This window comes from Spirillospora sp. NPDC048911 (genome assembly GCF_043198015.1).
GTDB lineage: Bacteria > Actinomycetota > Actinomycetes > Streptosporangiales > Streptosporangiaceae > Spirillospora.
The window spans coordinates 30,757-144,242 of sequence record NZ_JBICUD010000017.1; the positions used below are offsets into that span (position 1 = coordinate 30,757).

Genomic DNA, 113,486 nt, shown 5'->3' on the forward strand with positions numbered 1-113,486 from the left:
ACTTCCAGGCGCCGTCTTCCCTCGTCGCAGGCTCCTCAGTCCAGACGACGCCGCACCCAAAGCGGGCCTCATTGCTTCGCTCCGCTCAGCGGCTTCGGGCGCCTTCCAGGCGCCGTCTTCCCTCGTCGCAGGCTCCTCAGTCCAGACGACGCCGCACCCAAAGCGGGCCTCATTGCTTCGCTCCGCTCAGCGGCTTCGAGCACCCCATCTGCCCAGAATCGTTCACGCGGCCGCCACGGCTCGTTCCACGGCGGCCAGCGCGTCCGGTACGGCCGCCGGGTTCGCGCCTCCGCCCTGTGCGAGATCGTCCTTGCCGCCGCCCCCGCCGCCGAGGGTCTTGGCGGCGACGCCGACGAGCGCGCCGGCCTTGAGGCCGCGCTCCTTGGCGCCCTCGCTGACCGCGACCACCACGACCGGGCGGTCCTTGGGGACGCCGACGACCATGACGACCGCGGGACGGCCCGCCAGCCTGCCGCGGACGTCCACGGCGAGCTTGCGCAGGTCGTCGGCGCCGGTGCCGTCCGGCGCGCGGTGGCCGACGAAGGCCACCCCGTTCACGTCCGCGGCGCCCTCGGCCAGCGACCCGGCGATCGCCAGCACCTGCTGCGAGCGGAGCCTCTCCAGGTCCTTCTCGGCCTCGCGGAGCCGGGTCACCAGGCCGGAGACGCGTTCGGGCAGCTCCTCCTTGCGGGTCTTGAGCTGCTCGGCGAGCTGCGCGACGAGCACGTTCTCCTTGGCGAGGAACCGGAAGGCGTCGATGCCGACGAGGGCCTCGACGCGGCGGATGCCGGCGCCGATGGACGACTCGCCGAGGACCTTGACCAGGCCGAGCTGCCCGGAGCGGGCGACGTGGGTGCCGCCGCACAGCTCGCGGGAGTAGTCGCCGACCTCGACGACCCGGACCTCGTCGCCGTACTTCTCGCCGAAGAGCGCCATGGCGCCCATCGCGCGGGCCTCGTCGAGCGAGGTGTGGAACGCGCGGACGTCGAGGTCGTTGACCAGCACCTCGTTGACCTCGTCCTCGACGTCGCGCAGCACGCTGACCGGGACGGCGCCGGAGGCGGTGAAGTCGAAGCGGAACCGGCCGGGCGAGTTCTCCGAGCCGGCCTGCGCGGCGGACTCGCCGAGCGCGCGGCGGAAACCGGCGTGCACCATGTGCGTCGCGGTGTGCGAACGCGAGATGGCGCGGCGCCGGTCGACGTCGATCTCGGCGTACGCGGTGTCACCGGCCTGCGCCTCACCCGAACGGACCGTGCCGCGGTGCACGATCAGGCCCGCCAGCGGGGACTGCACGTCGTTGATCTCGATGACCGCGCCGTTGCCGAGCCTGATCACGCCGTGGTCGGCGAGCTGGCCGCCGCCCTCGGCGTAGAACGGGGTGCGGTCGAGCACGACCTCGACGTCGGTGCCCTCGCCCGCGGCCGGCACGCCCGCGCCGCCGACGAGCAGGCCGACCACGCGCGCCTCGCCGAGGACGTTGTTGTAGCCGATGAACTCGACCTGGCCGCCGGACCGGGTCAGCAGGTCGTCGAGGGCCGACACGTCGAGGTTGCCGGTCTTCTTGTCCTGCGCGTCCTTCTTGGCGCGGTCGCGCTGCTCCTTCATGAGCCGGCGGAAGCCGTCCTCGTCGACCTGCAGGCCCTGCTCGGAGGCCATCTCCAGGGTGAGGTCGATCGGGAAGCCGTAGGTGTCGTGCAGCTTGAACGCCTGGTCGCCGGCCAGCGACGGGCGGCCCGAGCGCCGGGTCTCGTCCACCGCCGCGTCGAAGATCGCGGTGCCGGTGCGCAGCGTCTGGAGGAAGGACTCCTCCTCGGCGTCGATCACCGTGTGGATGTTGGCGGCGGTACGGATCAGGTCGGGGTACTGCTCGCCCATCGTCTTGATCGCGACGGCGGTGAGCTCGTGCATGAGCCCGGCCTCCTCGCCGCCCAGCAGCCGCAGGTTGCGGATGGAGCGACGCAGGATGCGGCGCAGCACGTAGCCGCGGCCCTCGTTGCCGGGGCGGATGCCGTCGGAGACCATCATCGTGCCGCTGCGCACGTGGTCGGCGATCACGCGCAGCGACACGTCGCCGCGCTGGTCGCGGCCGTACTTGCTGCCGGTGAGGTCGGCCGCCCGGTCGAGGATCTTCCAGAGCGTGTCGGTCTCGTAGATGTTGTCGACGCCCTGCAGGACGGCGGCCATCCGCTCCAGGCCCATGCCGGTGTCGATGTTCTTGCTGGGCAGCTCGCCGAGGATCGGGAAGTCGTCCTTGCCCTGGCCGGCGCCGCGCTCGTACTGCATGAAGACGAGGTTCCACACCTCGAGGTAGCGGTCCTCGTCGGCGATCGGGCCGCCCTCGCGGCCGTACTCGGGGCCCCGGTCGTAGTAGATCTCCGAGCAGGGGCCGCAGGGGCCCGGCACGCCCATCGACCAGTAGTTGTCGGCCATGCCGCGGCGCTGGATGCGGTCGAGCGGCACGCCCACCTTGTTGTGCCAGATGTCCTGGGCCTCGTCGTCGTCATGGAAGACGGTGACCCAGAGCTTCTCCTCGGGGAAGCCGAAACCGCCGTCGGCCTCGGAGCGGGTGAGCAGCTCCCAGGCGTACGGGATCGCCTGCTCCTTGAAGTAGTCCCCGATCGAGAAGTTGCCCAGCATCTGGAAGAACGTGGCGTGCCTGGCGGTCTTGCCGACCTCGTCGATGTCGGGGGTCCGCACGCACTTCTGGGCACTGGTCATCCGCGGCGACGGCGGGGTGCGCTGGCCGAGCATGTAGGGCTTGAACGGGACCATGCCGGCGTTGACCAGCAACAGCGTCGGGTCCTCGGCGATCAGGCTGGCCGAGGGCATCACCAGGTGCCCGTGCTCCTCGAAGAACGTGAGGAAGCGGCGTGCGACCTCTGCCGACTCCATGATCAGTGGCCATCCTTGTCGTCGTCGATGATCGTGTAACGGGCCCGGAGCACCCGGCGGGGGGCGCCCTCGGGCGGCTCGGGTGGAGCCTGGTCCATCCGGACGGCCTCGCGGAGCTCGGCTTCGCGCGCCTCCATCTCTGTACGGACGTCGGAGGCGAAATGCCTCAACCGATCTCCGGCGCCCTGCCCGGCCGTCACCGCCCGGGCCGCGACGCCCTCGGGAGACCAGGTGCGGGCGAAGCGCTCGACCCGCCGCTTGACCCGGTGGGTCGCGTAGACCCCGGCCCCGGCGCCGAGCGACAGCCAGAAGAGTCTTCTCATGGCCTCATCGCCGCCCCTTGCCCGAGGAACGGGTGCCTGAGGCGCGGCCGCCCGAGGCGCGGGCCGGCAGCTGCGGCCGGTCGGCGGGCGCCTGCTCGGGCCGGTTGTTGCCGAGGGCCCTGCGGACGCCGTAGGAGAAGGCCGCGGCCTTCACCAGCGGGCCGCCCACCACCGACGTCATGACGGTGGTCACCGCCGAGACGTTCTGGGTGACCCCGGCGACCTGCTTGGTGATCACGTCGGTGCGGCCGAGCTGCTCGTTGGCGCGCCGCACGGTGCGCGTCATGTCGTCGAGCAGCGGCCCGGCCTGGTCGCCGATGTCGGAGACGACCTTGCTGGCCTCGCCGAGCAGCCGGGCGAGCTTGAGCAGGGTGAAGGCGATGAAGGCCACGAGAATCGCCCAGAACACGGCCACGATGAGACCTGCTAGCTGTCCACCAGTAAGCATCAGGGCTTCCGTTCGCTGTCTAGGGTCGTCTCGGGCCGGATCGGTCTGACAGACCTTACCGTGGGCACCGGCCCTGGCCGCGCAGGGTTTGCGACGCGCGGGCGGCCGAGGCCGGGAGCGTCCCCCGCGAGCGGGAGCCCGGCGCCCGAGGCGTTCCCGGGCAGATTACCGGGCCCGGGCGGCCGATCGCTGGATCATGCCCTCCCCGGCCCGCCGTATGCCCGGACGGAGCCTCTTCGCGCACTTCGCGGCGGGCGCTATTCGCCCGGTTTGCCGGTGCTCTTACCGGTGCCCTTGCCGCGCAGCACGGTGCGGATGCGATCGAGGACCTCGGAGAAGCGCGCCTCGGCTCCGTGCCTGGTCGGACGGTAGTACTCGCGGCCCTCGACGGTGTCAGGCGCGTACTGCTGGCGCACGACCCCGCCCGGGTAGTCGTGCGCGTACTTGTACCCCTTGCCGTGCCCGAGCTTGGCGGCGCCCTTGTAATGCGCCTCACGCAGGTGCGGGGGCACCGGGCCGACGCGCCCCTTCTTCACGTCGGTGATGGCCTCGCCGATGGCGGTGATCACGGCGTTGGACTTGGGGGCCAGCGACAGGTGGATCACCGCCTGGGCGAGGTTGATGCGAGCCTCGGGCAGGCCGACGAACTCCACCGCGTGCGCGGCGGCCGTGGCGGTCTGCAGGGCGGTCGGGTCGGCCATGCCGATGTCCTCGCTGGCGTGGACGATGAGCCGCCGCGCGATGAACCGGGGGTCCTCGCCCGCCTCCAGCATCCGAGCCAGGTAGTGCAGGGCGGCGTCGACGTCGCTGCCGCGGATGCTCTTGATGAACGCGCTGATGACGTCGTAGTGCTGGTCGCCCTCCCGGTCGTAGCGGACCGCCGCCCGGTCGACCGCCTTCTCCAAGACCTCGGGCGTGATCACCTCACCGTCGGTGACGACCAGCCCGGCCGCCTCCAGGTAGGTGAGGGTGCGGCGGGCGTCGCCGCCGGCCAGCCTGACCAGGTGATCCTCGGCGGCGGCGTCGAGCTCGACCGCGCCGTTCAGCCCGCGCTCGTCGGCCAGGGCCCGCCTGATCACCTCGCGCAGGTCGTCCTCGCCGAGCGGCTCCAGCGTGAGCAGCAGCGACCGCGACAGCAGCGGGCTGATCACCGAGAAGAAGGGGTTCTCGGTGGTGGCGCCGATGAACGATACCCAGCGGTTCTCGACGGCGGGGAGCAGCGCGTCCTGCTGGGCCTTGTTGAAGCGGTGCACCTCGTCGACGAAGAGCACGGTCTGGCGGCCGGTCATGCCCAGCTCGCGGCGGGCCAGGTCGATCTCGGCGCGGACGCGCTTGACGCCGTCGGTGACCGCGGAGATCTCCACGAACCGGCGCTTGGTCACCGTGCTGACGACCGTGGCGAGGGTGGTCTTGCCCGTGCCGGGCGGCCCCCACAGCACCAGCGACATCGGGACGTCACGCTCGACGAGCTGGCGGATCGGGGTTCCCGGCCCGAGCAGGTGCGCCTGCCCGACGACCTCGTCCAGGCCACGCGGCCGCATGCGCACGGCGAGCGGCTGGACGGCGAGCGGCTGCCCCGACGACGGCTGCCCTGCCCTCGGAGACGCACCCCCGGTCACGTCCCGCGCCGAGGCCGTGGCGGCCTCTCCCGCCGGATCGTCGAAGAGGCCCTCCGGCTGGCCCGGTTCCGCGCTGGTCACGCTCCGACACTATCGCCCCGTACGGACATTCCCGCCCGTGCCGGACCCCGCCCCGGCTCCAGCCGGGCCGTCACCGCCAGGGCCATGATCACGATGGCCGATCCGACCATCCCGTCGAGCCAGTAGTGGTTGGCGGTCAGGACCACCACGAGCAGGGTGACGACCGGATGGGCCACCGCCGGCCAGCGCAGGCGGCCCCGCCCGTACCGGACCACCCCCCACGCCACCAGGACGGCCCAGCCGACATGGAGCGAGGGCATGGCCGCGAACTGGTTGGCCACGCCCTCGCCCGGTTCGGCGGCGTACGAGCTCGGGCCGTACACGTTCATCAGATCCACGAAGTCCCCGCCCGGCAGCAGGCGCGGCGGGGCGAGCGGGTAGAGGGTGTGGATCGCCAGCGCGACCGCCAGCGAGAGCGCGACGACGGCGAGCAGCCGGGGCCAGGCCGCGCGCCGCCAGAACCAGACCCAGCCCAGGAAGAGGAACGTCGCGGGAAAGTGCACGCGCACGTAGTACTCGTTGGCGATCCGGGCCCAGCCGTCCCAGCGCAGCGCGGCGTGCTGCATCGCCGCCTCGTCGGGCAGCCACAGCTTCCGCTGGAGGTCCCGGACCCGTTCGGCGTTCGTGAACGCCACGTCCGGCCGCCCGTCCGCCAGATGCCGCCCGTAGGCGTACGCGGCGAACAGGAGGGCCACCAGCGCCGCCTGGACGGCGAAGGCCAGGAGAACCGCGAGACGGGGGTGCATGGATCGCCTCATATTGTAAGGATCAACTACCTTGTCTCGTAATCTCTGGTCCGCGAGGAGGGTTCGCGATCCACCGGAAGGGTGAACGGCGAGGGTGACGGTGACCGGCATGGCACGCCGACGGCACGGGCTGGCAGGACTGCTCGTGGCGCTCTTCGTCGTGACCGGGCTCGTCTTCACCTACGGGCTCGGGCATGCCGCCCCCATGCGCGTCTGCACCGCGCACTCCACCAGCGTTCCGGCCGACATAGCCGACGCCCTGGCGCACGAGGCGGGCCACATCGCGGCCGCCAAGGGCGCACCGGGGAAAATGCCGGGGAAGGCCATTGCGCTGACCTCCGCTCCGCCGGTCTCGGCTCCGCTCGCGGCGAAGGCACCGCTGGAGCTGCCACCGCTCGATCCTGCAGGCGGGTGCCTCTCGCTGGCGATTCTGGTCAGCCTCATGCTCCTGGCCCTGGCGACAAGGCCGAACCGCACGGGTGGCGTACTGCCCGCCCGCCTCGGCTGGATACTCCGGGCACCCTCACAACGGACCCCATTCTCTCCCTCTCTGCCCTCTCTGCAGGTGCTTCGGCTGTGACGGCCAAGCCGTCCTCAGCCATTTCAGAAGCCACAGAGATAAGAGGGGTATCCCCATGTCCAAGAGCGCGCGTAACCGTGTGCAACGCCAGAACGCCCTGACCGAACGCACCGTCCCCTGGGGCGGCATCGCCTTCTTCGCCATCATCGGCGTCGTGGCCGTCGTGGCAGTCTCCTTCGCCTTCGTGGAGATGCGATCGTCCGCCTCCTCGGCGACCGCGGCCATCAACGGCATCACGCAGAAGGACAATCTGAGCCGCGACCACGTCACCACCCCCGTCAAGTACGACACCACTCCCCCGATGGGCGGGGCCCACGACCCGGTCTGGCAGAACTGTGACGGCCGCGTCTACGACAAGGCGCTGCGCAACGAGAACGCCGTCCACTCGCTGGAGCACGGCGCCGTCTGGATCACCTACAAGCCCGACCTGGCCGCGGACCAGATCAGCAAGCTGAAGGACAAGGTGGACGGCACCGACTACACGTTCATGAGCCCCTACCCGGGCCTGGACGCGCCGATCGCGCTCTCCGCCTGGGGCAAGCAGATCAAGGTCCAGGACGCCTCCGACAGCCGCGTGACCGCGTTCCTGAAGCAGTACGTGAAGGGTCCGCAGACCCCCGAGCCCGGTGCCGCCTGCAGCGGGGCCAAGGACACGCCGTGACCGTGGCCCCGTCACAGGCGGCCGGGGCATCGCGGGGACGCCGGGCGACCGTCGTCCTCGCGGTGCTCGTCCTCGCCGTGGCGGCGGTGTTCGCGGCGTTCCAGATTCTGCGGCCGGACCGGCCGGTCTCGGACGGACCGGAGGCCGGGTTCGCCCGGGACATGAGCACCCACCACGCGCAGGCCGTGCAGATGTCGTTCACCGTCCGGGACCGCACGGACGACAAGGCCACGCGGCTGCTCGCGTTCGACATCATCAACACCCAGTCGGCCCAGATCGGCATGATGACCGCCTGGCTGGACGAGTGGGAGCTGCCCAAGGCCGATCCGGCCGGGCGGATGCGCTGGATGAGCGGGCACGGCGGCCACGGCGCGGCGACGGCCCCCGCCGCCGCGCCCACGGCGGGCGCGGACGGCGCGGTAATGCCGGGGATGGCCACGCGGACGCAGCTGCGCGAGCTGGAACGGGCCTCGGGCCGCGACGCCGAGATCCAGTACCTGCGGCTGATGATCGCCCATCACCGGGCCGGGGTGACGATGGCCGAGGCCGTGCTGGCCCGCACCGAGCGGCCGCGGGTGCGGCGGCTCGCGCGGAGCATGGTCGACGGCCAGCGGTCCGAGATCGATCTCATGAACCGCATGCTGGGCGAACGCGGCGCCGGAGCCCGGTAGCCACGCGGTAGCCACGCCGAGGTTGCCGATATCGCTTGACACGTCCGGCGCGGCGCGGGTCACTGACCACCATGGCTCAGAAACTCAGCGGCTACCACCGGGCACTGGACCTGTTCGAGGGCGTGGTGGGCGGCGTCACGCGGGACGGCTGGGACCGGCCGTCCCCGTGCGCCGGCTGGACGGCGCGCGACGTCGCCGGTCACGTCATCGGAGGCCAGTACCTGATCCGGGCCATGGCGACCGGCGGGCCGAGACCGGACGTCGGCAGCGAGCCCGCCCGGTACTGCGCCGGGGACGCGCTGCTGGAATGGCGGACGGCGCGCAAGGAGTGCGCCGCCGCGCTCACCCCGGAGGCGCTGCGGCGGCACGTCCCGTTCGGCGAGCTCGGCGACCTGCCGCTGGGCGACTTCCTCGTCGGCTATCTCCTGGAGCCGCTGATCCACACCTGGGACCTGGCGCGGGCGACCGGCCAGCCGGCCCGGCTCGATCCGGACCTCGTCCACCACGCGTTCGCGACGGCGCGGATCATCGCGGGACAGTTCCGGGCGAGCGGGCACCTGGCGCCGCCGCTCCAGGCGCCGCCCGGCGCCGACGAGCAGACCCGCCTGCTGGCCTTCCTGGGCCGGCAGGCGAGCGGCTGAACCGGGCCGGAGGCCAGGAGGCGTAAAGCCAGCCGGCCTAGGAGAACTCGGCGAGCGTGCGCTCGGCCTCTTCCAGCCACGCGCGGCGGGCGGTCAGGGCCTCCTCGGCATCCCTGATGTCCTTCTCACGCCCGGCGCCCTGAGCCTTGGTGAGGCGCTTCTCAAGCTGCTCGATCGAGTTGCGCAGCTGCGCCACCGTCGCCTCGGCACGCGCGCGGGCCTCGGGGTTGGTGCGCCGCCACTCCTGCTCCTCGGCGCCGCGGATCGTCTCCTCGATCTTGCGGAGCCGGCCCTCCAGGCGGTCGCGCTGGTCGCGCGGCACCATGCCCGCGGCCTCCCAGCGCTCCTGGATGGCGCGCAGCGCCTGCCGGGCCTGGCGGACGTCCCGCACCGGCAGCAGCCGCTCGGCGTCGGCGAGGATCTTCTCCTTCTCCTCGGCGTGCACGCGCAGCTCGGCGTCCCGTTCGGCGAACGCCTCGCCGCGGGCCGAGAAGAAGGTGTCCTGGGCGCCCTTGAAGCGGGCCCACAGCTCCTCTTCGGCGTCCCGGGCGGCGCGGCCCGCCAGCTTCCAGCGGCGCATCAGATCGCGGTAGGCCGCGGCGGTCTCGCTCCAGTCGGTCGAGCCGGACATCGCCTCGGCCTCGGCGACCAGGCGCTCCTTCTCGCGGCGGGCGTCCTCGCGCTGCTCGTCGAGGGTCGCGAAGTAGACCTTGCGGCGCTTGGTGAAGGCGTTGCGGGCGGCCGACAGCCGCTTCCACAGCGCGGTCTCGGTCGGCCGGTCGATGCGCTCGGCGGCCTTCCACTCCTCGACCAGCTGGCGCAGCCGCTCGCCGCCGTTCTTCCAGTGCGTCTCCTCGGTGGCGATCCGCTCGGCCTCGCCGACGATGCGCTCCTTGATCTCGCGCGCCTCGTGCCGGGCGTGCTCGCGCTGCGCCTTGACCTCCTCGCGGCGCTTGCCCACCGTCTCGGTGAGGCCGTCGAGGCGGCGCGCCAGGGCGTCGAGGTCGCCGACCGCGTGCGCGTCCGTCACGGCCTCGCGCAGCCGCTGGATGCTCTGCTGCGCCTGCGAGGGCTGCAGGTCGGTCGTGCGGACCCGCTGTTCGAGGAGGCCGATCTCGGTGGCCAGCGCGTCGTACTTGCGCTTGAAATAGGCCAGGGCCTCTTCGGGGGCACCGGCCTGCCAGGACCCGACGGCCCGTTCACCGTCCGACGTCTTGACGTAGACGGTGCCTTCCTCGTCCACCCGGCCCCAGGGATCGGTCGCGCTGGACACGCTTGCCTCCCGCATCACGGGTCCGGTCGTTTCCTATGCAGACCGGACCCTCCACACCTTAATGTCCCGACGCCCTATTTCTTGGCGATCGCGACGTCCTGGATCGTGACCTTCTTCTTCGGCTCGCCGGTACCGTCCTGCCCGGCCTTGGCGACGCCGCCCTTGGCGACGTCCTCCAATATGTCGATACCCGAAGTGATCTTGCCGAACACCGTGTAGTCGGGCGTGAGCTGGGAGTCGCCGTACACCAGGAAGAACTGGCTGCCATTGGTGCCGGGACCGGCATTGGCCATGGCCAGCGTGCCCTTGGTGTATTTGGCGCCGTCGGTGTTCTCGTTGCCGAACTGATATCCCGGGCCGCCGCTTCCGGTGCCGGTGGGGTCGCCGCACTGGAGCATCTTCAGGCCCTCACTGGTGGAGAGCCGGTGGCAGAAGGTCTTGTTCCAGAAGTCCTTCTTGGCCAGGAAGGCGAAGGAATTCGTGGCGCACGGGGCCTTCTTGCCGTCCAGTTCGAGGCCGATGTCGCCCTGGCTGGTCTTGATCGTCGCCTTGACCGTGCCGGCGTAGGCGGGCTTGACCGGCGGCGTGCCGAGGTCCTTGGGCGCGCCGGCCTCCTGGGCCTTGGCGTAGGCGCACTCACCGGGCTTGGCCGCGGCCTGCGACGGCGTGGCACTGGCGGCCGTGTCGGCCTTGGGACTTTCCTTCTTGTCGTCCTTGTCACCGACGATCGCGGCCACGGCACCGCCGCCGCCCGCGATGACCGCGACGGCCGCCACGGAACCGATGATCTTGACGCGCCGGGCGCGCGCCTCCCGGGCCAGCCGGGCCTGTTCCTGGCGCTCGTAACGCTGCCGCGCGAGCTGCTTCTTGCGGTCCTTCCCCGCCACGTGCCTGCCCCTCCGCTGTGATCAGGTGAACGTGCAGCGCATAGTAGCGGTACCGGGGACGCGCATGGGCCATCCCTCACGTCCCGCGGCGCGCGCCGGGCGCATGCCCCGGGGACGCGTCTGGTACGGCCCGGTGCGCGCGCCCGCCGACACGGCGATCCGCGCATCTCGTTCGCCCCGGCCATGGCCGCGCCGGTACCCTCGAAGCGCCGCACGTCTCACGTTCGCTGCCGTTTCAAGCTCTGGAGAAAGGACGACCGTGCTCGTCGCCGGGTTCCCCGCTGGCTCGTTCGCCGCGAACTGTTATCTCGTGGCGCCCGCCGCGGGCGAGGAATGCGTGATCATCGACCCCGGCCAGGACGCCGAGGCCGGGATCGACGAGCTCCTGCGCGAGCACCGCCTCAAGCCCGTCGCGGTCCTGCTGACGCACGGCCATCTTGACCACGTCTGGTCGGTCGCGCCCGTCTGCGGCGCCAAGGACGTGCCCGCCTACATCCACCCCGACGACCGCGATCTGCTCAGCGATCCGGCCAAGGGCTTCGGGGTGGCGGCGAGCCAGTTGTTCGGGGGGCTGGAGCTCAGCGAGCCCGACGACGTCAAGGAGCTGTCGGACGGCGCGGTGGTCGAGCTGGCGGGGCTGCGGTTCACCGTCGACCACGCCCCCGGCCATACACCCGGGTCGGTGACCTTCCGGACCCCCGCGACGCAGGAGCTGCCCGACGTGGTCTTCACGGGCGATCTGCTCTTCGCCGGGTCGATCGGGCGCACCGACCTGCCGGGCGGCTCGTACGAGGAGATCCTCAAGAGCCTGTCGCGGGTGTGCCTGTCCCTGCCGGACGAGGCCGCCGTCCTGCCCGGCCACGGAGAGCAGACCACCATCGGCCGTGAGCGCGCCAGCAATCCGTTCCTCGCGGATCTGACGCCTACAGACGGACCCAACAAGGGATTCTGACCTAAACGATCATGAGTTCGAGCTTTCAGGCCCCCAAGGGGGTCAGTGAATACGTTCCGCCGCGCGCGGACCTCTTCGCCGCCATCCGGCAGGCGTTCGCCGAGCAGGCCCGGCTGGCCGGTTACGGCTATCTGGAGCTGGCGGTCTTCGAGGACACCAACCTCTTCAGGCGGGGCGTCGGCGAGTCGACCGACGTGGTCAGCAAGGAGATGTACACCTTCGAGGACCGCGGCGGCCGGTCGCTGACCCTGCGTCCCGAGTTCACCGCGGGCGTGCTGCGCTCGGTGCTGGAGAACGGCCTGCACAAGCAGGGCGGGCTGCCGGTCAAGGTGTGGACGACGGGCCCGGCGTTCCGGGCCGAACGCCCGCAGCAGGGCCGCTACCGGCAGTTCTACCAGCTCGACCTGGAGGCGATCGGCAGCGACGACCCGCAGGTCGACGCCGAGACCATCGCCATCGCCTGGCAGTGGTACCGGAGCCTCGGGCTGCGCCAGGTCCGGCTGCTGCTCAACTCCCTCGGCTGCAAGGAGTGCCGCCCGGCCTACCGTGCCCTCCTCCAGGAATTCCTGCGCGGGCTCGACCTGGACGAGCCCACCCGCGAGCGCATCGAGATCAACCCGCTGCGCGTCCTGGACGACAAGCGCCCGGCGGTGCGGGCCCAGCTGACCGGCGCGCCGCTGATGGCCGACCACCTGTGCGGCGCCTGCAAGGCCCACCACGACAAGGTCCGCGAGCTCCTGGGCGACCTGGGGATCGAGTGGGAGGACACCCCGACCCTGGTGCGCGGGCTCGACTACTACACCCGCACCACCTACGAGTTCGACCACCCGCTGCTCGGCGCCCAGTCGGGCATCGGCGGGGGCGGGCGCTACGACGGCCTCTCGGAGGACATCGGCGGGCCGCCGCTCCCGGGCATCGGCTTCGGCCTCGGCCTGGACCGCACGGTCCTGGCGCTGGAGGCCGAGTCGGCCGGCGAGGGTCCCGAGTTCGCCGCCCCGCCGCGCTGCGAGGTCTTCGGCGTCGCGCTCGGCGAGGAGGCCGAACGCAGGCTGTTCGCCCTGACCGCCGAGTTCCGCCGGGCCGGGATCGCCGCGGACATGGCCTACGGCGGCAAGAAGCTGAAGGGCGCCATGAAGGACGCCGGCCGCTCGGGGGCCGCGTACGCCGTGATCCTCGGCGAGCGAGATATCGCCGCCGGGTCCGTCCAGCTCAAGGACCTGGCGGCGGGCGACCAGACCGCCGTACCGCTCACCGAGATCACTTCGACGTTGAAGGAAAGGCTTTCACGATGATCCGCTCGCACGAGGCGGGGACGCTCCGCAAGGAGCACGCCGGGCAGCAGGTGACCCTCGCGGGCTGGGTGGCCCGGCGCCGGGACCACGGCGGCGTCGCGTTCATCGACCTGCGCGACGCCTCGGGCACCGCGCAGGTCGTCTTCCGGGAGGAGGACACCGCGCACGACCTCCGCTCGGAGTTCTGCGTCCGGATCACCGGCGAGGTGCGGGTCCGCCCGGCGGGCAACGAGAACCCCGAGCTGCCGACCGGCGCCATCGAGGTCGCGGCGGCCGAGATCGAGGTGCTCTCCGAGGCCGCGCCGCTGCCGTTCCCGATCGAGGGCGACGTCAACGTCAACGAGGAGGTGCGGCTCAAGCACCGCTACCTCGACATCCGCCGCGACGCGGTCGCCAAGGCGCTGCGGACCCGGTCCGAGGGTTCGTTCCTGGTGCACGAGGTCATGCGCGAGCACGGCTTCGTCAACGTCGAGACCCCCACGCTGACGCGCTCCACCCCCGAGGGCGCCCGCGACTTCCTGGTGCCGGTGCGGCTCAAGCCCGGGCACTGGTACGCGCTGCCGCAGTCCCCGCAGCTCTTCAAGCAGCTGCTCATGGTCGGCGGCCTGGAGCGCTACTACCAGATCGCCCGCTGCTACCGGGACGAGGACTTCCGCGCCGACCGGCAGCCGGAGTTCACCCAGATCGACATCGAGATGTCCTTCGCCGAGCAGGACGACGTCCTGAAGGTCGGCGAGGACCTCGTGGCGCGGCTGTGGAAGGAGATCGCCGGGCACGAGATCCCCCGGCCGATCCCCCACATGACCTACGCCGACGCGATGTCGCGGTTCGGCTCGGACAAGCCCGACCTGCGGTTCGGCAACGAGCTGACCGACATGACCGAATACTTCGCCGACACCTCGTTCCGGGTCTTCCAGGCCCCGTACGTGGGCGCGGTCGTCATGCCGGGCGGCGCGTCCCAGACCCGCAAGGAGCTGGACGCCTGGCAGGACTGGGCCAAGGCGCGCGGCGCCCGCGGCCTGGCGTACGTGCTGCTCCAGGAGGATGGCACCCTCGGCGGCCCGGTCGCCAAGAACCTCTCCGACACCGAGAAGGCGGGCCTCGCGGAGAAGACCGGCGCCAAGCGCGGCGACGCGATCTTCTTCGGCGCGGGCGTGCCGCACTCCACCCGCGAGCTGCTCGGCGCCGCCCGGCTGGAGATCGGCCGCCGCTGCGAGCTGATCGACGAGTCGGCCTGGGCGTTCGTGTGGGTCGTCGACGCGCCGATCTTCGAGGCCGTGTACGACGAGAAGGGCGAGCGCATCGGCTGGACGTCGGTGCACCACCCGTTCACCTCGCCCAAGCCCGAGTACGCCGACGACTTCCAGGACCGGCCGGGCGAGGCCCTCGCCAACGCCTACGACATCGTCTGCAACGGCAACGAGATCGGCGGCGGCTCGATCCGTATCCACCGGGCCGAGATGCAGCAGCGCGTCTTCGACGTGCTGGGCCTGTCCAAGGAGGAGGCCGAGTCCAAGTTCGGCTTCCTGCTGGAGGCGTTCAAGTTCGGCCCGCCGCCGCACGGCGGCATCGCCTTCGGCTGGGACCGCATGGTCATGTTGCTGGCCGGCCAGGACTCGATCCGCGACGTGATCGCCTTCCCGAAGGCCGCGTCCGGCTACGACCCGCTGACCGCCGCGCCCACGCCGATCACCGAGCAGCAGCGCAAGGAGGCCGGGGTCGACGTGATCCCGGGCGAGGACGAGGAGCCCGCGAAGGCCTGATTCCTCTACGCGGCTGAGAACGATCGGGACGGGCCCCGCATCCGGAAAGGTGCGGGGCTCGCTCGTTCACGGGAAAGTCGCCGTACGGACGTTTCAGAGCCGTACAGAAGGGGTACTGCGGTGCGGCTCAGCGGTTGGTGCCGCTGGTGACGCGGTAGACGTCGTAGACGCCGTCGATCGAGCGGACGGCCTTGAGGACGTGGCCCAGATGCTTGGGGTCGCCCATCTCGAAGGTGAAGCGGCTGACCGCGACCCGGTCGCGGGTGGTGGTGACCGACGCCGACAGGATGTTGACGTGCTGGTCGGAGAGCACCCGGGTGACGTCCGACAGCAGGCGCGGGCGGTCGAGGGCCTCCACCTGGATGGCCACCAGGAAGACCGAGTCCTCCCCCGGTGACCACTTGACGTCGATCAGCCGGTCGGGCTGCTCCTTGAGCTGGGCCACGTTGACGCAGTCGGCGCGGTGCACCGAGACGCCGTGGCCGCGGGTCACGAAGCCGACGATGTCGTCGCCCGGCACCGGGGTGCAGCAACGCGACAGCCGGACCCAGACGTCCGGGTCGCCCGCCACGACGACGCCGGGGTCGCCGGTGGTCCGCGTCCGCTTGCGCCTGGTCGGCAGCGCGATCTCGGCGAGGTCCTCCTCGGCGCTCTCGACCCCGCCGAGCGCCTCGACCAGGCGCTGGACGACGGTCTGCGCGGAGACGTGGCTCTCGCCCACCGCCGCGTACAGCGACGACACGTCGGGATAGCGCATGTCGCGGGCGAGCGCGAGCAGCGCCTCGCCGGACATCATGCGCTGGAGCGGCATGTTCTGCTTGCGCATCGCGCGGGCGATCGAGTCCTTGCCGGACTCGATCGCGGTGTCGCGGCGCTCCTTGGAGAACCAGTGCTTGATCTTGTTGCGGGCGCGGGCGCTCTTGACGAAGTTGAGCCAGTCGCGGCTGGGCCCGGCGTCGGGCGACTTGGAGGTGAAGACCTCGACGGTGTCGCCGTTGTCGAGGGTGGATTCGAGCGGGACGAGGCGCCCGTTGACGCGGGCGCCGATACATCGGTACCCGACCTCGGTGTGGATCGCGAACGCGAAGTCGACCGGCGTGGCGCCCTGCGGCAGCGCCATGACGTCGCCCTTGGGCGTGAAGACGAAGACCTCGGAGACCGACAGGTCGAAGCGCAGCGACTCCAGGAACTCGGCCGGGTCGGCCGTCTCCTTCTGCCAGTCGAGGAGCTGGCGCAGCCACTGCATGTCGGCGGCCTTGCGGCCGGCGACCGTCTCCTCCTTGTACTTCCAGTGCGCGGCGACGCCGTACTCGGCGCGGCGGTGCATGCCCCAGGTGCGGATCTGCAGCTCGACCGGCTTGCCCTCTGGCCCTATCACCGTCGTGTGCAGCGACTGGTACATGTTGAACTTCGGCATCGCGATGTAGTCCTTGAACCGGCCGGGGACCGGGTTCCATCGCGCGTGGATCGAGCCGAGGGCGGCGTAGCAGTCGCGGACGCTGTCGACCAGGACCCGGATGCCGACCAGGTCGTAGATGTCGTCGAAGCTGACATCCCGGGCGATCATCTTCTGGTAGATCGAGTAGTAGTGCTTGGGCCGGCCGGTCACGGTCGCCTTGATCCGGGCGTCGCGCAGGTCGGTCGACACGTTCTCTATGACGTCCTGCAGGAAGACGTCGCGGCGCGGCGCCCGCTCGGACACCAGCCGGGCGATCTCGTCGAACCGCTTGGGATAGAGCGTGGCGAACGAGAGGTCCTCCAGCTCCCACTTGAGCGTGTTCATGCCGAGCCGGTGGGCCAGCGGCGCGAAGACCTCGAGGGTCTCGCGGGCCTTCTTCTCCTGCTTGTGCCGCGGCATGTAGCGCAGCGTGCGCATGTTGTGCAGCCGGTCGGCGAGCTTGATCACCAGAACCCGGATGTCGCGGGCCATCGCGACGACCATCTTGCGCACGGTCTCGGCCTCGGCGGCCTCGCCGTACTTGACCTTGTCGAGCTTGGTGACGCCGTCGACCAGCGCCGCGATCTCGTCGCCGAAGTCCGAGCGCAGCTCGTCGAGGGTGTAGGGGGTGTCCTCGACGGTGTCGTGCAGCAGCGCCCCGCACAGGGTCTCGGTGTTCATGCCGAGCTCGGCGAGGATCGTCGCGACCGCGAGCGGATGGGTGATGTAGGGATCGCCGCTCTTGCGCTTCTGGTCGCGGTGGTAGTGCGCCGCGACGTCGTAGGCGCGCTCGATGAGCCGCAGGTCCGCCTTGGGATGGGTGTTGCGGACCGTCTTGATGAGTGGTTCGAGTACCGGATTCATAGCGGGGCCGCGCTGGGCGCCCAACCTGGCGAGCCTACGGCGCACCCGGGCGGCAGACGGTGGGATCGTGGCCGGCGTCGGCCTGGACGTGTTGGCGGGTTGAGAGGGAGCGGGCGGAGTCGTGGCGGAAGCCCCCTGGCTCCGGCCGGCCGTCCTCTCTCTGGCCCCTCCGGCCGCGCCCCCGCCGCCCTGCGCCTTGCCGCCGGACGCCTGTTTCTCAGCGGCGCGCGGCTCGGCGGTCTTGGCCTTGGCGGTCTTCGGGCGGGCTGTTCGTGGCTGTGCGTTCTGCGCGTCGGAAGCCTGCGTGTCGGAGGCCTGGGTTTCGGAAGCCTGCGTGTCGGAGGCCTGGGTTTCGGAAGCCTGCGTGTCGGAGGCCTGAGTCTCGGTAACCGGGGACTCGGCAGCCTGGGCGCCCTGGGTCTGCGATCCGGAAGCCTTGGCCTGCCCTGCCTGACTTTCGGGAGCCTGGGTGCCGGGGGCCTTGGCCGCAGAGGTTCGTGCGTCCGGGGCCTGAGTTTCGGGAGTCTCCGCGTCCGGGCTCGATGTGGCGGAAGTCACAGCGCCGGGCGCCGTGCGTTCCCGTGCGGGCGTGGGCCTGCGCGCGGGCGGCGGGCTCGCGGGCGTGCCGCCGCGCCCGGCCGGTCCGGCCGCAGCGTCCGGCCGCGCGTGCCCCGGTTCCGCGGCGTGGTCCACCGCGGCGTCGGTCACCGCGTCGGTCGATACCTCACCGGGCACTCAGCCTCCCCTGAACTGTGGGCGCCGTATTCCGTCAGTGTATCCGGCACCCTTTTAGTGCTAGACCGTAACCAGCGAATGGACGTCCAGATTCCCCAGTTTGTCCCGTCCGTGCAGGAACGAGAGCTCGATCAGGACCGACAGCCCGACGACGTCCCCGCCGCCGCGCCGGACCAGCTCCGCGGCCGCCCGGGCCGTTCCCCCGGTGGCCAGCACGTCATCGACGATCAGTACTCGCTCACCGGGCGCGAACGCGTCGGTGTGCACCTCGATCGTTTCGGTCCCGTACTCGAGATCATAGGTCTCTTCGTACGTCCGCGCGGGCAGCTTTCCCTTCTTGCGCACGGGGACGAAGCCCGCGCCGAAGTGATAGGCCACCGGAGCGGCCAGGATGAAGCCGCGCGCCTCGATGCCGACGATCTTGTCGATGGTGCCGCGGCCGTGGTGGTTGACGATCGCGTCCACCAGGCCGGCGAAGGCGACGTGGTCGGCCAGCAGCGGGGTGATGTCCTTGAAGAGCACGCCCGGCTTCGGATAGTCGGGCACGTCGCGGATCCGGTCCTGGATCAGCTTGTCGAGGTCCACTGCTTCCGCTCCCCTGATCATGGAACCGCGCCCCCGCCGACGGTGCCGTCGGAGGGGGCGCGGTGAGGTAGATCTGTCACTTGCTCCGGCGCTGCTGCCGGGTGCCCCGCTTGGGCTGCTGCCGCGGGCCCTGCTGGACGACCTTGCGGACGGTCACGCCCGCCGGCGTCGCGATGGTGCCGGCCTTGCCGTCGTCGTCCGGGACGTCGTCGACGTCGTCGACCGCGGTCGCCTGGGTGACCTTGGCCGCCTTGGCCTGCCGCTTGCCGCTGCTCTCGCGCCGGGCGATGTTCTCGCGCAGCTGCTTGAACTTCGGCTCGCGCTCCTTGAGCTGGACCAGCAGCGGCGTGGCCACGCAGATCGAGGAGTACGTACCGACGATCATGCCGACGAACAGCGACAGCGACAGGTCCTTCAGCGTGCCCGCGCCGAACAGCGTGGTGCCGATGAACAGGATCGCCGCCACCGGCAGGATCGCGACGAGCGAGGTGTTGAGGGACCGGACCAGCGTGCTGCTCAGCGCCTGGTTCGCCGCCTCGCTGTAGGTGATCTTGGAGGTGGGGCCGAGCGGCCTGGTCACTTCCTTGATCATGTCGAACACCACGACGGCGTCGTACAGCGAGTACCCGAGGATCGTCAGGAAGCCCAGCAGCGTGGCGGGGGTGACCTCGAAGCCGGACCAGGCGTAGATGCCGGCGGTGATGACGAGGTCGTGGACCAGCGCCACGACCGCCGCCGCCGCCATCCGCCATTCGAACGCCACCGACAGATAGGCGATGATCAAGATCATGAACACCGCGAGGGCCTGCCAGGCCTTCTTGGAGATCTCACCGCCCCAGGTCGGCCCGACCACCTGGGTGGTGATCGAGTTGGCCTCGACGTCGAGCTTCTGCGAGACGTTCTGCTTGACCTTGGTGACCTCGGTCGACGTCAGGCTCTCGGTGGTCACCCGCCAGTCGCCGCCGGCCTTCTGCACCTTGGTCTCGCCGTGCACGCCGCCGCCGGCGACGGCCGAGCGGACCTCCTCGATGGAGGCCTTGGACGCCGGGATGGTGAAGACCGAGCCGCCCTTGAACTCGACGCCGAAGTTGAGGCCCTGGATCAGCAGCCCCGCGATGGAGAAGACCAGCAGGAGGCCGGAGATGGAGTACCAGAGCTTCGGCCGGCCGACGATGTCGGCGCTGATCTCGCCACCGTAGAACCTGGAGAAGACGGAGCGCGTGGACATCAGGCCTCCTGGCTCTTCGGAAGGGGAGCGGTGGTGCCGCCGCGGCGCAGCCGGCTCGGGCTGAGGCCCGACAGCCGGTGGCCCCTGCCGAAGAACCGGGTCTTCGACAGCTGCGCGACCAGCGGCTTGGTGAAGAAGAACACCACCACGATGTCGATCAGCGTGGTGAGGCCCATGGCGAACGCGAAGCCCCGGACGCCGCCGACCGCCAGGAAGTAGAGCACCACGGCCGCCAGGAACGTGACCGCGTCGGCGACCAGGATGGTGCGCCGGGCCCGCTTCCAGGCGCTCTCGATCGAGGGCCGCAGCGTCCGCCCGGCTCTCAGCTCGTCGCGCAGTCGTTCGAAGTAGACGATGAACGAGTCGGCGGTGATGCCGATCGAGACGATGAGGCCGATGATGTGCGGCAGCGAGAGCCGGAAGCCCATGCCCTCGCCGAGGATGACCACCGAGACGTAGGTGATGCCCGCGGCGACCACGAGGCTGGACACCGCCACGAGCCCGAGGCCCTGGTAGTAGACCATGCAGTAGAGCACGACCAGCACGAGCCCGATGGCGCCGGCGATCAGGCCGCCGCGCAGCTGGTCCGAGCCCAGCGTCGAGGAGACCTCGTCGATGGAGCTCTGCGTGAACTCCAGCGGCAGCGCGCCGTACTTCAGGACGTTCGCCAGATCGTCGGCGTAGGACTGCGTGAAGCTGTCGGGCGGGCCGAAGATGCTGGCGGTGCCGCCCGAGATGGGACCGTTGTCGATGCTCGGCGCCGAGACGACCTGGCCGTCCAGCACGATCGCGACCTGGCGCTGCGGGGTGCCCTGCGGCGCCTTGTAGGCGTCGGTGGTCACGTCGTTGAACTGCTTGGCGCCCTGCGACTTGAAGTTGATCGCGACGGTCCAGCTGCTCTGGCCCTGCTGCGGGTCCGGCGGCATCGCGTTCGCGTCGGACACCTGGGTGCCCTCGACGCGGACCGGGCCGAGGATGTACTTGCCCTTGCCGTCCTGGTCACAGGCGGCGACCCACTTCTTGCCCGGGTCGTTGGAGCCGGGCGCGGTGGTCCCGTTGGGCGAGCAGACCAGCTTCTGGTACTGGGCGATGACGGCCTTGTCATCGATGCCGGTGAAGTCCTCCTGGCCGCCGAGATCCGCCGGCAGGCTCGGCGTGACCGACGGCTCGGCCGAGGGCTTGGCGGACGGGCTGCCCGACGGGCTCGCCTTGCCCGAGCCGGACGGCGTGGGCGTCGGGGCCGCCAGGGCCTCCGACAGCGCACGGCTGCGCGGCGTCGCCGACTCGGACGGCTTGACCCCCGCCTTGGGCGACGCGCTGGACGACGCCTTGGGGGACGCGCTGGACGAGGCCTTGGGCGACGGGCTCTTGCTCGTCTTGCCGGACGGGCTGGCCGACGGGCTGCCCGACGGGAGCGGCTGGTTCGCGGGGACGCCCGCGCCGACCACGTACACCTGGCGGAACTGCAGTTTGGCGGTCTTGCCGATGGTGTCGACGACCTGCTGCTGGCCTTCGCCGGGCACGGCCACCACGATGTTGTTGCTGCCCTGCTTGTTCACCTCGGCGTCGGACACGCCCAGGCCGTTGACCCGCTGGGTGATGATCTTCACGGCCTGGTCCATCTGACCGGCCGGCGGATTCTTGCCCGCCTCGGTCTTGGCGGTGAGCGTCACCGTCGTGCCGCCGGCGAGGTCGAGCCCCAGTTTGGGGGTGCTCCTCCCCTGGAGGAACATGACCCCGGTCAGGGCCACCATGACCGCGAGCAACCCGAGGAGCGTGCGCGCGGGATTGGGAGTGCTGCTACGAGGCGGAGCCACTGGTCGTCTTTCTTCCCGTCTTCAAATCGTTGCCGGAGCGCCGTCAGGCCGAGGGCTTCTCCGTCGAGGAGGAGGCCTTGGCCTTGGCGGCGGGCTTCGACTCGGCATCCGCCTGCGTCTCGCCGGCGACGTCCTTGCCGTCCTTGGACAGATCGACGTCGTCCTTGGACAGGTCGATCGAGTCGTCGGCGGGGGTGCCGTCCTCGTCGCCGTCCTCGTCGTCCTCGAGGTCGTCGGCCTCGTCGTCCTTGACGACGTTCATGATCGCCTGCTTGACGAACCGCGCCTCGACGCCGGGGGCGATCTCGAGGACCAGCCCGTCGTCGTCGGAGGACACCACGGTCGCGTACATGCCGCTGGTGGTCATGACGCGGACGCCGGGCTCGATGGAGCTCTGCATCTGCAGCTGCTCCTTGCGGCGCTTGCTCTGCGGCCTGATCAGCAAGAAGTAGAAGACCAGGGGAACGGCCAGGAGGAGAAGCAGATTAAAGGCTCCGCCACCGCCGCCGCTCGCCGCGATAATGTTGTTGCCGCCCATTGCTGGGGCATCCTTCCGATGTGGTTTGCCCAGCCTGTCGCCGATGAGGCCTCACGCGAGGGAACCGCCGGCTGGAAGACGGTGACCAAGTCCCGGAGTCTAGAGAGTACGCGAGAGCCCGGCAACGACGTGACGAGCGGCGGCTGCGGGAAGTTCCCAAGCCGTTACTCCATACCCGCCTGACCGTGACCGCGGGGCCCGGTCCACCGGCTGACGACGGCGGGCCGGCCCCTCGGGGGACGGCCCGTCCCGGACCATCAGCACTGTAGACCATAGTTGTGGATCATGCGCGGTTGATCATGAACCCGCCGCCGCGGGGCAGGGAATCGCCGTCGTCACAGGGAATCGTCGTCGAACAGCGTCTGCGCCATCGGGGACGTGGGCGGCGGGGTCAGGCCCAGATGGGCCCAGGCCGCCGGGGTGGCGATGCGGCCGCGAGGTGTGCGGGCCAGCAATCCCTGGCGGACGAGGAAGGGCTCCGCCACGACCTCGACGGTCTCGGGCTCCTCCCCCACCGAGACCGCCAGCGTCGACAGCCCGACCGGCCCCCCGCCGAACTTGCGCATCAGGGAGCCCAGCACCGCCCGGTCGAGCCGGTCCAGGCCGCGCTCGTCGACCTCGTAGAGCGTCAGCGCGGCACGGGCCAGCTCGCGGGTGATCGCGCCGTCGGCGCGGACCTCGGCGAAGTCGCGGACGCGGCGCAGCAGGCGGTTGGCGATGCGGGGGGTGCCGCGGGACCGGCCGGCGACCTCGCTGGCGGCGTCGTCGGAGATCTCCACGCCCAGCAGCCGGGCGGACCGCTTGACGATCACCTCCAGCTCGGCGGGCTCGTAGAAGTCCATGTGCGCGACGAAGCCGAACCGGTCGCGAAGCGGGCCGGGCAGCATGCCGGCCCGGGTGGTGGCGCCGACGAGGGTGAACGGGGCGATGTCGAGCGGGATCGCGGTCGCGCCGGGCCCCTTTCCGACCACGACGTCGACGCGGAAGTCCTCCATCGCCATGTAGAGCATCTCTTCGGCGGGACGGGCCATCCGGTGGATCTCGTCCAGGAACAGCACCTCTCCCTCGGCGAGCGTCGACAGGACCGCCGCCAGGTCGCCCGCCCGCTCGATCGCCGGGCCGGAGGAGATGCGCAGCGGCGCGTTCAGCTCCGCGGCGATGATCATGGCCAGGGTGGTCTTGCCGAGCCCCGGGCCGCCGGAGAGCAGCACGTGATCGGGCGTCCGCCCGCGCCGCAGGGCGCTCTGCAGGACCAGGGAGAGCTGCTCGCGGACACGCTCCTGCCCGATGAAGTCGTCGAGCTTCTTGGGCCGCAGGGCGGCCTCGATGACCTGCTCCTCGGGCCCGTCCGCGTCGGCCGACACGAGCCGCTCGTCCCCGCTCATGGCCTCGCTCCGCTCAGCGGCGCGCAGCCGCCTTCGCGCGGCGGCCTCCCTCGTCGCTCCGGTCGCGGGCTCCCGGCGCTCCTCGGTCCAGCCGCCGCGCGGCCGCTCGCGTCGTCCACTACTTGCTCAGCTTCTTGAGCGCGGCCTTGAGCAGGGCCGGGACGGGCGGGGTCTCGCCGCCGTCGAGATCGGCGGCGACGGCGTCGACGGCCGCGTCGGCGTCCCTGGCCGACCAGCCGAGGTTGATCAGGCCGGCCTGGACCTGGTCGCGCCAGAGCTCGGTGCGGACGGGCGCGCGGACGTCGTCGGCGTCGCCGATCGGGCCGCCGAGACGGTCCTTGAGTTCGAGGACGATGCGCTGGGCGCCCTTCTTGCCGATGCCGGGGACCTTGGTCAGCGCGGTCAGGTCCTCGGTGGACACGGCGCGCCGCAGGGCGTCGGGCGTGTGCACGGCGAGCATGGCGAGGGCCAGGCGCGGGCCCACACCGCTCGCGGTCTGCAGGAGCTCGAACACCGATCGTTCGTCGTCGTCCGCGAAGCCGAAGAGGGTGAGGGAGTCCTCGCGGACGACCAGCGAGGTGGGCACCTGCGCCTGCTCGCCGACCCGCAGCCCGGCGAGCGTGGCGGGCGTGCACTGCACGGCGAACCCCACGCCGCCCACGTCCACCACCGCGCCGTCGGGTCCGGCGGCGGCCACCCGGCCGCTGACGAAGGCGATCACGCTCCGGTCCTCCCTTTCGTCCGCGCGGCCGCGAGGGCCGCCTCGATCTTGGCCGCGTTGATCCGGGCCTGGGTGCCCGTGGCCGCGGCGATGCGGGCCTGGGCGTCACCGCGCCACACATGGCAGATGGCCAGCGCCAGCGCGTCCGCCGCGTCGGCGGGCCTGGGCGCGACCTCCAGGTTGAGCAGCCGCGTCACCATCTTGGTGACCTGGGCCTTGCCGGCGCGCCCGTTGCCGGTGATGGCGGCCTTGGCCTCGCTCGGCGTGTGCATCGCGACGGGGATGCCCCGGCGCGCGGCGCACACCATCGCGATGCCCGCGGCCTGCGCGGTGCCCATGACGGTGCTGACGTTGTGCTGGGCGAAGACCCGTTCGACGGCGACCGCGTCCGGCGTCATCGCGTCGAGGATCGCCTCGATGCCCCGCTCGATGCCGAGGAGCCGCGTCGCGATGTCGTCGTCGGCGGCGGTCCGGATCACGTCGACCGTGATCAGCGTGAGCCGCTTGCCCGGCACGCCCTCGACCACGCCGACGCCGCAGCGGGTGAGCCCCGGGTCCACTCCCAGCACCCGCACGGCCCACCCCTTCGATCATTTGTTCGGCACCCGCCACGCTATCGAAACAGCATGACATCGTCGCGCACCCCGGCGCGCCGTGTCCCGACCGGTCAGAAGTAGTCGAGCGAGAACGGCCGCGCGGCGAACGCCGCCGAGAGCGCCGCCGCCTCGTCCTCGCCGGCCGCGATGAGGCCCGTGCGGCGCAACGTGGCGACGGGGACCCCGGCGTAGAGGGCCGACAGCCCCCGGGCTCCCATCCGTACGGCCCCATGGTCGTCCGCGGAGCGTTCCAGCGCGCCTTCACCGTCCTTGATCACAAGCCGCCACGATCCGGCGTTGGAGGGCAACTGAGCGTCCTCGACGAGCAGCGGGATCTCGGCGGTGACGCCCGCCGGGTAGCCGCGCGCCCCGATCGCGGCCGGGGCGTCCACGACGCGCGACATCCAGCGTTCCTGGTGAACATCCTCGTGCGCGCGATCGCCCAGCAGCCACAGGACGGGGTCGTGCGGCGCCAGGCAGGCCCGGACCGTCGCCGCGATCGACGAGTTGGAGCCGACGATCGCGCACAGCGACCGGAGCGTCCGCTCCGAACCGGCGACCAGCCTCTCGACGCGCAGGGCGGTGTTCCCCGCGTCCCACTCGTAGGCCAGGAAACCGTCCTCGGCCAGGTAGCAGTAACGGTCGTCGACGGCGAGCATCGCCCGCCACCGCTCGTCCGGCCAGTCCACGGGCCCGTCGTCGCGCGCGCTCTCGTGGATCTCGCGCACGGTGGCGGCCACCACGGCGGCGTCACCGGGGCCCGCCCGGCGCACCGGCACCCGTTCGGCCGCCACCGACCGCAGCGCGTCGGCGGGCAGCGTGACGATGCTCCGCGCACCCGCGTGCTCCCAGCCCATCGACCGGTACAGGTGGGTGGTGGCCGGATACAGCATCGACACCGCGTGCCCGAGCTCGGCGGAACGTTCCAGGACGACGGTCATCAGCCGCCGGCCGAGCCCGCGGCCGCGCTCCTCCGGCGCCACCATCACGCCGCCGATCCCGGCCGCCGGCACCGGCCCGCCGTGCCACCACTGCCGCATGTCGTTGATGCGCGCGGCGGCCACGAGCCGGTCGCCGTCGAAGGCGCCGAGCACCCGTCCGGCGGCCACCGCGGCCGCCGCGAACCGCCGGGACGACTCCCACTCCGCGTCGTTCAGCGGCCCGAAGGCCCGCGCCCGCAGGTCCCTGACAAGGTCAAAGTCGTCGACCGCCCGGATTTCCATGATCCACACCGTATCCGCCCCGCGAAACGCCGGAGGCCCGGCCCCGTGAAAGATCACAAAGCCGGGCCCCGCACGCGAACGCGCTAACGGGTCGTGAAGCAAGCGAAGCGATGCTTCACGAGAGATCGCGAAGCGATGTCGCGTTCGCCGCTTTGGCGGTTGGCCCGCGAGCCGCCAGGCGAGCGGGTCAGGCCGCCAGAGCGATAGATCACGCGTCGATCTTCTCCATGACCTCGTCGGAGACGTCGAAGTTGGCGTAGACCTCCTGGACGTCGTCGCTGTCCTCCAGCGCGTCCAGCAGGCGGAACACCTTGCGGGCGTTGTCCTCGTCGAGCGGCACCGACATGGTCGGCAGGAACTTGCTCTCGGCCGAGTCGTAGTCGATGCCCGCGTCCTTGAGGGCGGTGCGGACGGCGACCAGGTCACCGGCCTCGCAGACGACCTCGAAGCCGTCGCCGAGGTCGTTGACCTCCTCCGCGCCGGCGTCGAGGACGGCCATCATGACCTCGTCCTCGTCCGTCCCCTCCTTGGGGACGAGCACGACGCCCTTGCGGTTGAACATGTACGACACCGAGCCGGGGTCGGCCAGCGAGCCGCCGTTGCGGGTGAGCCCGACGCGGACCTCGGAGGCGGCGCGGTTGCGGTTGTCGGTGAGGCACTCGATGAGCACCGCGACCCCGCCGGGCGCGTAGCCCTCGTACATGATGGTCTGCCAGTCGGCGCCGCCGGCCTCCTCACCGGCGCCGCGCTTGCGCGCGCGCTCGATGTTGTCGTTGGGGACCGAGCTCTTCTTCGCCTTGTAGATGGCGTCGTACAGGGTGGGGTTGGAGTCGGGGTCACCGCCACCGGTGCGGGCCGCCACCTCGATGTTCTTGATCAGCTTGGCGAAGAGCTTGCCCCGCTTGGCGTCGAGGGCCGCCTTCTTGTGCTTGGTCGTCGCCCATTTGGAATGGCCGGACATCTGTCAATCCTCCTGCTCCGTCGCCCGGCGCACCAGATCGGCGAAGTAGTGGTGCACGCGGTAGTCGCCCGTCAGCTCCGGGTGGAACGCGGTCGCCATGAGACGGCCCTGACGGACGGCGACGATCCTACCGGCGTTGGAACCGCTCTCGGCGCGGCCCAGCACCCGCACGCCGGAACCGACCGTCTCGACCCAGGGGGCCCGGATGAAAACCGCGTGGTACGGCGCGTCGCCCATGCCGTCGAGCCGCACGTCGGACTCGAACGAGTCGACCTGCCGGCCGAAGGCGTTGCGGCGCACCGTCATGTCGATCCCGCCGAGGGTCTCCTGACCCTCGATGCCGTCCCGGATCCGGTCGGCCAGCATGATCATGCCGGCGCACGAGCCGTACGCGGGCATGCCGGCCTCGATCCGCTTGCGCAGCGGGTCGAGCAGGTCGAAGGCGCGGGCCAGCTTCCACATCGTGGTGGACTCGCCGCCGGGCAGGACGAGCGCGTCGACGCGCTCCAGCTCCTCGGGCCGGCGGACCGGGAGGGTGCGCGCTCCCGCCGCCTCCAGGGCCCGCGCGTGCTCACGCACGTCGCCCTGCAGCGCGAGGACACCGATCTCGGGCACAGCAGTCACCAGTGAAACCTTCCGGAAAGTCGGCTGGGAGATACCACTTACAACGCTCCAAGCCCTGCCGGATCTTCCCCGGCCCTCGCGCTAGCAGAGCTTGAAGCGGCGCAGGGGGAGCTCCATCGGCAGGAAGCCGTCGGCGCCCCGCTCGGCCAGCGGGCGGCCGAACATGTACCGCCCGGCGAGGGCCAGGCCGAACTCCTCCGGGTCGAACGGCAGCGGCACGTCGTCGGCGCCCTCGTCGATCGACTTCCAGAAGGGGCGCTCGGCGGGCAGCCGGTCGCCCTGGTCGACCACCACGCCGTCCTCGGCCGTCACGAACACGTCCCGGCGCAGCTCGCCCCCCTCGTACCAGCGGAACCAGCAGCCGGAGATCACGCTGTGCAGCACGAGCACGCCGCAGTTGGCGCCCGGCAGGGCCGCCGCGGAGGTGTCGGCGATGCGGCGGGCGTCGTCGTCCAGGCCGAACAGGCGCCGGTCGCAGAGCAGCAGGGCCCGGTCGAACACGCCCACGAACAGCTCGTCCTCGTACGGCCACAGCGCGAAGTCCAGCACCGTGTCGCCGGTCTCCACGAGCGTCGCCGCGGGATAGAGCCCGCGTGCCATGTTCGCCGCCGCCTCCGGGTCGGGGACCAGCCCCGGCCCGAACACCTTGCCCGGCTCGCCGTCGCTCGCGCAGGCGAGCGCCACGGACCAACCCATGCCTTCCCCTCCCGCGGCCGCCCCGGAGCCCGCCCGCTCCAGAATCCGGCCGCGGCCAGCGTAATCCCTCAGATGGCGGCTGTGGAGGGGCGGCGACAAGTAACCACCCGGTCACCGGACCGGATGGTCACCCCTCCGTGTCGGCCGGGCCTACCAGCCGCGGTGGGCGAACTTCTGGTCCTCGCCCAGCGAGGCGACGTTGATGCCGACCATCGCGTCGCCCAGGCCGCGCGACACCTTGGCGATCACGTCCGGGTCGTCGTGGAACGTGGTGGCCTTGACGATGGCCTCGGCGCGCTGCGCGGGGTTGCCGGACTTGAAGATCCCGGAGCCGACGAACACGCCCTCGGCGCCCAGCTGCATCATCATCGCGGCGTCGGCCGGGGTGGCGATGCCGCCGGCGGTGAACATCACGACCGGCAGCTTGCCGGCCTGCGCCACCTCCTTGACCAGCTCGTACGGGGCCTGGAGCTCCTTGGCGGCCACGAACAGCTCGTCCTCGGGCAGCGACTGCAGCCGCCGGATCTCGCCGCGGATCTGCCGCATGTGGGTGGTGGCATTGGAGACGTCGCCGGTGCCGGCCTCGCCCTTGGAGCGGATCATCGCGGCGCCCTCGGTGATGCGGCGCAGGGCCTCGCCCAGGTTGGTGGCGCCACAGACGAACGGCACGGTGTAGGCCCACTTGTCGATGTGGTTGGCGTAGTCGGCCGGGGTCAGCACCTCGGACTCGTCGATGTAGTCGACGCCGAGCGCCTGCAGCACCTGGGCCTCGACGAAGTGGCCGATGCGGGCCTTGGCCATGACCGGGATCGAGACGGCGCCGATGATGCCCTCGACCATGTCGGGGTCGCTCATCCGCGAGATGCCGCCCTCGGCGCGGATGTCGGCGGGCACCCGCTCCAGCGCCATGACGGCGACCGCGCCGGCGTCCTCAGCGATCTTGGCCTGCTCGGGCGTGACGACGTCCATGATCACGCCGCCCTTGAGCATCTCCGCCATGCCGCGCTTGACCCAGGCGGTCCCGGTCGCGGGCGCGGTGTCGTCGGCGGCGGGAGTGAAAGTGGACACGGGCATTCCTCACATGAGCGGACGAAGAGACAGCTTCCATGATATTGCCTGCTCGCACCCCGTCTTGACCCACCGGAGCGTCGGCGACCTGGCCCAACGCCCGACGGATCGCCCGCACACCGCCCAGACCGCCCGCACGCCGTCCGCACGCCGCCCAGATGGCCCGCCGGCCGCTCCGTGCGGGATTCCTACGGCATGTAGGGCTTGCCGTCGTTGACCAGGGCGACCCAGACCTGGCCCGGGGCGAAGGTCATCGGCTTGCCGTCGGCGGTCGTGTAGGTCGTGCCGCCCTCCTCGGACGGCCTCGACCACTTGGCGTCATAGGCCTTGCCGTCGCGCAGGACCAGGGCCCGGCCGGTGCCGGTGGTCTTGATCAACGGCGTGTACGCGCCGAGCACGTCGCGGAACTGCGAGCGCCCGGTCTTGGCGTACTGGATCACGATCGTCCGGCCGCCCAGCCGGCCGCCCTCGCGGGCCACGTCGGGGGTGCCGTTGAACGAGGCCAGCCAGCGCTTCTCCTTCGCCGACCACGTGAAGCCCATCCGCGTCGCGGGCCACCTGGCGGTGAAGGACTTCATGGGCCTGCCGCCCTCGGGCGCCGGGCCGAACGTGAAGCCGATGTCGCGGGGCCCGGTGGCCTTCGGCGCCTGCTTCAGCAGGTCCTTGGGGTCGGCGTAGAGGTTGTACGGGATCGGCTTCGGCCCCCACCGGACGTAGGAGCTGCCGCCGTTGTCCTGCGAGATGTCGTAGACCGGCGACTTGCGGATGTACTTCTTCATCTTCGACTGGACGCCGGAGAAGGCGAAGGCCGGCTTGCCGAACTGCGGCAGGATGTGCAGGTCGGAGATGCGCGCGCTGCGGACCGGGCCCACCCTGGCCGGCAGCTTGGACGAGAAGACCGCCATGAGACGCGTCTCACCGCCCTCGACCTGCTCGACGTAGACGATGTCGGCGGCCGAGACGCCGCTCTGGGGCATGGCGGGCCGGGTGTTCTCGATCTTCACCGCCAGCACCGGGTTCTTCAGCCCGGACTTTCCGCCGGTGAAGGGGTGCGTGGTGGGCGCGGGGCTCGCACTGGGCGTGGTGCCGGTGTTGCCGGGCGGGACGGCCTTGGCGGGCTTGTCCGAGCCCGAGCAGCCCGCGAGCGAGCCGCCGAGCGCGATCACTCCGAGCACCGCCGCCATCCTGCCGCGGACGATCCCATTCCATGCGATGTGCACCATTCGCCCTTTCTGCCGGTGACCCGCCGAAGGGTAGCGAATCCCGATTAACGTCAGGACATACTCGGCGCGGGCGGTGTTCGGTTCACGGGCGGTCGGTTCACAGGCGCTCGGTTCACGGCCGTCCGGTTCACAGCCTGGGCGGATCGTCGTCGATCTCGAAGAAACCCGGCAGCGGCGCCCGGCCCGCCAGCGGCAGCACCCTGATCAGGAGCTTGCGCCGGGCGATCCGGGCCGCGGAGACCGCGTCGTTGTAGAAGCGGCGCGCGTAGGCCACCTTGGCGGCGGCGGCGCCCAGCTCGTCCAGGACGGCCTGACCGTCGCCCTTGGCCTCCAGGGTGGCCGCGAAGTCGGGCTGGTCGACCACGGCCCGCAGCGCCCGCGACAGATCGCTCTCGGCGAACTCCCGGTTGTCGGCGTCGGCGGTACGGGCCTCGTGCGCGGCGGTGGCCAGGACGAGGCTGGTCGCCGGGTCCAGCAGGTGCGAGGCCGCCAGTTCGAGCGCGACGGCCGCGCGGCGTACGAGGGCCGCGTCCAGGGCGGCGCGGGCGGTCTCGACCCGGACGTGCAGCCGGTCCAGCCGGGTCGCGCGCCAGGAGACGTACACGCCGACCAGGAAGAGGACCGCGACCCAGAACAGGACGTCGATGATCCAGTCGGGAAACATTCAGGCCGCCCCCTCAGGCCCCGAGGCCGGACTCGACGACGCGGCCGCCGCCGTGGGCGACCGTCTCGTACACCCGCAGCACATCGCGCGCCACCGCCGACCAGTCGTAGGCGCGGACCGCTGTGCGTGCCTCGGCCGACAGATGCTTGCGCCGCGCCGGGTCGTCCAGCAGCTCCCCCGCGGCCGCGGCGAGCGCCGCGTGATCGCCGACCGGGAACAGCGCCCCGGCCCGGCCGCCCAGCAGCACCCGGTCGAACGCCTCGATGTCGCTGGCGAGGATCGGCGCGCCCGCCGACATGGCCTCGGCCAGCACGATGCCGAAGCTCTCGCCGCCGAGGTTGGGCGCCACGAAGACGTCCACGGAGTGATAGGCGCGGATCTTGTCCTCCTCGCTCACCATGCCCAGCATCACCACCCGGTCGCGCAGCTCCGGCGACACCTTGGCCACCGCGTCGTCGGCGTCGCCCGGCCCGGCGATCAGCAGCCGCAGGCCGGGACGTTCGCGGGCGAGGATCTCGAACGCGCGCAGCAGCACCTGCAGGCCCTTGCGCGGCTCGTCCATCCGCCCGAGAAAGCCCAGCGTGCCGCCCCCCACCCGCCCCTGGTCGCCGTCGTCGCCTGTCACCGTGGGGGGCCGCCCCCCCACGCCCCCCGTGGCGGGCAGGCGGCTTCGCCGATGGTCGCCTTCGACCCTGCCCGGCCATCCTTCCAACGGCTCGGCCATGGCGTAGCGTTCGGTGGCCACGCCGTTGGGGATCAGGACCGCGTCGCCGCCGAGATGCTCGACGAGCGTCGTGCGCGCCGCCTCGGACACCGCGATCCGGCCGGTGATCTTCTCCAGCGCGCTCTGCAGGATCGGCGCGGTGACCGAGACGACCCGCGACTTCTCGTACGAGGCGTGGAAGGTGCCCACGATGGGGCCGTCGGCCGCCCAGCAGGCCAGGATGCCCAGCGACGGCGCCGCGGGCTCGTGCACGTGCAGCACGTCGAAGTCGCCCTCGTTGATCCAGCGGCGCACCCGCCCCGCCGACAGGAAGCCGAAGGCGAGCCGCGCCACCGAGCCGTTGTAGGGCACCGGGACCGCGCGGCCCGCCGACACCACGTACGGCGGCAGCCGCGCGTCGTCGTCGGCCGGCGTGATCACCGACACCTCGTGGCCGAAGCCGGTGAGCGCCTCGGCCAGGTCGCGGATGTGCTGCTGGACGCCGCCGGGGACGTTCCACGTGTAGGGGCACACGATCCCGACCTTCACCGGCCGTCCACCGCCGCGGCCGCGGGCAGGTCGGCCACCCAGACCTTCTGCAGCATGTGCCAGTCTTCGGGATGCGCGGCGATCCCCTCCTGGAAGACGCTCGCGAGCTCCTGGGTCATGACCTGGATCTTCTCCTGTCTGGCCCCGTCGGCGGGGACGGGGATCTCGTCGTGGACCCGCGCCCCCCAGTCCGCACCCTCGTACCACAGGGTCACCGGGAACAGCGCGGCTCCCGTCTGGATCGCCAGCGCCGCCGACACGGCGGGCATCCGGGCCGTCGAGCCGAAGAACTCGACGTCGATCCCGTTCTCGGTCAGGTCCCGGTCGACGACCAGGCAGACCGGGCGGCCCGCGCGGAGCCGCTGGGCCATCCGCCCGAACGCGGAGGCGCCCTTGTGCGGCAGCACCTCCATGCCCAGGCTCTCGCGGAACTCCACGAACCGGTCGAAGAGCGACTCGGGCTTCAGCCGTTCGGCGACCGTGGTGAACGGGTAGCCGCTGTGGACCAGCCACGCCCCGGCCTGCTCGTAGTTGCCCATGTGCGGCAAGGCCAGGACGGCCCCGCGGCCGGAGTCGAGCGTGGCGAAGAGCTTCTCGTGGCCGGTCACCCGCATCCGGCCGAGGATGCGCTCCTTGTCGTACTCCGGCAGCCGGAAGACCTCCAGCCAGTAGCGGAAGTACGAGCGCAGGACCCGCTTGCTCAGGATCCGCACCTCGTCGTCGACGGTGTTCTTGCCGAGGACGCGGCAGAGGTTCTTCTCCAGCTGCTTCACGCCCGCGCCGTGCTGCTGCCAGGTGCGGTCGGCGAGCGCGGCGAACGCCACCCGGGCCGCACGCTCGGGCATCTTGCGGACGATCGTCCAACCCATGGCGTAGGCGGCGTCCATCACCTCATCGCGCATGGGAACGTTCATGCGTGCGACCCGGCCGAGGACGACTCCTCGGCCTGCTGCGCCTGCCGCGCCTGCTGGTAGACGGTGGCGAACCGCTGGCCGACAGTGACCGTGCTGAGGACGGCCAGCACCCAGAGCGCCAGCGTCAGGATGAAGGGCACGCCCAGGCCGTCGAACCCGGCGGCCACCAGAGCCACGATGAGCCGTTCGGCACGTTCGGCGATGCCGACGTTGCAGGTGTAGCCGAGGCCCTCGGCGCGAGCCTTGGCGTACGAGACGACGACGCCGGCCACCAGGCAGTAGAGCGCGACCGCGGCCAGGGTCTCCCGGTCGTCGCGGTAGAGCCCGATCATCAGCCCGGAGAAGATCGCCGCGTCGGCGACCCGGTCCATCGTGGAGTCCAGGAAGGCGCCGAACTTGGACGTCTTGCCGGTGACCCGGGCGACCGCCCCGTCCAGCATGTCGAACAGCACGAACGCGGTGATCACCATCGTGCCCCAGAAGAACTGGCCCCGGGGGAAGAAGCCGAGCGCGCCGGCGGCCACCCCGATGGTCCCGATGACGGTGATGGCGTTGGGCGAGACCCCGGTCCGCGCGACCGCCTGTCCGATGGGGGTCAGGACGCGTCCCAGGGCGGGCCGCAGTTTGTTGAGCATCGCCGTCCGTTCTCGTGGTGTGGTGGTGTGCCCCTGCGTCGCGGGGTGCTCGCGGGCCGCCGCGGCGAGGCGGGGCCCCGGGCCGCACAGCGCGCCCATCGTAGTGCGAGCGGTCCGCACAGGTGGTCAAGGCGGGGCACTGATCCCGGTTCGCCCGTAAAGAGATGGCCCCCGGTTGAAGCGCACCCCTTGTGATCCTGGCCGTACCGGGAAATGGTGTTGAACACGGGTGTGACGCCGGTCACGCACGTCGGGCGTGCTCCGCCCGTCGGACGATGCCGTTCGGAAAGGAGGCCGCCAGGGCGCCGCACTCGGCCGGGGCCCCGCACGCCGCCGCCAAGCAAGGCGTGATGGGGAAGTCCCGGGGGTCTGGGGGTCGCCCCCCGGAGAAGAGGGCCAGGCCTGGACGGGCCGGCCCCAACTGCGCTCGGGCCCGCACCCGACGGGCCTGTCCGAGGAGGTAGTCATGGCTGACAGAGGAGGCCACCCGGGAGCCGCCGGCAGGGCACCGGAGGCCGGCCGGCCCGACAGGGTTCGCAACGTCGCGCTGGTCGGCCATTCGGGCGCGGGGAAGACCACGCTCGTCGAGGCCCTGCTCAGTGCGACCGGTACGATCCAGCGGCCCGGGCGCGTCGAGGACGGCTCGACGGTCAGCGACTTCGACGAGGTCGAGGTGCGCCAGCAACGCTCGGTCAACCTGGCCCTCGCCCCGTTCACGCACGGGGACGTCAAGGTCAATCTCATCGACACCCCCGGCTACGCCGACTTCGTGGGCGACCTGCGGGCCGGGCTGCGCGCCGCCGACGCGGCGCTGTTCGTGATCTCCGCGGTGGACGGCATCGACGGTCTCACCCGGCTGCTCTGGGAGGAGTGCGCCGCGGTCGGCATGCCGCGCGCGGTCGTCATCACCAAGATCGACCAGCAGCGGGGCGACTTCGACGACGTCGTGCTCACCTGCCAGGACGTCTTCGGCGAGGGCGTCATGCCCTGCTACTTCCCGGTCGGGGCGGGCGACGAGCTCAAGGGCCTGATCGGCCTGCTCACCCAGCGCTGCTTCGACTACTCCTCCGGCGAGCGCGTCGAGTGCGCCCCGGACCCGTCCTTCCTGGAGCAGATCGAGGAGCAGCGCGGCGCGCTCATCGAGGGCGTCATCCAGGAGAGCGAGGACGAGGGCCTCATGGACCGGTACCTGGCCGGTGAGGACATCGACGTCAAGGCGCTCATCGAGGATCTGGAGACCGCCGTCGCGCGGGGCTCGTTCTACCCGGTGCTGGCCACGTCCATACCGCACGGCGACCACCCCGGGCCGGTCATCGGCATCCGGGAGCTGCTGGAGGTCATCACCCAGGCCTTCCCCTCCCCCCTCGAACACGGCATCCCTCCCGTCACCGCCGTGACCGGGGGCCCGCCCAAGAACATCGAGTGCGATCCCGACGGGCCGCTCGTCGCCGAGGTGATCAAGACCACGTCCGACCCGTACGTGGGCCGGATCTCGCTGGTCCGCGTGTTCTCCGGCACGCTGCGGCCCGACAGCGTGGTGCACGTCTCGGGGCACGGCCTGGAGGACCGCGGGCACGAGGACCACGACGTGGACGAGCGCGTGGGCGCGCTGACCTCACCGCTCGGGAAGGCGCAGCGGACGATCTCCGAGTGCCGGGCCGGTGACATCTGCGCGGTCGCCAAGCTGAGCCGGGCCGAGTCCGGCGACACCCTCTCCGATCCCGGCACGCCGCTGCTGATGGCTCCCTGGTCCATGCCCGACCCGCTGCTGCCGGTGGCGATCCGGGCGCACTCCAAGGCCGACGAGGACAAGCTCAGCCAGGCGCTGGGCCGCCTGGTCGCCGAGGACCCGACGCTGCGGCTGGAGAACAACTCCGAGACCCGCCAGCTGGTGCTGTGGTGCATGGGCGAGGCCCACGCCGACGTCCTGATCGACCGGCTCCGCACGCGCTACGGCGTCGAGGTCGAGCGGGTCGAGCTGCGCGTCCCGCTGCGGGAGACCTTCGGCGGCTCCGCCAAGGGCCTCGGCCGGCACGTGAAGCAGAGCGGCGGGCACGGCCAGTACGGCATCTGCCACGTCGAGATCGAGCCGCTGGCGTCCGGCGACGGCTTCGAGTTCGTCGACAAGATCGTCGGCGGGGTGATCCCGCGGCAGTTCATCCCGTCCGTCGAGAAGGGCCTCAAACAGCAGATGAACCGCGGTGTCGCCACCGGCTACCCGCTGGTCGACATCAAGGTCACGCTGCGCGACGGCAAGGCCCACTCGGTCGACTCCTCCGACATGGCCTTCCAGGCCGCCGGCGCCCTGGCGCTCAAGGACGCCGCCACCAAGGTGCCCGTCCTGCTCCTGGAGCCCGTGGACGAGGTCGCCGTGCTGGTGTCGGACGACTACGTCGGCCCGGTCATGTCCGACCTCACCTCGCGCCGCGGCCGGGTCCTCGGCTCGGAGAGCGTCCCCGGCGGCCGCACGATGATCAAGGCGGAGGTGCCGCAGCTGGAGATCATCAGATACGCGATCGACCTGCGCTCGATGTCGCAGGGCACCGGCAGCTTCAGCCGCACGTTCCTGCGGTACGAGCCGCTCCCCTCGCACCTGGCCGGCAAGGTCGCCGCGGAGGCCAAGGACGACTGAGAAGGACGACGGAGCGGGATGGCCGGGACGAACGGCCGATCCCGACGGGCCCGCCGGCGCCGGAACGATTCCGGTGCCGGCGGGTCATCCCTGAGAGTGATCACGGCTCACCCGCCGGTCGGACGGAACCGCTCCGGGCGTGTGCCATCCTTACGTTCGCTATGACGAACACGGGGGAAGAACAGGCGCCCGCGCAGCCGGGGCGCCGCGGGGTGATCAAGGGCTTCGGCATCGCCGCGGGCGGCCTGGCGGCCGGTGCCGCGGGCGGCGCCGCCGCCGTCGCGGGCCTGCCGGCGGAGACCCCGGCGTCGGCGATGGCGATCCCGAGCGCCGGCTACTGGCGCCCGGCACGCGGCCACGTCGACGTGACCTGGTCGGTCGACACCGCCCAGAAGCTGGTGGCCCTCACGTTCGACGACGGCCCGATGCCCAATTGGACGCCCATGGTCCACGACGTCCTCGACGCCGAGAAGGTCAAGGCCACGTTCTTCATGGTGGGCGAGCGCCTGCTGCAGAACGCCCGGCTCGTGCACGGCCGGATGGAGCGGCACGAGGCGGGCAACCACACCTGGCAGCACAAGGATCTCTCCCTGCTGACCCACGACCAGGCCTACCGGCAGGTCCACCGGGCGCACGCCGCGATCAAGCAGATCACCGGCAAGGAGGCCCGGCACCTGCGGCCCCCGTTCGGCCAGCTCGGCGGCACCACGCTGAGCGCCGCCGGCCAGCTCGGCTACGACCTCACGATCTGGTCGATCAAGATGCTGGAGAAGACCTACGAGAAGAACCCGCCGCGGCTGGTCGACTACATCGTCGGCAACACGCGGCCGGGCACGATCGTGCTCGCCCACGACACGGGCAACCCCGACCGCCTCGTCGCGCTGAAGAACCTCGTGCCCATGATCCGCGGCCTGCGCGCCAAGGGCTTCGAGTTCGTCACCGTCTCCGAGCTCATCGAGGCCGGAGCGCGCCCGGAGACGCCCAAGCGCCCATAGGGGGCCTCAGATCGGAGTGCCGCTCCGGTCCTCGTCCTGCGAGGTGTAGATCTCGCGGCCCGCGGAGTCGTAGCCGTGGAGAACGCCCTTGGACGTGTCCGGCACGGCGAGGCCGAACTCGCGGATCCCGGCCATGCCGGTGCCGAGGAGCGGAACGTCGAGGCCGCGTCCGCCGCCCTGCTCGGCCTTGAGGACGAGCCGGACGACCCGGCCCGAAGCGTAGCCCTGGTAGAAGTACCGGTTCTGGACGTCGTTCCAGGTGGCCATGTAGTTCACGGGCATGGCGTGATCGAGGACGGGCTGCCTGCACGACACGACGGCGGCGCCGTTCGCCTCCCTGCTCTCCCACTGCGGGCAGGGCTGTGTCCTCGAGGCGGCGCTCCGGGCCAGCGCCGGCGGCAATGGCAGCAGCCTGTCGGCGTCGTCCCGGGGAGGCCCCGTCCTCAGGTCCATCTCGCCTTCGGCCCGCAACACCGTCCAGATCGCGTCGGCGCCCGACCGCGCCCGCATCGGCTCCACGCCGGTCAGGTGGGGAGCGACCACGGCCAGCGCGGCGGCGGCCGCGACCAGGCCGGCGGCGGCGATCGCCTGGAACGGGCGGGGGTGGCGCGGGTCGAGGAGCTCGTGCAGGCGTTTGCGGGTGCGGTGCAGGCGCACCGTGGCGGCGGAGGCCGAGACCCCCAGCGCGGTGGCCACCTGGCCGCGGTCCAGCCCCTCCCAGCCGACGAGCCGGATCATCGTCCGGTCGGCCTCGCTCAGGCGGCGCAGGGCGGTCAGGGCGGCCTCCCGGCGGTCCACGGCGTCCGAATGTTCGGGTTCGACCGGGTGGGCGAGCGGCGAGTCGAACGACTCGGCGGTCTCGCCGCGGCGGGCGGCCCGCCTGCCGAGATTGGCCGTCAGGTTGCGCGCCACCACGTAGAGCCAGGGCAGCTCGGCGCCCTCGGGCATGTCGTCGAGCCGGCGCCAGGCGATGGTGAACGTCTCGGCGGCCACGTCCGCGGCGTGCTCGGGGCCCGCCCGGCGCGCCGCGTAGCGGAGCACCTCGTCATGGTGCGCCTGGTAGAGCTGCTCGAACCGCTCCCGGCGTGCTTCGATCACGGCCATCCCCTTCGCGACGGAACCAACACCATGTTCGTGTCGCGGGCGGGGTGGATGTTACCGGCTCCTCGTGATCACGGATCTCCGCTCAGAGGCCCTCGTGGGGCCAGGCGTCGGCCAGTATCTGGCGGGTGTCGCGGAGCAGTTGCGGCAGCACCTTGGTGTGCCCCACCACGGGCATGAAGTTGGTGTCGCCGCCCCAGCGAGGCACGACGTGCTGGTGCAGGTGGGCGGCGATCCCGGCGCCGGCCACCTGGCCGAGGTTCATGCCGACGTTGAACCCCTGGGCGCCGCTGGCCTTGCGCAGCGCGGTCAGCGACTGCTGGGTGAACGTGGCGAGCTCGGCGCACTCGGCGCCGTCGAGCTCGGTGTAGTCGGCCACGTGCCGGAACGGCACGACCATGAGATGGCCCGAGTTGTAGGGGTAGAGGTTGAGCACCGCGAAGACCGAGTGCCCCCGGGCCACGATGAGGCCCTCCTCGTCGGTCATCTTGGGGATCTCGCAGAACGGGCAGCCGTCCCCGGAGCCCTCCCCCGTCGGCTTGCCCTCGCCCTTGATGTAGGCCATCCGGTGCGGAGTCCAGAGCCGCTGGAAATTGTCGGGTACGCCCGCGCCGCCCCGTTCCTCCTCGATATCGGGCTGGTGTGCGTTCTCGGCACCCGACTCGGGCGCGTCGTCGCGCGCCTCCGGCACCACGGGCTCCTCCGGCTCTACGCTCAAGGCGGCGCTCTCCTTTTGTTCACGGCCTGACCAGCAGCATAGAGAGAGAAGCCGGACGGCCTGAAGCCGGGATCCCCGGCGGCCTCCGGCGTGGCGCCCTCGACGTACCGGACCCGCTGGCACTCCGGGCTCCATCTCGAGATCATGGACACAATCGACCCGTGGGGGGCAACCGATGACCGACCTCGACAAGGGCTACCCGGGCGGCGGCGGGGACGTCCCGCGTCCCGAGGCGCGGTCCATGCCGTTCTATCCGGGCCCGTCCGGGCAGGCCGTGCCGCAGGCGGCCGGGGTGCCGGTCCCCGCGCCACCGCTCCCGGCACCCCAACTGCCCGCGCCCCCGCTCTCCGCGCCGCCGCTGGTGCCGGAGCAGGTGGCGGGCGGCCGCCATTCGCCGCCGCGCGAGGCCGAGGGCCGCATCACCATCGAGGACGAGGTCATCGAGAAGATCGCCACCCTGGCGGCCCTGGAGGTGAGCGGGGTGGCCACGCTGGTGGGACGGCTCGCGCCCGAGGCCGAGGCGGGCGGCCGGGGCGTGCGCGTCCACCTGCACGAGAACGAGGTGTCGCTGGACGTCCGCGTGGTCGTGGAGTACGGCAGCGTGATCATGGACGTCGCCAAGGTCGTCCGGTCCAACGTGGCCCGCGTGGTCGGGTTGATGCTCGGGATGCGGGTCACCGCCGTCAACATCTCGGTCGAGGACGTCCAGCCGCCCGCCGAATCGCGCGCCTGAGGGTGCGGCGGGGAAAGGGATCGGGGTCGTTCCCCTCCCGCCCACAGGAACGACCCCGACGACTGGACACGCACTCTAGACAGACCACACGCCGATACCAAGTGGTTTCCGAGCGTCACCCGCCGGGACTGGCGTAACAGCTCTGCGACTGCAGCCCGGTCAACGTGGTGATCTTGACGCGCTGCACGGCCGCGACCGCGACGCCGCTGAACTTGAACGTGTGCAGCCGGCCGCCCTTGACGGTGGCCTGCTGGGACGAGGACCGGCCGCCGCGCGCGGTCACCTCGGCGCGGACGAAGCCGCTGCCGGCGACCTTCACGTCGACCTCGAGCGCGCCGCCGACCTGCCGGTACAGCGCGGTGCCGACGGGGCACCAGGTGATCGTGCCGCCGCCGGTGTCGGGCATCGGCGGGCCGCCGCCCTGCTGCCCGGAGTTCTGCTGCCCCTGGTTCTGCCCGGGGTACGGCGCTCCGCTGGACTGGTTCTGCTGGGGCTGGCCCGCGCCGGCGCCCTGGCCCGGGGTCGCCTGCGAGCCCGCGGGAAAAGTCTGGCCGGATGAGGGCACCGATGCCGCCGCGGCCGGTCCGCCGGTGGCGGCGGAGCCCGCGCGGTCCTTGTCCAGCAGCGGCATGAGCAGCACCACGACGGCGGCCACGACGAGGGCGGCCGCGCCGCCGTAGCCGAAGATCCGGCTCCAGGCCGAACGCGGCCTTCTGGGCCGCCGCCTCGTGGACTTCACCTTGCCTCAGCCCCGCCTCTCTCCCCGTCGTGACAGGTGACCGTTGAGGCTACCAACTCCCCGGCGGCCCCGGTCGCGCCCTGCCGCGACGGGCGAGGGCCCGGCCCATGACCGGACCGGGCCCCGCCGGGAGCACGTCGTGTCGGACCGTGCGTGGCGTCGGACAGTGCGTGGCGTCGGACAGTGCGTCGCGTCAGATCTGGACGCGGGCCTCGACCGCCTTGACGATCTCGGCGACCGCCTCGTCGATCGGGACGCCGTTCTTCTGGTCGCCGTTGCGGTAGCGGAACGAGACCGCGTCCTTGGCGACGTCGTCGTCCCCGGCGAGCAGCATGAACGGGATCTTCTGCTTCTGCGCGTTGCGGATCTTCTTCTGCATGCGGTCGGACGAGGAGTCGACCTCGACCCGGACGCCCCGCTCGCGGAGCCTCGCCGCGATCTTGTCCAGATGCGGGACGTGGGCGTCGCCGATCGGGATGCCGACCGCCTGCACCGGCGACAGCCACGGCGGCATGGCGCCCGCGTAATGCTCCAGCAGCACGCCGAAGAACCGCTCGATCGACCCGAACAGCGCCCGGTGGATCATGACGGGCTGCTGCCGGGTGCCGTCGGCGGCCTGGTACTCCAGCCCGAACCGCTTGGGCTGGTTGAAGTCGACCTGGATGGTGGACAGCTGCCAGGTCCGGCCGATCGCGTCCTTGGCCTGCACCGAGATCTTGGGGCCGTAGAACGCGGCGCCGCCCGGGTCGGCGACCAGCTCCAGGCCGGATTCGTCGGCCGCCTGCCGCAGCGCCTCGGTCGCCTCCTCCCAGTCGGCGTCCTCCCCGATGAACTTCTCCGAGTCGTCGCGGGTGGACAGCTCCAGGTAGAACTCGTTCAGCCCGTAGTCGCGCAGCAGCCCCAGCACGAAGGACAGCAGCGACTTGATCTCGCCGCCCATCTGCTCCTTGGTGCAGTAGATGTGCGCGTCGTCCTGGGTCATGCCGCGCACGCGGGTGAGGCCGTGCACGACGCCCGACTTCTCGAAGCGGTAGACGCTGCCGAACTCGAACATGCGCAGCGGCAGCTCGCGGTAGGACCGGCCGCGCGCGTCGAAGATCAGGTTGTGCATCGGGCAGTTCATCGGCTTGAGGTAGTAGTCGCCGCCGTCGACCTCCATCGGCGGGAACATGTCGTCCTTGTACCAGCCGAGGTGCCCGGAGGTCTCGAAGAGGTCGCCCTTGGTGATGTGGGGGGTGTTGACGAACTCGTACCCCTCCTCCTCGTGCCGCCGGCGGGAGTAGTCCTCCATCACCCGGCGGACGACGCCGCCCTTGGGGTGGAAGACGGCCAGGCCGCTGCCGATCTGGTTGGGGAAGGAGAACAGGTCGAGCTCGGCGCCGAGCTTGCGGTGGTCGCGCTTCTCGGCCTCCTCGAGGAACTTGAGGTACTCGTCCTGCTTCTCCCGCGACTCCCAGGCGGTGCCGTAGATCCGCTGGAGCTGCGGGTTCTTCTCGCTGCCCCGCCAGTAGGCGCCGCCGGTGCGCATCAGCTTGAACGCGGGGATGACGCGGGTGGTGGGCACGTGCGGGCCGCGGCACAGATCCTTCCACCGCAGGTCGCCGGTCTTGGCGTCGAGGTTGTCGTAGATGGTCAGCTCGCCGGCGCCGACCTCGACGTCGGCGCCGTCGTCGGAGCTCGCGTTGCCCTTGAGCCCGATGAGCTCCAGCTTGTAAGGCTCGCCCGCCAGCTCCGCGCGGGCCGCCTCGTCGGAGACCGGACGCCGGGAGAACCGCTGCGACTGCTTGACGATCTCGCGCATGCGCTTCTCGATGCGCTTGAGGTCGTCGGGGGTGAACGGCTCGGCGACGTCGAAGTCGTAGTAGAAGCCGTTCTCGACGGGCGGGCCGATGCCCAGCTTGGCGTCCGGGAACAGCTCCTGGACGGCCTGGGCCATCACGTGCGCGGCGGAGTGGCGCATGATCGCGCGGCCGTCGGCGGAGCCGATCTCGACCGGCTCGACCTCCTCGCCGTCGCGCACCTCGTAGGCCAGATCGCGCAGCTCGCCGCCGACCCTGGCGGCGATGACGGTTTTGCCGTCCGCCTCGAGGGCCTCCCCGGCGGTCGTGCCTGCGGGCACCACTCGCTCGCTTCCGTCGAGGGTGATGCGCAGCTCAGACACGGTGGACACGGGTTCTCCTCGCGATGGTGACGGATGTGGGATCAACGGGTCTTGATGCTATCGAGTCGAGGCCCCGGGCAAACGGAGAAGGCCCCGGGATGAACTCCCGGGGCCTCACCGCGTGCGTAAGTCAGGACAAGCGGCCGCGGCGCCGGGAGCTACCCGGCGTCGTCGTCTCGAAATAGGCCGCCATGTCTTCATGATAGCCGTAGGGCAGGGCGACGGCACGGCGATTCGGCGCGGCGCCGGGTGTCACGTCCGATCGGCGACCTTGGCCGCACGACCGCCGTGCAGGGTCAAGCCGTCCATGTCCTCCAGCTCGCGGCCCTTGGTCTCCGGCACGTTCCGCAGCACGAAGAAGAACGCCAGCAGCGCGAACGCGGTGTAGACGCCGTACGCCAGGCCGAGCGAGACGCCGGACAGGCCCGGGAAGGTCGTGGTGATGATCCAGTTGGCGATCCACTGGGCGGCGGCGGCCACGGCCAGCGCGGAGGCGCGGATGAAGTTGTTGAACATCTCGCCGAGCATCACCCACACCACCGGGCCCCAGGTGGCGGCGAACGCGACCACATAGAGGTTGGCGGCGATGAGCGCGGTGGTCCCGGCGGCGCCGCTGAGATGGGGCTCGTCGTCGACGACCGGGGCGGTGGCGAAGCAGATCGTCATGAGCCCGAGCGTGATCGCCATGCCCGCCGCGCCGGCCAGCAGCAGCGGCTTGCGGCCGATCTTGTCGACCAGCGCGATCGCCACCAGCGTGGACACCACGTTGACGATCGAGTTGATCACCGAGGTGAGCATGGCGTCGTTCTCGCTGAAGCCCACCGCCTGCCACAGCGACGACGAGTAGTAGAAGATCACGTTGATGCCGACGAACTGCTGGAACACCGACAGCAGGATGCCCACCCAGACGATCGGCATCAGGCCGAGGCGCGCGCCGCGCAGGTCGCGCAGGTGCACCGGCCGGTCGCTGGCGATGGACCGGACGATCTCGCTCAGCTTGACGTCCACGTCGCCGCGGTTCATGACCTTGGCCAGCACCTGGCGGGCCCGGGCGAGCTGCTTCTTCTTGACCAGGTAGCGCGGCGACTCGGGGATCGTCGTCGCGATGACGCCGTACATGACGGCCGGGATGATCGCGCTGGCGAACATCCACCGCCAGGCCGTGCCGCCCCACGGGAAGTCGCCGCCGGCGCCGCCGTCGGACACGTGCGCGATGATGTAGTCGACGACCAGCGCGGCGAAGATGCCGAGCACGATCGCCATCTGCTGCAGGGAGCCGAGCCGGCCGCGCAGGTCGGCCGGGGAGATCTCGGCGATGTAGGCCGGGGCGATCACCGAGGCCGCGCCGATGGCCAGCCCGCCGATCACCCGCCAGAACGTCAGGTCCCACGCGTTGAACGCCAGCGCGGAGCCGAGCGAGCTGATCACGAACAGGATCGCGGCCATCTGCATGACCCGGACGCGGCCCATCCGGTCGGAGATCGGCCCGGCGCACCAGGCGCCGGCCGCGCAGCCCAGCAGCGCCGCCGACACGACGAAGCCCACGACGACCGAGTTCAGGTGGAACCGATCCTTGAGCGCGTCGACCGTGCCGTTGATCACCGACGAGTCGTAGCCGAACAGGAACCCGCCGAGCGCCGCCGCCCCCGCCAGCAACATGGCGGTCGCGGCCGAGTGCGACGGCCGTGCTTGCTGCGGCGGCGCGTCCTGCCTGCCGCCGCTCCCCCCGAGAGCCATGTTCCTGATCTTCCCCGGCTCCGGTCACCCTAAGCGGATGTTCAGTCACGCACCGCGATTCCGATGACGTGGGGCTGTGACGGGTTGGGGACGGTGGTCTCCGGAAAGGCGAACCGCCGCGCCTTGGTGACGGTGAATCCGGAGCGGGCGATCCACTCGTCGGTCGGGCGGGAGACATGGCAGCCCGCCGCCAGGAACGGCCAGACCACGTCGCTGTACCGCTGGTAGCGGGCGAATCCGTCCGAGCCGGCCCGCACGTGCTCGTAGAAACGGAGCTCGCCGCCCGGCCGCAGCACCCGGCGCAGCTCGGCCAGGGCCCGCACCGGATCGCGCACCGAGCACAGCACCAGCGAGGCCACGGCCACGTCGAAGGAGGCGTCGTCGAGGTCGAGGTCCTCGGCGACGCCCGCCCGGACGGCCACTGGGACGGGGGCCTCGACGGCCGCGCCGACCGCCCGGGCGCGCAGCCGCGGCTCGGGTTCGAGCGCGATCACCTCGGTGACGCCGGCCGGATAGTGCCGGAAGTTGGCGCCGTTGCCGGCGCCCAGTTCGAGGGCGCGGCCGCGGGCGCCGCGCAGGAGCTCGGCGCGGTGCCCGTCGGCGCCGGCCCGGCCCATCATGGCCTCCATGCGCGGATAGAGCCGGGCGAAGATCGGGTGCCGAAGATCTGCGCTCATGCTCGCAGTCTCCGCTCCGGCGGCCCGAACCGCAAAGTCAGCCCAGGGGCACGCCCCGGCGGCGCAGCTCGGGCAGCACGCCCTCACCGAACCAGTAGGCCTCCTCCAGGTGCGGATATCCCGAGAGGATGAACTCCTCGATGCCGAGCGCCGCGTACTCCTCGATCCGGTCGGCGACCTCGGCGTGGCTGCCGACCAGCGCGGTGCCCGCGCCGGCCCGGACCAGGCCCACCCCGGCCCACAGGTTCGGGTAGATCTCCAGATCGCGGACGGCGCCGCCGGCGCGGAAGCTCTCGTGCAGCGCGCGCATCCGACGTTGGCCCTCCGACTCGCTGGCGCCGAGCGCCTGCTGTGCCTGTTCGACGTGGGCGGGGTCCACGCCGTCCAGGAGGCGGCGTGCCTCGGCCCACGCTGCCTCGGAGGTGTCGCGGCTGATGGTGTGCAGCCGGATGCCGAACCGCAGCGTGCGGCCCTCCTCGGCGGCCAGGCCGCGCATCCAGTCGAGCTTCTCGGCCACCTGCGCGGGCGGCTCGCCCCACGTGAGATAGGTGTCGACGTGCTTGGCCGCCACGGGCCCCGCCGCCTTGGACGAGCCGCCGAAGTAGATGTCGGGGATCGGGTCCGGCGCGCGCGCCGTCGTGGCGCCGTCCACGTGGTAGTGCTCGCCCTTGAAGTCGAACGGCTCGTCGCCCCACGCCCCGCGCAGGATCGACAGGAACTCGCCGGTCCGGGCGTACCGCTCGGAGTGGTCGAGGTGGTCGCCGAACCGGCGCTGCTCGGCCGACTCGCCGCCGGTGACCACGTTCAGCAGCAGCCGCCCGCCGGAGATGCGCTGATAGGTGGCGGCCATCTGGGCGGCCAGGGTCGGCGAGATGAAACCGGGCCGGAACGCGACCAGGTACTTCAGCCGGGACGTCTCGCGCAGCAGGGCGGCGGTGACCAGCCACGCGTCCTCGCACCAGGTGCCGGTCGGGGTGAGCACCCCCTCGAAGCCGAGCTGCTCGGCGGACCGGGCCACCTGCGCGAGGTAGTCGATGTCCGGCGGGCGGATCGCGCCGGCGGTGCCGGGCGCGGGCGCGGGCCGGCCGACGCCGATGGGGATGCTGTGCCCGCCGCCGATCAGGGCCCGGCTGTCGCCCGTGGTGGGGAGGAACCAGTGGAACGTCAGGCTCATCACTTCACCTCGATGTCGTTGAAACGGCGGTCCACGAACTCCGACATGTCGACCTTGCCGGGGATGAGCTTCTGGTCGGCGAACGCGTCGGCGACCTGCTGCTCGTGCGTGACCAGGGCGTCGTCGACCTTGAGGAGTTTGGCCACCCGTCGCTTGGCCGCGACCTCGGCGACCGCGAGCGGCAGCCCGGTGTCCTTGGACCAGACCGCTCCCCATTCCTTCGGATGCTCGGCGGCCCAGACGAGCGCGCGCCGCTGGCGGGCGATGTAGTCGCGCAGCGCCGTCTCCTTGGCCTTGTTGCCGAGTGTCTTTTCCGAGGCCACGAGAAGGTTGTAGCCGGTGGTGTAGCCGTTGCCGTCGAGGAGGATCCGGGCGTTCGCCTGTGACTCCCCCTGCGCGGTGTAGGGGTCCCAGACCGCCCAGGCGTCGAGCTTGCCCTGGCTGAAGGCGGCGAGGGCGTCCGGAGGCGCGAGGTACTGCGGTTGGACGTCCTTGAAGCCGAGACCGGCCTTCTTCAGGACGGCGAGCAGGTGGTAGTGGGCGGAGCTGCCCTTGGCGACGGCGATGCGCCTGCCCTTGAGCTCGGCGGGCGTCCGGATCGCGGAGTTCTTCGGCACCAGGACGGCCTGGCCGGTCAGGCCCAGCTCCGCGGCGGCGATGATCTTGATGTCGGAGCCCGCCGCGGCGGCGAAGACGGGCGGCGAGTTCCCGACCGCGCCGAAGTCCACCGCGTTCGCGTTCACCGCCTCCAGCAGCGGCGGTCCCGACGTGAACTGCTTGAACTCGACCTTGTACTTGACGCCCTTGAGCTCTCCTGCGGCGGTGAGCAGCGCGTTCTGGCCGCCCTTCTGGTCGCCGACCCGCAGGGTGACCTTGGCCAGGTCGACCGTGCCGTCCTTGGCGATCGCCGCGTCCTGCGCGGCGCCGTCCCCGCCGCCGCAACCGGCGGCGGCGGTCACCACGGCGGTGAGGCCGAGGACGGCGAGAACGGTGCGGAGTCGTGTGACGGTCATGCGGTTCCTTCGAGGGTGACGCCGAGAGCGGTGAGCAGGGTGGAGCGCAGTGAGATCAGGTCGGGATGGTCGCGATGCCGGGGCCGGGGCAGGTCCACGCGGGACTCGTGCGCGATCCGGCCGTCGTCCAGGACGAGGACGCGGCCGGCCAGCAGCAGCGCCTCGTCCACGTCGTGGGTGACGAGGAGGATGCCCGGCCGGTGCTTCTCCCACAGGTCCAGGACGAGCCGGTGCATGGTGATGCGGGTCAGCGCGTCCAGGGCGCTGAACGGCTCGTCGAGCAGCATCAGATCGGGCTCGCGGACCAGGGCGCGGGCGAGGGAGGCGCGCTGGGCCTCGCCGCCGGAGAGGGTGAGCGGCCAGGCGCCGCCGCGTTCGGTCAGCCCGACCTCGGCGAGCGCCTTCTCGGCGGCGGCTCGCGGATCGCCGGAGCGGAGCCCGAGGGCGACGTTGGCCCACACCCGTTTCCAGGGCACGAGCCGTGGTTCCTGGAAGGCGACGGAAACGGTGCCGTCGACGGTCAGGTCGCCCTCGGTGGCACTGTCCAGACCGGCGAGGGCGCGAAGCAACGTCGACTTGCCCGAGCCACTGCGGCCCAGCAGCGCGACGAACTCGCCCCGCGCGATGGAGAGGTCGATGCCGTCCAGGACGGTGCGTTCGCCGAACCGCCTGGTCAGCCCCCGCACCCGCGCCACGTCCGTCAGGACAGGAAGCCCTTCCGCCATGTGAGCGCCCTCCTTTCGAACAGCCGGACGAGGGAGTCGGTCAGCAGGCCGAGCGCCGCGTACACCAGCAGGCCCAGCACGACGATGTCCGTGCGCAGGAACTCCCGGGCGTTGTTGATCATGAAGCCGAGGCCGGAGCTCGCGTTGATCTGCTCGGCGACGATGAGCGCCAGCCACGCGGCGCCGAGGCTCTGCCGGAGCCCCACCAGCGCCTGCGGCAGCGCGCCGGGCAGCACGATGTGGAAGACCAGGCCCGCCCGGCTCAGCCGCAGCACCCGCGCGACCTCGGCGAGCTTGCCGTCCACGCCCCGGATGCCGGCGAACGTGTTGAGGTAGAGCGGGAACGCCACGCCGAGCGCGACCAGCGCGACCTTCGGGGCCTCGCCGATGCCGAACCAGAGGATGAACAGCGGGATCAGCCCGAAGTGCGGCAGCGCGCGCAGCATCTGCATCAGCGGGTCCACGGCGTGCTCGCCGAGCCGGCTGAGCCCGGCGAGCACCGCCAGGCCGACGCCGGCGACCGCTCCGGCCAGGAAGCCCGCCGCCGCGCGCTGCACGGACGTGCCGATCGCGTCGAGGAGCGTGCCGTCCCGGAGGAGTTCCAGGCCGGTGCTCGCGATCGCGCTGGGCGCGGGGACGGTGCGTTCGGAGACCAGTCCGGCGGCCGAGACGAGCTGCCAGAGGACGAGCACGGCCAGCGGGCTGACCAGGCGCGCGAGCGAGGCCGTGGGCAGCCGCGCCGAGCGGTCCCGCGAACCTGCCCGGGCCGGGCGGCGGGCGACGTCATGGGCGACATCAATGGACGAAGTGGACACGCGCCTCAGCGTCGCGCAAATTCCCTATTAAGTCAATCTGAAATACCTGCAATATGGGTCACTGACACCGCAGCCGCCGGTCAGCGGTGATACTCAGGGATCGGATGGCATCTCCCTCTCCGGGGGCAGGTCAGAACGGCCGCGGCGGCCTAGGCTCGGGCTCAAATGAACGTGCACAGTCACTCCACAGCGCACCCGCGTGTGATCCTCGTCAAGGGCATGCGCGACGCCGTGCTCGCCCCGCCGCGCGGCCCGCACGGGCTGCTCCTGCCCACGCCGCTCTGGCTGCGCGTGCCGATCGGGCTCCTGCTCCTCGGCATGGCGATCGGGTTCACCGCGGGCACGATCGCGATCCCGCTCAACATCTTCCGCGGGCACGTGCCGGTCTCCGCCGCCTGGTTCCTGGGGCTGGCGCAGGCCCTGCCGCTCCTGTTCGCGCCGCGATGGCCCCTGATCGCCTGGCGGGTCAGCGCGCTGGGATTCCTGGCCGGCATCCCGGTCATGGCGGGCAAGTACTTCTGGCCCTGGCCGGTGACGGCGTGGCTGGCGTTCATGCTCATCCTGTTCATGGTCGGCGTGGGCTGCGACCGCCAGACCACGGTCGGCGTGGGCGCGGTCACCATCGCCGGGGTGCTCGTCCCGGGGGCGCTGCTGGCCATGCCCGGCTGGTTCGGCCTGATCCTCGCCGGCCTGATGATCATGGCCCTCACCTTCGGCGACGCGATCGGCGGGCGCACCGCCGCCGAGCAGAGCCTGCGCGAGCAGGAGGCGCTGCGCCGCCAGGACCTCGCCCGGGCGGCGGTCCTGGAGGAGCGCGCCCGCATCGCGCGCGAGCTGCACGACGTCGTGGCGCACCACATGTCGGTGATCGCCATGCAGGCGGAGGCCGCGCCGTACAAGATCCCCGACCTGCCGGACGCCGCCCGGCAGACCTTCGGCGTGGTCCGCGACGCGGCCCGCGACGCCCTCACCGAGACCCGCCGCGTCGTCGGGCTGCTGCGGTCCGACGACGAGGGCGCCGAGCGCGCGCCGCAGCCGGGCCTGGACCTCGTGGAGGATCTGCTCGCCGGGGCGCGCCGGGCCGGCCTGTCGGCCGAGCTCGCCATCGTCGGCGTGCCGCGGCCGGTCTCGGCGGGGGTCGACCTCTCGGCGTACCGGATCGTCCAGGAGTCGCTCAGCAACGCGTCCCGGTACGCGCCGGGCTCGCGGGTGCGGGTGGAGATCGGCTACGGGCGGGACGCACTGCGGGTGACCGTGATCGACGACGGCGCGCGCACCACGCCGGAGGACTCGCAGGGTGGCGGCCACGGCCTGGTCGGCATGCACGAGCGGGTCTCGATGCTGGGCGGCACCCTCACCGCCGCCTCGCGCGAGGCCGGCGGCTGGCAGGTCGCGGCCGAGCTGCCGTACGGCGAGGACTAGACGGCGATCACGCCATAGGGTGCTCTTGTGAGCATTCGGGTGCTGATCGCCGACGATCAGGTGATGATCCGTGACGGCCTGGCCGCGCTGCTGTCCTCCGATCCGGAGATCGAGGTGATCGGGCAGGCGGGCAACGGCCGGGAGGCCGTGGAGCTGGCGCGCAAGCTCGATCCCGACGTCATCGTGATGGACATCCGCATGCCGGAGATGGACGGCCTGGCCGCCACGGCGGAGCTGGTCGGCGAGCCGCCCGCCGACGGGGTCGACCCGGCCGGGATCCGGCCCAAGGTGCTGGTGCTCACCACGTTCGACCTCGACGAGTACGTGTACGAGGCGCTCGGCGCCGGGGCCAGCGGGTTCCTGCTCAAGGACGCCTCCGCCGCCGACCTGGTCAACGGCGTGCGGGTGGTCGCCGGCGGCGACGCGCTGCTCGCCCCGTCCATCACCCGGCGGCTCATCGGCGACTTCGCCCGGCGCCGCCGCCACCAGCGACCCAGCCCCGGCGCGACCGCCGGGCTCACCCCGCGCGAGCTCGACGTGCTGCGGCTCATCGCGCGCGGGCTGTCGAACGCGGAGATCGCCGGTGAGCTCGTGCTCGCCGAGCAGACCATCAAGACGCACGTGGGGCACGTGCTGACCAAGCTCGCGCTGCGCGACCGCACCCAGGCCGTGGTGTACGCCTACGAGAACGGCCTCGTCGGCTAGGGCCCGGCGCGTACGGGGAGGTGTCCCCGTACGCGCCGTGTCTTCAGCCGGGGGTCAGCGCGACGGGTCGAGCAGGAGCTTGCCGCTCGTACGCCGGGCCCGCAGGTCCTCGTGCGCCCGGCGCACCTCCGACAGGCCGTACTCGCCGCCCGCGATGACGCGCATGCGGCCGTCGGAGGCCAGCGCGAACAGGTCGTCCAGCGCCTTGCGCATCAGGTCGCCGGGCAACTGGAAGATGTGCGCCAGCCACATCCCGGCGATCGTCGTGGAGTGGGCCATGAGGTTCGAGGGCTTCACCGGCTGGGGCTGCTGCCGCGAGGCCATCCCGTAGAAGGCGAGGCGGCCGTAGGGGGCGAGGGCCTTGAGGCTGTCGTCGGTGACGGTGCCGCCGGTCATCTCCAGCACGATGTCCACGCGCTTGCCGCCGTTGGCCTCGATGAGCGCGGCCTTCATGTCGGGCTCGGACGCGTCCACGGCGACGTCCGCGCCGAGCTCCAGCGCGAGGTCGCGCTTCTCCTTGGTCGAGGCGGTGGCGATGACGCGGCCGGCGCCCCAGGCCTTGGCGAGCTGCACGGCGAGCGTGCCGACGCCACCGGCGGCGGCGTGCACGACCACGGACTCGCCCGGCTCCATGTGCACGCTGCGGCGGAGCAGGATCCAGGCCGTGGCGCCCTGGACGATCATGCCGAGCGCGGTCAGGTCGTCGATGGCGTCCGGCACGTCCCAGGCCAGGGTGGCGGGCGCGACCGCCTTCTCCGCGTACCCGCCGCTGCCGACCAGGGCCACGACCCGGCGGCCGCCGGCGGCGCGGCCGACGACCTCGCCGCCCGGCACCATCGGCAGCGTGGACGGGGACAGGTAGCTGTTCTCCGCCTGGTGGGTGTCGGCGTAGTTGATGCCGGCCCTGGAGACCTCGACCAGCAGCTGCCCGTCGCCCGCGACCGGGTCGGGCAGCTCGGTGACGTTCAGGACCTCGGGGCCGCCGAACTCGGTGATCTGGATGGCGCGCATGCTCTGTCTGGTCCTCTCTCAGCGTGGAGTTCTCAGCGCGGGCCGGGGACGCCGCGGAACTTGAACGGGCCGGACTCGCGGCCCGGCACCACGAACCAGGCGTCGCCGGCGGTGTCGGCCGCCAGGATCGCCATGAAGGCCTCCACCACGTCGGAGACCTGGAGGATCGGGAAACCGGTCTCCTGCAGCTGCGCCCTCATCGGGTCCAGGATGTCGGTGTCGGCGAACGACGGGCAGAGCGCGTTGACGCGGATCCCCTCGTCGAGGTGGGCGGGCCCGAGCGCGCGCACGAGGCCCACCACGGCCGCCTTGTTGGCGCCGTAGACCGCGTCGAACGGCGTCGCGGTGAGACCGGCCATGCTGGCGGTGGCGATGATCTGGCCGCCGCCCCGGGCCCGGAGCGCGGGCAGCGCGGCGTGCACGCCGAAGACGACGCCGTCGAGGTTGATGGCCATCGCGCGCCGGTAGGCCGCCAGGTCGAAGTCGTCGTCCACGCCGCAGCCGCTGGCGATGCCCGCGTTCAGGAACGCGATGTCGAGGCCGCCGAAGCGCTCGGCCGCCACCGCGACCGCCGCCTCGCTGTCTGCGGGCTCGCGGACGTCGCACCGGACGAACGCGCCGTCCAGCTCCTTGGCGAGCTCGGCGCCGCGGTCCTCGTCGATGTCCGCGAGGACGACGCGGGCGCCCTCGCCCGCCAGCCGCCGGGCGACCGCCGCCCCGATGCCCTTCGATCCGCCCGTGATGAGCGCGACCCTGCCGTCCAGCAGCCCTGCCGTCAGCCCCTCCATCGGCGCCTCCCCTTCCTAAGTAACTGACCCGTCAGTTACTATAACCGAATGGACTTCGGTTTGAGTGCGCGGGCCCAGGAGTACATGGGCCTGCTCCAGGACTTCATGGACTCCCACGTCTACCCCGCCGAGCCGGTCTACGAGGCCCAGCGGCACGAGCTGCGCGCGGCGGGCCACGAGCACACCGTCCCGCCGATCGTGGAGGAACTCAAGGTCGAGGCCCGCAAGCGCGGCCTCTGGAACCTCTTCCTCCCCGACAGCGAGGACCCCGCCCACGGCCTGTCGGTCACCGACTACGCCTCCCTGGCCGAGATCACGGGCCGCTCTCCGCACCTGGCCCCCGAGGCCACCAACTGCGCGGCGCCCGACACCGGCAACATGGAGGTGCTGCACCTGTTCGGCACGTCCGAGCAGAAGGAGCGCTGGCTCAAGCCGCTGCTGAACGGCGAGATCCGCAGCGCGTTCGCCATGACCGAGCCGGACGTGGCCAGCTCCGACGCCACCAACATCTCCACCCGGATCGAGCGCGACGGCGACCACTACGTCGTCAACGGGCGCAAGTGGTGGATCAGCGGCTCGGCCGACCCGCGCTGCCAGATCATGATCGTGATGGGCAAGACCGATCCCGAGGGCCACGTCTACCGGCAGCAGTCGATGGTGCTCGTGCCGCTCGACACCCCCGGCGTCGAGGTCGTCCGGCCGCTGCCCGTCTTCGGCTACTCCGACCAGCACGGCCACTGCGAGATCCGCTTCACCGACGTGCGCGTCCCGGTCGAGAACCTCGTCGGCGAGGAGGGCGGCGGCTTCGCCATCGCCCAGGCACGGCTCGGCCCCGGCCGCATCCACCACTGCATGCGCGCCATCGGCATGGCCGAGCGCGCGCTGGAGCTGATGTGCGAGCGCGCGGTGTCGCGCGTCGCCTTCGGCGGGCCGCTGGCCAAGCAGGGCGTGGTCCGCGAGCAGATCGCCGAGTCGCGGATGGCCATCGAGCAGGCCCGGCTGCTCACCCTCAAGACCGCCTGGATGATCGACAAGCACGGCGTGCAGGCCGCCCGCTCCGAGGTCGCCGCCATCAAGGTGATCGCCCCGCGCGTCGCGCTGGAGGTCGTCGACCGGGCCATCCAGGTGCACGGCGGCGCCGGCGTCAGCGACGACACCCCGCTGGCGCGCATGTGGGCCGGGCTGCGCACGCTGCGGCTCGCCGACGGGCCCGACGAGGTGCACGTGCGTTCGGTGGCCCGCAGCGAGCTGGGTAAGTATCTCGGGAAATGACGGACACCACGGGGGAGGCCGTCGGCACGGAGAAGACAGCCGACACCGGAGAGACGGGGCCCGCGCCGGGCGCACGGCGCCGCATGCCGTACGCCCGGCGGCGCGAACAGCTCTTGCGGGTCGCGCTGGAGGAGTTCGGGCGCCGGGGCTACCACCTGACACAGATGGAGCACGTCGCCGCCGCCGCGCAGGTCTCCAAGGCCCTGCTCTACCAGCACTTCACCTCCAAGGAGGATCTCTTCGCCGAGGTGACGGAGGCGATCGTCGCCGACATCACGCGGCGGCTGAACGACTCGCTGCCGGGCGAGCACGACTCGGTGGGGGGCATCCGGGCGATGGTCCGGGTGCTGTTCGACTACGCCACCGAGAAGCCCGACGCCTGGGCGCTGGTCGTGCGGCATCTGGACAAGCCCGAGGTCGGCCTGGAACTGCGCGAGCTGCGGGACCGGCTCGGCGAGGCGTTCGCCGACATCCTGCTGCGGCGCCGCCGGGCCGACCCGGCGCTGTCCCCCGGCGCGCTCGAGGCCAACGAGCGGCGGGCGCGCCTGCTCGTGCCGCTGATGTACGGGTCGATGTTCTCGATGGTGTCGTGGTGGCTCGACCATCCCGACGTCCCGCGGGAACGCGCCGAGGGGATGGCCGTGGAGTTCATCTGGCTCGGCCTGGACCGGCTCCGTCACGGCGAGCGCCTGCGCCCCTGGCTTCTGCGCCCCTAGCGGCCGCGTCCCTGGCTGCCGCCTCTCTGAGCAGGCGGGATCTCGCCGGAGCCGCGGACGATGAGACGGGTCGGGAGCAGGATCCGCGCGGGCCGGCTCGTGTCGCCCCGGATACGGGCCTCGAGCAGTTCGGCCGCCCGCCTGCCCATGTCCGCGGGCTCGTGGGCGATGACGGTGACGGGGGTCGCCAGCAGGTCGGCGAGCTCGAAGTCGTCGAAGCCGACCAGCGCGACGCGCGCGGCCGCGGCGCCGATCGCGCGCAGCGCCCCGATCGTCAGCAGGTTGTTGCCGGTGAAGACGGCGGTCGGGGGGTCGGGCAGGGCGAGCAGCTCGGTCATGGCGTATCCGGCGCTCCGCACGTCATGGCGTCCGGTCCGGACGAGGGCGGGATCGGCGGGAACGCCGTGCGCGGCGAGCGCCTCACGGTAGCCATGGTGGCGCTGCCGGGCCGTGAAGATCTCCGGCAGGTCGGCCAGGCAGGCGATCCGGCGGTGGCCGTGGGCGAGCAGGTGCTCGACGGCCGTGCGCGCGCCGCCGACGTTGTCGATCAGCACCGTGTCGGCGTCGACGGGCACGGTGTCCGTGTCGGGCGGCCGGTCGAGGAAGACCGCCGGGGTGCCCGCGATCAGCTCGGCGCGGCGGCGGGGATCGCCCGTCTCGGACGGCACGATGAGGAGCCCGTCCACGCGGCGTTCGCACAGGGACCGGATGAGGAGCAGCTCGCGCGCCGGATCCTCGTCCGAGCTGCCGGAGATGACCAGCCTCCCCCCGGCGCGGGCCACGTCCTCGACGCCCCGCGCGATCTGCGAGTAGAACGGGTTGGCCACGTCCTCGATGACCAGGCCGAGGCTGCGGGTCCGCCCGCCGTCGCGCAGCGTCCGGGCGAGGTCGTTGCGCTGGAAGCCGAGCCGGGCGATCGCGTCGTGCACCCGCTCGGCCGTATCGGGCCGCACGAAATCCTCGCCGTTGACCACGCGCGACACCGTCTTGAGGCTCACCCCCGCCGCCGCCGCGACATCGCGCATGGTCGCCCGCCTGTCCCCCATGCCCTCGATGTACCACGAGCCGGGTCCGGAGTGACGGGCCGGATCCGGTCATTGACGCGCCCGCCCCCGGCGACGAGCATCGGGATGCTTTGACAACGTTGTCATCGGACGACACGTCACCAAGGAGCACACGTGTCCGTATTCCGCTCCCCCACGACCCTCCGCTCCCCCAGACCCCTCCTCGCCGCCGCCCTCGCCCTGGTCCTAGTGCCCGCGGCCCCCGCCGCGCCCGCCCAGGCCGCGCCCGACCTCACCGCCCACGTGAACCCCTTCGTCGGCACCCAGGACGGCGGGCCCGACTTCGGCCACGGCGGCGGCGCCGGGATGAACTTCCCCGGCGCCGCCGCCCCGTTCGGGATGATGCAGTGGAGCCCGGACACCGTCCGCACGTCGGGCGGCGGCTACAAGTACGAGGACGACCGGCTCCGCGGCTTCTCGATGACCCACATCAACGGCCCCGGCTGCACGGGCGCGCAGGACTTCCCCGTCATCCCGATCTCCGGGACGATGGGCCGCTCCCCGGCCACCAACGGCCCCGACTACGTGCAGAGGTTCAAGCACGCGAACGAGCAGGCGAGCCCGGGCTACTACGGCGTCACGACCGACGCGGGGGTGAAGACCGAGCTCACGGCCTCGACGCGGGCCGGGGTCGGGCGCTTCACGTTCCCGGCGGGCAAGCCCGGCACCGTGCTGGTCAACGTCACCGGCTCGATCAACGGCGTGGACGACGCCGAGGCGACGATCAAGGGCAACTCCGTCTACGGCTGGGCCAAGACCGGCGGTTTCTGCGGCGCGAAGACCCGCTACTACGTCTACTTCCACGCCACGTTCGACCGGCCCGTCAGGGCGTTCGGCACGTGGAAGGACGACTCGGTCCAGCCGGGCACCGATCGGGCGCGGGGCGCGGCGCCGCCGAAGATTCCACGCGAGACCGCCAAGCCCGTCGGCCGTGTCAACAACGGGCGGGACGGGCGGCCCGCCCCGTCCACGCGCCGCACGTTCGCCGGCGACGTGAACGTGAAGGGGCCCGGATCCGGCGTCTACCTGCAGTTCGACTCGGACAAGCCGGTCCAGATGCGCACCGGGTTGTCGTACGTGAGCGTCGACGGCGCCAAGCGGAACCTCCGCGCCGAGATCGGCGGCAGGAACTTCGACAAGGTCCGCGCGTCGGCACGTGACGCCTGGCAGCGCAGGTTGTCGCAGGTCAAGGTCACCGGTGGTTCCGCCGACCGGCTGCGCACGTTCTACACGGCGCTCTACCACTCCTTCCTCCAGCCCTACGTCTTCGACGACGTGGACGGCACGTACACGGGCTTCGACTACCGCACCCACAAGGTGCGCAAGGGCCATCACCAGTACGCGACGTTCTCCGGATGGGACATCTACCGGAGCGAGGCGCAACTGCTGGCGTTCCTCGCGCCGGACGTGGCCTCCGACATCGCGCAGTCGATGTACGCGAACGCGCACTCGATCGGCGACGTCTGGGACCGCTGGTCGCACCAGAACACCGTCACCGGCGTGATGAACGGCGACCCGTACCACTCGATCGTCGCGAGCACGTACGCGTTCGGCGCGCGGGACTTCGACGCCAAGGGCGCGCTGGCCTCGATGATCGCGGGCGCGGAACGGATCGGCGCGAAGTCCGGCTACACCGAGCGTCCCGGCAACGCCCAGTACCTCAAGCTCGGCTACGTGCCGGGCGACGTCGCCACCACCGAGGAGTACGGGATCGCCGACTTCGGCATCGCGCAGCTCGCCCGGCGGCTCGGCGACGACGCGACGTCCAAGAAGTTCATGCAGCGCTCGCACGGCTGGCAGACCCTCTACAACCCGCTGAACGGCTGGATCCAGCCGCGGTTCGCCGACGGCTCGTTCCTCAGCCCGTTCGACCCCGCCGACTCCGGCTGGTACGTCGAGGGCAACGGCGCCCAGTACCACTGGATGACCTACCCGGACGTGCGCAGCCTGTTCAACGCGATGGGCGGGCGCGGCGAGGCGGCCAAGCGGCTGGACCAGTTCTTCGCCAAGCTGAACGCGGGCCCGCACGAGCCCCTCGCCTACCTGGGCAACGAACCCTCCCTGCAGTCACCGTGGCTGTACGCGTGGGCCGGAAAGCCCTACCGGACACAGGACGTGGTCAATCGCGCCCGCACGGAGCTGTTCAAGCCGACGCCGGACGGCCTGGTCGGCAACGACGACCTCGGCACCATGTCCGCCTGGTACGTGTGGGCCTCGTTCGGCGTCTACCCGGTGATCCCGGGGCGGGCCGAGCTGATGGTGAACGGCCCCGCGTTCTCCAAGATCGAGATCCGGCGCTCGTCCGGCCAGAAGGTGACGATCAACGCGCCCGGCGCCTCGGACTCGGCGCCCTACATCCAGGCGCTGAAGGTCGGCGGCAAGGCCACCTCGAAGGCATGGCTGCCGGAATCGTTCGCCCGTAACGGCGGACGCCTCGACTTCACGATGGGGGCCTCGCCCAACACCACGTTCGGATCGGCCGAGTCGGACGCCCCGCCGTCGTTCGGCGAGGGCGGCAGGTCCTATCTCACGGCCGTCAGCCCCGGGCTCATCCCGCTCGAACCCGGCGGCACCGGCACCACCACCTTGCGCGTGCAGGCGCTTGCGGGCGGCGGCACGGTCACCTGGAAGGCACGGCCACCGGCCGGGATCACCGTCACGCCCGCGTCCGGGACGCTCACCGTGCCGGCCTCGGGCCACGCCGACCAGCAGGTGACGATCTCGGTGGCGAGCGACGCCAAGCTGGACTACCACTCGGTTCCGTTCGAGATCCCCGGCACCGGGGACGCGGGGGTGACGATCAACGTCGCCCGCAAGGGGACGATCGAGTGGTACCACAACAACGCGGGGATCTCCGATGACGGCGCTCCCGGCGCCGCCAACTTCGACGGCGGCGGCTGGTCGTACTCCGCCCAGGCCCTCGCCGCCGCGGGCCTGACCCCCGGCAAGCAGGTGACCTGGAACGGCTTCACCTTCGGATGGCCCACCCGGCGGCCGGGACAGCTCGACAACCTGCAGGCGCAGGGCCAGACGATCGAGCTGGCCGACGCCCCCAAGGCGGGGCGGCTCGCGTTCCTCGGCGCCTCCGGCAACGGGGACGTCCAGACCACGGTCACCGTCACCTACACCGACGGCTCCACGAAGGACGCGACGCTGGGGCTGAGCGACTGGGCCCTGGGCGCCGACGCCTATCCCCCGAGGTTCGGCAACGAGACCATCGCCAAGGCGGCGTACCGCAACGGCGGCGACGGCACCCCGCAGAAGATCAACGTCTACGTGTTCGCCGCGGTCCCGATCGAGCTCGACAAGGACAAGCAGGTGAAGAGTTTCACACTGCGGACCCCCGGGGAGGGCGGCGGTTCGCTCCACGTCTTCGCCTGGTCGTTCGCCTAGGGCGGCATGCCCTCGTCCCCGGGTGAATGGTGAATGTCGGGTAAGCGAAATCTACGCGGCCGGCCGATGTGAGGCCCTTATGGCTAAATGTCGGCCGGTCGCGCCGGACCGCTCATTCGGCGCGGTGAAACCCGTCCCCGGAAACGGCGAGGCCCGCACCACGCGGAGCGCGGTGCGGGCCTGCCGGAAGACTAGGGGTGCTTCAGAGCGCGGTGACACCTTCGGCCTGCGGGCCCTTCTGGCCCTGCGTGATCTCGAACGAGACGCGCTGGTTCTCCTCGAGGCTGCGGTAGCCGCCCGTGGCGATCGCCGAGTAGTGGACGAAGACGTCAGGGCCGCCGTCGTCCGGCGCGATGAAGCCAAAGCCCTTTTCGGCGTTGAACCACTTCACGGTGCCTTCGGTCATGTTCTCTCTCTCCTGGTGAAACCTCACCGGCCGCCGGGTGGCGGGCCGGGGTTGCCTGCGGACCCATCTTCTGTTTCCGCCGGATCGTCCGGAGAAGAGAAGAAACGCCCGCTGTCTTAATACTTCCCGCGGGCGCTTCGCTTGAGCAAACGTACGAGGAAATTACGACTGCAACACCGGCAGCCTACCCCCTAATGCTCGTGAGCGCCTCCGCCACGCGGTGGCAGTCGTGGAAAGTGTTGTACAGCGGCACCGGCGCGAGCCGCACCACATCGGGTTCGCGGGCGTCGGCGATCACCCCGTACGAGCCCGCCAGCCGCCGTACCAGGCCCCCGGCGTCGGCGACCCGGACGGAGAGCTGGGCGCCGCGCGCGGCCGGATCGGCGGGCGTGATGATCTCGGCGACACCGGCCAGGCGGGCCGCCAGATAGCCGGTGAGGCGCTCGCTCCGGGCCCGCAGCGCGGCCATCCCGAACCGGTCGAAGATCTCCAGCGAGGCCAGCACGGGCGCCAGCGCCATGATCGGCGGGTTGGACAGCTGCCAGGCGTCGGCGGAGGCGGGCGGGGAGATGTCCGGCTCCATCCGGAAGCGCGTCGCCGGGTCGGTTCCCCACCAGCCGGCGAGCTTGGGCAGGGCCCCGTCCCGGACGTGGCGCTCGTGGACGAAGCAGCCCGCCACGGCCCCGGGGCCCGAGTTGAGGTATTTGTAGGTGCACCAGGCGGCGAAGTCGACGTCCCAGTCGTGCAGGTACAGCGGCACGTTCCCCGCCGCGTGCGCCAGGTCCCAGCCGACCACGGCACCGGCCGCGTGGCCGGCCTTGGTGATGGCCTGCATGTCCATCAGCTGGCCGGTCAGGTAGTTGACGCCGCCGAGCATCACGAGCGCCACCCGGTGCCCGTCGCGTTCGAGGAGGTCGACGATGTCGTCGGTGCGCAGGTGCTCCTCGCCGGGGCGGGGGCGCAGGCGGACGACCGTCTCCGCCGGGTCCAGCCCGTGGTGGACGGCCTGGCTCGCCACCGCGTACGAGTCGGACGGGAAGGCGGAGTCCTCGATGACGATCCGGGTGCGCTCCCCGGCGGGCCGGTAGAAGCTGGCCATCATCAGGTGGAGGTTGACCGTCAGCGAGTTCATGGCGACGACCTCGTGCGGCAGCGCGCCGACCAAGCGGGCGGCGGGCTCGCGCAGCAGCTCGTGATAGTCCACCCACGGGCGGCGGGCCTGCGTGTGGCCCTCGACGCCGAGCCTCGCCCAGTCCTGGAGCTCCTCGCGGACGCGCCCGGCGACCGCGCGCGGCTGCAGGCCGAGCGAGTTGCCCGCGAAGTACGCCGACTCCTCGTAGAGCCCGCCAGGCGCGGGCGGCACATGGAACTCGTCCCGCGCCGCCGGCAGCGGATCGGTCTCGTCGAGCCGCCGGGCCTCGGCCTCCAGCTCACCCGTCACGCGTGTCTCCCTTGATCAGGTCCAGGGCGATGTCAACGATCATGTCCTCCTGGCCGCCGACCATGCCGCGGCGCCCGACCTCGACGAGGATGTCGCGGGTGTCGAGGCCGTAGCGGCGGGCCGCGTCCTCGGCGTGCCGCAGGAAGCTGGAGTAGACGCCCGCGTAGCCGAGCGTCAGGGTCTCCCGGTCGACCTGGACGGGCCGGTCCTGGAGGGGCCGGACGATGTCGTCGGCCGCGTCCATGAGCCGGAAGACGTCGCAGCCGTGCTTCCACTCCATGAGGTCGGCGACGGCGACGAAGGCCTCCAGCGGGCAGTTCCCGGCGCCCGCGCCCATCCCGGCGAGCGAGGCGTCAACGCGGCGGACGCCGTTCTCGACGGCGACGACCGAGTTGGCGACGCCGAGGCCGAGGTTGTGGTGGGCGTGGATGCCGATCTCGGTCTGCGGGTCGAGGACGTCGCGGTACGCGCGGACGCGGTCGCGGACACCGTCCATCGTCAGCCGCCCGCCGGAGTCGGTGACGTAGACGCAGTGCGCGCCGTACGACTCCATGAGCCTGGCCTGCTCGGCGAGCTTGGCGGCCGGGGCCATGTGGGACATCATCAGGAAGCCCGCCACGTCCATGCCGAGCTCGCGCGCGGTGGCGATGTGCTGGGCGGAGATGTCGGCCTCGGTGCAGTGCGTGGCGACCCGCACGGACCGCACGCCCAGCTCGTACGCGCGCTTCAGCTCGGCGATCGTGCCGATGCCGGGCAGGAGCAGCGTGGTGAGCACGGCGCGTTCCATGACCTCGGCCGCCGCCGCGATCCACTCCTCGTCCAGGTGCGCGCCGGGCCCGTAATTGACGCTGGAGCCCGCCAGCCCGTCGCCGTGCGCGACCTCGATCGCGTCCACGCCCGCCGCGTCGAGGGCGGCGGCGATGTCGCGGACCTGGTCGACGGTGTAGCGGTGCCGGATGGCGTGCATGCCGTCCCGCAGTGTCACGTCCTGCACGTACAGCTCGTGGGTCATCGGGCCGCCAGCCTTTCCGCCACCCGCAGCGCGGCGGAGGTCATGATGTCGAGGTTCCCCGCGTACGCGGGCAGGTAGTGCGCGGCGCCCTCGACCTCGAGGAACACCGACACCAGGTGCCCGGGCCCGTCGCCCGGTGCCGCCAGCGGATCGCCGGGCTCGACGGGACGGACCTGGACCCGCTGCTTGAGCCGGTAGCCGGGGACGTAGGCGGCGACCTCGGCGACCATCTTCTCGACCGAGGTGCGCACGGCCTCCTCGTCGCAGTCGCCGACGACGCAGTACACGGTGTCGCGCATGACGAGCGGGGGCTCGGCGGGGTTGAGCACGATGATCGCCTTGCCGCGCGCCGCGCCGCCGACGACCTCCAGCGCCCGGGACGTCGTCTCGGTGAACTCGTCGATGTTGGCCCGCGTGCCGGGCCCGGCGGACTTCGAGGCGATCGACGCGACGATCTCCGCGTAGCGGACGGGCGTCACCCGCGAGACGGCCGCGACGATCGGGACGGTGGCCTGGCCGCCGCAGGTGACCATGTTGACGTTGGCCGCGTCGAGGTGCTCGTCCAGGTTGACGGGCGGGACGACGTACGGGCCGATCGCGGCGGGCGTCAGGTCGACGAGCCGCTTGCCGTGCGGGGCGAGGACGGCGGCGTTGTGCTCGTGCGCCTTGGCCGAGGTGGCGTCGAGGACGATCTCGACGTCCGCGAAAGCGTCGAGCTTCACCAGTCCCTCGACGCCCTCGTGGGTGGTGGCCACGCCGAGACGGCGGGCCCGCGCGAGACCGTCGGAGTCCGGGTCGATCCCGGCCATCGCCGCGACCTCCAGGGTGCCCGACAGCCGTTTCACCTTGATCATCAGATCGGTGCCGATGTTGCCCGAGCCGATGATCGCGATCTTGCTCATCGGGAGGTGGTCCCTTCCAGGTCGAAGAAGCGGCGGGCGTTGCCGCCCAGCAGCGCGGCGCACTCGGCGTCGGTGAGCGTCTCGCAGGCGCGGATCGTCGTGCCCGGCTCCAGCTCGCCGAGCGGGAACGGGAAGTCGGTGCCGAGCATGACGCGGTCGGCGCCCATGACCTCCACCAGCAGCCGCAGCGCCCGGGGGTCGAAGACCGCCGAGTCGACGTAGAAGCGGTCGGTGTACGCCGACGGCGGCTTCGGGGAGTCGCGGCGCACGATGTCGCGGTTGCGCCACGCGTTGTCGGCGCGGCCGAGGAGATAGGCGAAGCTGCCGCCGCCGTGGCAGAAGCAGAGCTTCAGCGAACCGGGCAGCCGCTCGAACGCGCCCGACAACATCAGCGACAGGATCGACAGCTGGGTCTCGGCGGCCATGCCGACCAGCCACGGCAGCATGTAGCGGCCGCCCATCCGGTCGTCGCCGAGCATGTCCCAGGGATGCACGAGCACCGGCATTCCCTCGCCGGCGCAGTGCGCGAGGAACGCGATGATCTCCGCGTCGTCCAGGTAGCGCGTCCCGACATGGTTGCCGATGTGGACGCCCCGGTGCCCGGCGGCCCTGGCCTTGGTGACGGCGGCACAGGCCAGCTCGGTGTCCTGGAGGGGCACCTGGCAGAGCGGCAGGAGCCGTCCGGGGGCGTCCGCGCAGTAGGCGAGGATGCGGTCGTTCACGAGCTCGCACCACTCGGCGGCGCGGGCGGGCTCCGCCTCGTACCCGAACATCAGCGGGGTGGACGAGACGGCCTGCACGTCGACGCCGGCGCGGTCCATCGCGGCGAGGCGGGCCGCCGGGTCCCACAGCTCGGGGGCCACCGGACGGTACTCGTCGCCGCCGCTCATCATCGTCCCGGTGCCGTCGCCGTTCTCGCGCAGCCACGGCTCGCCCGCGCCCGCCAGGACCCGGGCCTCGTCGCGGGCGATCGGCGGGAAGACGTGGGCGTGGACGTCGATGACGCTCACAGTTCTCGCTTCCGCGTGCGGGGCGCCAGCTCGTCCGGCCACCGCTTGCCCGGGTGGACGGCGCCGCAGTTCGGGCACTCGCGGTCGCCGTCGTAGAACTTCTGGAACGTGGGCGGCAGGTCGTCGACGATCGAGCGGACCTGGAGCTCGGCGCGGTGCACGAGATGGTGGCAGTTCATGCAGTACCACTCGAACGCCTCGTGCAGGCCCTCCGGGCGCGGCACCTCGACGACGAGGCCGACCGAGCCCTCCTCGGGCCGCTGCGGCGAGTGCCGGACGTGCGGCGGCAGCAGGAAGACGTCGCCCTCGTTGATCTGGACGTCGACCGGCGGCTTGCCCACGTCCTCCATGACGCGCAGGACCATGTTGCCCTTGAGCTGGTAGAAGAACTCCTCGGTCGGGTCGTCGTGGAAGTCGGTGCGCTGGTTGGGCCCGCCGACGACCATCACGATCAGCCCGGCGTCCGCGAAGACCTGCTTGTTGCCGACCGGCGGCTTGAGCAGGTCGCGATGCTCGTCGATCCACTTCGGGAAGTTGAACGGCTGCCCGTGGCTGAGCTGCGGCAGGGTCATGACTGCGTCTCCTTCGCGGGGATGTACGCCACGCACGAGATCTCGATCAGCAGGTGCGGGTGCGGCAGCTGGTGGACGGCGACGGTGGTGCGCGCCGGCCCGGTCTCGTCGAAGTACTCGCCGTAGACCTCGTTGTAGCCGCCGAAGTCGTTCATGCTGACCAGGTAGGTCGTGACGTTGACGAGGTCGCCGAGGTCTCCCCCGGCCGCCTTCAGCAGATCGCGGACGTTGTCGAGGACGGCGCGCGTCTGCTCGCGGACGTCGAGGTCGGTGACGCCCATCGGGTCGGCGCTCGCCCCGGCGAACGTGCCGTCCGGACGCCGCGAGCTCGTGCCGGACACGTAGACGAAGTCGCCCGCGCGCTTCACATGCGGAAAGCGCCCCCGGGGCTTGGCCTTTCCTTCGACCGTCGTTGCTTCAGTAATCTTGCGGAAGGCGTCGCTCACTTCGTCGTCACCTCCACGCTGCCCAGCCCCGCACCCGTGATGCGCACATGGGCGTCCTTGGGAAGCGGGACGGCGGCGGTCGCGGACCCCGCCAGGATGATCGAGCCGGGTTCGAGCGGCGTCCCGGCGTCGCGGGCGAGCCGGACGGCGGCGCGCAGCGAGCGGACCGGGTCGCCGAGGATCGCGGCGGACGAGCCGGTCTGCGCGATCCGGCCGTCGATCTCCATGACGAGCCCGACATTGGCCAGGTCGCGCGGCTCGTGCCAGGCGCCGAAGCCGAAGCGGGCGGCGGACGCGTTGTCGGCGATGACGTCCGGCAGGGTGAACTTGAAGTCCTCGTAGCGCGAGTCGAGGATCTCGAAGCCCACGGCCACCTTGAAGCCGTCGCGGCCGAGCAGGAACACGATCTCCGGCTCGACGCGCGGATGGATGAGCTCCGACAGGTCGAGCGCCGACTCGACGAGCATCGCGTCGGTGAGCTGTCCCCAGATGACGTCGTCGACGCCCATCTGGATCATCTTCGCCCGGCTGGTGAAGCCCATCTTCACGCCGATGCGCCGCTCGCCGCGGCGCTCGCGGCGGGCGATCCCGGCCCGCTGGATCTCGTACGCCGTCGCGACGTCGAACGGCTCGGCGCCGGTCAGCTTGGGGACGGCGCGGACATCCCGTGCGGCGCCTTCCAGGATCTCGGCCAGCGCGGCGATGCCGGTCATTGCCTGGGTCATACGGCCTCCTTCGCGAACGCCACGCGCACGTCGCCGAGCCCGTCGATACGGGCCTCCAGCACGTCGCCGGGAGCGGGGGTCGCCATCGGCCCGAGCGCTCCCGTCAGCACGGTGTCGCCCGCGCGCAGCGGCCGTCCGAGCCGTACGGCGGTGTCGGCGAGCCAGAGCATCGCGTTGAGCGGGTGGCCCAGGCAGGCGGCGCCGGTGCCGGTGGACAGCTGCTCGCCCCGGCGTTCCAGGACCATGCCGCAGAGCCGCAGGTCGACGTCGGTGAGGCGGGCAGGCCGGTTGCCCAGGACGTACATGCCGGACGAGGCGTTGTCGGCGACGGTGTCGGCGAGGGTGATGTCCCAGTCGCGGATGCGGCTGCCCACGATCTCGATGGCGGGCAGCACGAAGGCGATCGCGCGGACGAGATCGGCGACGGTGTGCCGTTCGTAGGTGAGGTCGTGTTCGAGGACGAGCGCCACCTCGGCCTCCGCCTTGGTCTGCATGACCGCCCCGGCGGGGATCTCGGCGCCGTCGGGCACCGCCATGTCGGCGAAGAGCACGCCGAAGTCGGGACTGTCCACGCCCAGCTGGGCCTGGACGGCCGCCGAGGTCAGCCCCACCTTCCGGCCGGTGAGCCGCCGCCCGGCCGCGACCCAGCCGTGGGTCAGCCGCTCCTGGACGGCGTACGCGACGTCGGCGCCGTCGATCAGGTCGCGCACGGGCTCGCACGGCACGCCGGAGGCGTACGCGCCGAGGATGCGCTCGGCCGCCGCCTCGATGGCCGTCAGGGTGGTCTGTGTCGTCTCGGTCACGGGCTCGCTCTCAGCTCGGTCGGATCTGGTCTGTCAGATCTGGATGCACACGTTGACGGGCTCGGAGAAGAAGTCCAGCGAGTACTCGCCGCCCTCGCGGCCGATGCCGGACGCCTTGACCCCGCCGAACGGGGTGCGCAGATCGCGCAGGTTCCAGCAATTGACCCACACGATGCCGGTCTCGACCCGCGGCGCCACCCGGTGCGCCCTGGAGAGATCGCGGGTCCACACGGTGGCGGCGAGGCCGTAGGGGCTGTCGTTGGCGAGCCGGAGCGCCTCCTCCTCGGTGTCAAAGGGAGCGACGTGGCAGACCGGCCCGAAGATCTCCTCGCGGACCGTCCGGGCGGACTCCGGGAGGCCGGTCAGGACGGTCGGCTCGACGTGGAAGCCGGCGTCGCGCCGGTCGCCGAAGACCGGGACCCCGCCTCCCGCGACGACGGTCGCGCCCTCCTCGCGGGCCAGCCGGTAGTAGGAGAGCACCTTGTCGCGGTGCGCGGCCGAGATCATCGGCCCGTAGCCCGCGAGCTCCCGGGCCCGCTCGCCCAGCGCCGCCACGAACTCGTCGAAGACCGGCCGCTCGACGTAGACGCGCTCGGTGCACAGGCAGATCTGGCCGGAGTGGGTGAAGGAGGACCGCGCGGTGCCCGCGACGGCCGCGTCCAGGTCGGCGTCGGCGAAGACGATCGCGGGGTTCTTGCCGCCGAGCTCGAACGACAGCGGCGTCACGTGCTCGGCGGCGTTGCGCATGATGGCGGCGCCGGTGGCCGACTCGCCGGTGAACGCGATCGCGTCCACGCCGGGGTGCCCGGTGAGGAACTCCCCGGCGGCGCCGGCGCCGTGCCCGTGGACCAGGTTGAACGTGCCGGGCGGCAGCCCGGCCTCATGGATCACCGCGGCCAGCAGCGTCGCCGTCGTGGGCGTCTCCTCCGACGGCTTGGCGACCACCGCGTTGCCCGCCGCGAGCGCGGGGGCGACCTTCCAGGTCAGCAGGAGCAGTGGCAGGTTCCAGGGCGAGATGATCGCGACGACGCCCAGCGGGCGCCGCACCGTGTAGTTGAGCGCCTGCCCGGTGCCGCCGCTCCAGCCCGGCACGGCCGTGGTGTAGGCGCGCTCGGGCCTGCCGTACAGCAGGTCGGCGTAGGCCCGGAAGTTGCCGATCGCCCGCGGGATGTCGACGGTGGCGGCGAGCTCGCGCGGCTTGCCGGTGTCGCCGGCCTCGGCGTCGACGAACTCCTCGAACCGGGCCTCGATCCCGTCGGCGATCCGGCGGAGCGCCGCCGCCCGCTCCTCGGCCGTCGCCGCGCCCCAGGCGCCGTCCAGCGCCGCGCGGCCCGCCCGCACGGCGTCGTCGACGACCTCGCGCGTCGCCTCGGGAACCGCCCCGGACTCGGCTCCGTCCACCGGGTCGACGAGCGGGAACTCTTCCCCGTCCGTACGGAACACGCCGCCGACATAGTGCTCAGCCTTCATGCCTGCGATGATTCCCCATCCAGCTATGCCGGGCCAATACCGATCGACCAAGCCGATATAACCGGATTGTGATATCAGGACCCTATAGTCAGGGGTATGCGCACGATCGACCTGCTCAACGGGCGGCTGAAGCTCCGGCACCTGGTCCTGGTCGTCGCCGTGGCCGACGAGGGCAGCGTGCTGCGGGCCGCCGAGCACCTGCGGCTGGCCCAGCCGGCCGTCACCCGTAGCCTCCGCGAGGTCGAGCACGTGCTCGGCGTCGAGTTGTTCACCCGGGGGCCGCGCGGCATGACGCCGACCCTCTTCGGCGAGGCGTTCATCGAGCACGCCCGCGCCGTCCTGGCGGAGCTGCGCCGGGCGGGCGAGCGCATCTCGGGCCTGGCCGACGGGCAGGTCGGCACGGTCACGATCGGCACGCTGCTCGCCGGCTCCAACGTCCTGCTGCCGCGCGCGATCGCGACCCTCAAGAAGGCCCGGCCGGGGATCACGGTGATCGTCCAGGAGGCCACGTTCGACGCGCAGGTCCCGCGGCTGCTGGAGGGCGAGATCGACCTGATCCTCGGCCGCCTCAACCCGATCGACGACCTGCACGGCCTGCGCCAGCTGACCCTGTACGCCGAGCCGGTGCTCCTGGTCGCGCGCCGTGACCATCCCGCCCGGTCCCGGCCGGGCCTCACGCTCCGGGACCTGCTCGACTACCCCTGGGTGCTGCCGCTCGAACAGACCGCGCTGCGCCGGGAGCTGGAGCAGATCTTCCGGGGCGAGGGATTGGCGCTGCCGTCCAACCTGGTCGAGTGCACGTCGATCCTCACGGTCCGCACGCTGGTCCGCGACGCCGACATGATCGCCGCCATGCCCGAGCTGGTCGCCCGCACCGACGGCGAGCTGGCGCCCCTGCCCGTCCCCCTCGAACCCGTCCGCCGCCAGGTGGGCGTCACCCTGCCCGACCGGCGCCCGCTCACGCCGTCGGCGCGCCTGATGCTGGAGCACCTCCGCGTTCAGGCGGCCGAACTCACCACTCAGATCGACTGAATCAGCGCGAGCAGCTTCCGGCTCACCAGCGTGTCAGGGTCGCCGAGGTCGAGCACGATGTCGAAGTGGTTCCGCTCCGGAACGACCAGCAGCTCACCGCCCCACTGCGCCTGGAACCGCCGGGACTGCTCGACGAAACCCGTCCCGTCCTCCGCCGCGACCGCGATCACCGCCGGGCAGCGCCGTGCTCCGGCCACGAGCCCGGGGCTCAGCGCCGCCGCCCGCTCCACGTCCAGCCCGAGCCACTCGTTCACGTACACCCGCGTCAGCGGCCGCAGGTCGAACAGCCCGCTGAACGGCATCGCGGCCTTGACCACGTCCACCGGCAGCCCGAGTTCCCCCTGCCAGCCGTCCACCATGGTCATCCCGGTCAGGTGGCCGCCCGCCGAGCTCCCGCCGACGACGATCCGGTCCGGGTCCAGCCCGTGCTCGCGCCCGTGCCGCCAGATCCAGGCGACCGACGCCCGCACCTGCCGGACGATCTCCTCCAGGGTCGCCTCCGGCGCCAGCGTGTAGTCCGGCACCACGGTCGCGACGCCCCTCTCGTGCAGCATCCGCGCCATGAACGCCGACTCCGCCCGCGACAGCGCCTTCCAGTAACCGCCGTGGACGAACACGAACACCGGCCGCGGCGCGCCGCCCGTCCCCCACACGTCGAGCAGCTCACCGCTCGCCTCGTCGTAGCGGACGCCCGGCGACCCCGGCAGTCCCTCGACGGCCTTGGCCGACTCGGCCCGGTACCGGGCCATGAGCTCCCCGAAGAGCTCCTCCCCCGCCTTCCGCCGCACGTTGTAGGCGACGTCCAGTTCCTCGTCGCTGAGCTCCCGGCCCGGCCATGCATGCACGTCCATGTCTCGCAGCCTGCCAAACGCATCTACTCTGGTGCCAGAGGCGAGTGGAACGGTGTGGAGGCTCCCGCGATGAACGGACATCAGCTTCGGCCTCGATTCTTCAGCGCCGGCAGCGATTACCGCGCCGACGACGCGTCCATGCTCGACGACGCGCTCGACACCGCGTTGCGGCACAGTTCGGCCGTCATGGGCAACGTCCAGCTGATGGACGCCTCCGTGGAGGGGCTGCGGATCGTGGCGCAGCGCGGCTTCCACGACCCGTTCCTCACCCACTTCGACGTGGTCCGCGACCGCTCCAGCGCCTGCGGCCGGGCCCTCCTCACCGGCGTGCCGACCATGATCGACGATGTCGCCACGAGCCGGGTCTTCGCCGGGACCGAGGGTCGTGAGGTGATGCTCGAGGCGGGGGCGCTCGCGGTGCAGTCGATGCCCATGCTGGACAAGGGCGGACGGCCGCTGGGGGTGCTGTCGCTGCACTATGGCGAGCCCCACCGCATCAGCGGCACCGACCAGCGGCTGATGCTGGCCGTGGCCAAGCGCGCCGGGTGTCTTCTCCAGAACTGCCTCTGAAGAACACGGGTGTCTGCGTAGCACGTGCCCTTCATCTTCGTGAGCTAGGTTGCCGAGTGTGGGTGGCGATCTCGGGCGGATGCTGGCCGGGCGGTACCGGCTGCTCGCACTGCTGGGGGAGGGCGGGACGGGCGCCGTCTGGCGCGCCCGCGACGAGCGGCTGGACCGGGAGGTCGCCGCCAAGCAGGTCCGGCCGCCGGCGCGGCCCGACGCGGGCTGGCCGGCGCGGCTGGACCGGGAGGCGGGCGCCGCCGCGCGGCTGGCGCATCCCGGCATCGTCCGTGTCCACGACCGGATCACCGGTGAGGACGGGCGGCCGTGGATCGTCATGGAGCTGCTGCGCGGCTGCTCCCTGGAGGCGCTCCTCAGGACGGGCGGGCCGCTGCCGCCGGAGCGGGTCGCCGGCATCGGGCTGCAGCTCCTCGGCGCCCTCGGGGCCGCGCATCTGATGGGCGTGACCCATCGCGGGATCAAACCGGCCAACGTGATGCTCGACGGCGACGACCGGGCGGTGCTGACCGACTTCGGGATGGCCGCCGCGAGCGGTGAGGTCGTCTTGACGAGGCCGGGGCCGCTCGTCGGTACCCCCGCCTTCCTCGCCCCCGAGCAGGTCGGCGGGCTGCCGGGCACGGCCGAGTCCGACCTGTGGTCGCTGGGCGCGACCCTGTTCGCGGCGGTCGAGGGCCGCCCGCCCTTCTCCGGCGACTGCGCCGGGGCCGTCTGCGTCGCCATCGCGACGCGGCGCCCCGCCCGCCCGCTGCGCGCCGGCCCCCTCGAACCCGCCCTCACCGGCCTGCTCCGCCGCAATCCCGCCGACCGGCTGTCCCTCGACCAGGTCAGGGAGTTGCTGATCCGGGAATGCCCGGCGCGCCGCCCCGTGCGGGACGGCGCGCCGGATCCGGATCGGCGGCGGACCGGCGAACGGCCCGGACCAGTGGCGGGCTAGCGGACGGTGAGGCCGGCGGTCTGGTCGCCGGCGGTGATCTGGTAGGCGCCGGACTGGGCGGACGGGGTTCCGGCCCCGTTGATGTCGCCCGGGGTCACGGCGAGATTGGACATCGGGAAGGTGAGGGTGACCGAGCGGGTCTCGCCGACCTTGAGGGGCACCCGGGTGAACGTGGCCAGCCGCTTCGGCGGCACCTGGACGCGGCTGTACGGCTGCGACGCGTAGACCGGGACGACGAAGTCACCGTCACGGCCGCCGGTGTTGCTCACCTGGAGGGTGAGCTTCACCGAGCCGCGCTTGGAGACCGAACCGCTGGCCAGAGCGAGGCTCTTGACGGCGAACGTGGTATAGGACAGGCCGTGCCCGAAGGGGAACAGCGGGTCGTAGGCGGAGCTGGGGCCGCTGTTGGTGCCCGGCAGCTGCTGGTAGTACATCGGCTGGTCGCCGACTGACTTGGGCCACGACACCGGGAGCCGGCCGCCGGGGTTGGCGCGGCCGTAGAGCACGTCGGCGACCGCGGTGCCGGCCTCGCTGCCCGGCAGCCAGGCCATCAGGAGCTGCTTGGCGTCGGCGGCCTTGCCGAGCACGAGGGGACGGCTCGCGAGGACCACGACCGTGACCTTCTTGCCGGTGGCCTGGAGGCGGTCGACGAGGTCCTGCTGGTCGGCGGCGAGCTCGGGGGTCTCGTTGTCGGCCACGCCCTCGGCGCCGGGCTTCTCGCCCACGACGACGATGGCGCCGTCGGCGTCCTTGGTCTTGCTCACTGCGTCGTCGGCATCCTTGACGAGCTCGGCCTTGTCACCGGCGAGCACCTTGACGCCCTCCCAGACGGTGACGCCGGGGTCATCGACGCCGTCCGGAATGCCCTGCCAGCCGATGGTCCAGCCGCCGTTCTGGATCGGCACCGAGTCCGCCCCGGAGCCGGTGACGACGACCTTGTCACCGGTGGGCAGCGGCAGCGCGTTCCCGTCGTTCTTGAGCAGCGTCATCGACTCGGTGGCGGCCTTCACCGCGAGCGGCTTGTCGGCGCCCAGCACGGCGGCGTCGGCCTTGGCGGGGTCGACGTAGGGGTTGTCGAAGAGGCCGAGCTGGAACTTCAGCGTGAGGATGCGCCCGACGGCCTCGTCCAGGCGCTTGCGGGAGACCTTGCCGCTCTTGACCTGCGCCACGAGGCCGTCGATGTAGCCGTCGACGGCGCCCGGCGGCAGCATCGCCACGTCGACGCCCGCGTTCATCGCGATGCCGGCGGCGTCGGCGTAGTCGGCCGCCACCTTGTGGGCCTTCTGGAGCGCCTGCACGTCGTCCCAGTCGCTGACGACGACGCCCTTGAAGCCCCACTGGCGGCGGAGCAGGTCGGTGAGCAGATAGTGGCTGGCGTGGGCCGGGACGCCGTTGACCGCGCCGGAGTTGACCATGACGGTCTGCGCGCCCGCGTCCACGGCGGCCTTGTAGGACGGCAGGAAGGTGTCCTGGAAGTAGCGCATGTCGAGGTGGGAGTTGGCCCGGTCATGGCCGTTGAACGGCTCGGAGTAGCCGGCGAAGTGCTTGACCGTCGCGGCGACCCGGCGGTCCTGCTGCGAGCCCTTGACGAACGCGGCGCCGAGCGCCCCGGCCAGGATCGGGTCCTCGGAGTAGGTCTCGTAGTAGCGGCCCCAGCGGGTGTCGCGCGCGATGTCCTGGACGGGCGCGAAGTTCCAGTTCGGGCCGGTGGCCTTGACCGCCTTGGAGGTGGCCTGCCCCATCGCCTGCGAGGTGGCCGGGTTCCAGGTGGCGCCCACGCCGAGCTGCTGCGGGAACTTGGTGGCGCCGATGACGTTGTTGTGGCCGTGCACCGCGTCCACGCCGTACAGGAGCGGGATGCGCAGGCGCTGGTTGTCGAGCGCGTACTTCTGGATCGTGTTGACCATCTCGGCCCACGCGCGGGGCGTGTTCTGCGCGGGCGCCTGGCCGCCGCCCGAGAGCATCTGGCCCACGTGCTGGCCGGCGAACATCTTCTTCATGCAGGTGGTGTTGAGCTGCCCGCCGGACCAGTTGCAGTCGCCCTGGATCGTGACGACGGCGGGCTGGGCCGTCTGGCCGACCTTCTCCTCGACGGTCATGCGCCTGACGAGGTCGGCCACCCGCGCGGGCGTCGGCGCGGCCCGGTCGAGGTAGGCGGGAATGGAGCGGGCGGTGGCCGATCCCGGTATCAGGGTCAGCGCCATCAGCGCGGGCGCGACGAGCGCTCCCGCGCGCAGGAGGGATTTCATGAGCGGCTCCTTACTGGGGGTGTGAGCCTGGATGATCTCCGCGCGATGACCACTGTCCTTGATCGTGCGGGCCGCGTCGAGAGGCCGGGGTGAACGAGCCCGGAGCCCCGGCCGGAACATGTCGGACAGGAGCGCCTCAGTCGAGCCCGCGCACGAACCTGTCGATGGCCGGGAGGGTGTCGGGGGTGAGGTCCCGGCGGGTCACCGCCATGACGTCGCCGCGGAACGACCGCACCTCGACGAAGCTCTCCGGAGTCGACTCGATCAGCATCGGCAGGATGCGCTCCAGCAGCTCCCGGGTGCCGGTCTTGAACTTCTTCTGGCGCAGCGCCGTACGGCGGAGGGTCTCGAACGTCCCGACCGTGCTCTGCAGGTCGTAGCGCAGGTCGATCACCGGGAACGGCTCCCGGTCCCAGGTGGTGGAGGGGATCGTCTCCCTCGACCGGCCCCTCATGCGGGCCTCGACGAACGTCTCGTTGTCGGCATCGGCGATCTCGCAGTCGTGGATCGGGGAGACCTCCCCGATCCGGCCTCCCCGGTCGCGGCCGGCGCACAGCGAGGGGCCGCAGAACAGCACATGGCTGAACGGGCCGACCGGGACGTCGAGCCGGACCTTGTGGTGCGGCGTCCCGCCGAACAGCAGGTGCCAGCGGGGCGTCACGAAGCCCAGGAACGCCGAGACCGCTTCGGCGTCGTATCCCCGGTCCTTGACGACGAACTGCACGCCCTTGCGCCCGTCGTCGACGAGGACGAGATATTGGCGGAACGGCCCCCCGCCGCCCGGGAAGGGGAAGTGCTTGACGTAGGCGCCCTCATGGCCGGGTACGGGCTCGTGGCCGGCCCACGCCTCCTCCCAGGAGCCGGGGCGTTTCCTCTCCGCCTGCTCGCGCATCACGTCGAGGAGCTTGGCGTCCGGCGCGGGCTCCGGCGCCCTCGGCGGCCGGCGCAGCGCGTCATCGGCGACCTCGACGTACCCCTGGCGGCGCTTCTCGCTGATCTTCCGTTTGAAGTGGCGTTCGGCGTGGGCCTCGTCGTCCAGGGTCATGCTCGACCCGCGGGCGACACCGCCCGACACGCCCCATGCCATATGGCAGCGGATCCCCTCGCGGCGGATCTGCCAGCACCGCACCACGGCACCGGTGCGCTTCTCGAAAGTTCGCCATTCAGACATGTCGCCTCACCTTTCCACAGGTGGCGGCGGCGTCACAGCGATTTCAGGCGTTCAGGTAGGCCAGGACGGCGAGGACGCGGCGGTGGCCGCTGTCGCTGGGCGGCAGGCCGAGCTTCACGAAGATGCTGCCGATGTGCTTGCTGACGGACCGTTCGGTGATGACGAGCGTCGTGGCGATGGTGGCGTTGTCGTGGCCTTGGGCCATGAGCGCGAGCACTTCCCGTTCGCGCGGGGTGAGTGCCTGGAGTGGTGAACGGCGTGTCATGAGCTGCGAGACCACCTCCGGGTCCAGTGCGGTGCCGCCCGCGGCGACGCGTTGCAGCGCGTCCAGGAACTCCTCGACGCGGCTGACCCTGTCTTTGAGGAGATAACCGATGCCCTGGGCACCGCCCGCCAGGAGCTCGGTGGCGTACGTCTCCTCCACGTACTGGGAGAGGACCAGCACCGGCAGGTCGGGCAGGGCCTTGCGCGCCTCGATCGCGGCCCGCAGGCCCTCGTCGCGGAAGCCCGGCGGGAGCCGCACGTCGAGCACCGCCACGTCGGGCCGGTGCTCCAGCAGCGCCGGGACGATCTCCGGACCGGTGTCGGCGACCGCGACGACCTCGTGGCCGTCGCTCGTCAGCAGCAGGACCATCCCCTCCCGCAGCAGGGCGTTGTCCTCCGCGATCACGATCCGCACGGCAGCTCCACCTCGAGTGTCGTTCCCGCGCCGACGGGGCTGTCGACACGGGTGGCGCCGTCCAGCGCGGCGACCCGGCGGCGGATCCCGGCGAGCCCGCTGCCGCGGGCCGGGTCCGCGCCGCCCTTCCCATCGTCCCGCACGATGATCCGCAGCCGGTCGCCGTCCCTGCGCAGCCGCACCTGCGCGGCGGCGGCGCCGCTGTGTTTGGCGATGTTGGTCAGCGCCTCGGCGACGACGAAGTAGGCGGCCGCCTCCACCGCCGCCGGGACGCGGCGTTCCACTCCGCCGACCTCCAGCTCGATCTCCACGGTGACCGGGATGTGCTGCGCGGCGGCGAGCGCGCGGATCGCGCCGGGCAGGCCGCGGTCGGACAGGATCGGCGGGTAGATGCCGCGGATGACGGTGCGCAGCTGGGTGAGCGCGTCCTCGATCCCCTCCCGGGCCTCCAGGAACAGCGTGCGGGCGGCCTGCGGATCGGCGTCGAACCGCCGGTCGGCGAGGCCGAGCCGCAGCGCGACCGAGACCAGCTGGGCCTGCGTGCCGTCGTGCAGGTCGCGTTCGATGCGGCGCAGCTCGGCGCCGTGGGCCTCCAGCGCCTCCGCCCGCGTCTCGGTCAGCTGCTCGACCCGTTCGGCGAGGCTGACCCCGCGCGTCGGCGCGAGCAGCTTGCCGGCGAGCCACGCCTGCCACCGCACGAAGCGCGGCACTACCCACCACAGGAGCACGATGTTGACGCCTGCCTGCACGAACGGCATGGTCAGCGCCTTGGGCCAGCTGTCCAGGACGATGTACGCCGACTGCGAGCCCGCCGGCGCCGCCCACCACCAGAACGGCAGGGACAGCGAGAACAGGATCGACGGCCACAGCCCGATCGCCAGCACCGCCATGAGCAGGCCGAGATAGCCGTGCAGGACCATCCACAGCAGGTCACGCCAGGTGGAGGCCGAGCGCAGCAACGCGAACCCCTGCACGAACGACGTGCCGCGCGGCGGCGCGTAGGGCTCGGGGATCTCGCGGCCCAGCACCCCGGCCACCCTGCGCCGTTCGGCGTTGGTCAGGGCCCGCAGCGGCCGGGCGGCCTCCGGCAGCCAGGGAATCGCGATCATCAGGATCGACAGGAACGCCACGAGCGGGAGAAGGCAGGCGCCCAGGAGCGCGGGCGCCACGGTGCGCAGGCCGCCGGCCAGGAAGGTGGTGGCGTCGCCGCTGCGTCTCAGTGCCGCACGCACTCTCAGTCCCGTTCTCATGTGCTCAGCCGCTCTCACGCCGATCACGTTAGGCGACGGCGCGCGCCCGCCGGAACGACCTCTGCTCCCCGGTCCGTGGTGTAGCTGGCTACACCCCTGATTCGGGGGTCCGAGCCCATGTGCCCGCACCCCGCCTGAACCTACGTTCGTCCAGGTGAGAGAGCGCCGGAGAGCGAGGGAGATCATGACGACGACATTGACGGCCGAGGCGGAGGCCCGTGCGCCGGGCGATCAGTGGGGACGTGAAACAGGTGACGCGGCGGACGCGGTGCGCCTGGAGGCGGTCACCCGGTCGTACGGCGCGGTGACGGCGCTGCGCGGGGTCACCCGGGCGTTCCCGCGCGGCGGCTTCACGGCCGTCATGGGGCCCTCCGGCTCGGGCAAGAGCACGTTCCTGCACTGCGCGTCCGGCCTGGACCGCCCGACCTCGGGCTCCGTCCTGATCGGCGGCACCGACATCGGGCGGCTCAGCGAGGCCAAGCGGACCCGGCTGCGGCGTGAGCGGATCGGGTTCGTGTTCCAGTCGTTCAACCTGATCCCGTCCATGGACGTCGAGCAGAACATCACGCTCCCGCTGCACCTCGGCGGCGCCCAGGCCGACCCGCGCTGGCTGGCCGAGGTGGTGGGGCGCGTCGGCCTCGCGGACCGGCTCCGGCACCGCCCGTCCGAACTCTCCGGCGGGCAGCAGCAGCGGGCGGCCGTCGCGCGGGCCCTCATCACCAGGCCCGAGGTCGTCTTCGCGGACGAGCCCACAGGCGCCCTCGACCCTCGGACGGCGCGTGACGTGCTGGCCCTGCTGCGCGAGGCGGCCGACCAGACCGGGCAGACGGTGGTGCTGGTGACCCACGACCCGATGGCGGCCGCGTGGGCCGACTCGGTCCTCTTCCTGCGCGACGGCCAGATCGTGGACGAGCTCGCCGACCCCACCCCGGCCGCCGTGATGACCCGCTGGGAGGTCCTGTGAAACCCCCGAAGGGCGCCCTCGCGGGCGTGTTCGTCGCGCTGGTCTTCGCCGCCGCGCTGGTCGGCGCGTGCGGCGTGCTGCTGGAGTCCGCGCTGCGGGCGCACGCGCCGGTGGACCGGTACGAGGCGGCCACGGCGGTCGTCACCGCCGGGCAGTCGGTCTCCGTCGAGCAGAAGCGGGTCGGATCCGACCCGGAGACGCAGACGCGGCCCGTGACCGAACGCGCCCGCGTCCCGCTCGCGGCCGCCGAACGCCTGCGGGCCGTTCCGGGCGTGCGGGCGGTCATCGCGGACGTGTCGTTCCCCGTTGTGGCCGGGCCGGGCGTGCCGGTCACGGGCCATGGCTGGGACTCGGCGGCCCTCGGCTCGTCCAGGCTCGCGGCCGGCCGTGCCCCGCAGGCGCCGGATGAGGTCGTGCTCGACACCACCACGTCGGCCCGGGCGCGCGTGGTTGCCGGTGGAGTGGTGGCCCTCCAGCTGACCGGTGCGCCCCAGCCGTTCCGGGTCACCGGGCTGATGAAGGCGGGCGACCGGCCCGGCGCGTTCTTCGCGCCGCAGGCGGCGGCGACGCTGAGCGGCCACCCGGGACAGGCGGACGCGCTGGCGGTGATCGCCGGAGGCCGGGTGGACACCGCCGCGCTGAAGAAGGCCGCCCCGGGCCTGGTGGTGAAGACGGGTGACGAGCGTGGGGACGCGGAGAACCTGGCCGTGCGGGCCGCCCGTCCCGACATGATCGAGATGTCCGCCTCGTTCGCCGCCCTTTCAGTGATGACGGCGCTGGTGGTGCTCGGGGGCCTGATCGCCCTGTCGGTCCGGGAGCGCGCCCGCGAGTTCGCCCTGCTGCGCGCCGTCGGCGCGACGCCCTGGCGGGTCCGCGGAATGATCATGCGGGAGACGCTCCGGATCGCCCTCCCCGCCGGGGTGCTCGGCGGGCTGCTCGCGCTGGCGCTCGGCGCGGCGATGCACGGGGCCATGAGGGCCAAGGACGTGCTGCCGGAGGGCTTCGAGTTGTCGCTGAGCCCGCTGCCCGTCCTGGCCGCGCTCCTCGTCAGCCTGATCGCGGCGACGGTCTCGGCGTTCTTCGCCTCGCTCCGCGCGACCCGCATCCGGCCGGTCGAGGCGCTCGGCGAGGCCGCCGTCGAGCCCGAGTCCCTGCCTCGCTGGCGGGTCGTCACGGGGGTGGTGTTCCTCGTGCTCGGCGTGAACGCGCTCGGCGTCTCGACGATGGCGAGCGGCTCGACGGCCGCCGCGTCGATCGGCGGGCTGGTGATCACGCTGATCGTGGCGACCGCGTTCCTCAGCCCGCTGATCGCGCAGCGCGGCGGCCGCCTGTTCGGCGGGGTCCTGCGCGCCGCGTCGCCCGTGGCCGGGCGGCTGGCCGACATCAACGTGGGCGCCGCGGCGCTGCGGCTCGGCTCGGTCATCACGCCGGTCGCGCTGGCTGTCGCGTTCGCCGGGGTCCAGCTCTTCGCGCAGTCGACGTCCGTCCGCGCGACGGAGGTGCAGACGGCCGAGGGGACGCGCGCGGACCAGGTGGTCGTCTCCGCCGGTCCGGGCCTGCCCGCCGGGGTTCTCGATGCCGTACGGGGCACACCGGGCGTGCGGGCGGCGACCGCCGTCAGGCAGACCACCGTCGTGATGAACGTCCGGGAGCTCGCCGAACGGAACCTGCGCTCGCTCTCCGCCAAGGGCGTCAGCCCCGAGGGGATCGGGGAGACGATGGACCCCGGCGTGACGAAGGGCTCCCTCGCCGGCCTCCGCCGCCCCGGCACGGTCGCGCTCAGCGAGAGCGCCGCCGAGGGCGTCCGCCTGGGCCAGGAGCAGCAGCTCTGGCTCGGCGACGGCACCCCGGTCAAGGCGCGCGTCGTGGCGATCTACGAGCGCGGCATGGGCTTCGGGGACGTGCTCCTCCCCCACGCCACGATCGCCGCGCACACCACGTCGGCTCTGGACGACCACATCCTCGTCCGAGGCGACGCGGATCTGCGTCCCGCCCTCGCCCGCTACGCCGGAGCCGCCGCCGTCACCAAGGACGCCTTCGGCTCGCGGCAGTCCGAGGAGCTCCGGATGCAGGGCTTCATGAGCTACGTGGTGGTGCTCGCCATCGCCGGGTTCATCGTCATCGGGCTGGTGACGACGCTGGCGCTCGCGACCGCCTCCCGGCGCCGCGAGCTCGCCCTGCTGCGCCTGGTGGGCGCGACCCGCCGCCAGGTCCTGCGGATGCTCCGGCTGGAGGCGGCCATCATGCTCGGCACCGGCGTGGCCGTCGGAACGCTGATCGCCGGAGTCACGCTGCTCGCGTTCGCCGTCGCGGTCACCGGCCTGCCGCTGCCCGCCGTGCCGCCGCTGACCGTCGCGGCGATCCTCCTGCTCGTGACCGGCCCCGGCGCCGCCGCGATGCTCCTGCCCGCCCGGCCGATGGTGCGCCGCGGCCCGGCGATCAACTGATCCCCGCGACCGAACCCGGCGGCTCGTCCCCTGGGCGGGCTCTGCGCCGTTAACATCTCCGGAGTGCCAAGATCCCTGTTGGCACTGATGTGTACCGGAACGGCGTGAAATGGACGACCTTGAGCTCCGGCGGTCCCTGCCGGGCAGCCTGCCCCAGCTGTTCGCCGACGATCAGGTCGAGCGGGAGCTGGACGTGGCGCTGCCCGCGGGCGACGTGGTCTGGCCGGACCCCGGCTACCCGCAACGTCAGATCCTCATGCGCCCGGCGTTCTGGCTGAGCGACGAGCCGGTCACGGGCGAGCTGTGGACGCGGCTGCGCGCCGAGCACCCCCGGTCCGGGCTCTGGCCCGTGCTGCTGGACGAGACCGACCAGCCGTGGGCGGCGGGGCAGATCGCCCCCGAGCCGGTGAGCGACGTCGACAACTACGTCCCCGCCGCGTTCATGTCCGAGGTCTGGGCCGACTGGGCCGAGCAGACCGCCGAGGAGGACCACGACGACCTGGCGCCGTTCGGCGGCCAGTGCCCCGGCCCGGCGCAGCGCGGCGCGTCACTGGACGATCCGGGCGCGGTGGCCGACCGCCACGCCCGCGCCCTCGCCCCCCGGGGCCTGTCGCTCGGCCTCGTCGCGGTCGAGCGCAGCGCCGACGTCCTCGCCGCCATGGGCTGGCAGGGCGCGCTCAACCACAACGAGTGGACGGCGCCGCTCGCCGCCGTGGTCCGCGGCTGGGAGGACCGCTTCGGCGCCCGCGTCGTCGCGATGGGCTTCAACACCCTGGACCTCAGCGTCGCCTCGCCGCCCGTCAGCGCCCGCCACGCCCTGCACGTCGCCGCCGAGCACTGGGCGTTCTGCCCCGACATCCTCTTCCAGGGCCCCGGCACGCTCGCCGGCTACGCCGAAGAGATCCGCGGCAAGACGCACTGGTCGTTCTGGTGGGACTGACGGGCGGGAACTTCCGCCGGGTGGCCAGTTGTTCCACTCCTGTCTAATATTTTCGCGGCAGGGAAGATCGGAGGCGCCCGCCTCCGGGAGGCGGGCCAGGAGGGGACGGCGGCCAGGTGCGGATCAGGGGCAGGACGAGGGAGCGCCGCGCGCTGCCCGGCGGCCGGGTGCTGCCCGTGGTCATCGGCACCGTCCTGCTCGGCACCCTGATCGGCGACACCACCGTCATCGTCATGGACCGGCGGGACGAGCCGGACGGGCCCGCCAAGGCCGACCCCGGCAAGCTCGTCTCGGTGTCGGGCGAGGCCATGGGCGCCCCGGCCGTCATGCCGCTCACCCGGCGGCTCGAACCCAGCCTGCTGATCGCCGGATCCGGCTCGCTGCCGCCCGCGGTGGTGGAGCGCGCCCGGCGCGTCAAGGGCGTCGCCGGGGTCACGGTCGTCGACGCGGCCCGCGCCCAGGTCGGCGGGCGCCGGGTCGGCCTGCTGGGCGTCGACCCGTCCGCGTTCCGCGCGTTCGCGCCCAAGCAGTCCGCCGAGTCCGACCAGCTCTGGCGCACCGTCGCGACCGGCGGCCTGGCCGTCTCGTTCGCGCTGAGCCGGGAGGGCACGATGCCCCTCGGCGGCGTCGTCCAGGCGGGCAGCACCGCCAGGCCCGGGCAGGTGCGGATCTCCGCGTACGCCTCGATGGGCATCCCCGACGTCGACGCGGTGGTGTCCAGGACGCAGGCGCGCACCCTGGGCATGCCCGACGGCAACGGGCTGGTGATCAGCGCGCCCAAGGCCGACCGCAAGAAGCTGACGAAGGCGCTCAAGCGCGTCCTGCCGCGCGGTACGAGGATCGCCACGATCGCGGCGCAGCGGTCGCCGGTCGTGCCCGCCGGGCTGCGGCGGCAGCCGCAGGTGACCGGCCGGCCCGACGGCGTCACCGGCAACCGGTCGACCATCACCGGCAACATGATGACGCCGACGATGAGCAAGGTGGTGACCGAGCTCGACGGCATGTACGGCGCGTTCCCCGTCATCGGCTGCTTCCGCGGCACCGGCGACCCGCAGGACCACGCGCTCGGCCGCGCCTGCGACTTCATGGAGACCACCACGGGCCGCATGCCGAGCGCCGCCGCGCAGAAGCACGGCGACCAGGTCGCCCAGTACGCGATCAGCAACGCGCGGCGCCTCGGCATCTCCTACGTGATCTGGAAACAGCACATCTGGAACATCAGGTTCCCCGGCTGGCGCAAGATGGAGAACCGGGGCAGCATCACGCAGAACCACTTCGACCACGTGCACATCTCGGTGCTGCGCTGACCGGTCGCCCCGTCAGAGGCGTTCGAGCTCGCACCAGACGGCCTTGCCCCTGGCGGTCCGGCGGACGCCCCAGCGGCGCGCCAGGCGGCCGACCACGTGCAGGCCGCGCCCGGACTCGGCGGTCAGGCCGTCCTCGCACCGCCGGATCCGCGGGCGGCCGTCGGTGCCGTCGAAGACCTCCACGACGAGCCCCTCCTCGCGGACGAGCCGCAGGGTGATCTGCCCGTCCGCGTGCTGGATCGCGTTGGTCACCAGCTCGGAGGCCAGCAGCTCGGCGGAGTCGGACAGCTCGCTCAGCCCCCAGCGGTCGAGCCGGTCGCGGATCAGCCCGCGGGCGCGGCGCGCCACGGCGGGATCGGCGGGCAGGTCCCAGGCGACGTGGTCGTCGGCCGGGATGCGGCGCAGCCGCGCCACGAGCATCGCGATGTCGTCGCGGTGCTGGTCGTCGTACACGCCGTCGAGCGCCGCCTGGCACAGCTCCTCCAGCGGCCGGGCGACGGCGCCGGAGAACGTGTGGCGCAGCCGGGCGAGCCCGTCGTCGATGTCGCGCGAGCGGTTCTCCACCAGGCCGTCGGTGTAGAGCACGAGCATGGCGCCGTCGTCGACGGTGAACTCGCGGCTGACGATCGGGGTCTCGCCGCCCACGCCCAGCGGCGGCGCGGGCGGCACGTCGAGGAACATCGCGTCGCCGTCGGGCAGCACCAGGAGCGGGGGCAGGTGCCCGGCGCTGGCGGCCTCGCAGCGCCCGGTGACGGCGTCGTACACCACGTAGGCGCAGGTGGCGAAGTGCGGCTCGCGCTCGCCGAGGGTCCGCATCAGCAGGTCGAGCCGCTCCAGCGCCTCGGCGGGCGGCAGGTCGAGCCCAGCCAGGGTGTGGATCGCGGTGCGCAGCCGTCCCATCGTCACGGCCGCCTTCACACCGTGCCCGGCGACGTCGCCGACGACCAGGACCACCCGGCCGCCCGGCAGCGCGATCGACTCGTACCAGTCGCCGCCGACCTCGATCAGCCGGCCGCCGGGCAGGTAGCGGTGGTGCACCTCGACCGTCGCCGGCGCCGACAGGTCCGTCGGCAGCATGCTGCGCTGGAGCGTGAGCGCCGTCGCGCGCTCGCGCCCGTACCGGCGCGCGCTCTCGATGAACCGCGCGGCGCGCGAGGCGAACTCCATGCCGATGTCGATGTCGTACGCGTCGAACGGGCGGTGCGCGACGCCGCGCGTGCAGACGAAGAAGCCGAGCGTCACGTCGTCCGCGACGATCGGCAGCAGCAACATCGAGGCGCCCTTGAGCAGCTCGGCGACCGGCGGGCGGCGCCACGCCTCGGCGATGCGGGAGGCGCCCTCGTCGGCGAGCCGGGTGAGGACGGGCCGCCCGCTCTCCATGCACTGCACGTAGGGCGTGCCGGCCGGGTAGCTCAGCACCTCGCCGGTCGGGAACGCCGCGTCCCACGCCTGGTCGTCGTCATCGCACGAGACCGCCAGGCGCCGCAGCATCTGCGACCCGTCCGGCGTCTGGCCGGGCGGCTCGTCGTCGTCGACCAGGCTCTCCAGCAGGAGCAGGCCGCCCGCGGTGCAGAAGTGCGGGACGACGATGTCCATGAGGCCGCGCGCCAGCTGGTCGAGGTCGAGCGTCGCGCCGAGGCGCGGCAGCGAGTCGTCGAGCAGCGCGCGGCGGATCACCGCCGGGTCGAGGAAGCGGTCGGCCAGCGGCACCGGGACGCGGATGACGGCCAGCGCCGACAGATCCGGATCGCCGCCGCTCATCGGATGCACGGTGATGACGGCGTCGTGGGTCGCGCCCTCCCAGCTCTCGATCGCGAGCATGGCCGAGGTCTCGCGCCCGGCGGCCACGGCCGCCAGGAGACGGTCCAGCGCGCCGTCAGAGCCGCCGACGATCATGTCGCCGAACGGCGCGCCGCACAGATCATCCGGGTTCTTGGCAAGAACCGCCGCGGCGTTGCGGTCGAACTGGAGTATTTTCCCCGACGAATCCATGCCGACAATCAGAATTCGGGTGGAGGACTCCATCGCTCGATTATGGGGCATTTGCCGTCGCGGTGCTGTAGATACGGGTCATGAACAAGGTCGCCATCGTCGGCGCCGGGCCCACGGGGCTCGCGCTGGCCGCCGAACTCGCTCTCGCCGGGGTCCCGTGCGACGTCTTCGACCGCCGGCCCGGCCCCCGCACCGACTCGCGGGCGATCACACTCCACGCCCGCAGCATGGAGCTGCTCGACCTGCGCGGCATCGCGGGGCGCTTCGCCGACGCGGGCCTGCCGCTGCGCGGCTTCCCGCTCGGGCTGAAGGGCGCCGCCATCGACTTCGGCCGGCTCGACTCCGATTTCCCCTACATGTTGGGCATTCCACAGAGCCGAATCGAAGAGCTCCTCGGCACGCGCGCCCGGGAACTCGGCGCCGAGATCCGGTGGTCGCACAGAGTTTCGGGAATCCAGGAGAACGCTGACCACATCCAGCTGGAATTCGATTCCGCCGCTCCACAGAGGTACTCCTACGTCGTCGGCTGCGACGGCCTCCGCAGCTCCGTCCGGGAGGCCGCCGGGATCCCTTTCCCCGGCTTCCCCAACCCCGGTTCCGTCAGCCTGGCCGACGTGTACCTGGACGGCCTGCCGATGGACGACGCGTACGGCGAGCTGACCGACCGGGGCATGCTGCTGGTGCTGCCGTTCCGCGACGGCTCCTGCCGGGTGGTGCTGTACGACTACGCGAAGGCGGGCACGCCCATCGACGAGCCGGTCACCCTCGACGAGGTCCGCGACGGCATCACCGGCATCTGCGGCCGCGACCTGGAGCCCCGCGACATGTACTGGTCGGGCCGCTACCGCAGCGAGAGCCGCCAGGCGCCCACCTACCGCAAAGGCAGAATTCTCCTGGCGGGCGACGCCGCCCACACTCACTCCCCCGCAGGCGCTCAGGGCCTCAACGCCGGCGTCCAGGACTCGTTCAACCTCGGCTGGAAGCTCGCCGCCGTCCTCCAGAACCGGGCCACCGAGTCCCTCCTCGACTCCTACACCGCCGAACGCCACCCGGTAGGCGCCGCCGTCCTCGCCCTGACCGGCCGCCAGTTCAAGCTCAACACCGCCAAAACCCGCCGCCGCAAAGCCCTCCGCTGGGTAGCACAAAGAATCATCGCCCCCCTTCCTCCCGTCCAGGACCGCCTGGCCCGCGCCTACTCCGGCATCTCGATCGCCTACCCCGACGCCTCCAACGACCTGGCCGGCACCCGCCTCCCCCGAGGCACCGTCACCCTCCCCGACGGCACGACCGAACGCCTCTACGACCTCTTCCACAAAGGAGACTTCGTCCTCCTGACCCCCGAGGACGACACCCTCGACAACGTGAGAACGGTCCGCTACAAAACCCTCGACGCCGCCCTCCCAGCAACAACCCTGATCCGCCCAGACGGCTACCTAGCCTGGGCCTCCGACACAAGCGACCCCACCGCCCCGAAAACCGCCCTCCAGCGTCACCTGTCGTGAGCGTGGGGGTCAGGGGCGGCCGAAGACTTGGGGTGGGGGGACGGGGGCTTCGATCTCTTCGCCGTCGTGGAGGGGGGTGGCGCCGGCCATGAAGGCGGTGAGGTCGGCGCCTTCGATGAGGCGGGCCTGGACGAGGCCGCCGGCGGCGCGGCGGGTGAGGTCTGCGATGGGGAGGGGCGTTCTGGAGGCGGCGACGATGAGGTTGCCGAAGCGGCGGCCGCGCAGGATGCCGGGCTCGGCCAGGACGATGGTGTGAGGGAAGACCGAGCGGACGGTGGCGGCCATGCGGCGGGCGAAGGGCAGGCGGAAGCCGTCCGCGACGTTGATCAGGTAGACGCCGTGCGGACGCAGGACGCGGGCCACGTCGTAGGTGAACTCCTGGGTGGCGAGCTCGACCGGCATCGAGGCCTGGGAGAACGCGTCGAGAACGGCGAGGTCGTCGGCCTCGTCGGCCAGGGCCGCGATGCCCGACCGGCCGTCCACGATGCGGATCTTGAGGCCGGGGACGTGCTTGACGGGCAGCTGCTCGCGGACGAGGTCGACGAGGGGCCCGTCGGGTTCGAGGACGACCTGGCGGGAGCCCGGGCGGGTCGCGGCGATGTAGCGGGGCAGGGTGCAGGCCGCGCCGCCGATGTGGACGGCGTCGAGGCCCTTCGGGGGCAGATGGTCGATCACGTCGCCCATCAGGCGCATGTACTCGAAGTCGAGGTGGGTGGGGTCGGTCAGGTCGACGTACGACTGCGGCACCCCGCCCACGCAGAGGATCCAGCCGTTCTCGCGGTCGGCGTCGCGCAGGAGCTCGGCCTCGCCGTTGGCGGTCGTGTAGCGATCCGCCCGTGGCTCCCGCCGCCCCCTGCGTCCCATGGGCTCAGTTTATTGCCGAGATCACCGAGGTGATGCCCGCGCTGGTGGTGACCAGTCGCTGGTATTCGGGGCGGCGCAGTTCCCCGCCCATGAACGGGTGGGGGTTGCGGTACACGGCGGGACTGTCGGCCTCGGAGAGGGCGGCGAAGTGGATCTCGCTGACGCCGGTCTCGGCGACGATGCGGGCCGCGTTGCGCTCGGTCACGCCGCCGCCCGGCATGACGACGATGCGGTCGCCGGCGCGTTCGACGAGCTCGGCGATCAGCGGGGCGCCTTCGAGCACGCTCACCTCCTGGCCCGAGGTGAGGACGCGGTCGATGCCGAGGTCGATGAGGGTCTCGAGGGCTGCGAACGGGTCGGCCGTCATGTCGAACGCGCGGTGGAACGTGATGGGGAGGCCCCCGGCGGCTTCGATGAGGCGGGTGGTGATCGCGCGGTCGATCTCGCCTTCGGGGGTCAGCGCGCCGATCACGACGCCGTGGGCGCCCGCCTCGCGGGCGAGGGCGACGTCGTGCTCCATCGCGTCGGCCTCGTGGGCGTCGAAGATGAAGTCGCCGCCGCGCGGGCGGATGATGACGTGGACGCGGATCGACGAGACCGCCGCGACGGCGGCGCGGACCGTGCCGAGGCTCGGGGTGATGCCGCCGTCGAACAGCGCGGCGCACAGCTCCACCCGGTGGGCGCCCGCCTTCTCGGCGGCCATCGCGCCCTCGACGCTGTCGATGCAGATCTCGTAGGTGAGGCTCACTTACTTCCCTTCGGTCGTGCGAATCTCGCCCACCACGCGGCCGCCGCCCAGGATGGGCACGGCGGCCGGCTCCGCGGCGGCCGGGGGGACGTCCACGCCGAGAGCCGCGAGGGCCCCCAGGGCGATGGCGGTGGTGGCGCGGGGACTGCCGTCGATGACCTTCACGGCGACGGCGTGGCCCTCGGCGGTGGCGGCGATGAGGACGCCTTCGGCACCGCCCTTGACGACGGAGCCGGGCAACGCCCTCATGAGCTCGGTGTTCTGATGGCCGGTGCCGCCCACGTACTCGGGGTACTCGCGCATCGCGTCCGCCACCGCGCGGTAGGGGCCGTTCTTGGCGCGGACGAGGGACTGCGCGGCGCGGGCCAGGCCGGTCAGGGTGAGCCCGAAGAGCGGGGCGCCGCAACCGTCGATGGCCACGGGCACGGGCCGTTCGCCCGCGGCGTCGGCCATCGTGGTGCGGACGCCCTGCTGGAGCGGATGGTTCGGGTCGAGGTAGGTCTCCACCGGCCAGTCGTTGGCGACGCACGCGGCGAGCATGGCGGCGTGCTTGCCCGAGCAGTTCATGCGTTCGCGCGACTCGTCCGGCTCGCCGGCGCGGATGAGCGCCGCCCGCGTGCGCCCGTCCTCGGGTGGCGTCGCCGGGCACTGGAGCGCCTCGAAGCCGAGCCCCGCGTCGGCGAGGATCGCAGCGACGGTCTTGACGTGGAAGTCCTCGCCGGTGTGGCTGCCCGCCGCGATCGCGAGCCGTTCGCCGGTGAGCGGCGCGCCCGCCGTCAGGCACGCGAGCGCCTGGAACGGCTTGGTCGTGGAACGCGGCAGCACCGTACCGTGCACGTCGCCGCGCGCGTGCGCGAGGCTCCCGTCAGGCGCCAGCCCCGAGACGCTGCCGTAGTGCACGCTCTCCACGAAGCCGTTGCGCACGACCTCGGCCAGCACCGCGTACTCGACCGGCGTTGCGGACATTGCGTTCCTCCAGAGAGCGCGCGACCTTCGACAGCGTCGCGTTGATCACCAGGTAGACCAGCGCGATGACCAGGTAGGTCTGGATGAGCAGATGGTTGTAGTTGGCCAGCACCTTGCCGCTGTAGAGCAGCTCGGCGTAGCTGACGACGAAGCCGAGCGAGGTGTCCTTGACCAGGCCGACGGACTGGCTGATCAGCGACGGCAGCACCCGCCGCGCCGCCTGCGGCAGCACGATCATCCGCATGGCCCGGCCGCGGGTGAGGCCGACCGCGAGGCCCGCCTCCAGCTGGCCGCGCTCGACCGACTGGATGCCGGCCCGGAAGACCTCGGCGAACGCGGCGGCGTTGGACACCGACAGCGGCACGACGAGCTTCCAGAACAGCGGCATGTCGAGGCCGTACTTCGGCAGCGCGAACAACACCACGTACACCAGCAGCAGGGCCGGGATCGTCCGGACGATCTCGACGTACGCGGCGGACGGCAGGCGCACCCACCGGTTGTGCGACAGGCGGCCGAGCGCGAGCACGATGCCCGCCGCCATCGACAGCGCGATCGCCACGACCGCCGCGAGCGCGGTCGCCTTCAGCCCGTCCAGCAGATAGCGCCACATCGGCCAGGTGCCGTACGGGCGCCAGCGGTCGGCCGCGAGCTGCCCGTTGTCGGCGAACTGCCTTAGCGCCAGCCCGAGCAAAACGAGCCCGGCCAGGACGGTCAGCACGGTCGCGATCCGGATCCGGCGGCGGGCGCGCGGGCCGGGCTCGTCGAACAACACCCTCGCGACGCTCATCGCAGGATCGCCAGCTTCCGTTCGAGGGCGCCGGTGGTCAGCCCGGCGCACGCCGACAGCGCCATGTACAGCAGGCCCGCCGTCACGAAGATCCAGATGGGCTGCGCCTCGGCCAGGTTGACCCGGTTGGCCGCGGCGGTCAGCTCGACGACGCCGACCGCCGCCGCCAGCGCGGTGTTCATGATCGTCATGATCGCGATGTTGCCGAGTGGCTGGACCACCGTGCGCAGCGCCTGCGGCAGGATCACCATGCGGAGCGACTGGGTGAAGGTGAGGCCGAGCGCGCGGGCCGCCTCGCCCTGCCCCACCGGCACGGCGTTGATCCCCGACCGCACCGCCTCCGCCATGTACGCGCCCTGGTAGAGCGCGATGACGATCGCGGCGGTGGTGAAGAGCCCCGCCATCACCCCGATCTCGGGCAGGCCGAAGACGGCCAGCACGAGCCACACCAGCAGCGGGATGTTCTGCAGGGTCTCCACGTAGGCGGTGCCCGCGGCGCGCAGCACCCCCACCGGGCTGACGCGCATCGCGGCGACGACGACGCCGGCCGCGAGCGCGCCCGCCAGCGACAGCAGGGTGAGCTCCACCGTGATCAGCAGCCCGTCGCCGAACTCGCCGAGATGCCGGGTGATGACGTCCATATCTCTCGGGCGGCCTTACTCGGAGCCGGGCGCCGAGCCGATGGCGGGCGGCTGCGGCGCCTCGCCCTGCACGACCGTGCCGATCGAGTTCTTCCAGACCTTCGCCCACAGGCCGGACGTCTCGATGCTCTTCAGCCAGTCGTTGACGAACTGCTTCATCTGCGTGTCGCCGTGCTTGAGGCCGATGCCGTACGGGTCGCTGGTGAACGGCTTGCCCTGGATCTGGATGGTCGGGTCCTGCTTCGCGCTCGCCAGCAGCACCGCCTCATCCTGCACGTAGGCCTGACCCCGCCCCTGCTTGAGCGCCTGCACGCACTCGGGGTCACTGCCGAACGTGACGATCTTGGCGTCGGGCGCGGCCTTCTTGATGGCCGGGATCGCCGGGGTGTTGGCTCCCGCGATGACCGTCTTGCCCTTGAGGTCCTCGGGCTTGAGGATGCCGGTCTCGCCCTTCTTTGTGGCGATGACGAGGCCGGAGCTGTAGTACGGCCCGGCGAACGCGACCTGCTTGGCCCGCTCGGGGGTGATGCTGTACGTCTGGAAGACGACGTCGACGGTCCCGTTCGACAGCAGCGCCTCGCGGGTCTCGGACGCCGAGTTGACGATCTTCACCTCGGGCTTGCCGATGATGTACTTGGCCAGCAGCCGCCCGAAGTCGGCGTCCAGGCCCTCGACCTTCTTGGTGCCGGGGTTCTGCTGCGACAGCAGCGGCGCGTCCAGCGAACCGCCGACGATGAGCTGCCCGCGCTTCTTGATCTTGTCCATCGTGGAGCCGGCCGGGATGTTCGCCGCGACCGGGGCGGACGCCGTGAGGTCCTCCTTGTCGCCGCCGCCCGGGGCTCCGGGCACTGCGGAGGAGGACGAGTCGTCGCTGGAACAGGCCGCGAGGCCCGCGAAGGACAGCGCGGCGACAGCGGCCACCGCCGTACGCCGCAGAGCGGGACGCCCCGGAGCGGGACGCCGCAGACCCGGGAGGGTGCGCACCATGATCATCAACCTTTCTGGAACAGCCGTGAGTCAGTGGCTGAGAACCTTGGCCAGGAAGTCCCGGGCCCGGTCGGTGGCGGGTGAGTCGAAGAAGGTCCGCGGCGCGCCGGTCTCGACGACCTCGCCGTCCGCCATGAACACGACCCGGTCGGCGACCTGGCGGGCGAAGCCCATCTCGTGGGTGACCACGACCATGGTCATGCCGTCACGGGCCAGCGAGGTCATGACGTCCAGCACCTCGCCGACCATCTCGGGGTCGAGCGCCGAGGTGGGCTCGTCGAAGAGCATCGCCTTGGGCCGCATCGCCAGGGCGCGGGCGATCGCCGCGCGCTGCTGCTGTCCCCCGGACAGCTGAGCGGGGAGCTTGGCGGCCTGCCCGCCGATGCCGACGCGGTCGAGGAGCTCGCGCGCGGTGCGTTCCGCCTCGGCACGGCCCACGCCGCGCACCTTCATCGGGGCGAGCGTCAGGTTGTCCAGCACGGTCTTGTGCTGGAAGAGGTTGAACGACTGGAAGACCATGCCGACGTCGGCCCGCAGCCGGGCGAGCTCGCGGCCCTCGGCCGGAAGCGGCCGCCCGTCGACGCGGATCTCTCCCGACGTCGGGCTCTCCAGCCGGTTGAGGCAGCGGCAGAGGGTCGACTTGCCGGACCCGGACGGGCCGATCACGACCACGACCTCGCCCTTCGCCACATCGAGGTCGATGTCGCGGAGGGCATGGGTGTCGCCGAACCTCTTGGTCAGACCACGTACCTCGATCATTCGGTCCCGCCCCAACCTTCCACGGCGCCTTAACTTCCTTCGAAATCGAAGGTAACGAGGAAGATAGATCCCAAAATCGGACCAAGTCAAGACATTGCTGGGCAAAGTCGGTTCGTGCTATTCATCTGGGATGCGCATCAGAGACGACGGACCGGCGGCGCTCGTCCGGCTCGTGGCCGCCGGCCAGGCCGAGTCGCGAGCCGACCTCGCCCGGCTCTCCGGGCTGGCCCCGTCCAGCGTCTCGCTCCGGGTCGAGGAGCTCATCGACGCACGGCTGTTCGCCGAGGAGGGCGCGGGCGCGTCCCGCGGCGGGCGGCGGCCCCGGCGGCTGCGGCTCGCCCGCGAGGCGGGCGTGTTCTTCGCCGCCGACCTCGGCGCCCACCACGCCCGGCTGGCCATCGTCGACCTCGCCGGCACCCCGCTGGCGTTGTCGGAGCTGGCCTGCGAGATCGCCGTCGGCCCCGAGAGCACCCTCGACGCGGTCATCGAGCACCTGCGCGTCCTGGCGCGCGACCACGGTCTGGCCGGCCTGCCGGTGCGCGGCATGGGCGTGGGCCTGCCCGGACCGGTCGATCCGGCGACCGGCCAGGTGGTCTCGCCGTCGCGCATGCCCGGCTGGAACGACTTCCCGGCGCGCGACTACGTGGCCGAACGCGCGGGCGTGCCCGCGCTCGTGGAGAACGACGCCAACCTCATGGCGGTCGGTGAGCACCGGCACTCCTGGCCCGAGCTCGACAACCTCATGGTGCTCAAGCTCGGCAGCGGCATCGGCTGCGGTGTCATCGCCGAGGGCCGCCTGCATCGCGGACGCGGCGCGGCGGGCGACATCAGCCACGTGCGCATCCTGTCCGAGGCGACCATCGACTGCTCCTGCGGGCATCCCGACTGCCTGGAGGCGCACGCCAGCGGCGCGGCGCTCGCCGCCGCCCTCGCCGCGCAGGGCATCACGGTCGAGCATCCGGCCGACATCGTCGACCTGGTGACCAACGGGGTCCCGCAGGCCACCAGCGCCGTCCGCACCGCCGGGCGGCTCATCGGCGACGTGCTCACCGCGCTCGTCAACTTCTTCAACCCCGACGCGCTGGTCATCGGCGGCAGCATGTCCAACGCCGAGCCGCTCATCTCGACCATCCGCGGCGTCATCTACGAACGCTGCCTGCCGCTGGCCACCCGCAACCTGGAGATCGTCACGTCCCGGACGGGCCGCGACGCGAGCATCCTCGGCGCCGGCCACCTGCTCCTGGACTCGCCGCTGTCGAACGAGTGGATCGAGGCCGCCATCAAGTCGTAGCCGTCGCCGTCAGGACGCATGACCGTCAGGACGCATGACCGTCAGGACGTGACGGTCATGCGCTGACGGCCGGTCATGCGGGACGGCCGGTTACGCGGGGACGGTCTCCTCGGCGAAGTGGCAGGCGCTCGGATGGGCCGATCCGTCCCGTTCGACCAGGGCGGGCTCCTCCTCGGCGCACACGTCCTGGGCCTTCCAGCAGCGGGTCCGGAAGCGGCAGCCGGATGGCGGGTCGAGCGGCGACGGCGGCTCGCCCTCCAGGGTGATCTCCTCCCGCCAGCCGCGCGCGTCCGGGTCCGGCACGGGGACGGCCGACAGCAGCGCCTGCGTGTACGGATGCGTCGGGTGCTCGTAGATCTGCTCCTCGTCCCCGATTTCGACGACCTTGCCGAGGTACATCACGGCCACCCGATCGGAGATGTGCCGGACGGCGGCGAGGTCGTGCGCGATGAAGACGTACGCCAGGCCGAGCTCGTTCTGCAGGTCGGCGAGCAGGTTCATCACCTGGGCCTGGACGGAGACGTCGAGCGCCGACACGGGCTCGTCGCAAACGATCACGTCGGGCCGCAGCGCCAGGGCACGGGCGATGCCGACGCGCTGGCGCTGGCCCCCGGAGAACTGGTGCGGGTAGCGGTTGACGTGGTCGGGGTCGAGGCCGACGACCTCGAGGAGCTCCTTGACCCGTCCCCGCCGCTCGCCCTTGGGCGCGACCTCGGGGTGGATGTCGAACGGCTCGCCGACGATGTCGCCGACCGTCATGCGCGGGTTGAGCGAAGAGTACGGGTCCTGGAGCACCATTTGTATGCGGCGCCGCAGGTTGCGCAGGTCGCGGCGCGACAGGCCGTAGATGTCACGGCCCTCGAAGCGCACGCTGCCCGAAGTGGGCTTCTCCGCCGCCAGCAGGAGCCGTGCCAGGGTCGACTTGCCGCACCCCGACTCCCCCACGACGCCCAGCGTCTCGCCTCGGCGCAGCGTGAGGTCCACGCCGTCCACGGCCTTCACCCGGCCGACCTCGCGCTTGAACAGCACGCCCTGCGTCACCGGGTAGTGCTTCACCAGCCCCTCGACCTCGAGGACCGGCGACTCGGACTTGGCCGCCCCAGACGCGGTCGGCTCAGACTTGGCCGCCCCGGACTCAGGCGTCGTCGGATCCGGCACCGTACACCTCCTCGGCGAAATGACAGGCGGCCTCGTGCCCGGCCGTGCCGACCGCCACGAGCGGCGGGCGTTCCGCCGAGCAGATCGCCTCCGCGCGCGGGCAGCGCGGCGCGAACGGGCAACCGGGCGGCAACGCGGCCGGATTGGGCGGCGCGCCCTTGATGGGAATGAGCGGCCCGCGCCTGCGGTCGAGCCTCGGCACGGAGGCCAGCAGGCCGACCGTGTACGGGTGGGCGGGCCGGGCGTACAGCTCCCGCGCCGGAGCCTGCTCGGCGACCGCGCCCGCGTACATGACCACGATCCGGTCCGCGACGCCCGCCACCACGCCCAGGTCGTGCGTGATGAGGACGAGGCCCATCCGCAGGTCGGACTGCAGGTCGGCGAGCAGCCGCATGATCTGCGCCTGCACGGTCACGTCGAGCGCGGTGGTCGGCTCGTCGGCGATGAGCACGTCGGGCTCCAGCGCCAGCGCCATGGCGATCATGATGCGCTGCCGCATGCCGCCGGAGAACTGGTGCGGGTAGTCGCCCAGGCGCTGCCGCGCGGACGGGATGCGCACCCGCTCCATCAGTTCGACGGCCTTCACCTTGGCGTCCTTGCGCCGCATCCCGCGGTGCACCTCGTACATCTCGCAGATCTGGTCGCCGACCGTGAAGACCGGGTTCAGCGCGCTCAGCGCGTCCTGGAAGATCATGGAGATGCGGTCGCCGCGGTAGGTGCGGCGGCGCCGTTCGGGCAGGCCGAGGAGTTCCTCGCCGCGCAGCCGCACCGCGCCCTTGGTGATCTCGGCGGGCGGCATGTCGAGGATGCCCATGACCGCCTGGGCGGCCACGCTCTTGCCCGACCCCGACTCGCCCAGGATCGCGACCGTCTCGCCCTCCGCGAGCGTGTAGGAGAGCCCGTTGACGGCGCGCACCTGCTGGCCCCGCACCTTGAACCGGACGTGGAGATCCGCCACCTCCAGCAGCGGTGCCTCGTCCTTCCCGCGAGGCGCCCCGTCCGCCATGTCCTCGTCCTTCGGCCCCGTGTTCTTCGACTGCTTGTTCTTCACGTCTACGGTCACCGCAGTTTCGGGTCGAGGGCGTCGCGGACGGCGTCACCGAGCATCAGGAAGCTCAGCACGGTCGCCGACAGGAACAGCGCCGGGAACACCAGCAGATGCGGATGGTCGACGAAGTAGGACTGCGCCTGGTTGAGCTGCAGTCCCCACGACACCTCCGGGTACTGCAGGCCGACGCCGAGGAAGTCCAGCGTCGCCTCTCCCGCGATCACGTTGCCCACGTTGAGCGTCGCCACCACGATCACCGGGGCGATCGCGTTCGGCAGGATGTGCTTGCGCATGATGCGCAGGTCGGACGCGCCGAGCAGGCGCGCCGCCTGCACGTAGTCGGCGTCCTTCACCGCGATGACCTGGCCGCGCATGATCCGGATCATGGTCGTCCAGCCGAGCAGCACCAGCACCAGCGTCATCGCGCCGATGCCGTGGTCGGGGAAGGCGACCAGGATGACCGTCGCGCCCAGCACGAACGGCAGCCCGAAGAAGATGTCGGTGATCCGCGCGATCAGCCCGTCCCACAGGCCGCCGTAGTAGCCCCCGAGCATCCCGAAGACCACCGCGATGAGAAGGGCGAAGACCGTGACCGAGACCCCGATCAGCAGGGTCGGCCAGGCGCCGTGCACGACGTGCGCGTAGTAGTCGCAGCCCGACAGGTCGGTGCCGAACCGGTAGTCGCCGCCCGGAGCCTGCTTGGACAGGTTGGGGTCGCAGTTCTCGTTCTCACCGACGCTGGTGAACAGGCCCGGCGCGACCGCGAGCAGGGTGACCGCCAGCAGGATCGTCACGGAGATCCAGAAGATCCAGCGGCGCCGCAGGTCGCGCCAGGCGTCGCCCCAGAGCGAGGCCGACTGGCCGGAGACCAGCCCGCCCGCCTCGGCGACGGCCGCCGCCGTGGCGCCCGCGGCAACGGTGGCGGACGCGTCGGGGCCGGGGTCGCCCAGGCCGCCCGGGCCCGGCTCTGCGTCGTCGGTCGGGAGCCCCTTGCCGAGGGCCGGTTCAGTCATGGCGGATCCTCGGGTCGAGCACGCCGTACAGCAGGTCGACGGCGAGATTCACCAGCAGGAAGACGAGCACCAGCAGGGTGGACGCTCCCACCACCACCGGCCCCTCCTTCAGCTGGATCGACGTGAACACCTGCTGGCCGATGCCCGGCAGGTTGAAGATGCCCTCGGTGACCACGGCGCCGCCCATCAGCGTGCCGAAGTCCACGCCGAGGTAGGTGATCACCGGGATCAGCGAGTTGCGCAGCGTGTGCTTGCCCACGACGCGCACCTTGCTCAGCCCCTTGGCGTAGGCGGTGCGGACGTAGTCCGAGCGCAGGTTCTCGGCGATGCTCGTCCGGGTCAGCCGCGCCACGTACGACAGTCCGAGCGACCCGAGCACCATGCCTGGCAGCAGGTAGCTCATGGGCCAGCCGTCCTCGGTGCCGGCGGTGGGGAAGAGCCCCATGTTCAGCCCGAGGACGATCTGCGCGGTGTAGCCGAGGACGAACACCGGCACCGCGATGACGAGCGTCGTGCCGCCGAGGACCAGGGTGTCGGCGAGGCTGCCGCGCCGCAGCCCCGCCCACACCCCGAGTCCGATGCCGACGACCAGCTCGAACAGCCACGCCGTGAGCGCGAGCTGCGCGGTCACCGTCCAGCGTCCGCTGAGCACGTCGGACACGGCCTGGCCGTCGAACGTCTCGCCCAGGTCGCCCTGGAAGAGCCCGCCGAGGTACTTCGCGTACTGCACCAGCAGCGGGTCGTTCAGGTTGTAGTGCTCACGCAGGGCGTTGACCACCGACGGGGAGAGCGGCTTCTCCCCTGCCAGCGCCTGGATCGGGTCGCCCGGGAGCGCGAACACCATGGCGTAGATCAGGAAGGTCGTGCCCAGGAAGACCGGGATCGCCTGGAGCAGCCGCCGTGCGATGAAGCGCCACATGCTTGCTTACTTCACCGTCACTTCGTGGGCCAGCAGGCCGTTGGCGAACGGAGTGATGGTGATGTTGTCGATCTTGTCCGACTTGCCGCCGTAGCTCTTCCAGATCCACAGCGGCACGAGCGGCGCCTCGCGCAGCGCGACGTCCTCGGCCTGGTTGTAGAACTTGATGGCCTCGTCGTCGGTGGACGCGCCGTTGCCCTTGGCGATGAGCCCGTCGAACTCCTTGCTCGTCCAGCCCATGCGGTTCTTGGCGGAGGCCCACTGCGGCTCCAGGTAGTTCTGGGCGCTCGGGTAGTCGGCCTCCCAGTTCTGCCGGTACGGGCCCTTCTCCTTGCGGTCGGACAACATCGACAGGTAGTCCGAGACCGGGACCTTGCGGAACTGGATGTCGGTGATGCCGAGGTTCTGCTTGAGCGAGTTGGCGACGATCTGCATCCACTGCTCGTAGCTCGGCTGGGCGTTGGAGAAGTACAGCTCCAGCGTGCCCTTGAAGCCGCCGGCCTTGTCGAACAGCTGCTTGGCCTTGACCGGGTCGTAGGCGCACAGCTCACCGCACGCGCCCGCCCGGTGACCCTTGATCATCGGCGGCAGCAGCGAGTCGGCGACGACGTACTCGCCGTTGTAGACGGCCTTGTTGATGCCGTTGCGGTCGATGGCCATCGAGATGGCCTTGCGCAGGTCGGCGTTGCCGAACCGCTTGTCGAACAGCGGGAAGCCGAGGTAGTCGAACGTGCCGGTGTCGCGCGGCAGCGCGTTCTTGCCGAGCAGCCGCTTGGCCTCCGGCACCTTCGCGGCCGGGATCGACTGCATCAGGTCGATGCGCTTGGCCCGCAGGTCGGTGTACGTGGTGTCCTGGCTGGCGTAGCTGCGCCAGGTGAAGCCCTTGTTCTTGGGCTTGCGCGTGCCGGTGTAGGCGTCGAACACCTTGAGCTTGATCTGCTTGTTGTGCTCCCAGGCGCCGTCCATCATGTACGGCCCGTTGCCGATCGGCTTGTTGTCGAAGCCCTTGATGTCGGTGTACGCGGCCTTGGGCAGCGGCGCGAAGGCCGGGTGCGTGAGGAGCAGCTTGAACTGGCTGAACGGGGCGTCCAGCGTGACCTCGATCGTGGAGTCGTCGACGACCTTCAGGCCCGACAGCTTGTCGGCCTTGGGCTTGGCCTTCTCGTCCTCGGGGTTGAGGTCGCCGTAGCCCTTGATCTGCGAGAAGTAGCTGTTGCCCTCGAAGGCGTTGGGGCCGTAGGCGGCGTAGTTCCAGGCGTCCACGAAGCTCGCCGCGGTGACCTTCTCGCCGTTGTGGAACGTCTGCCCGGCCCTGATCTTGATCGTCCAGACCTTCTGGTCCTTGGACTCGACCGAGTCGGCGGCGCCGTTGACCGCGTTGCCCACCTTGTCGAGCTCGACGAGGTTCTCGAAGAGCTCGCTCGTGACGTCCCACGAGTAGCTGCTGGTGGTGTTGCCGGGGATCAGGTGGTCCGGCTCCGGGTGGCCGGCGACGAACGTGCCGTCGCTCGACTTGTCGCCCCCGCCGCCGCAGCCGGCCGCCGTGGCGGCCACCGAAAGCGCCAGCGCGACGGCACCGGCGCGCCTGCTCAGGCCTCGTCCGAACATGATCCTCCTTTGTGCTGAGACGGAGCAGCGACCCCGACTGATCGCACAGCGTGGACCCACCGAGGTGATCTTCGATACGGCCCTGCGGGTTTTGTCATCGGATCGATACCATCTCATGGAACTGATCTTCATTGGCTAAGGTCAACGGCCACGACAAACGCAAGAACCCTTCGAAAGGCGGCGGCACGGGTGATCGAACCGCAGGTAGCGCCCGGACGGCGCACGACGACCGGGGCGACTGCCGCCACGACGGCGGGGACGGCGGCCGATGAGGTCGCGGGCCTCTGCTCCGATCTTCTGCGCATCGACACCACCAACGAGGGCGAGGGACGCGGCCGCGGCGAACGGCCCGCCGCCGAGCACGTCGCCGCCCTCCTCGCCGAGGTGGGCGTCGAACCGTCCGTCGTCGAGTCCGCCCCCGGCCGCGCCAGCGTGCTGGCCCGCATCCCCGGCACCGATCCGGCGGCGCCAGCGTTCCTGATCCACGGGCACCTGGACGTCGTCCCGGCCGACCCCGCCGAGTGGAGCGTCCACCCGTTCTCCGGCGAGATCCAGGACGGCTGCGTCTGGGGTCGCGGCGCCGTCGACATGAAGGGCACCCTGGCGATGACCCTCGCGGTCGTCCGCCAGCGGCTGCGCGAGGACCGCCGGACGCGCGGCGACCTCGTCCTGGCCTTCCTCGCCGACGAGGAGTGCACCGGCGACTACGGCTCGCGCTACGTCGTCTCCGACCACCGCGAGATCTTCACCGGCTGCACGGAGGCCATCAGCGAGTCCGGCGGCTTCAGCGTCACGGTCCCTTCCGACACAGTGCCGTCCAGCGCGCAGCCGTCCAGCGCGGCGGAGGGCAAGCGCATCTACCCCATCGCCACCGGCGAGCGCGGCACCACCTGGATGCGGCTCACCGTCCAGGGCAAGGCCGGGCACGGCTCCAAGCCCAATTCCGACAACGCGGTCGCCGAACTGTGCCATGCGATCTCCCGCCTCGCCTCCCACGAATGGCCCGTCCGCCTCACCCCGGGCGTCCGCGCCCTGCTCGACGGTCTCGCGGACGCGCTCGGCACCACCATCGACCACGACCGCCTCGACGACGAGGCGCGCCGGCTCGGCCGCGTCGGCACCCTCTTCGAGGGGACGATCCGCAACTCCGCCAACCCGACCCGCCTCGACGCCGGGTACAAGGTCAACGTCATCCCCGGCGCGGCGACCGCCCAGGTGGACGGCCGCTACCTGCCCGGCACGGGCGAGGAGTTCCTGGCCACGATCGACCGGCTCCTCGGGCCGAAGGTGACGCGCGAGTTCATCAACTACGAGGAGGCGCCCGCCGCCGACCCCGCGGGCCCGACGTTCGCCGCCCTCGCCGGCTCGCTGCTGGCCGAGGACCCGCAGGCCAACCCCGTCCCGTACGTGATGGCCGGCGGCACCGACGCCAAGTCGTTCCACCGGATCGGCATCAAGAGCTTCGGTTTCGCGCCGCTGCTCCTCACGCCCGACCTGGACTACTTCGGCATGTTCCACGGCGTGGACGAACGGGTCCCGGTCGAGGGCCTGCGGTTCGGGACCCGCGTCCTCGACCGTTTCCTCGACACCCGCTGACGCCCGGCTGCTCGGCGACGGGGCCACTCGCGATCGGGCTACTCGGCGACCGTGCTACTCGGCGGCGGGGCTACTCGGCGACGGCTGTGCGCTCGGTCCACTCGAAGACCGGGAGCCGTCCCTCCGCGGTGTCGTGATGGCGCGGCGTCACCTTGAAGTGCTCGTAGCCGCCGCGGAACGGGAGCTTCACCTCCACACCGGGGGGAGTGATCCTGACGATCCGCTCCGGCAGGTCCGCCGGGCCGCCTTCCAGGAAAGCCTTCAACGGTGTGCTCATTCCCGGATGGTCACACAGCCCGGGGGTTCAGCCAATCTCCGCCAGGGACGTATCAGTGGCACCCGTCAGCCCGAGCCGGTTCAGGAGCTCTTCGAAGACGGCCTCGGCGCTGGGCTCGACGGGCGCCCGGAGCACCTCCAGGATCGAATCCGCCGGAACCGGACGCGCCGCCGCCTCGGCCCACTTCGCGGCCACCGCGGCGGCCTCCTCCGCGCTGAACACGGGTGGTTCGAGGACGCGATCACCCGCCGCGCGCCTGGCCCCCAGCACGGCCTGCCAGTAGCCGTACGGCCCGCTGAACCCCTCCACGGCCACGCGGTCGTCCTCCATGAAGGAGGCGAGCAGGGCGGCCGTGTGCGTCTCGGCGGCGATCTCGACGAGGAGCGCGACCGAGTCGCCGAGGCCGGCATCGGAGTCGAGCGAGCAGACCTGCCAGTTGTCGCCCCGCGGCTCGTTCCCCGCCACGGCGCGGCGGTAGGGCCGGAGAGCGTAGAGCTCGGGCAGCGGCCGGTCGTCCCTGGCGACGAGAAGGTGTCTCCGGTAGCTCATGCGCAGTCCCCTTCGACGGTGCTCTCTTTTGAACAGCGCCGAAGGGGGGTTTGTTTGTCACACCGCAACGTCACTCGGTTGTGACGGCACGAAGAACGTCGATCCGGGCGGCGCGGCGACCGGGCAGGATCGCCGACACGACACCGACCAGACCGGCGGCCACGACCATGCCGATCAGCGTGCCGACGGGGAGCGCGAACTCGGTGATGCCCTCCTCGTCCAGCGCGCTGACCAGCGTCCAGCCGAAGAAGACGCCGACGCCCAGGCCCAGCACCGCGCCGAGCACCGAGATGATGACCGCCTCCCACCGGATCATCGCCCGCAGCTGCCCGCGGGTCATGCCCACGGCGCGCAGCAGCCCCAGCTCGCGGACGCGTTCCAGCACCGACAGGGCGAGCGTGTTGATGATGCCGATGAACGCGATGATCACAGCGAGCGCGAGCAGCACGTAGAACAGGATCAGGATCTGGTTGATCTGGTCCTCCTGCTCCTGCTTGAACTCGGCCTGGTCGCGCACCTGGACGCTCGGGAACTGGGCGAGCACCCGGTCGACGGCGGCCCGCGACTCGGCGGGCGCGACGCCCGGCCTGGCCTTGACGAAGCCGAACACGTCCAGCTGGTCCTGGTAGTGCCGCTGGTAGTCGCGCAGGGAGAGCATGTACTCGCCGTTGATCTGGTTGTCCTCGTAGATCGCCCGCAGCGGGATCCGGTCGGCTCCGCCCACCGGGAACTGCATGGTGACGGTGTCGCCGACCTTCCAGCCCTTGTCCTCGGCCACGTCCTTCCGCACGGCCAGGCCGCCCTGGGCGAGGTCGGCGAGAGCGCCGGACGTGGTGTCGGTGCGGACGGTGCGGCTGTAGGAGACGGGGTCGATGCCGGACAGGTTCTTGCTCTGGCCGTCGAGCTTGAACGAGCCGCTCCGGATGCCGGTGGCCGCCTCGATCTGGGGTTGCCGGGAGAGCTGCCGGACGGCGTCCGGGCTGAACCCGGTGAAGCCGCCGGAGGGGCCCGTCAGGATGTAGTCCGCCGCCACCGCCTGGTCGAGGATCTTGGCGCTGGACGCCTTCAGCGACGCGGCGAAGATCGTCACCAGGCTGACCAGGGCCAGCCCGATCATCAGCGCGGCCGCGGTGGAGGCGGTCCGGCGCGGGATGCGCATCGCGTTCTCCCGCGCCAGCTTGCCCGGCTGCCCGGCCCAGTGCGCGAACGGCCAGCCCAGCACGCGCGACATCGGCCGGGCGATGAGCGGGCTGAGCACCGCGACGCCAAGGAAGATCAGCACGGCGCCGGTGGCGACGGTGACCAGCCGGTTGCCGGCCTGGTCGGCGAACAGGCCCACCATGAGCGCCGCCACGCCGAGGGCCGCCACGACGGCCCCCACGGTGACGCGCGGCCAGCCCACCCGGGCGGGCGCCGCCATCGTGGCCTCCTGCACCGCGGCGACCGGCGGCACGCGGGTGGCGCGCAGCGCGGGCGCGAGCGAGGCGAGCACCGTGACGCCCAGCCCGACGACCATGCCGACCACGATGGTGCGCGGCTTGATCTCCAGCGAGGTGGACGGCAGGTCGGCGCCGAGCGCCTCGAACAGCCCCTGCAACCCGATCGCGATCAGAATGCCCGCCCCGAGCCCGATCAGCGAGGCCACGAAGCCGACGATCGCCGCCTCGGCCAGCACCGACCGCATCAGCTGCCTGCGGGACGCGCCCATGCACCGCAGCAGCGCCAGCTCCCGGGTGCGCTGCGCGAGGATGATCGAGAACGTGTTGACGATGATGAACGAGCCCACGAACAGCGCCACGAACGCGAACGACAGCAGCGCGATGTTGATGACGTTGGTGAACTGCCCGACGGCCTTCGCGTTCTCCTCGGCGTACTGCTCACCGGTCAGCGCCTCGAAGCCCGAGCCGACCCGGGCCTGGATCCGGTCGCGCAGGCTCTCCGGGCTGACGCCGTCCGCCGCCACCACGTCGACCTCGTCGAACACGCCGCGCCGGTTGAGCACGTCCTGAGCGGTGGCGAGGTCGAACGCGGCCAGCGTCGCACCGGCAAGGTTGTCGGCCTCCCCGAAACCCACCACACCACTGACGGTGAACTCCCGGGCGGGCCCCTGGAAGATGAGCTTCACCTTGCTACCGACGGTGAACCCCTGCTTCTCGGCCGTACGCGCATCGACCGCGACCTGACCGGACCCCTTCGGCAAGCTCCCGCTCCGCACCGAGACGCCCTCACTCAACTCGGGCGTAGTACTGGTGGACACGCCGATCGTGGGCGCACCCCCAGTAGTAACCGGCTTGCCGTTCTTGCCGACGAACTGGGCGTACCCGCTCACAGCGCCCTCAGCGGCCTTGACGCCCTCAACGCCGGCGATCTGCTGGAGCGCCGCCGCGGGCAGAGGCTGGCGCTGCTCGGCATTGTCACCCCCGCCGAACGCCTCCTTCCCCCGCACCACGACGTCAAGTCCCTTGGTGGTCTCGGTGAAGAGCTCGGTGAACGTCTTGTTGATCGTGTCGGTGAGCACATAGGTCCCCGCCACGAACCCGACGCCCAGCACGATCGACAGCGCAGTAAGGGCCAGCCGGAGCTTGTGCGCGAGCAGCCCTTTGACCGTCACCCGCCACATGCTCAGTCCCCGAGGTTCTTAAGGAAGTCGAGCACCTTCTCAGCCGTCGGTTCCATCATCTCGTCCACGATGTGACCGTCGCTGAGAAAGACAACCCGATCCGCGTACCCGGCCGCCGTCGGATCGTGCGTCACCATCACGATCGTCTGCCCGAACTCATCGACCGACCGCCGCATGAACCCCAGCAGCTCCCCGCTGGTCCGCGAGTCCAGATTGCCCGTGGGCTCGTCCGCGAACACGATCGTCGGCCTCGACAACAGCGCCCTCGCAACGGCGACCCGCTGCTGCTCTCCCCCAGACAACTCCGTAGGCCGATGCTTGAGCCGCTTGGCGAGCCCGAACTCCCCCGTCACCCGCTCGAACCACGACCGCTCGGCCTGGTCCCCGGCAATCGCCAGCGGCAGCTCAACATTCTCCGCCGCAGTCAGCGTGGGAATCAGGTTGAACGCCTGGAAGACGAACCCGACCTCCTTGCGCCGCAACATAGTGAGCCGCCGGTCATTAAGCCTGCTCAGCTCGGTCTTACCGATCCAGACCTCACCGCCACTGACCCGGTCGAGCCCCGCCATGCAATGCAGCAACGTGGACTTGCCCGACCCACTAGGCCCCATGACCGCGGTGAACTGCCCCGAGGGAAACTCGACGCTCACCTCGTCCAACGCCCGTACCGCGGTCTCGCCATGGCCGTAGACCTTGCTGATCGCCACCGCCCGCGAGGCGACCTCACGCGTGCCGACCGCACCGACGCCCTCGTCCGCACCTTCTGTGCCGCTGGTCTCCCCAGCCATGCGCCTCCGCTCCTTACCCGCCCACTTGCGACTGTCCGTCGGATCCACTGAGGAGGCAAGGCCCTATCGCCGCCCGCTTCACCGCCACGACCAACACGCAACGCCAGAGGCCCGCCACGATCCCCGCAAACCACCGCCCGCCCGAGCTCCCTTCGCCCTCCAGACCGCCAGCACCGAACCCCAGACCAGCCCCTGAGGCCGCCCTTGCTCAGCAGGAAGGACGTACGTACGCCACACCCGCATCCACTGCCGGAGCCCGAGTCCGAGTCCGCATTGCAGAGCGGGTGGAAAAGCAGCAGCACAGGCAGGCAGCGCAGGCAGGGAGGTGCAGGCAAGCAATGCGGGCAATGCAGGCAGGCAATGCAGGCAGGCAATGCAGGCAGGCAGCGCAGGCAGGCAGCGCAGGCAGGCAGCGCAGGCAGGCAGCGCAGGCAGCGCAGGCAGGCAGCGCAGGCAGGCAGCGCAGGCAGGCAGCGCAGGCAGGCAGCGCAGGCGAGGAGCGGCGGCATCGGCTGCCCCTTTAGTTGGCGTAGTCATCCGGCTGCGGGTCAGCGCGGTCTTTGCTTCAACTTGGCAGCGACAAAAAGGAGGGGCTTGAGCTCGAGACCTGCACCTGACTTTAGGTTTATGTATCTGCGGGTTACTACTTTGCCGCTTCGCGGTTTCGGCAACTGTCACCCCTCTAGTTGACGCAGTCACCCGAGTTGCCGTTCAGCGCGTCACCGCTTCAAACTTGGCAGCGAAAAGCAAAGACGCGCGGGCCTGGCAGTTCGCGCTTGTCACTGAGTTTCTGTGTCTAGGGTTACTTCCTTAGCGCTTGCCGCTTCGCGATTGGCGGCATCGGTCACCCCTCTGAAGCACCATTCCACCCGGCTGGCAGGTGGGGTGGGGCTGAAGACCTAAAAGCGGCATCGACAAGAAAGGAGCGGCGGGCCGGGGTTTGTTCGGGCGCGCGGGGCTCCCCTGGTGGCTGAGGTTCGTGCCTTGGCCGCGCGGAGCGCGGTTTTCCGGCGCAACCTCAGGTAGCAGCCCACCTTCACCCCACCGCGCATGACTAGACTCCCGCAACCGCAACCAACGTGACCACAACCCCCAAAAAGCCGGACAGGAGCGTAATGAGTCATTTCGGCTCCGCTCAACCGGCGGCCTAGATCAGCCGACTTAATCTCTGACTCACCCGCCCGCAACCACCCCACAACCGTGGGACGACAACCCACCTCAAGGTTCCAAAAAATCAATGACCAGAAAACGCCACACCGATCATGTAAACGGTTCGTCACTGACCGTGAAAAGCGATACAATGAAACCATGCATTCGATCGTGGCAAACCGCGACCTGGAGGCCGCTTCCGACCAGCAACTGGTCGAAGCCGCCGCCACGATCATCACTGCACTCACCCACCGGCCCCGCACCCAAACCGGCGCCGAAGCCATGGAACTCGCCGAAACACTGGCCGCCGTCCTCGACCAAGCTGAATTGCCATTGGCCGAACTGATCGGTGTAGTGGATCGGTCCGGGCAGATGAAGGACTGGGGCCTGGCGTCCACCCAAGCGTGGCTGCGGTGCCGGATGGGGATGCGCGGCGGCCGTATCCACGAACGCATCACCCTGGCCCGGCAACTACACCGCCTGCACCAGGTGCGCGAACGGCTGGCGGCCGGGACACTGTCGCATGGGTATGCCGCCACCATCGCTGACGCCCTCCAACGCCTGGACAACGACCAAGACTGCGCCGAAGGCGAACAGATCCTTTTGACCGCCGCCGACGGCGGCGTGTCACCGCTGCAGATCGCGCAACTCGGCACGACCCTCCACGACCGGGTCAACGAAGCCAACGGCACCGACAAGCCGCCCGAAGACATCCGACGCGGCTACCACCGGTCCTGGCTGACGGCCAACCGGTCCATCGACGGCGGCTGCTACCTCAAAGGCTGGCTCAACCCCGAAGACACCGCCATCCTCGACGGCACACTCGCCCCGTTGGCCAAACCCGCTGGGGGCGACGACCTGCGGGACCGGGCCGAACGCACCGCCGCGGCGTTGACCACCCTGCTATCGCAGGGCCACAAAGACAGTCGCGTCACCGTCATCGCCCACCTGGACACCTTGACCGGCGACGACACTCCGGGACGGTTGCGCGACGGCACACCGATTCCCGCGGCGCAGGTTAGGCGGTTGGCGCTCAACGCCGGTATCTCCACGTTGATCCTGGGGTCGAAGGGGGTGCCGCTGTATCTGGGCCGCACCGCCCGGATCGCCAGCCCCGCCCAGCGCCAGGTGCTGGAAACCCTGTACGACACGTGTGCGGTCCGGGGTTGTGAAGTGCCCGGCTTGCTGTGCGAGATCGACCATGTCGATGGGTGGGCGCTGGGCAACAGCCCCACCGATATCGACAAACTCGCGTTGTGCTGCGGGTGGCACAACCGGTGGAAACACGCCAACCCCGACCAGATACAGATCAGCCAGGGGCAGGACGGGCTCTTCGTCTACCGGACCCTCCCGCCCAAGGGGAAGGCCGCACGGTCCAGACGAAGACTGGTTGATCAGGCCGACAACCCGTGGCGCAACGACCACCACGCGGCCTGACCCCCACCCCATAGCTCCAGCCTGAAGCCCGGCGCCACCACCCCACGCCGGGCCTACAGGCACGCCCACACCCACCCACCCAACTCTCACCACCACGATCAAGTCCAACAGCCCACGCCAACCCCGAACCCTCCCCCAAACGCCACCGCAACCCACACCGGCAACCACCACCAACACCAACCGGGGCCAGACCACCACCAGCCAGCCCTACACACCCAAGCCACTCCCACCAGCACACACATGAGCGCGGATGCGACGCAGCAGTAGCAGCCACCGCCCACCTCCACGCGCAGCCCCCAACACCCCGCCCCGCGGCCCACACCCCACGCCCGGCGCCCGGCGGCCCACACGCGACAACACCCCCGCACCACACGCAACGCGACAACGCCCGCCCCCGACCACCCGAACGCGCAGCCACGTTGACGCGCAGCCACACTGACGCACTGCTCCGGCCCACCTCACCACCCAACTCAAGCCCCACCACACAACAGCCACAGACCGGCAACCAACCAGCCCAAACAAACCAACCAACACCACCCCCAAAATCAACAACCGCAACAGGCACAAGCACCACCACAACACAGCAGCAGCCGCGCGCAACGCAGCAGCAGCGCCACCCTCCCCGCGCGCAGCGCAGCAAGACCCACCCCTCGCCACCAGACGTGCGGTCACGCACGCAACCGCCCCCACCCCCCGCTCACCTCGCTGCCAAGCTCGAACCCCAGCCACACGACCACCCGCACACGGACAAACAGCCACACCAAAGGGGAACCGAGACCGAATGTCACGGGGCCTGAGCCACCGCAGGCATGAGCATGGCCGCGACGCGGCAGCAACGCCCTCCCCGCGCGCAGCGCGGCAAAGTCCATCCCTCACCACCAGACGAGCGGTCACGTACGCAACCCGCCCCTACCCCCGCCCACCTCGCTGCCAGGCTCGAACTCCAGCCGTGCGACGGCCGGCAGACGGGCAACCAGCCACACCCAGGGGGTGGCCGATGCCGAGCTCTCGAAACTCAAAGCTGCTGCGGGCGGGAGCCTGGCCGCGACGCAGGAGTGTCAACCATCCCCGCGCGGAGCGCGGCATGCTCTTCCCTCTCCACCGGATGTGCATCACACTGGCGCCTCGCCCCGCCCCCCCCACTCACCTCGCTGCCAGCTCGGACCCCAGCCCCGTGACGCCCGCACACGGGCAACCAGCCACACCAAAGGGGTGACCGATACCGAATGTCACGGGGCCTGAGCCACCGCAGGCATGAGCATGGCCGCGACGCGGCAGCAACGCCCTCCCCGCGCGCAGCGCGGCAAAGTCCATCCCTCACCACCAGACGAGCGGTCACGTTCACAACCGCCCCCACCCCCCACTCACCTCGCTGCCAAGCTCGAGCCCCAAGCCCCACAACAACCAGCGGACGGACAACCAGCCACACCCAGGGGCGGCCGATGCCGAGTTCTCGAAACTCAAGGCCGCTGCAGGCGGGAGCCTAGCCGCGGCTGCGGGCGGGAGCCTGGCCGCAACGCAGCAGTGTCAACCACCCCCGCGCGCAGCGCGGCATGGCCCTTCCCTCATCACCGGATGCGCGGTCACGCTGACGCCTCGCCCAAGCCCCCACTCACCTCGCTGCCAAGTTTGAGCCCCGGCACTGTGATGGCCCGCAGACGGGTGACGGGCCGCACTAAGGGGGTGGCCGACGCCGAGGTGGCGAGGCCCGGGGCGCTGCGGGCGTGAGCGTGGTCGCGATGCAGCAGCAGCTAACCCCGCGCCTAGCGCGGCAGCTCCTTCCCCACCAAACCAGCGGCTACGTCACGTCTTCCCCTGCCCCTCACCCACCTCGCCGCCAAGCCTGAACCCCAGCCTTGCAGCGATCCGAACACGGGCAGCCAGCCGTTAAGAGGGGAGACCGTTGCCGAGATCTCCCGGCCTCGCCCACCGCGGCCCTCGACCTGGCCACTGGCCAGTAGCCGCAGCCACACCGCGCGAAGCGCGGCAAGATCCCTTCCTTGCGCCCCTACAACCAGCCACACTGCTGCATCGTCCCGCTCCCCACTCACCTCGCTGCCAAGCTCGTGCCCCTGCCCACAGCAATCCACACACGGGCGACCACATCCACCAAAGGGGAGACCGCTGCCGAATCACGACTCTTGACCACCGCAGACCAGCTCCGGCGTCCTCCACCAGCGGCAGTGACCCGTGCGGAGCGCGGCGAGGTCTTCCCCGGCGCTGGGTGAGCAGGTCGGCGCATTGCCGGTCCCTCGCCCACCTCGCTGCCAAGTCTGTGCCATCGACGGCCTCGAGACGGGTGACGGCCTTCGCCCAGGGGGCGACCGGTGCCGCGTCGGCAGACACCTCCTCCCGCCTGCCTCAGGGCCATGACCACCATGTACGCGACCGAAACCCAAGCGCCGGAGCTTGCAGGTTCAGGAGGGATACCCCCAAGCACCAGACTCTTCAATTCCTTGCTCTCTCAGCGGCGATGCCGCCGATGGATTGGGTGCTGGGGCGGCCGTCGCGAGCGTCCGCCTTCATCGCATTAGACTCACCGCATGGATCTTAAGGACGCCGCGCGCATGATCCTCGGCGAGTCCGCCGACCATCCCGATCTCATGCGGCTCTCTCGCCACAATTACGACGAGTTGTCGGCCGGCCGATCGGTGCCCTACACCGCCCTGAGCACGATGCTCAGGATGGCTGCCCGCAAGAATCTGTTCCCCGCGCTGAGGGGCAGGCATGGCATCCACGCCTTCAACGACATGGTCATCGTGCTGGGCCGCGAGATCGACCGTCAGGCGCCGATTCCTCACCACTGATCCCACGAATCCTGCCGCACGGCTGTTGCTCGGTGCTGGGCACGTCCGTTGTGGAGTCAGTTCGGTCGGCTGGACCCATGTGATGCAGGCGCAAGGCGGCCTTCGAATGCGGTCGGCAAGGTCCGTGCGGCCGCCTCCCGGTCGTCGGCCTGGGACACGTCATTGACCGGGAGGATTGTGGCGGGTGGTGGCAGCACGACGTTCGGCCTCGCTGGCCGAGTGGAGGCCGTGCGCGTTCACCTACGGCCTCTGGCGGCCCCGCGGAGACCCACTCCGGCCCCTCATCGGACGAGTCCTCGTCGACCGCCGCTTCTCGCCGACCGGCCTCTCAGGTGCGCCCAGCTCGTGACCTCTACCGCTTCAGCTCAGCTGTGAGCGCCCGCCACGCCTCAGGGGCCAGCGCCAACGCCGGGCCTTGAGGGTCCTTGCTGTCACGAACTGCGATGCCGTCGGCCACTGCGGCCACCTCGACGCAGTTGCCACCGTTGTCGGTGCTGAAGCTGGACTTGCGCCACAAGGCGCCCGTCACGTCCATCTCTCTTCCGCCGTCCTGCTGATGAGATCAAGCGATTCCTGCTGTGGGAGCGCATGAGTCCGGATGGACTCCCACACGTCGGCCACCTCCGTGAGGTCGTCCCGCGAGGTGCTGACCATACCTTTGGAAGCCGTTTCCAGATACACAACCTCGGATCTGTCTTCGAGTGTAGCCACGGTGAACGAGCCGCTGATGCCTCGATGCTTGCGGCATGGGATGACCTGAATCGAAATCTGGTCGGAGACAGCGTTGCGCAGGGCCTGACACTGCTCGTACATCACCTTCTGCCCACCAACGTCGCGGAGTAGGACGGCGAGGTCCAGCACGCAGTGCAGTTTGGGCGGTGGCGGGTCATCGCGGGTGAGGATGTCCTGGCGCTTCATCCGAGCGGCGATGGCTTCTCCATCATCGCCGAGCACCACGGCAGCGTAGTCAACGGTCTGCAGCAGGCCAGGAAGCACAGCGAGCTCGTAGGTCCGGAGGACGGCGGCGCGGGCTTCTACGGGGGGCCAGCGGCGGAACCATTCGGGGTAGATCTCCTGGGCGGTGATGCGGCGGAGGCGTTTGAGCAGGCGGACGAGGGCGCCGTTGAGGCCGAGGACGGCGTCGCAGTGGGCGGCGAACTCGTCGGTGGGGTCCTGCTGGCCGGTCTCGACCGCGCTGATCTGGGCGACGGAGTAGTTGACGCGCTGGGCGAACTGCGGCTGGTTGTATCCGGCCGCCTCGCGGAAGTCGCGGAGCTCGGCGCCCCAGACGGCGAGGGGGCTGTCGGGGTCGAGGCGCTTGGGGGCGGGCATGTCAACTCCTCGGGTTCCAGGGCGTTCCAGGGAACGCGCGTGCGATCCGTGAATCACGCCGTGTTGATTCGCCTACCGACGGTAACTCCTCCGGGCCACGCTGGTGAGCCATCCGGACAGTCAAGGGAGGCCGAAAGTGCCGTACACCACCGGCGTCATGCTCGACGCGATGCGGCTTCCGATGCGCAGGGAGGCGCCTGGGACGGTGCGGCGGCGGGTGCGGGAGACGTTGCTCCTGCACGGGGTCGATCCGGAGGTGATCGGAGACGCGGAGCTGCTGGCGACGGAGCTGGTGACCAACGCGGTGCTGCACGCGGGGTCGGGCGAGGTGGAGGTCTTCTTGATCCGGGACGGCGCGTCGCTGTTCATCGAGTGCCGCGACCCCAGCCCGGAGCTGCCGGAGGGTGGTGCCCCTGGCTTGGTGGAGACGAGCGGGCGCGGGCTGTTCCTGGTCGCGGAGATGGCGGCCGATCACGGCGTCGTCGTGTCCGGGCCGGGCAAGTCGGTGTGGTGCGAATTGGTCGCCTGGCCTTGAGTCAAATGGTCGTGCGCAGTTCCAGGCCCTCGGCCGTTCTTACGAAGGTGCGGACGGCCACCAGTTCTCGGCCGTCGTAGCCCTCGATCCGGACCGTGCGAGGTGTGCCCGTGTTGGGGACGCGTACAGGTGCGGGGATGCCGCCGCCGAAGTCGGCGGTCGCGCGGGGCCTGCCGTCGACGATGACGTCCGCTCGGTCTACGCCCAGCACTTCGAAGGTCAGGGTCAGTTCGCCGTCCAGCTCGGCCAGTGCTATCTGGAGGCGGCGCGGCTCGCCCTTGCCCAGCAGCGCGGCGGCCGTGGCCATCAGGTCGGCGTCGTTGTTGAGGACGTCCTGGCGCGTGATGATGTGGCGTTCGTCGGGGATCACACCGAAGTCCTCCAGCGGCGTCCCCGCGTGGGCTCCCACGCGGAGCAGGCGGCGGATGACGAGGGACAGGTCGGCGCTGTTGGGCAGGGGGCGGAACGGGAAGTCGTCCGCCGAGGGCAATGAGCCGAGCAGGTTGGCGGTGCGCCAGACGTTGCCGCCGCCTGCGCCGGTGTTGCCGTCGATTCCGAGGATCGGCCCGATCTGGTTGTCCTGGAATCCCGCGGCGAAGATGTCGGCTGCCGAGTAGCAGCGGGCATCGGTCAGGAGAATTACCGGGCCGAAGTACGACTGCGGTATTTCGGCTAGTGCTTCGGGAGGTGTGAATGGGATCGCCGCTGAATAGGGGGCGCCTGTTTCCAGGGCCTGCTCCATCGACGGCAGCCATTCGGCCATCACGTCGTTGGCTCGGCAGATCCGCAGGTTGAGGAGAGTCGCGGCGAACTGCGCGGGCTCGGGTTCGACGGCGCGGGCGGTGAGCGCTTGGAGGCAGAGTTCGGACGCGACGATCGCCCCGCCCAGGTTGCCGCGGATATCGACTATGAGGCCGTCGGAGGGGAGTTCGCCCAGGAGGCGGATGAATTCCCGGACGAAGCCCTCTACGCCGCTGGCCGTGGGGACGAACGTCCGGATGCGGAGGTGCCCGAACACGCGGTTGGCGGCGGTCACGCGCCGCGCTTCGAAGACCGTGGCCATCTCGGGCGTGACGGTGATTCCCTCGGGGCCGGGGTCGGCCGGCTCGCCCGACTCCTCGGCCGCGATGAACTCCGGCGCGAACAGCTCGGTGCGCAGCCGGGCGACGCGCAGGCCCTCCACGTCGTACCCGAACGGTGTCTCCAGCTGGCCGTTCGGTCCGGACGTCTCGGGCACGATCGAGCTGACGTCCCAGGTCAGCTGGATGAACCGCGCCTCGCCGTCGTGGTCGAGGTAGCGGAGGGTCACCCAGTCCTCGTCCGGCGGCGGGCC

101 protein-coding genes (1 of these 101 running past the window's edge) are annotated in these 113,486 nt (G+C 71.3%); 28 read left to right on the forward strand and 73 right to left on the reverse strand.

Features of this window, described 5'->3' with window-relative positions:
• Window positions 1-222: 222 nt before the first annotated feature.
• From alaS to ACGFNU_RS48245, 5 genes are all read right to left on the reverse strand, one after another.
• Window positions 223-2,892 (reverse strand): alanine--tRNA ligase, encoded by a 2,670-nt coding sequence (alaS, locus tag ACGFNU_RS48225; RefSeq protein ID WP_392603491.1) that lies wholly within the window; start codon window positions 2,890-2,892, stop codon window positions 223-225.
• A gap of 2 nt (window positions 2,893-2,894) precedes the next feature.
• A complete protein-coding gene (locus ACGFNU_RS48230; protein ID WP_392603492.1) occupies window positions 2,895-3,215 on the reverse strand; it encodes a hypothetical protein in 321 nt (106 codons plus the stop codon).
• A 4-nt stretch (window positions 3,216-3,219) separates the two neighbouring features.
• Window positions 3,220-3,630, reverse strand: coding sequence for a DUF948 domain-containing protein (locus tag ACGFNU_RS48235; RefSeq protein ID WP_392603493.1), 411 nt, complete (start codon window positions 3,628-3,630; stop codon window positions 3,220-3,222).
• 290 nt (window positions 3,631-3,920) lie between these two features.
• Window positions 3,921-5,204, reverse strand: coding sequence for a replication-associated recombination protein A (locus tag ACGFNU_RS48240; protein WP_392603634.1), 1,284 nt, complete (start codon window positions 5,202-5,204; stop codon window positions 3,921-3,923).
• A gap of 155 nt (window positions 5,205-5,359) precedes the next feature.
• Window positions 5,360-6,109, reverse strand: coding sequence for a phosphatase PAP2 family protein (locus tag ACGFNU_RS48245; RefSeq protein ID WP_392603494.1), 750 nt, complete (start codon window positions 6,107-6,109; stop codon window positions 5,360-5,362).
• A 109-nt stretch (window positions 6,110-6,218) separates the two neighbouring features.
• On the opposite strand from ACGFNU_RS48245, the gene ACGFNU_RS48250 reads away from it, so the two are divergent.
• The 4 genes from ACGFNU_RS48250 (at window position 6,219) to ACGFNU_RS48265 (ending at window position 8,662) form a co-directional block, all read left to right on the forward strand.
• Window positions 6,219-6,689 (forward strand): hypothetical protein, encoded by a 471-nt coding sequence (locus ACGFNU_RS48250; RefSeq protein ID WP_392603495.1) that lies wholly within the window; start codon window positions 6,219-6,221, stop codon window positions 6,687-6,689.
• 55 nt (window positions 6,690-6,744) lie between these two features.
• Window positions 6,745-7,350: a DUF3105 domain-containing protein gene (locus ACGFNU_RS48255; protein ID WP_392603496.1), complete on the forward strand. Its 606-nt coding sequence runs from the start codon at window positions 6,745-6,747 to the stop codon at window positions 7,348-7,350.
• The gene (locus ACGFNU_RS48260) at window positions 7,347-8,021 is read left to right on the forward strand and encodes a DUF305 domain-containing protein (RefSeq protein WP_392603497.1); all 675 of its coding nucleotides are present in this window, start codon (window positions 7,347-7,349) and stop codon (window positions 8,019-8,021) included. The genes ACGFNU_RS48255 and ACGFNU_RS48260 overlap by 4 nt, the downstream gene beginning before the upstream one ends.
• A gap of 71 nt (window positions 8,022-8,092) precedes the next feature.
• Window positions 8,093-8,662 carry a TIGR03086 family metal-binding protein gene (locus tag ACGFNU_RS48265; protein ID WP_392603498.1) on the forward strand — a complete coding sequence of 190 codons (570 nt, stop codon included), beginning with the start codon at window positions 8,093-8,095 and terminating at the stop codon, window positions 8,660-8,662.
• 37 nt (window positions 8,663-8,699) lie between these two features.
• On the opposite strand, the gene ACGFNU_RS48270 is transcribed toward ACGFNU_RS48265, so the two are convergent.
• Both ACGFNU_RS48270 and ACGFNU_RS48275 read right to left on the reverse strand, forming a co-directional pair.
• Window positions 8,700-9,950, reverse strand: coding sequence for a DUF349 domain-containing protein (locus ACGFNU_RS48270; RefSeq protein ID WP_392603499.1), 1,251 nt, complete (start codon window positions 9,948-9,950; stop codon window positions 8,700-8,702).
• Between the two features lie 59 nt (window positions 9,951-10,009).
• The gene (locus ACGFNU_RS48275; protein ID WP_392603500.1) at window positions 10,010-10,822 is read right to left on the reverse strand and encodes a peptidylprolyl isomerase; all 813 of its coding nucleotides are present in this window, start codon (window positions 10,820-10,822) and stop codon (window positions 10,010-10,012) included.
• Between the two features lie 259 nt (window positions 10,823-11,081).
• Between ACGFNU_RS48275 and ACGFNU_RS48280 the strand changes: the two genes are divergently transcribed.
• From ACGFNU_RS48280 to aspS, 3 genes are read left to right on the forward strand one after another with little or no spacing between them, the layout of a single operon-like run.
• Entirely contained in the window at window positions 11,082-11,774 is a 693-nt protein-coding gene (locus ACGFNU_RS48280) for an MBL fold metallo-hydrolase (RefSeq protein WP_392603501.1), read from the forward strand.
• Between the two features lie 11 nt (window positions 11,775-11,785).
• Window positions 11,786-13,066, forward strand: a complete 1,281-nt coding sequence (gene hisS / locus ACGFNU_RS48285; protein WP_392603502.1) for a histidine--tRNA ligase — start codon at window positions 11,786-11,788, stop codon at window positions 13,064-13,066.
• Window positions 13,063-14,829: an aspartate--tRNA ligase gene (aspS, locus tag ACGFNU_RS48290; protein WP_392603503.1), complete on the forward strand. Its 1,767-nt coding sequence runs from the start codon at window positions 13,063-13,065 to the stop codon at window positions 14,827-14,829. Before hisS ends, aspS begins: the two co-directional genes overlap by 4 nt.
• Window positions 14,830-14,956: 127 nt before the next feature.
• Here the strand turns inward: aspS and ACGFNU_RS48295 are convergent, their stop codons facing one another.
• The 18 genes from ACGFNU_RS48295 to pgsA form a co-directional block, all read right to left on the reverse strand.
• Entirely contained in the window at window positions 14,957-17,131 is a 2,175-nt protein-coding gene (locus ACGFNU_RS48295; RefSeq protein ID WP_392603635.1) for a RelA/SpoT family protein, read from the reverse strand.
• 795 nt (window positions 17,132-17,926) lie between these two features.
• A complete protein-coding gene (locus ACGFNU_RS48300) occupies window positions 17,927-18,472 on the reverse strand; it encodes an adenine phosphoribosyltransferase (protein ID WP_392603504.1) in 546 nt (181 codons plus the stop codon).
• A 55-nt stretch (window positions 18,473-18,527) separates the two neighbouring features.
• The gene (gene secF / locus ACGFNU_RS48305) at window positions 18,528-19,679 is read right to left on the reverse strand and encodes a protein translocase subunit SecF (protein ID WP_392603505.1); all 1,152 of its coding nucleotides are present in this window, start codon (window positions 19,677-19,679) and stop codon (window positions 18,528-18,530) included.
• A complete protein-coding gene (secD, locus tag ACGFNU_RS48310) occupies window positions 19,679-21,496 on the reverse strand; it encodes a protein translocase subunit SecD (protein ID WP_392603506.1) in 1,818 nt (605 codons plus the stop codon). The genes secF and secD overlap by 1 nt, the downstream gene beginning before the upstream one ends.
• Window positions 21,497-21,539: 43 nt before the next feature.
• Window positions 21,540-22,034 (reverse strand): preprotein translocase subunit YajC, encoded by a 495-nt coding sequence (yajC, locus tag ACGFNU_RS48315; protein WP_392603507.1) that lies wholly within the window; start codon window positions 22,032-22,034, stop codon window positions 21,540-21,542.
• A 335-nt stretch (window positions 22,035-22,369) separates the two neighbouring features.
• Complete coding sequence (ruvB, locus tag ACGFNU_RS48320) at window positions 22,370-23,419, reverse strand: Holliday junction branch migration DNA helicase RuvB (protein WP_392603508.1); 1,050 nt, start codon at window positions 23,417-23,419, stop codon at window positions 22,370-22,372.
• Window positions 23,420-23,537: 118 nt separating this feature from the next.
• The gene (gene ruvA, locus ACGFNU_RS48325) at window positions 23,538-24,140 is read right to left on the reverse strand and encodes a Holliday junction branch migration protein RuvA (RefSeq protein WP_392603509.1); all 603 of its coding nucleotides are present in this window, start codon (window positions 24,138-24,140) and stop codon (window positions 23,538-23,540) included.
• Window positions 24,137-24,715, reverse strand: a complete 579-nt coding sequence (ruvC, locus tag ACGFNU_RS48330; protein WP_392603510.1) for a crossover junction endodeoxyribonuclease RuvC — start codon at window positions 24,713-24,715, stop codon at window positions 24,137-24,139. Before ruvC ends, ruvA begins: the two co-directional genes overlap by 4 nt.
• A 92-nt stretch (window positions 24,716-24,807) precedes the next feature.
• Window positions 24,808-25,959 (reverse strand): enhanced intracellular survival protein Eis, encoded by a 1,152-nt coding sequence (gene eis / locus ACGFNU_RS48335; protein WP_392603511.1) that lies wholly within the window; start codon window positions 25,957-25,959, stop codon window positions 24,808-24,810.
• A gap of 208 nt (window positions 25,960-26,167) precedes the next feature.
• Window positions 26,168-26,920 carry a YebC/PmpR family DNA-binding transcriptional regulator gene (locus ACGFNU_RS48340; RefSeq protein WP_392603512.1) on the reverse strand — a complete coding sequence of 251 codons (753 nt, stop codon included), beginning with the start codon at window positions 26,918-26,920 and terminating at the stop codon, window positions 26,168-26,170.
• A 3-nt stretch (window positions 26,921-26,923) separates the two neighbouring features.
• Window positions 26,924-27,544 carry a pyridoxal 5'-phosphate synthase glutaminase subunit PdxT gene (pdxT, locus tag ACGFNU_RS48345; RefSeq protein ID WP_392603513.1) on the reverse strand — a complete coding sequence of 207 codons (621 nt, stop codon included), beginning with the start codon at window positions 27,542-27,544 and terminating at the stop codon, window positions 26,924-26,926.
• An 81-nt stretch (window positions 27,545-27,625) separates the two neighbouring features.
• Entirely contained in the window at window positions 27,626-28,240 is a 615-nt protein-coding gene (locus ACGFNU_RS48350) for a DUF6928 family protein (protein WP_392603514.1), read from the reverse strand.
• 150 nt (window positions 28,241-28,390) lie between these two features.
• Window positions 28,391-29,314, reverse strand: a complete 924-nt coding sequence (pdxS, locus tag ACGFNU_RS48355; protein WP_392603515.1) for a pyridoxal 5'-phosphate synthase lyase subunit PdxS — start codon at window positions 29,312-29,314, stop codon at window positions 28,391-28,393.
• 182 nt (window positions 29,315-29,496) lie between these two features.
• The gene (locus tag ACGFNU_RS48360) at window positions 29,497-30,492 is read right to left on the reverse strand and encodes a DUF3048 domain-containing protein (RefSeq protein WP_392603636.1); all 996 of its coding nucleotides are present in this window, start codon (window positions 30,490-30,492) and stop codon (window positions 29,497-29,499) included.
• Between the two features lie 166 nt (window positions 30,493-30,658).
• The gene (locus ACGFNU_RS48365) at window positions 30,659-31,195 is read right to left on the reverse strand and encodes a hypothetical protein (RefSeq protein WP_392603516.1); all 537 of its coding nucleotides are present in this window, start codon (window positions 31,193-31,195) and stop codon (window positions 30,659-30,661) included.
• Between the two features lie 13 nt (window positions 31,196-31,208).
• Window positions 31,209-32,447 (reverse strand): glycosyltransferase family 4 protein, encoded by a 1,239-nt coding sequence (locus tag ACGFNU_RS48370; RefSeq protein ID WP_392603517.1) that lies wholly within the window; start codon window positions 32,445-32,447, stop codon window positions 31,209-31,211.
• Window positions 32,444-33,349 carry a phosphatidylinositol mannoside acyltransferase gene (locus ACGFNU_RS48375; protein WP_392603518.1) on the reverse strand — a complete coding sequence of 302 codons (906 nt, stop codon included), beginning with the start codon at window positions 33,347-33,349 and terminating at the stop codon, window positions 32,444-32,446. Before ACGFNU_RS48375 ends, ACGFNU_RS48370 begins: the two co-directional genes overlap by 4 nt.
• An 8-nt stretch (window positions 33,350-33,357) precedes the next feature.
• Window positions 33,358-33,996: a phosphatidylinositol phosphate synthase gene (gene pgsA / locus ACGFNU_RS48380; RefSeq protein WP_392603637.1), complete on the reverse strand. Its 639-nt coding sequence runs from the start codon at window positions 33,994-33,996 to the stop codon at window positions 33,358-33,360.
• A 466-nt stretch (window positions 33,997-34,462) separates the two neighbouring features.
• Between pgsA and ACGFNU_RS48385 the strand changes: the two genes are divergently transcribed.
• Window positions 34,463-36,628 carry an elongation factor G-like protein EF-G2 gene (locus ACGFNU_RS48385; protein ID WP_392603519.1) on the forward strand — a complete coding sequence of 722 codons (2,166 nt, stop codon included), beginning with the start codon at window positions 34,463-34,465 and terminating at the stop codon, window positions 36,626-36,628.
• A gap of 161 nt (window positions 36,629-36,789) precedes the next feature.
• Window positions 36,790-37,623, forward strand: coding sequence for a polysaccharide deacetylase family protein (locus tag ACGFNU_RS48390; RefSeq protein ID WP_392603520.1), 834 nt, complete (start codon window positions 36,790-36,792; stop codon window positions 37,621-37,623).
• A gap of 6 nt (window positions 37,624-37,629) precedes the next feature.
• Here the strand turns inward: ACGFNU_RS48390 and ACGFNU_RS48395 are convergent, their stop codons facing one another.
• Entirely contained in the window at window positions 37,630-38,721 is a 1,092-nt protein-coding gene (locus tag ACGFNU_RS48395) for an RNA polymerase sigma factor (protein WP_392603521.1), read from the reverse strand.
• Between the two features lie 88 nt (window positions 38,722-38,809).
• The gene (locus tag ACGFNU_RS48400) at window positions 38,810-39,442 is read right to left on the reverse strand and encodes an HIT family protein (protein WP_392603522.1); all 633 of its coding nucleotides are present in this window, start codon (window positions 39,440-39,442) and stop codon (window positions 38,810-38,812) included.
• 175 nt (window positions 39,443-39,617) lie between these two features.
• Here ACGFNU_RS48400 and ACGFNU_RS48405 point away from each other — a divergent pair, with 175 nt between their 5' ends.
• Window positions 39,618-40,175: an Asp23/Gls24 family envelope stress response protein gene (locus ACGFNU_RS48405; RefSeq protein WP_392603523.1), complete on the forward strand. Its 558-nt coding sequence runs from the start codon at window positions 39,618-39,620 to the stop codon at window positions 40,173-40,175.
• Between the two features lie 115 nt (window positions 40,176-40,290).
• Here the strand turns inward: ACGFNU_RS48405 and ACGFNU_RS48410 are convergent, their stop codons facing one another.
• The 8 genes from ACGFNU_RS48410 to ACGFNU_RS48445 form a co-directional block, all read right to left on the reverse strand.
• On the reverse strand, window positions 40,291-40,914 hold the full coding sequence (locus tag ACGFNU_RS48410) for a hypothetical protein (protein WP_392603524.1): 624 nt from the start codon (window positions 40,912-40,914) through the stop codon (window positions 40,291-40,293).
• A gap of 193 nt (window positions 40,915-41,107) precedes the next feature.
• On the reverse strand, window positions 41,108-43,084 hold the full coding sequence (gene thrS / locus ACGFNU_RS48415) for a threonine--tRNA ligase (protein WP_392603525.1): 1,977 nt from the start codon (window positions 43,082-43,084) through the stop codon (window positions 41,108-41,110).
• A 243-nt stretch (window positions 43,085-43,327) separates the two neighbouring features.
• Window positions 43,328-44,812 carry a sugar porter family MFS transporter gene (locus tag ACGFNU_RS48420; protein WP_392603526.1) on the reverse strand — a complete coding sequence of 495 codons (1,485 nt, stop codon included), beginning with the start codon at window positions 44,810-44,812 and terminating at the stop codon, window positions 43,328-43,330.
• Between the two features lie 41 nt (window positions 44,813-44,853).
• Window positions 44,854-45,489 carry a class I SAM-dependent methyltransferase gene (locus tag ACGFNU_RS48425; protein ID WP_392603527.1) on the reverse strand — a complete coding sequence of 212 codons (636 nt, stop codon included), beginning with the start codon at window positions 45,487-45,489 and terminating at the stop codon, window positions 44,854-44,856.
• 37 nt (window positions 45,490-45,526) lie between these two features.
• On the reverse strand, window positions 45,527-46,663 hold the full coding sequence (locus ACGFNU_RS48430) for an LLM class flavin-dependent oxidoreductase (protein WP_392603528.1): 1,137 nt from the start codon (window positions 46,661-46,663) through the stop codon (window positions 45,527-45,529).
• Window positions 46,663-47,676 (reverse strand): ABC transporter substrate-binding protein, encoded by a 1,014-nt coding sequence (locus tag ACGFNU_RS48435; RefSeq protein WP_392603529.1) that lies wholly within the window; start codon window positions 47,674-47,676, stop codon window positions 46,663-46,665. Before ACGFNU_RS48435 ends, ACGFNU_RS48430 begins: the two co-directional genes overlap by 1 nt.
• Window positions 47,673-48,401 (reverse strand): ABC transporter ATP-binding protein, encoded by a 729-nt coding sequence (locus ACGFNU_RS48440; RefSeq protein ID WP_392603530.1) that lies wholly within the window; start codon window positions 48,399-48,401, stop codon window positions 47,673-47,675. The genes ACGFNU_RS48435 and ACGFNU_RS48440 overlap by 4 nt, the downstream gene beginning before the upstream one ends.
• On the reverse strand, window positions 48,377-49,216 hold the full coding sequence (locus ACGFNU_RS48445) for an ABC transporter permease (RefSeq protein ID WP_392603531.1): 840 nt from the start codon (window positions 49,214-49,216) through the stop codon (window positions 48,377-48,379). Before ACGFNU_RS48445 ends, ACGFNU_RS48440 begins: the two co-directional genes overlap by 25 nt.
• Window positions 49,217-49,381: 165 nt before the next feature.
• Between ACGFNU_RS48445 and ACGFNU_RS48450 the strand changes: the two genes are divergently transcribed.
• Both ACGFNU_RS48450 and ACGFNU_RS48455 read left to right on the forward strand, forming a co-directional pair.
• Window positions 49,382-50,638: a sensor histidine kinase gene (locus ACGFNU_RS48450; protein ID WP_392603532.1), complete on the forward strand. Its 1,257-nt coding sequence runs from the start codon at window positions 49,382-49,384 to the stop codon at window positions 50,636-50,638.
• Window positions 50,639-50,665: 27 nt separating this feature from the next.
• Complete coding sequence (locus ACGFNU_RS48455; protein ID WP_392603533.1) at window positions 50,666-51,343, forward strand: response regulator; 678 nt, start codon at window positions 50,666-50,668, stop codon at window positions 51,341-51,343.
• Between the two features lie 54 nt (window positions 51,344-51,397).
• On the opposite strand, the gene ACGFNU_RS48460 is transcribed toward ACGFNU_RS48455, so the two are convergent.
• Both ACGFNU_RS48460 and ACGFNU_RS48465 read right to left on the reverse strand, forming a co-directional pair.
• The gene (locus ACGFNU_RS48460) at window positions 51,398-52,354 is read right to left on the reverse strand and encodes a zinc-binding alcohol dehydrogenase family protein (protein ID WP_392603534.1); all 957 of its coding nucleotides are present in this window, start codon (window positions 52,352-52,354) and stop codon (window positions 51,398-51,400) included.
• A gap of 32 nt (window positions 52,355-52,386) precedes the next feature.
• Window positions 52,387-53,142 (reverse strand): SDR family oxidoreductase, encoded by a 756-nt coding sequence (locus tag ACGFNU_RS48465; protein ID WP_392603535.1) that lies wholly within the window; start codon window positions 53,140-53,142, stop codon window positions 52,387-52,389.
• Between the two features lie 48 nt (window positions 53,143-53,190).
• On the opposite strand from ACGFNU_RS48465, the gene ACGFNU_RS48470 reads away from it, so the two are divergent.
• Together ACGFNU_RS48470 and ACGFNU_RS48475 are read left to right on the forward strand one after the other, a co-directional pair.
• Window positions 53,191-54,414, forward strand: coding sequence for an acyl-CoA dehydrogenase family protein (locus ACGFNU_RS48470; protein ID WP_392603536.1), 1,224 nt, complete (start codon window positions 53,191-53,193; stop codon window positions 54,412-54,414).
• A complete protein-coding gene (locus ACGFNU_RS48475) occupies window positions 54,411-55,130 on the forward strand; it encodes a TetR/AcrR family transcriptional regulator (RefSeq protein ID WP_392603537.1) in 720 nt (239 codons plus the stop codon). The genes ACGFNU_RS48470 and ACGFNU_RS48475 overlap by 4 nt, the downstream gene beginning before the upstream one ends.
• On the opposite strand, the gene ACGFNU_RS48480 is transcribed toward ACGFNU_RS48475, so the two are convergent.
• A complete protein-coding gene (locus ACGFNU_RS48480; protein WP_392603538.1) occupies window positions 55,127-56,176 on the reverse strand; it encodes a LacI family DNA-binding transcriptional regulator in 1,050 nt (349 codons plus the stop codon). The genes ACGFNU_RS48475 and ACGFNU_RS48480 overlap by 4 nt on opposite strands.
• A 132-nt stretch (window positions 56,177-56,308) precedes the next feature.
• Here ACGFNU_RS48480 and ACGFNU_RS48485 point away from each other — a divergent pair, with 132 nt between their 5' ends.
• Window positions 56,309-59,587: a GH92 family glycosyl hydrolase gene (locus ACGFNU_RS48485; RefSeq protein ID WP_392603539.1), complete on the forward strand. Its 3,279-nt coding sequence runs from the start codon at window positions 56,309-56,311 to the stop codon at window positions 59,585-59,587.
• A 202-nt stretch (window positions 59,588-59,789) separates the two neighbouring features.
• On the opposite strand, the gene ACGFNU_RS48490 is transcribed toward ACGFNU_RS48485, so the two are convergent.
• The 10 genes from ACGFNU_RS48490 to ACGFNU_RS48535 form a co-directional block, all read right to left on the reverse strand.
• Window positions 59,790-59,993 carry a cold-shock protein gene (locus ACGFNU_RS48490; RefSeq protein WP_392603540.1) on the reverse strand — a complete coding sequence of 68 codons (204 nt, stop codon included), beginning with the start codon at window positions 59,991-59,993 and terminating at the stop codon, window positions 59,790-59,792.
• Window positions 59,994-60,177: 184 nt separating this feature from the next.
• Window positions 60,178-61,434, reverse strand: a complete 1,257-nt coding sequence (gene kynU / locus ACGFNU_RS48495) for a kynureninase (RefSeq protein WP_392603541.1) — start codon at window positions 61,432-61,434, stop codon at window positions 60,178-60,180.
• Complete coding sequence (gene dmpG / locus ACGFNU_RS48500; protein WP_392603542.1) at window positions 61,424-62,446, reverse strand: 4-hydroxy-2-oxovalerate aldolase; 1,023 nt, start codon at window positions 62,444-62,446, stop codon at window positions 61,424-61,426. Before dmpG ends, kynU begins: the two co-directional genes overlap by 11 nt.
• Window positions 62,443-63,348: an acetaldehyde dehydrogenase (acetylating) gene (locus ACGFNU_RS48505; protein ID WP_392603543.1), complete on the reverse strand. Its 906-nt coding sequence runs from the start codon at window positions 63,346-63,348 to the stop codon at window positions 62,443-62,445. Before ACGFNU_RS48505 ends, dmpG begins: the two co-directional genes overlap by 4 nt.
• Window positions 63,345-64,358: an amidohydrolase family protein gene (locus ACGFNU_RS48510; RefSeq protein ID WP_392603544.1), complete on the reverse strand. Its 1,014-nt coding sequence runs from the start codon at window positions 64,356-64,358 to the stop codon at window positions 63,345-63,347. The genes ACGFNU_RS48505 and ACGFNU_RS48510 overlap by 4 nt, the downstream gene beginning before the upstream one ends.
• The gene (locus ACGFNU_RS48515) at window positions 64,355-64,930 is read right to left on the reverse strand and encodes a 3-hydroxyanthranilate 3,4-dioxygenase (RefSeq protein ID WP_392603545.1); all 576 of its coding nucleotides are present in this window, start codon (window positions 64,928-64,930) and stop codon (window positions 64,355-64,357) included. Before ACGFNU_RS48515 ends, ACGFNU_RS48510 begins: the two co-directional genes overlap by 4 nt.
• Complete coding sequence (locus ACGFNU_RS48520) at window positions 64,927-65,376, reverse strand: RidA family protein (RefSeq protein ID WP_392603546.1); 450 nt, start codon at window positions 65,374-65,376, stop codon at window positions 64,927-64,929. Before ACGFNU_RS48520 ends, ACGFNU_RS48515 begins: the two co-directional genes overlap by 4 nt.
• Window positions 65,373-66,101, reverse strand: coding sequence for a 2-keto-4-pentenoate hydratase (locus ACGFNU_RS48525; protein WP_392603548.1), 729 nt, complete (start codon window positions 66,099-66,101; stop codon window positions 65,373-65,375). Before ACGFNU_RS48525 ends, ACGFNU_RS48520 begins: the two co-directional genes overlap by 4 nt.
• The gene (locus ACGFNU_RS48530) at window positions 66,098-66,904 is read right to left on the reverse strand and encodes a 2-keto-4-pentenoate hydratase (RefSeq protein WP_392603549.1); all 807 of its coding nucleotides are present in this window, start codon (window positions 66,902-66,904) and stop codon (window positions 66,098-66,100) included. Before ACGFNU_RS48530 ends, ACGFNU_RS48525 begins: the two co-directional genes overlap by 4 nt.
• Window positions 66,905-66,937: 33 nt before the next feature.
• Window positions 66,938-68,374: a 2-hydroxymuconic semialdehyde dehydrogenase gene (locus ACGFNU_RS48535; RefSeq protein ID WP_392603550.1), complete on the reverse strand. Its 1,437-nt coding sequence runs from the start codon at window positions 68,372-68,374 to the stop codon at window positions 66,938-66,940.
• A gap of 96 nt (window positions 68,375-68,470) precedes the next feature.
• Here ACGFNU_RS48535 and ACGFNU_RS48540 point away from each other — a divergent pair, with 96 nt between their 5' ends.
• Complete coding sequence (locus ACGFNU_RS48540; protein WP_392603551.1) at window positions 68,471-69,406, forward strand: LysR substrate-binding domain-containing protein; 936 nt, start codon at window positions 68,471-68,473, stop codon at window positions 69,404-69,406.
• Here the strand turns inward: ACGFNU_RS48540 and ACGFNU_RS48545 are convergent.
• Complete coding sequence (locus ACGFNU_RS48545) at window positions 69,394-70,257, reverse strand: alpha/beta hydrolase (RefSeq protein WP_392603552.1); 864 nt, start codon at window positions 70,255-70,257, stop codon at window positions 69,394-69,396. The two genes, ACGFNU_RS48540 and ACGFNU_RS48545, sit on opposite strands and share 13 nt — an antisense overlap.
• Window positions 70,258-70,326: 69 nt before the next feature.
• Here ACGFNU_RS48545 and ACGFNU_RS48550 point away from each other — a divergent pair, with 69 nt between their 5' ends.
• On the forward strand, window positions 70,327-70,827 hold the full coding sequence (locus ACGFNU_RS48550) for a GAF domain-containing protein (protein WP_392603553.1): 501 nt from the start codon (window positions 70,327-70,329) through the stop codon (window positions 70,825-70,827).
• Window positions 70,828-70,885: 58 nt separating this feature from the next.
• On the forward strand, window positions 70,886-71,773 hold the full coding sequence (locus ACGFNU_RS48555; RefSeq protein ID WP_392603554.1) for a serine/threonine-protein kinase: 888 nt from the start codon (window positions 70,886-70,888) through the stop codon (window positions 71,771-71,773).
• Here the strand turns inward: ACGFNU_RS48555 and ACGFNU_RS48560 are convergent.
• The 4 genes from ACGFNU_RS48560 to ACGFNU_RS48575 all read right to left on the reverse strand — a co-directional run bounded on the left by ACGFNU_RS48560 (window position 71,770) and on the right by ACGFNU_RS48575 (window position 77,104).
• On the reverse strand, window positions 71,770-74,022 hold the full coding sequence (locus tag ACGFNU_RS48560) for a glycoside hydrolase family 3 N-terminal domain-containing protein (protein WP_392603555.1): 2,253 nt from the start codon (window positions 74,020-74,022) through the stop codon (window positions 71,770-71,772). The genes ACGFNU_RS48555 and ACGFNU_RS48560 overlap by 4 nt on opposite strands.
• A 136-nt stretch (window positions 74,023-74,158) precedes the next feature.
• A complete protein-coding gene (locus tag ACGFNU_RS48565; RefSeq protein WP_392603556.1) occupies window positions 74,159-75,193 on the reverse strand; it encodes a WGR domain-containing protein in 1,035 nt (344 codons plus the stop codon).
• A 43-nt stretch (window positions 75,194-75,236) separates the two neighbouring features.
• A complete protein-coding gene (locus tag ACGFNU_RS48570) occupies window positions 75,237-75,872 on the reverse strand; it encodes a response regulator (RefSeq protein WP_392603557.1) in 636 nt (211 codons plus the stop codon).
• Window positions 75,860-77,104 carry a sensor histidine kinase gene (locus tag ACGFNU_RS48575; protein ID WP_392603558.1) on the reverse strand — a complete coding sequence of 415 codons (1,245 nt, stop codon included), beginning with the start codon at window positions 77,102-77,104 and terminating at the stop codon, window positions 75,860-75,862. Before ACGFNU_RS48575 ends, ACGFNU_RS48570 begins: the two co-directional genes overlap by 13 nt.
• A 202-nt stretch (window positions 77,105-77,306) precedes the next feature.
• Between ACGFNU_RS48575 and ACGFNU_RS48580 the strand changes: the two genes are divergently transcribed.
• The 4 genes from ACGFNU_RS48580 to ACGFNU_RS48595 all read left to right on the forward strand — a co-directional run bounded on the left by ACGFNU_RS48580 (window position 77,307) and on the right by ACGFNU_RS48595 (window position 82,780).
• Window positions 77,307-78,086 carry an ABC transporter ATP-binding protein gene (locus tag ACGFNU_RS48580; protein ID WP_392603559.1) on the forward strand — a complete coding sequence of 260 codons (780 nt, stop codon included), beginning with the start codon at window positions 77,307-77,309 and terminating at the stop codon, window positions 78,084-78,086.
• The gene (locus ACGFNU_RS48585) at window positions 78,083-80,533 is read left to right on the forward strand and encodes an FtsX-like permease family protein (RefSeq protein WP_392603560.1); all 2,451 of its coding nucleotides are present in this window, start codon (window positions 78,083-78,085) and stop codon (window positions 80,531-80,533) included. The genes ACGFNU_RS48580 and ACGFNU_RS48585 overlap by 4 nt, the downstream gene beginning before the upstream one ends.
• A gap of 109 nt (window positions 80,534-80,642) precedes the next feature.
• Window positions 80,643-81,473, forward strand: coding sequence for a DUF4253 domain-containing protein (locus ACGFNU_RS48590; protein WP_392603561.1), 831 nt, complete (start codon window positions 80,643-80,645; stop codon window positions 81,471-81,473).
• Between the two features lie 116 nt (window positions 81,474-81,589).
• A complete protein-coding gene (locus ACGFNU_RS48595) occupies window positions 81,590-82,780 on the forward strand; it encodes a hypothetical protein (protein ID WP_392603562.1) in 1,191 nt (396 codons plus the stop codon).
• A gap of 12 nt (window positions 82,781-82,792) precedes the next feature.
• Here the strand turns inward: ACGFNU_RS48595 and ACGFNU_RS48600 are convergent, their stop codons facing one another.
• On the reverse strand, window positions 82,793-84,772 hold the full coding sequence (locus ACGFNU_RS48600; RefSeq protein ID WP_392603563.1) for a SpoIIE family protein phosphatase: 1,980 nt from the start codon (window positions 84,770-84,772) through the stop codon (window positions 82,793-82,795).
• A gap of 80 nt (window positions 84,773-84,852) precedes the next feature.
• On the opposite strand from ACGFNU_RS48600, the gene ACGFNU_RS48605 reads away from it, so the two are divergent.
• Entirely contained in the window at window positions 84,853-86,274 is a 1,422-nt protein-coding gene (locus ACGFNU_RS48605; RefSeq protein WP_392603564.1) for an FAD-dependent monooxygenase, read from the forward strand.
• A 9-nt stretch (window positions 86,275-86,283) separates the two neighbouring features.
• On the opposite strand, the gene ACGFNU_RS48610 is transcribed toward ACGFNU_RS48605, so the two are convergent.
• The 7 genes from ACGFNU_RS48610 to ACGFNU_RS48640 are packed head-to-tail and all read right to left on the reverse strand — an operon-like array spanning window position 86,284 to window position 92,026.
• On the reverse strand, window positions 86,284-87,138 hold the full coding sequence (locus ACGFNU_RS48610; RefSeq protein WP_392603565.1) for a spermidine synthase: 855 nt from the start codon (window positions 87,136-87,138) through the stop codon (window positions 86,284-86,286).
• 4 nt (window positions 87,139-87,142) lie between these two features.
• On the reverse strand, window positions 87,143-87,886 hold the full coding sequence (locus ACGFNU_RS48615) for a copper homeostasis protein CutC (RefSeq protein WP_392603566.1): 744 nt from the start codon (window positions 87,884-87,886) through the stop codon (window positions 87,143-87,145).
• Window positions 87,887-88,852, reverse strand: a complete 966-nt coding sequence (locus ACGFNU_RS48620; RefSeq protein ID WP_392603567.1) for an asparaginase — start codon at window positions 88,850-88,852, stop codon at window positions 87,887-87,889.
• Window positions 88,752-89,639 carry an amino acid ABC transporter permease gene (locus ACGFNU_RS48625; protein ID WP_392603568.1) on the reverse strand — a complete coding sequence of 296 codons (888 nt, stop codon included), beginning with the start codon at window positions 89,637-89,639 and terminating at the stop codon, window positions 88,752-88,754. Before ACGFNU_RS48625 ends, ACGFNU_RS48620 begins: the two co-directional genes overlap by 101 nt.
• Window positions 89,636-90,280: an amino acid ABC transporter permease gene (locus ACGFNU_RS48630; RefSeq protein ID WP_392603569.1), complete on the reverse strand. Its 645-nt coding sequence runs from the start codon at window positions 90,278-90,280 to the stop codon at window positions 89,636-89,638. The genes ACGFNU_RS48625 and ACGFNU_RS48630 overlap by 4 nt, the downstream gene beginning before the upstream one ends.
• A 15-nt stretch (window positions 90,281-90,295) precedes the next feature.
• On the reverse strand, window positions 90,296-91,267 hold the full coding sequence (locus ACGFNU_RS48635; RefSeq protein ID WP_392603570.1) for a glutamate ABC transporter substrate-binding protein: 972 nt from the start codon (window positions 91,265-91,267) through the stop codon (window positions 90,296-90,298).
• Window positions 91,268-91,297: 30 nt separating this feature from the next.
• Window positions 91,298-92,026 carry an amino acid ABC transporter ATP-binding protein gene (locus ACGFNU_RS48640; RefSeq protein ID WP_392603571.1) on the reverse strand — a complete coding sequence of 243 codons (729 nt, stop codon included), beginning with the start codon at window positions 92,024-92,026 and terminating at the stop codon, window positions 91,298-91,300.
• 130 nt (window positions 92,027-92,156) lie between these two features.
• Here ACGFNU_RS48640 and ACGFNU_RS48645 point away from each other — a divergent pair, with 130 nt between their 5' ends.
• Entirely contained in the window at window positions 92,157-93,317 is a 1,161-nt protein-coding gene (locus ACGFNU_RS48645; RefSeq protein WP_392603572.1) for an ROK family protein, read from the forward strand.
• Window positions 93,318-93,407: 90 nt separating this feature from the next.
• Here ACGFNU_RS48645 and ACGFNU_RS48650 read toward each other — a convergent pair whose 3' ends face one another.
• The 5 genes from ACGFNU_RS48650 to ACGFNU_RS48670 form a co-directional block, all read right to left on the reverse strand.
• Window positions 93,408-94,376: an ABC transporter ATP-binding protein gene (locus ACGFNU_RS48650; protein WP_392603638.1), complete on the reverse strand. Its 969-nt coding sequence runs from the start codon at window positions 94,374-94,376 to the stop codon at window positions 93,408-93,410.
• Window positions 94,377-94,452: 76 nt separating this feature from the next.
• Complete coding sequence (locus ACGFNU_RS48655) at window positions 94,453-95,538, reverse strand: ABC transporter ATP-binding protein (RefSeq protein WP_392603573.1); 1,086 nt, start codon at window positions 95,536-95,538, stop codon at window positions 94,453-94,455.
• Window positions 95,535-96,536: an ABC transporter permease gene (locus ACGFNU_RS48660; RefSeq protein WP_392603574.1), complete on the reverse strand. Its 1,002-nt coding sequence runs from the start codon at window positions 96,534-96,536 to the stop codon at window positions 95,535-95,537. The genes ACGFNU_RS48655 and ACGFNU_RS48660 overlap by 4 nt, the downstream gene beginning before the upstream one ends.
• Window positions 96,529-97,455, reverse strand: coding sequence for an ABC transporter permease (locus ACGFNU_RS48665; RefSeq protein WP_392603575.1), 927 nt, complete (start codon window positions 97,453-97,455; stop codon window positions 96,529-96,531). Before ACGFNU_RS48665 ends, ACGFNU_RS48660 begins: the two co-directional genes overlap by 8 nt.
• Before the next feature lie 6 nt (window positions 97,456-97,461).
• Window positions 97,462-99,063: an ABC transporter substrate-binding protein gene (locus ACGFNU_RS48670; protein ID WP_392603576.1), complete on the reverse strand. Its 1,602-nt coding sequence runs from the start codon at window positions 99,061-99,063 to the stop codon at window positions 97,462-97,464.
• Between the two features lie 189 nt (window positions 99,064-99,252).
• Between ACGFNU_RS48670 and ACGFNU_RS48675 the strand changes: the two genes are divergently transcribed.
• A complete protein-coding gene (locus ACGFNU_RS48675; protein ID WP_392603578.1) occupies window positions 99,253-100,659 on the forward strand; it encodes a M20/M25/M40 family metallo-hydrolase in 1,407 nt (468 codons plus the stop codon).
• 70 nt (window positions 100,660-100,729) lie between these two features.
• On the opposite strand, the gene ACGFNU_RS48680 is transcribed toward ACGFNU_RS48675, so the two are convergent.
• The 4 genes from ACGFNU_RS48680 to ACGFNU_RS48695 all read right to left on the reverse strand — a co-directional run bounded on the left by ACGFNU_RS48680 (window position 100,730) and on the right by ACGFNU_RS48695 (window position 104,893).
• Window positions 100,730-100,936 (reverse strand): DUF5988 family protein, encoded by a 207-nt coding sequence (locus ACGFNU_RS48680; RefSeq protein ID WP_392603579.1) that lies wholly within the window; start codon window positions 100,934-100,936, stop codon window positions 100,730-100,732.
• 27 nt (window positions 100,937-100,963) lie between these two features.
• Entirely contained in the window at window positions 100,964-101,485 is a 522-nt protein-coding gene (locus ACGFNU_RS48685) for a hypothetical protein (protein WP_392603580.1), read from the reverse strand.
• Window positions 101,486-101,555: 70 nt separating this feature from the next.
• Window positions 101,556-104,096 (reverse strand): ABC transporter permease, encoded by a 2,541-nt coding sequence (locus tag ACGFNU_RS48690; RefSeq protein ID WP_392603581.1) that lies wholly within the window; start codon window positions 104,094-104,096, stop codon window positions 101,556-101,558.
• 11 nt (window positions 104,097-104,107) lie between these two features.
• Window positions 104,108-104,893, reverse strand: coding sequence for an ABC transporter ATP-binding protein (locus ACGFNU_RS48695; protein ID WP_392603582.1), 786 nt, complete (start codon window positions 104,891-104,893; stop codon window positions 104,108-104,110).
• 1,200 nt (window positions 104,894-106,093) lie between these two features.
• On the opposite strand from ACGFNU_RS48695, the gene ACGFNU_RS48700 reads away from it, so the two are divergent.
• Both ACGFNU_RS48700 and ACGFNU_RS48705 read left to right on the forward strand, forming a co-directional pair.
• On the forward strand, window positions 106,094-107,479 hold the full coding sequence (locus tag ACGFNU_RS48700) for a DUF222 domain-containing protein (RefSeq protein WP_392603583.1): 1,386 nt from the start codon (window positions 106,094-106,096) through the stop codon (window positions 107,477-107,479).
• A gap of 2,543 nt (window positions 107,480-110,022) precedes the next feature.
• Window positions 110,023-110,286, forward strand: coding sequence for a hypothetical protein (locus ACGFNU_RS48705; RefSeq protein ID WP_392603584.1), 264 nt, complete (start codon window positions 110,023-110,025; stop codon window positions 110,284-110,286).
• Window positions 110,287-110,638: 352 nt separating this feature from the next.
• On the opposite strand, the gene ACGFNU_RS48710 is transcribed toward ACGFNU_RS48705, so the two are convergent.
• Window positions 110,639-110,821, reverse strand: a complete 183-nt coding sequence (locus ACGFNU_RS48710) for a DUF397 domain-containing protein (protein WP_392603585.1) — start codon at window positions 110,819-110,821, stop codon at window positions 110,639-110,641.
• The gene (locus tag ACGFNU_RS48715; RefSeq protein WP_392603586.1) at window positions 110,812-111,618 is read right to left on the reverse strand and encodes a Scr1 family TA system antitoxin-like transcriptional regulator; all 807 of its coding nucleotides are present in this window, start codon (window positions 111,616-111,618) and stop codon (window positions 110,812-110,814) included. Before ACGFNU_RS48715 ends, ACGFNU_RS48710 begins: the two co-directional genes overlap by 10 nt.
• A 136-nt stretch (window positions 111,619-111,754) precedes the next feature.
• On the opposite strand from ACGFNU_RS48715, the gene ACGFNU_RS48720 reads away from it, so the two are divergent.
• Window positions 111,755-112,153: an ATP-binding protein gene (locus ACGFNU_RS48720; protein WP_392603587.1), complete on the forward strand. Its 399-nt coding sequence runs from the start codon at window positions 111,755-111,757 to the stop codon at window positions 112,151-112,153.
• 1 nt (window position 112,154) lies between these two features.
• Here ACGFNU_RS48720 and ACGFNU_RS48725 read toward each other — a convergent pair whose 3' ends face one another.
• Window positions 112,155-113,486 carry the 3' portion of a S41 family peptidase gene (locus ACGFNU_RS48725; RefSeq protein ID WP_392603588.1) on the reverse strand. It continues 567 nt past the right edge of the window, so only the last 1,332 of its 1,899 coding nucleotides appear in the window; its start codon lies off the right edge, out of view; it ends in the stop codon at window positions 112,155-112,157.

What these genes read in the sequence shown, in the direction of transcription:
- alaS (WP_392603491.1), bottom strand. Translation starts at nt 2,892, where the DNA reads ATGGAGTCGGCAGAGGTCGCACGCCGCTTCCTCACGTTCTTCGAGGAG.
- ACGFNU_RS48230 (WP_392603492.1), bottom strand. Translation starts at nt 3,215, where the DNA reads ATGAGAAGACTCTTCTGGCTGTCGCTCGGCGCCGGGGCCGGGGTCTAC.
- ACGFNU_RS48240 (WP_392603634.1), bottom strand. Translation starts at nt 5,204, where the DNA reads ATGCGGCCGCGTGGCCTGGACGAGGTCGTCGGGCAGGCGCACCTGCTC.
- ACGFNU_RS48245 (WP_392603494.1), bottom strand. Translation starts at nt 6,109, where the DNA reads ATGCACCCCCGTCTCGCGGTTCTCCTGGCCTTCGCCGTCCAGGCGGCG.
- ACGFNU_RS48250 (WP_392603495.1), top strand. Translation starts at nt 6,219, where the DNA reads ATGGCACGCCGACGGCACGGGCTGGCAGGACTGCTCGTGGCGCTCTTC.
- ACGFNU_RS48255 (WP_392603496.1), top strand. Translation starts at nt 6,745, where the DNA reads ATGTCCAAGAGCGCGCGTAACCGTGTGCAACGCCAGAACGCCCTGACC.
- ACGFNU_RS48265 (WP_392603498.1), top strand. Translation starts at nt 8,093, where the DNA reads ATGGCTCAGAAACTCAGCGGCTACCACCGGGCACTGGACCTGTTCGAG.
- ACGFNU_RS48270 (WP_392603499.1), bottom strand. Translation starts at nt 9,950, where the DNA reads ATGCGGGAGGCAAGCGTGTCCAGCGCGACCGATCCCTGGGGCCGGGTG.
- hisS (WP_392603502.1), top strand. Translation starts at nt 11,786, where the DNA reads ATGAGTTCGAGCTTTCAGGCCCCCAAGGGGGTCAGTGAATACGTTCCG.
- aspS (WP_392603503.1), top strand. Translation starts at nt 13,063, where the DNA reads ATGATCCGCTCGCACGAGGCGGGGACGCTCCGCAAGGAGCACGCCGGG.
- ACGFNU_RS48295 (WP_392603635.1), bottom strand. Translation starts at nt 17,131, where the DNA reads ATGAATCCGGTACTCGAACCACTCATCAAGACGGTCCGCAACACCCAT.
- ACGFNU_RS48300 (WP_392603504.1), bottom strand. Translation starts at nt 18,472, where the DNA reads ATGATCAGGGGAGCGGAAGCAGTGGACCTCGACAAGCTGATCCAGGAC.
- secF (WP_392603505.1), bottom strand. Translation starts at nt 19,679, where the DNA reads ATGTCCACGCGCTCCGTCTTCTCCAGGTTCTACGGTGGCGAGATCAGC.
- yajC (WP_392603507.1), bottom strand. Translation starts at nt 22,034, where the DNA reads ATGGGCGGCAACAACATTATCGCGGCGAGCGGCGGCGGTGGCGGAGCC.
- ruvB (WP_392603508.1), bottom strand. Translation starts at nt 23,419, where the DNA reads ATGAGCGGGGACGAGCGGCTCGTGTCGGCCGACGCGGACGGGCCCGAG.
- eis (WP_392603511.1), bottom strand. Translation starts at nt 25,959, where the DNA reads ATGGAAATCCGGGCGGTCGACGACTTTGACCTTGTCAGGGACCTGCGG.
- ACGFNU_RS48340 (WP_392603512.1), bottom strand. Translation starts at nt 26,920, where the DNA reads ATGTCCGGCCATTCCAAATGGGCGACGACCAAGCACAAGAAGGCGGCC.
- ACGFNU_RS48350 (WP_392603514.1), bottom strand. Translation starts at nt 28,240, where the DNA reads ATGGGTTGGTCCGTGGCGCTCGCCTGCGCGAGCGACGGCGAGCCGGGC.
- pdxS (WP_392603515.1), bottom strand. Translation starts at nt 29,314, where the DNA reads ATGCCCGTGTCCACTTTCACTCCCGCCGCCGACGACACCGCGCCCGCG.
- ACGFNU_RS48360 (WP_392603636.1), bottom strand. Translation starts at nt 30,492, where the DNA reads ATGGCGGCGGTGCTCGGAGTGATCGCGCTCGGCGGCTCGCTCGCGGGC.
- ACGFNU_RS48365 (WP_392603516.1), bottom strand. Translation starts at nt 31,195, where the DNA reads ATGTTTCCCGACTGGATCATCGACGTCCTGTTCTGGGTCGCGGTCCTC.
- ACGFNU_RS48375 (WP_392603518.1), bottom strand. Translation starts at nt 33,349, where the DNA reads ATGCGCGATGAGGTGATGGACGCCGCCTACGCCATGGGTTGGACGATC.
- pgsA (WP_392603637.1), bottom strand. Translation starts at nt 33,996, where the DNA reads ATGCTCAACAAACTGCGGCCCGCCCTGGGACGCGTCCTGACCCCCATC.
- ACGFNU_RS48385 (WP_392603519.1), top strand. Translation starts at nt 34,463, where the DNA reads ATGGCTGACAGAGGAGGCCACCCGGGAGCCGCCGGCAGGGCACCGGAG.
- ACGFNU_RS48390 (WP_392603520.1), top strand. Translation starts at nt 36,790, where the DNA reads ATGACGAACACGGGGGAAGAACAGGCGCCCGCGCAGCCGGGGCGCCGC.
- ACGFNU_RS48405 (WP_392603523.1), top strand. Translation starts at nt 39,618, where the DNA reads ATGACCGACCTCGACAAGGGCTACCCGGGCGGCGGCGGGGACGTCCCG.
- ACGFNU_RS48420 (WP_392603526.1), bottom strand. Translation starts at nt 44,812, where the DNA reads ATGGCTCTCGGGGGGAGCGGCGGCAGGCAGGACGCGCCGCCGCAGCAA.
- ACGFNU_RS48425 (WP_392603527.1), bottom strand. Translation starts at nt 45,489, where the DNA reads ATGAGCGCAGATCTTCGGCACCCGATCTTCGCCCGGCTCTATCCGCGC.
- ACGFNU_RS48430 (WP_392603528.1), bottom strand. Translation starts at nt 46,663, where the DNA reads ATGAGCCTGACGTTCCACTGGTTCCTCCCCACCACGGGCGACAGCCGG.
- ACGFNU_RS48435 (WP_392603529.1), bottom strand. Translation starts at nt 47,676, where the DNA reads ATGACCGTCACACGACTCCGCACCGTTCTCGCCGTCCTCGGCCTCACC.
- ACGFNU_RS48440 (WP_392603530.1), bottom strand. Translation starts at nt 48,401, where the DNA reads ATGGCGGAAGGGCTTCCTGTCCTGACGGACGTGGCGCGGGTGCGGGGG.
- ACGFNU_RS48450 (WP_392603532.1), top strand. Translation starts at nt 49,382, where the DNA reads ATGAACGTGCACAGTCACTCCACAGCGCACCCGCGTGTGATCCTCGTC.
- ACGFNU_RS48460 (WP_392603534.1), bottom strand. Translation starts at nt 52,354, where the DNA reads ATGCGCGCCATCCAGATCACCGAGTTCGGCGGCCCCGAGGTCCTGAAC.
- ACGFNU_RS48465 (WP_392603535.1), bottom strand. Translation starts at nt 53,142, where the DNA reads ATGGAGGGGCTGACGGCAGGGCTGCTGGACGGCAGGGTCGCGCTCATC.
- ACGFNU_RS48470 (WP_392603536.1), top strand. Translation starts at nt 53,191, where the DNA reads ATGGACTTCGGTTTGAGTGCGCGGGCCCAGGAGTACATGGGCCTGCTC.
- ACGFNU_RS48475 (WP_392603537.1), top strand. Translation starts at nt 54,411, where the DNA reads ATGACGGACACCACGGGGGAGGCCGTCGGCACGGAGAAGACAGCCGAC.
- ACGFNU_RS48480 (WP_392603538.1), bottom strand. Translation starts at nt 56,176, where the DNA reads ATGGGGGACAGGCGGGCGACCATGCGCGATGTCGCGGCGGCGGCGGGG.
- ACGFNU_RS48490 (WP_392603540.1), bottom strand. Translation starts at nt 59,993, where the DNA reads ATGACCGAAGGCACCGTGAAGTGGTTCAACGCCGAAAAGGGCTTTGGC.
- dmpG (WP_392603542.1), bottom strand. Translation starts at nt 62,446, where the DNA reads ATGACCCACGAGCTGTACGTGCAGGACGTGACACTGCGGGACGGCATG.
- ACGFNU_RS48505 (WP_392603543.1), bottom strand. Translation starts at nt 63,348, where the DNA reads ATGAGCAAGATCGCGATCATCGGCTCGGGCAACATCGGCACCGATCTG.
- ACGFNU_RS48515 (WP_392603545.1), bottom strand. Translation starts at nt 64,930, where the DNA reads ATGACCCTGCCGCAGCTCAGCCACGGGCAGCCGTTCAACTTCCCGAAG.
- ACGFNU_RS48525 (WP_392603548.1), bottom strand. Translation starts at nt 66,101, where the DNA reads ATGACCCAGGCAATGACCGGCATCGCCGCGCTGGCCGAGATCCTGGAA.
- ACGFNU_RS48535 (WP_392603550.1), bottom strand. Translation starts at nt 68,374, where the DNA reads ATGAAGGCTGAGCACTATGTCGGCGGCGTGTTCCGTACGGACGGGGAA.
- ACGFNU_RS48540 (WP_392603551.1), top strand. Translation starts at nt 68,471, where the DNA reads ATGCGCACGATCGACCTGCTCAACGGGCGGCTGAAGCTCCGGCACCTG.
- ACGFNU_RS48545 (WP_392603552.1), bottom strand. Translation starts at nt 70,257, where the DNA reads ATGGACGTGCATGCATGGCCGGGCCGGGAGCTCAGCGACGAGGAACTG.
- ACGFNU_RS48550 (WP_392603553.1), top strand. Translation starts at nt 70,327, where the DNA reads ATGAACGGACATCAGCTTCGGCCTCGATTCTTCAGCGCCGGCAGCGAT.
- ACGFNU_RS48560 (WP_392603555.1), bottom strand. Translation starts at nt 74,022, where the DNA reads ATGAAATCCCTCCTGCGCGCGGGAGCGCTCGTCGCGCCCGCGCTGATG.
- ACGFNU_RS48565 (WP_392603556.1), bottom strand. Translation starts at nt 75,193, where the DNA reads ATGTCTGAATGGCGAACTTTCGAGAAGCGCACCGGTGCCGTGGTGCGG.
- ACGFNU_RS48580 (WP_392603559.1), top strand. Translation starts at nt 77,307, where the DNA reads ATGACGACGACATTGACGGCCGAGGCGGAGGCCCGTGCGCCGGGCGAT.
- ACGFNU_RS48590 (WP_392603561.1), top strand. Translation starts at nt 80,643, where the DNA reads ATGGACGACCTTGAGCTCCGGCGGTCCCTGCCGGGCAGCCTGCCCCAG.
- ACGFNU_RS48600 (WP_392603563.1), bottom strand. Translation starts at nt 84,772, where the DNA reads ATGGATTCGTCGGGGAAAATACTCCAGTTCGACCGCAACGCCGCGGCG.
- ACGFNU_RS48605 (WP_392603564.1), top strand. Translation starts at nt 84,853, where the DNA reads ATGAACAAGGTCGCCATCGTCGGCGCCGGGCCCACGGGGCTCGCGCTG.
- ACGFNU_RS48610 (WP_392603565.1), bottom strand. Translation starts at nt 87,138, where the DNA reads ATGGGACGCAGGGGGCGGCGGGAGCCACGGGCGGATCGCTACACGACC.
- ACGFNU_RS48620 (WP_392603567.1), bottom strand. Translation starts at nt 88,852, where the DNA reads ATGTCCGCAACGCCGGTCGAGTACGCGGTGCTGGCCGAGGTCGTGCGC.
- ACGFNU_RS48625 (WP_392603568.1), bottom strand. Translation starts at nt 89,639, where the DNA reads ATGAGCGTCGCGAGGGTGTTGTTCGACGAGCCCGGCCCGCGCGCCCGC.
- ACGFNU_RS48630 (WP_392603569.1), bottom strand. Translation starts at nt 90,280, where the DNA reads ATGGACGTCATCACCCGGCATCTCGGCGAGTTCGGCGACGGGCTGCTG.
- ACGFNU_RS48635 (WP_392603570.1), bottom strand. Translation starts at nt 91,267, where the DNA reads ATGGTGCGCACCCTCCCGGGTCTGCGGCGTCCCGCTCCGGGGCGTCCC.
- ACGFNU_RS48640 (WP_392603571.1), bottom strand. Translation starts at nt 92,026, where the DNA reads ATGATCGAGGTACGTGGTCTGACCAAGAGGTTCGGCGACACCCATGCC.
- ACGFNU_RS48645 (WP_392603572.1), top strand. Translation starts at nt 92,157, where the DNA reads ATGCGCATCAGAGACGACGGACCGGCGGCGCTCGTCCGGCTCGTGGCC.
- ACGFNU_RS48660 (WP_392603574.1), bottom strand. Translation starts at nt 96,536, where the DNA reads ATGACTGAACCGGCCCTCGGCAAGGGGCTCCCGACCGACGACGCAGAG.
- ACGFNU_RS48665 (WP_392603575.1), bottom strand. Translation starts at nt 97,455, where the DNA reads ATGTGGCGCTTCATCGCACGGCGGCTGCTCCAGGCGATCCCGGTCTTC.
- ACGFNU_RS48670 (WP_392603576.1), bottom strand. Translation starts at nt 99,063, where the DNA reads ATGTTCGGACGAGGCCTGAGCAGGCGCGCCGGTGCCGTCGCGCTGGCG.
- ACGFNU_RS48680 (WP_392603579.1), bottom strand. Translation starts at nt 100,936, where the DNA reads ATGAGCACACCGTTGAAGGCTTTCCTGGAAGGCGGCCCGGCGGACCTG.
- ACGFNU_RS48685 (WP_392603580.1), bottom strand. Translation starts at nt 101,485, where the DNA reads ATGAGCTACCGGAGACACCTTCTCGTCGCCAGGGACGACCGGCCGCTG.
- ACGFNU_RS48695 (WP_392603582.1), bottom strand. Translation starts at nt 104,893, where the DNA reads ATGGCTGGGGAGACCAGCGGCACAGAAGGTGCGGACGAGGGCGTCGGT.
- ACGFNU_RS48705 (WP_392603584.1), top strand. Translation starts at nt 110,023, where the DNA reads ATGGATCTTAAGGACGCCGCGCGCATGATCCTCGGCGAGTCCGCCGAC.
- ACGFNU_RS48710 (WP_392603585.1), bottom strand. Translation starts at nt 110,821, where the DNA reads ATGGACGTGACGGGCGCCTTGTGGCGCAAGTCCAGCTTCAGCACCGAC.
- ACGFNU_RS48715 (WP_392603586.1), bottom strand. Translation starts at nt 111,618, where the DNA reads ATGCCCGCCCCCAAGCGCCTCGACCCCGACAGCCCCCTCGCCGTCTGG.